Raw genomic sequence first — 111,897 nt, 5'->3', positions numbered from 1 at the left:
TACATGGCTGTTTTGATGTGCTTGATTCAGCTTTGCTTGATATTCAATTCAATACCGCTAAGGACCGCTTATTTTCAGTCGGCGACATCATCGACCGTGGACGCCATTCTGCAAAATGTCTTGAGTATCTAGACAAAGATTGGTTTTACGCGGTAACCGGGAACCATGAGCAGATGGCGATCGACTATATGCTCCATGGCGTAGATGAAGAGTGCTACCGTAGCAATGGGGGCCAATGGCTTATTAATAATACCGATCCCTTTGAACGTGACCGCTTTCTAAGCGCATTTGCCAGCCTTCCAATTATTATCGAGGTTGAAACGGATTTCGGCATGGTCGGCATAGTTCACGCTGAATGCCCAACATCAAATTGGAGCGCTCTTAAATCTGGATTAATCAATCCAAAGACTAGTTACCACCTAACGCAAGCCTGCCTTTGGAATCGAAAGGTTATATACGACCTCTGCACTAAGCCTGTTGAAGATGTTCACGCAATTTATTGTGGCCACACAATCGTAGGCTCTGCGCAAGTACGAGGCAACCATCATTTCATAGATACCGGCGCTTTTAAAACCGGACGGCTCACTATTGGTCAAATTCAAGGCCAAGAATGATAACCATGCCATCCACTCGACTTCGATCAGGGTGCCTGGTTATTACGGCGGACTACGGCATGAGCCCAAAAGAGTTGGCCGGGGTGTTTACTCAAGCGCCTGCTGGTGCGGTCATGGATTTAATTTTAGCCTGCAGAATGCGTGTTTTTGCGGTTATTGGTTTGCCATCGGATTTATTAAGGCTAAATCATGAGCTTACGGATTCCGGCGAATTGTTAGCGGTTTATGCCAATGACCCCAGGCTATTAGGCGCCAAGAAACATGTCATTCACTGGCTCGCAAATGGTGCGCGCACCAGAAGCTCAGACGCTTTATTTACAGCACTATCTGGTTTAAATTTTTATGATACTAAGCGGGTTATGCCAACACCCAAAACTTCAAAGGAGCTGGAATCTTGTGTTCGCCTTTTAAGCGCCTGCCCCGAGCTTCAGGACAGGCTCTGGAAAATGCGATCTGTTTCTGAGAAATGGCGCGACTTAATTTTTAGGCTCGAAGACCAATTAGACGATCTAATTAATGCATTAGATAGCGATGAATGGTCTCGCCTCGCTAAAGAAGCTCTCACCCCATTAAAGGCGTTCGCTTGATAAAGTCACTGCAAAAAACTCGCTCAAAAGTATTAAATCAAATTCTATTTTGGTCGTTTTGGTACACCTTTATTACGATCCCATTTAGTTTTTCAACGCCGCAAACGGTAGTTGACCAGCTTTCAACAATATTCCACCTGCCATTAACAATTTTTTATATTGGCATCGCCAACCTACTATTTTCAATAGCCAGCCTTATGGGGTTGAAGATGTGGGCTCAAAAAAGAGCCTATCGGTTACGCCCTTGGAGCGATCGGGCAATGGGGCTGTTCCTATATTGGCTCTCCGGTAACCTGCCTTGTCGAATTATTAGCGATGGCTCGTCCCCTTACCTTGAGCGATATTATCTATTTAGCATATTTAGCGCCCGTTTTTATATCCACAGATTTGTAGCCAGCGACCCAGATAGAGGGTTTCACGACCACCCATGGTGCTGGGCGCGGTCCATTGTTTTATTGGGGTGCTATAGAGAGAAAACACCAAATGGTGAGTTTTTAATTGACAGCTCAAACCTATTGGATGGATACGACTTCCATCGTGTAGTGCTTGATAACGATGCCAATGGAAAACCTTTGGAATGCTGGACTCTATTTTTTCATGATGATATGTATTCAAAAAAATGGGGATTTCTTAGGCCCTCGCAATCCAGCCCAGGTCTCATGTGTTGGTACCCCTGGAATTATGACAGGAATGATCCATCCAAAGATGGTAGTGCCAGCTCTGGGTCATGGTGGCTTGATGCGCCATTAGGCAAGCGTTGTGCCGATCGCCAAGCAAAAAAACTATATTCATAAATAAAAGTAGCTTTCCCAACCGCAGCACCCTTACAAGGAGTTTTAAATTGAATAAAACAGAATTAGTGGCATTTGTGTCAGAAAAAGCAGATATTTCAAAAATTGCAGCAGCCCATGCTGTTGAAGCCGTCTTTGATGGCATTGCTGGATCCCTCAAAAATGGTGTTGGTGTGGCGATTTTTGGCTTTGGTTCATTCAAGTGTACCGAGAGAGCCGCTCGCACCGGACGTAACCCGCGCACTGGTGAGGCCGTTAAAATCACCGCAAAGAAATCACTGAAATTTTCAGCCAGTAAAACACTCAAGGATGAGCTCAACCCAAAGAAAAAGGCCGCGCCAGCTAAAAAATCCAAGTAATGGTTCGCAGTTTTGAATAAAAAATATGCCGGCATCGCTGGCATATTTCTTGACTTGCAATGCCTTACATCTGCTATACATTGAATCTATGAATACTTTATTAAACATATTTGTTGGCTGGACTGCTTTAGCGATTGTCTGTTTTGGCATGGTTAAAACATTCAACCTCGAGGAGCGTATTCGCAAGCTGGAAGAAGAAGATGCCGGGTATTAATGCTTATATCTTCGATTGCGAAACCACAGGCCTCAATGAACCCGAACTCATTGAAGCGGCGTGGCTCGAGATCTCATCCATTTTGCCAACGATATTTGTTGGCGATGGATTTAACCAACAATACAAGCCTAGCAAACCCATTGAGATTGGGGCCCTAGCAACACACCACATAATGGACGAGGATTTAGTCAATTGCCCGTCCTCTTCTTCATTCTCGCTGCCAGATGGAATCCAATATCTCATTGGCCACAATATTGATTTTGATGCCACGGTTATTGGCAATCCCGATGTTAAGTGTATTTGCACTCTCGCCCTGGCTCGTAAAGCTTGGCCCGAGCTTGGCTCTCACACCCAATCTGCACTCATGTATTTTTTGTATCGCACCCATGCGCGAGAAAAGCTGAAGAATGCGCACTCAGCAAAGGCTGACGTGCTCATTTGCGCCAGTATTTTGAAGGCCCTCGTAAGACATTTTGGAATTACCACCATCGAAGGCCTTTATGAGGCCTCTGAACTCGCCAGAATCCCGACGCATATGAGTTTTGGTAAGCACAAGGGCTGTGCTTTGACGGATTTGCCCGTAGATTACAAACGTTGGTTGGTAGGGCAAAGCGATATCGACCCTTATTTGCGCGCAGCATTGCAGACGTAATTTTCCGTAACAAAGCGTGGCAATCCTATGCTGGAGATTAAATGCCCTTATTGCGGCGACGAAGCTGGCCTTTATACCGGCGCTAGTTTATACGCGCACCGCGATCACCTTAGGGATGATTTTTTTTATCACTGCGCCCCTTGTAAGGCGACCGTTAGCTGCTTCCCTGGTAGCACCATACCCAAAGGCACTTTAGCAAATGCAAAACTTCGTAAAGCTCGGTTGCGCGCTCACGAGGCATTTGACCCTCTGTGGCAAAAAGGGTTTATCAACCGGTCCAATGCTTACGAATGGCTAGCTAAACAAATGCGGATGCATATTGATAATTGCCACATGGCCTTATTTGACAATGAGCAGTGCGAAGAGGTTATTCGGATCTGCAATTCGCCGGAAAGTTGGATTAGCTAGAGGTCGGGATTGTTAGCTTGTAAAATCAACTTTTACCCACTACTAGAGCCGATTAGCACTCGTTAATGATACCCACCACTGCTACCACGACAACAACACCCCAAACCCGCTTTTGTACCTCCTGTCAAACTACGCGCGACGTCGCGTCTGGAAAAACGGTTTCATTTAAAACTGCAGGAGTGGTTCGCTCGCGATGGAAATGCGGTCTATGCGTTGCTAAGCTTAGTCGCAGCCGCTTCTCTAAATCTCAATGAGCAAGCAACACGACAACCTAGCCGACATTCATGCCGATAGCGAGCTGATTGCGGCGCAATTCAAGGTTTTATTGCTTACTCCATTTTCTGCAAAAAATGTTGCCAGCTCTCGGATATTGGCTGCATGCATTAGGTTGTCGAGCTTAGAGCAAAATTTAGAATACACAGGCGCCTATCTGAAGCGTCGGATCGAGATGGATGGCGACCTACTTGAGTTAGTGCCGCGAGCACTTGTCGAGGGTTCCAGCTTTATTGCTTTGGCTCAGTATGCGATTCGAGCTTGCAAACACTCCAGAATTCCGTTGTCACCCTAACTTTTATGCAAATCATTGCAAATGAATTGTTTTTGACAACAAAGGTTTTGGCACACATTCAAGTAAGGGGGGGTAACCTGAGAGAATGGCGAGAATAGATTAAACGCCTTCTTTTTTATACTTTTCGGGACTTGCGGATGTGGATTCTCATGCAAAGATATCTCCTTGGTTAACAAGGAGAAGTCGTGAGTGGAATCAAAATTTCAAAATATTTCCGATGCATTCTTATATTCTCCTTGATTGGCTCTATTGCGATCGCAGCATCGGCAGAGGGTTGGCGAAACGAAAACCAAATTGATCGTTTTTCTGAATACGATATTCATATTTGGGATTCCGGTCATTGGCAGCATGAAATACGTGATGGGCGGCTAGGTTGGTATTGGCTAGTGAACGGCGTTTATTACCCATATCAATACCCCAGCTACCCTAGCCCCTACCCATATCTTCCAAGCCCATACCTTGAGCAATCACAGCCGCCCGCACTTGATGAGCCAGTGATGCATTCAGACCATCCACGCTGGTTCTACTGTGAAGACTCGAAGTCTTACTACCCTTATATTGCGTTTTGTAATCCAGGCTGGAAAATTATTACGCCGGTACCCAGCGAAAATGCTGACTCTTAATTGTTTTGAAAACGTCAGCATCCGATAGCTCCTTGTAGATAAAGGCTTCACCTTATTATGTTTAAAGAAAAATCGCCACCCACCTCCCCAGCCTTCCTCTCTCGTAAGATTCTTGATGCTGTTGCTTTTGCGGCGCACAAACATACCAAACAGCGCCGTAAAGACAAAGAGCAGACCCCGTACATTAATCACCCAATTGGAGTTGCGCACCTTCTGTCCGAGCTAGGGGATGAGGAGATTATCATTGCGGCCATCCTGCATGATGTACTGGAGGACACCAATACTACCGAACACCAGATTCAATTCCTATTTGGTGAGAATGTTCTAGGGATCGTCAAGGAGGTAACAGATGATAAATCCTTGACAAGCGATGTGCGCAAGCGTCTGCAGATTGAGCATGCGCCACATCTGAGTTATGGCGCCAAGCTTGTTAAGATTGCAGACAAAATATGCAATCTGAGTGACATGGTCAAGAGTCCTCCAGATGGATGGCCCATGGAGCGAATTGCTCAGTACGCCGATTGGTCTGAGGCAGTTATTGCCGGGCTTGGACCCATAGATCCTGGATTAGAATTTTTGGCGCAAGGAACCCTATCGGAACTCCGTAGTTCTTTAAAAGCTGAGACGACCAAAGCATAAAGAATGCGAGGTACCCTAATACCCCACCTTAACTTGGCGCTAGCTCAAAAGCGAAGCAGATCTACTGGCCGGGTGATTTCCCAAGTCAAATCAGACTATATCCCGCACTATTGCTACATATTCGATCGATCGACTGATGGTGCTATCGCGCTAAGAGATGCGCGACGTATTGTTGACGGCGGTCTTTCTGCCAGAATGAACGACAAGGCAGTCTCGGATCGGATGGGTGGTCGCCATGCTTACGCAGTCATTCAAGGCTCGTGGGGTTATACCGGCGGCTCTGCGATTTACAGCCCAAATTTAGGTGCCTTGCTTTCCGTAGATTTGCCTAAGATCATGAAAATCATTAAAAGCAAAGGGGGTCTGTGCAGTTTCGTTGTTGGTACAAACAGGGACAGTATCCCTCAAATTCAGGGCGCATTAGCAAAACTTCAGCCGCAAGAAATGTAGAAAAATTACCCTCGAGAGTCATATTTTTTGTAAGCGGGATTCGCTTTAAATCAATAACTTAGAGCAATGGCCAGTGACCACTGGTAGTTACATGGTCGAGGATAAGTTATGCGACTTAGGTCTCGCCTGGACCCAAGAATTCTGCAATTATTATTCAATGAATTGAATTTGCATAAACAATTTTGACGGTTAAATTAATAGCACCAACGAAAGCGGATGCTAGAAAACGACCAAAGAAGATCGCAGACTTCAGGGTGATATCCAATGGGTTACTAGACGCAGCGAGTAGTTGGTTTCACGATGGGCCGGTAGCTCAGTGGTAGAGCAGAGGACTCATAATCCTTTGGTCGCTGGATTGTTCCCAGCTCGGCCCATCACTAATTTTATGGGAGTAACGACTTTGAATCTGCAGGGACAAACACTCTCGTTTATTGACAAGATCAAAAACAAGCCCTCAAACCTACAAGATCCGTTTCAATACCAGGCTTATGGAGATTTTCTACTTTGGGCTACAGAGAGTCGCGAGATGATCGACGCCTTCATCAAAAGTGAGAAAAAGAGTGGATTTTCACGGACGCTTGAGACGCCAATTCGGTTCTTTGAGTATGTCACTGAGCATTATTGGAACAAAGGCATCCAAGAAGGCGTTGATGTTTTTGCAGCTACACTGCCCAATAAAATTTCCTAACTTGCATTTGTTACTTCCCTTGAGATGATAGTTCTTTAGACGCTCAAAAGGAAATGCCATGCAAGTTAAAGAACAAACATTACTGTCAGCACCGAGCAATAGCGGAGGCAAAGAATACCTTGTTATTCTTGGTCAAAACGATGACGACACATTTAGCGTTATGATCAAAAATGGCCCGGCCGGCAATCTTCGCCAGCAGCCAGAAAAAGCGCCCTACTCTGATTTTGATGCCGCAAGGAAAGCCTATACCAAGGCAATCGAGGCAAAGCTTAAGGGCTCAGGTTCATCTATTTATAGCATCGTGAGACAGACATGCCCAAGTGATAACGTCATCGAAATTTCGGAAGTTCGGGCCGTTACATCGCCTTTTGGCGCGCAGCTGCTTAACCCCCTCAATACGATCGAAGAGGTGCTTGAATTATTTGCTACTGGCCAATACGTGATGCAGCTTAAGGCCGATGGTGATCGTATGTCGTTACTGCACAAAGGCTCCAAGGTTGATCAAGTGACGGCCTTCAACCGCAAAGGCCAATGTCGCGATGTACCTCAATCCCTCTCCCAGTTTCTGAGCTCAAAAGCAATCAGCGAGCAGTTTTATCTCGATGGTGAGATTGTTAAAAACGTCTTCTACGTCTTTGATACACTCCTTTGCCCTAATGCCCCAACAGTGTCAGAGCAGCCTTATGCGCGACGTTTTGTTGCACTTAGGGAGATGTTGGAGAGCCTTGAATTGTCAGGCGAGCAAATCAAGCTTATTCCAACAATCTACCCAGAGGATGGCATCGAAGCTGCAAAAGCATTTTGCGATAGCGTGCTATCGGCTGCCGGTGAAGGTGTTGTGCTTAAGAAAATCAATTCCAAGCATGCGGCAGGACGACCCAATTCTGGTGGCGACTTCCTGAAATTCAAATTCTTGGAAAGTTCAACCTGTTTGGTAACCAAAATCAACCAACAGCGCAGTGTCGGCATATCCCTTTATGACGTCAATGGTAATGAGATCAATGTTGGCAATGTCACCATCCCCCCATCAGCCAATATCCCATCGTTAGGTGATCTTATCGAGGTTCAGTACCTTTATGCGTTTACTGGAGGCAGCCTTTTCCAGCCAGTGTATCTTGGCAAGCGAAGCGATCTTGATCGTGCTGAATGCACGCTTAGCCAAATTCATCGTTGGAAAACGGATGTGCAATTGGAGGTATTGGCTGCTTAATTAAGCTGAAATATAGTCAAATTTCAAACTTGCAAACCCCATTTTTCTTGAGATGATGGGGTTTCATCTAATAAACTGAACACATGAAATATCACCCATTCCGTATTAACAAAGATCAAAAAGCCATTATTGTTAAGGCCCTGTGCTTGGCAATTAATCAACTTGGTCGTAAACGCTTTGCAAAAAGCCTTATTCAGCACATGAAAAAAATCATTCGAGCGGTTATTGCATCAGCACTGCTTGTTGCATGTATGCCCGCATTCGCGGCCACAGAAATTGAAGATGGCGGCACGGTTAAGCTTGCAAACCATCACAGAAGTAGATTTAAATTGCCATTTCCTGATATAGCAGTAATCATTCCCCCTTCATTTGTCGGCGTCGTTGAGACCTCAGGGGATACGGTTTATATCATCCCGTCGGAATTAACCGAAGCCTATATCATTTTTATTAATAATAAAAATTACAATGCCTTGTCTGTTCACCTGGTAGTAACCGATGAACCTGCTGGTGCCGCAGACCTGGTTGTTAGAGGGGCTTCAAATGCCAAAAATTAACATAGAGTGTCAGAGAGCCAAAAGTGGGAAGAGCTACTAATGCCCTGCAATCCCGCAACCCCTATAGGTGATCGTGCGCATGATCTCGCGCCTTTCCTGGCGTCGACTATGCACCGCTTCACGCCGATGGAAAGAAGGGTTCTTGAATTCATTAAAATTCACCAGCCTTGCACGCTAAAAGATATTACCGACTCTGGCATTAAGCAGAAAACAGCCTCTAATATCCTGGCTCGCATAAAGTTCATTAAACGCGCTTCCGACAAAGTTACCCCAGGGGAATCCAGACGACTGGTGTATTGGTTTGACAAGGATCGAGCGCCCTTAAGGCTTGCTGAAGATGAGGCCAGAAGAGCTGCCATCATCAAGGGGCGCAATACCATCACGCAAGACCCTGTAATTGTCGCTTTTTTTGGAATGCCCATATCCCAATGCAGGGCAAATTTTTGATAATGACGTTTTAGGACTAACAATGGAACCGCACGAGACACACGAACTAATCGAGCAAACTGAAGAGGCTAAGCACAAGTCTCGCAACTGGACGGCGCTTACCATCTCGGTCATGGCAATGGTATTGGCCATTAACAATGTTGGCGGCGGCAATGCCTCTAAAGAGGCGGCACGACATAATATTGAAGCGTCCAACTACTACGCCTTTTATCAAGCCAAATCCATTAAGCAAACACAGGCTAAGATTGCTGCCGATTTTTTGCAGCTGGACCTAGATCTACCCAGTAAAGCAAAGTTGACCCCTCCTGAAGCAAAATTGATTGCTCACAAGCTAACCGAATATCAAGAGTCAATTATTCACTATGAGTCCGATGAGAAATCAGGTGAAGGTAAAAAACAGCTTCTAGAGAAAGCCAAAGAACATGAGGTTGAGCGTGATCATGCACTCAGACAAGACCCTTGGTTTGATTATGCCGAAGGCATCCTTCAAATCGGGATTGTCTTGCTTTCCATATCGATCCTCGCGTCTATGCCAATATTGACAATGGCAGGTGCATTTCTGGGGATTATTGGTTCGGTCTGCATGCTAAATGGTTATTTTTTATTCTTTTGAATATGCCTAGCCATAGGCGCTCCACCAACAGGAGAAATAAAATAAGAATTGCTCAGCAGCGTAAGCGCCAAAAAAGCTAACTCACAGGAATGCAAGAAAAAAAATCCCATACCAGAGCAATATCGGAAAAATAGCCCCAGCTAAACTTACGCACCTAAAGGCTATGAGATCGAATATTGATGGCCCATTGGATGCCATTTCCTTGGCAAGCTCAATAATTCTTGCCACCTCATACAGCACCTCTTGATTAATATTTTTGTCATCTTCTAATGTGTTGTTCGCATACCATTCCATATCACCTTCATGGGATTGCCCAACAAACAGGTTAATAGCCATCAAATGATTCAAACGTGCATACTCAAATGAAAATTCGAGCATGTAAATACTCCGCAACGGGATATTAATATAGGGCTCAGCCCAACCCAGCCATTCATAATCTGGATCAATAAAATGAAGTGAGCCCATATGGGGTTCACCACGCATTCGATTCACATTTTGCACAAGGTATTCTCGCGATAATGGGAATCCAAACATCAATCTTCGCTCTTGGGGCGGTATTTTATGGGCCAGCAGACTTCCACCAAGATCACAGGGGCGATAAACTCCATTCTTGCCGAATTTATCATTTTTGCGAATAAATTCTATCGCCATTATTTTAATAATGGCAAACCAGCGCAACGGATGAGCGAATAGGTGGAAGTTCATCTTAAATGCATCCCCCAGCGGTATTACGGACCAATCCATCACATCAACATCAACACCTCTATATATAGTTGAGAAGGATTTTTCAGCCAGCACAGGGTTTTTTGAAATCAATTTAGCCCGTGCAATCGCCTGATTAACCGAAGATCGATACCGCCTATTAGTTCCGCCAGTTAGACCATGGAATACGCCATATATGTGAAGAGTTACATCACCTCTTGTAATGGAGGTTGGTTCAAGTGCCAAAGGGCATTGTTGATCCTCGAAAAAATTGCGCAGAGATGTGAAGTTACTTTTCATGCCATATCTTGCCCTGGATGACGAGAATTGCAGCCCTTAAATCTACATATTTTCGCGATATATCTGCGATGAATCAGTAGCCATTGCTTTAATGCTTATTTACGCGTTGAGGCGTAAATGCGCAGATCAAATCCTTAATGAATTTTGATGGAACTCCAAAATTCACCAGAAAATATAATCAATATTATTTTCGTAAGCGGCAAAACCATTGTAAATAAAGAAAAATTCATCAAGAGGATGATTGAATCTTGACTTACCTCAATAGTAGATTAACTTTAATTTCTGAAACTTTTGCCCCATAACAGCTTACCAATTTTTTAAGGACAACTTATGTTTGTAATTATCCTAGGAATACTGCTTTCGATTCTATTTTTTGGCTTTTTAAGACTCGCAAATAGTGGGGCATTAAAAGCTGCCTCACCACTTGCTATCGCGCCGATTTTGCTTGCTTTGGCATTTGAGTCATTCACTATCGTCCCAGCTGGTCATATCGGCGTACAGCAAACCTTGGGCTCAGTAAATATGGGCACATTGGGCGAAGGCGTTCATATTGTTAATCCAATTTCTGACGTTAATAACGTTGATGTACGCGTTGTTAAGGCCGAGCTCAAAGGTTCCCAGGGCGGCACAAAAGACCTGCAAGTTGTCCACACAGATATTGTCGTGAACTATCGGATCGACGGTACTAAAGCGGCCCACATTTATAAAGAATTTGGCTTAAATCTTGAGGATAAGATATTAATGCCAGCGATCAATGAGTCCTTCAAGGCTATAACAGCCCATTACAGCTCTGAGGAATTGATCACGAAACGCGACGAGGTCTCTCACGCTATCCATGATGAACTCCAAGCCAAGGTTCTGCCTTATGGCCTCACCATTAGCTCTATTTCATTGGTTAATTTTGGATTCTCACCAGAGTATCAGAAAGCAATTGAGCAAAAAGTTATTTCCACGCAAGCAACCTTAAAAGCTGAGCAAGATTTAAAACGTATTGAGGTCGAGGCAGAGCAGGCTGTTGCAAAAGCTCAAGGTGAGGCCAAAGCGATTGCAATCCAGTCTCAAGCCATTAATGCCGGCGGTGGAAAGGATTATGTAAATCTCAAAGCAATTGAGAAGTGGGACGGAAAACTTCCCGCCACCATGGCAGGCACTATCCCGTTTGTGAATGTAGGCAAATAAAACCATACCACGCATGTGTCGATCGCCCTCGCCTGCGCAAGAAACCGTACACCTTTTTATGGAAGACATCGCAATCATGAGCATATTTGCATTTATCTGTTTTATATGTTCAGGGGGCTTGCTTGTCTTTTTGGGCATCCGTAATTTGTTGTTTAAATAGAAGTCTAGATATACTAACTCTAGGAATTTTAAGATGGGTCGCGAAGTGCGTCGAGTTAAGAAAGATTGGCAGCATCCAAAAGATAGAGATGGGCGCTATTTGCCCCTATATGATGGAGCGGAGTTCTCCGAACGGGCCGCTCGCTGGGATGAAGGGGCTCAAAAGTGGGCCGAGGGACTTAGACTAGACCCTCAAGGTAATTGGATTTCTTTGACCGAAGACCAGAGGGGTAAGCCCTACTCCTCGTGGGATGGTGAACGCCCTGACCCTAAAGATTACATGCCTCTTTGGAGTGATAATGAACGCACATATCTCATGATGTATGAGAATACGTCTGAAGGCACCCCAATCAGCCCAGCATTCGCTACAGCAGAGGAGCTTGCTTGCTGGTTTGATCAACGCCGCAAAGCCGGAGTTAGGCTTCGCCAAGCTGATATGCACGGCGCCGACATGCTTTTTAGCGAGTGCGATATAGAGGAGGTTAAAGAGCTGAAAGCAGCTTGATTCCCATGGGCGAGATGATGCTGTTTTCCGCCTTCCAGCGAAATGAAGCGTGTGAGTATGGCCTTCTTGACTGCGTGCCACTTGCTAAGGCGGATCTTTCTAGGCCTTTTGTGTATGAAAGGCGGTTTGGCGTCTTTTATGTTCCGGCCGGCCGCCACCTTCTCGCAATGTCTTTATTACTGGCTCTGCAAAATGAGTGCGGGACCGGGGTTGAAGTTGCATGCCACTTAAAACTCGAATACCCCGGCGATACTGCTGATTGCTGGCTCAAAAGTACAGCGGGGGCGGCATTTAAATCATCTGTCGGAAAACGGATTCAAGTTGCTACTGGACGGGGATTAACAGCTATTGAGCGTCGCCTTTTTGGTGATTTTGAACGTGTATTTTGATTGGATGCGTTAAATTTAGCCTTGATAGGCTTATGGGGTCTTATTGGGGCAATTACCCATTTAAGCTGATGTCTGAATTCTTGTAATATGACTTTTTTAATGAGGCCCACTAAGTGAACCTAAATCAAGCGCCAACAATCAACCAATTAAAAGTTATCTTTGAAACTTGCAATGACAAAAGCGCCCACCACATTCTTTGGGTGGACCAAGTTGGAGAGGTTCGAGTAACCCCGCTGCCCGACGATATTAATCCATGCGGTTTTGAGGATCGATTCCCAACGTCCGTTCTTCGCCATGAAACATTTCAATGCGGAAATGGTTATGTTGGGCAGAAAGCTGCTGCTGATGATGGCTTTATGCAAAGACTGTTTAATAGTTTGATGGACGAATGGAAGGGTCTGGGCGGAAGATTAACTCAACGCTATATTGATGTCTATTAAATATATATGCTTAATGTCCAAATCCCCGGCAACGCCAATCTTGTACACCTTCTAGATGATGGCTATGCATATGAGGAGCACAGAGCCCTTCCTACGCCAACGCTGGGCAATCCATTTCCAGAGATTATTGGGATGCTTAATGTGATTGTTCGTGCCGGCCAAATGGAGGGAAAACCTAAATATCAGCAAGAGCTTTTATTGCTTCAATCAATTCTGGATTGCGTCGTTGATTCAGGCGGTGACATTTTATGGATAAATGAATGGTACCCAGAAGAGTTAATTCGCGCCGATCATATTCCCGTGATTTATGCACAGTTTGATGATTGGGGAAGGCATAACTACCCTACAGTAGATAGCTATGTTGCCGAGCTTAATGAGGTCGATATTTGTGGCACCAAGTATTACTGCGAACCGTGATACTTGATTTTTAGGGGTCAAGCCCGTTTTACCAACAAATTCTAGCTGGCTGCGGGTGGAAAAATGAAGCGGCTTTATGAGGCGTGGATTTTTTATTCATTTATCAGTGGCTTTTGAATCTTGCCGCAGTAATTTCCAGCAATCGATAGCCTGGAACTCCCCAAAGTCTCGGGCACTCGGGCGCGAATCAGATCAATTTCCTCTTTAGGCGTTTGGTCGGTCATGACACCCAACGTCCGGACAGAAGACCTAATTGCATTACGATGTTTTTGGCGTACTCAACTCGAATCAGGTGGGGTGCTGGTAGACCGTTTTGAGCGATGATTTGGCTTCATTATTTATCCTATTTAAATCTTGATTAGCGGCTTACTGCATCGATGACTTTATTTTTGTTTTTAGCCTCATCCCTTCTTTTGGTGTTTTCTTTGGCAAGTTCAGATGAGCCGTAGTAAGCAGCCGTCACACTAGATCGACTATGCCCAAGACGTTCGCTCACCTGTTTTTGCTTAATGGTGAGGTCTTCCTTGCTCATTTGGTCGTTGGTGCCGCCCAGGGTTGGTGGAATATAGCCAAGACGAAGAGCTTGGTCTTCAGAGTACTCGGCTCTTAAGCCGTGCCCGGTAACGCCGCGATCCTTTTTGGTCATTCCTAGCTTTCGCATCAGATAGCCGTAGCGGTTGATGTTTACTTTTAAATCATGTGGCGTGCCATCAACGTCGCACCACCCTACTTTTTCACCTTTTTTGATAATGGTTTTGATGTATTCGATGATTTTTCTTTGAGCTGGGCTATCAATTGGGATATTGCGGGCGCGATTACCTTTGCCTTGGCTGGGTAAAATAGCAATGGAATGAATGTTATCTGTTACCCATGGGTCACAGAGCAAGCATTCCTGCATACGATATCCAAAAGCATATTCGAGACGGAGCATGCAGCCGAAACGTAAATCCATTGCATCGCCTCTGGTGATTTCCTCAATGACGTCAATATCATGCTCACTCCAGCTTTTGGATTCGGTGGCGGCAAAATGCACTTGAAGTAATTTTGGGTCAACATCGGATAGATAGTGCACAAGGTCTCTGACCATACCCTTCTTACCAATCCACTCCGCAAACTTTCTAAACTGGGTCAGATGGGTGGCCATCGTTTTAGGAGAGAGCTTGCGGGTGTAATACCAGTTTTTTACCAGCACTTCCATTTGTTTGTTTCCGAAATTGATGGGCATAGTGCGGTAACCCAAATCCCTGAGTGTATTGAACTCGGAGAAGAGTGTTTTGCAGGCGATATCTTGGGTGCGGTTTGAGGCGACTTTGCCGTTGACTCTGGTGCCGGAATTTTTATTGAGAATGTCTTGAAGCTGGCGCTTCCAGCCTTCGTTGAGGGTAATGTCTTGTAATGCGGTGTTTGTTTTTTTCGAAATCATTATGATTACCCATGTTGTGCCTTTGGCTGTTGCCGTAGGCTGGTTGTTTGTGAGTCTTTTACTGCCTTTATTGCGGTGATACTGGGTAGCGGTCGATTAAGAATATGCAGTTCAACTACAGTCGGCCTACCGTGCCGGTAATGCAGTTGCCTCAAGACTTCGAGGTTGTTAACGCCTTGATACTGGTGTTAACGTCCCGGCGTAACGTGCCGGTTGCGTCCGTTGTGAAGCTCGTGGCTTCTGGGAAACGGATAATCCCTTTGTTGTTGCTGACCCTAGTGCGTAACCGGGCAGAAGGCTAGAGTTGCGTGGTCTTTGACCGTGGGCAATTCTCAGCCCTTTAGGGGCTGTTAGCGTTCTTATAATTTTTGTTTGTGATTGCAGTCAGGTTCGCATTGTGCGAGGCTAAAAGCACTGTTTTAACGTTCAGAAATTTATTCTGTTTGATGATAGTTCTGAATGTGGACGCCAGAGGCGCATATTCGTTAAGTGGTGAGCGTACTCTGTTATGAGTAGTTTCTGAATATATAGATAAAAAATTTTGATGGGTTAAGCGTTATGCCAAACCAATCCTACGCAATCTCTCGCGCATATCAATAAAGACCGTCTTGAAAATCAGTAAACGCAAAGGTTGACGACTAAGAATAGGCTTTAAATATGAAACAAGACCCAATGTATATGGATAAATCAAACTGCGATGCCGAAAAGACGGCGAGTTAAAACGGTGCCCAACTACAACAGGCGAACCTAGATATTAGTGATTTTGATTCGCGCCTTGGGATTGAAATGTTCAATAAATTTTGCGTTATTCGAAAAAATAGGTTTCGCTCATTCTATTAAATTAACTGCATGGCATATTCACTCACAAATACACACCTTTACACGAAATCACAAATATTCACGTACCACAAAAACACATAAACACTTATTAAGACTTATTTACACCTATTTACACGCAATTAGGCATTTTTACGAACAAGCAGTAACACTAGATAATGGACATCGAAGAATTCATTGGGGCTAATAAACCTCAGAAAAAGTCATACGCCCTGCTTGATCATGGGGCTGCGATTGAGAAGCTAATAAAGTCTGGCTACACACATGAGCAAATTTACGACTATCTAGTCATGAATAATGTCATTTGCACTTTGCAGTCACTTAAATACTTCATCCGCAAGCATCTGAAATCAAGCCAAAAGCCATCAACCCTAGACCAGCAATCTAAGTCCTTGGCAAATAAGCCCAGCATTGAATCTTCACCGCCTCAAAAATCAGCGAACAATCAATCTGACCTTATCGACGAAAAATTTAGTCAACAACTTAATATAGAGGATTATTTATGAGCAGCAAAAACATCATCGCCATAGACGTAGGATTTGGCAACACTAAACTGGCCTGGGTAGTTAATGGCGGCCCAGCTAAAGAAATGATTTTTAGCTCGCAAACCCTGCGATCAACCGAACCTGCTGGTAGCGATATTGGCATTGGTCAGCTTGACCGAGTTCAAGTCTTAGTCAATAAGCAATTATTTTGGATTGGACCTGATATGGCCGGCGAAGGCAGCAATGAACTGCATGGTGATTACTCAGGATCAGATACCTACGAGGCTCTAGTCATAGGCGCCCTGCACTACATCGCTAAGGCAGAGGGCATGACATTGGATGTGATTGATTTTTTAGTGCTCGGCTTACCAGTATCGAATTTTTCCCAAAAGAAGGATGCGTTAATTAAGCGCTTTTGCAAAAACCTGCAAATCCCCAACACGGCCGGTCTTAAGCCAATTTATGGACCATGCTTCGCGTCAAGCATCAAGAAGGTTGCCGTATTGCCTCAACCTATGGGCTCCATGCTCCATTACATTGAGCTGGAGAATAATTCGGAGGCTTTTGATAAAACACACCTTGTGATTGACCCTGGATACCTAACGGTTGATTGGTTCACCAGTAAAGGGGCAAAAGCAGTTTTGGAGCGATCAGGCGCATTTAACGGAGGCGTTTCAGCAATCTTGAATGAGGTAGGGAAAGCATTCCTCAAAGATACTGGAATTTCGATTAACGAGCATGTAATAGATACCGCACTTCATAATGGGTATACCAACCTGATGGGCAAGCGCTACGACTTTGCGCCCTACCGCATCATCGCAGAGCGTAAAGCATCGAGTATTGTTTCTCTGTTGTTAACCGAGATTAATAGCCACCAGGTAGATCGATCTTCTGGGAAAGCCATCTCCATAGACAATGTTATTTTGACTGGCGGCGGCGCTACCTTTTTTGAAAAACCTATGCGCGAGCAATTTCCGGGGCAGTTTACCGTTTTAGATGAGCCAGTAATGGGGAATGCGAAAGGGTATTTGGAGTTTGGAAAGAGGTTGGCAATGCATTTGATATAACCTTGTTGGGTGTTTGGTGCTAGTTTTAAATGCGATTTGACTTTGTGATTAAGTAATTTAAGATAAACACATCTAAACAGGATTTATAAATTAATGAAAACAAATACAACGATTCTCAAATTAACCAACCTAGCCGTTATGGTTCTGACAGTAGGAATCATCGGTGGCGCCTTTGAGTTTGCAGTCCACTATCTGGACAGCGTTATCGGCGCAGACTATATTAGGGCTATTACCATTTTTATTGGCGCAATTTCGGTAGCTTTGACACAATGCATATTGGAGTGGGCATACGCTAAGTTGGGCCAAATTAATAAAGCCTGCGCATAAACGACAATAGCCCCTCTTTCGAGGGGCTATTATTTTTAATGCTACGAACGAATGACTGGGAAGGTATCACATTCCTTGTTATTGGTAAAAAGCGCTCCAGCGTCATTGCCCTCATCATCCACTGATGGGAAAATAATATTACCATCATCTAAATGCAATACAACGCATTTTTGAGTCCAGCCAAGATCATTCATTTCCTCTTCGGTAAGGTAACGAGTACCAATGATCCTTTTGCCCAAGAACTGCTTTTCAGCTTTCTTAACCCAGTATTGCTCAGTCGGATTACTCATTGCCAGCCTCCGCAACGCTAGGAATTCCGCTCGAGCCAAAAGCAACAATGAAAGTTTTTCCAGCCAATGTCTCACGAATAATGCAATCTGTATCCGCCAACAAATCGGATAGCACTGAGGCGGGATTTTGACCGCGAAGGACTCGAAGATAGGCGTTAAGGCTGCCTTTTTCAGTAGAGGCCCAACTTTCATCGTATTGATCGTCTGATATCCATGTATTGCATTGATCCAAAACATCTGAATCAGATTCTTTTGGAAACAGCATGATTGAAGGATCTACAAATTCAAAACCATCCTCATCGCAACCAATAGCTAGACCATCTTTCAAATCAACCCTAACCCCCAGCCCGATAGACGGGACTTCGATTAAATAGTGATCAACCAATAAAACAGCATTACCATTCCAATTACCAGACTTTAATGGCTCTGGATAGGTCACTTTTAGTGGCATATCAGAATTGCGATCTTCGTACTCAAAATCACTTAAGTCCGGAATCATTTGGGTATTAACGTAAACCCAGTGATTTGCGTCTAATTTCTTTTTCAAAATAATAGACTCAGATCTGCTGATTGCCATCATCAATGCCATAGCATATGGATGCTCCGAATTATCAATACCCGTTGGATCGCCCCTCAAAAAACCGCCGATCTTAACCTCTTCTTTTGTGAAGAAGTTTTTCTCTGGGCCGCGGTCTGAAAGTGGATTAATGGAGCATTGATATGCTTCAGAGCTTTTTATTGGGTGAGATAGCGTTCCGAAAAATGATCTCGGTAAAACCTCGATATCATTAAATACATCAATGAAATCCAAGTCAGAGATTGCAGAATAATAATTAAACAAATCACATGGATCCGCTTTCTTAATTTCCGAAATTTGGTTTTTTCGAAAATCAACTAATGCGCCGCTAATCCGGTTTTCCTCTTCTTCTGGATTAATTAGACAATCACGATCCGGCATCCGAGCCCTGAATGATTCGTCAAGATGAATAACCGTAACATCATTTCGGCTATGCGTGGAATTGTATCCATAGTTGCTATCAACTACAAACCCCTGAAGATAGGCAATATATGATCGTACTTGGGTGCAGCCGTAGCCGTAATTTCCGCGGAATTTGCTTAATTCGCTTTTAATTTTCCCAACTCCAAAATCCTTGAAATCATCAGTAAGTCGATGCGGACTAGGCATTGGTTTTTCTGACCCATTCAAAAACACATCAATTGGGAAGCCTGCGCAATGAACATGCAATGCATTCTCAATGTTTTCAACCTTGCAGCCATGCAATTCAACCCTGGTTCCAATATGAACATCTGAAGATGTAATTGCGATTTTTTGTGTTAAAAAATCAATCTTACAATCTACTGTGATTTTCTTGCCATTGCTATGAACTGTAACCTTGTCGGCTGAAAACAGCGTCGAAAAGAAACCCATACCGTAGGGTGAATTGGCTAGCATGACATCCTCATCCCATCCAGATTGAGCCAAAGTAAGCAAGTCAGTAAAGCTAGATATTCCACCACCATCATCAGATACGATGACAACGCCATCTTCTTCGCTGATGTTAATTTTTGTTGCACTAGCGCGATAAGCGTTTTGCATCAACTCTGACAATACCTTTTTGCTATCTGAAAAGACAGCGCCAAGATTGTTAATCAAGTTTGATGCATTTACTTTAATTTGTACTTCCGTCATAAAGACTCCCTTTGTCTTGCCTAAAAAAGGCGTTTAAAAAGGAAAGGGCTTTTTAATTGAATTTGTTATATCCAATTAAAAAGCCTCCTTTCGGAGGCTTAATAATCTATTGCACTATATGCCAGCGGTTGCTAACTAATGGCCTACCAATGACGGCGATAACCGTATCCATAACCATATGCCGGCTGCTGGATGATTACGGGAGTTTGAACCCAGTATCCCTGGTTATATGCTGGGGCGTATCCATAATTTACTGGCTGAGCAATCATTACTGGTTGCTGATTATAATTTTGCTGACCATAAACGGATGTGGCAATAGCGCTAGCTACCAATGCTCCGCCAATAATAACCGCGCCGACCGCAAAGTTATTGTCGTGAGCCTTTGCTGGAGATGTCATTGATCCGACTGCTACCAACATAGCAATTAAAAATTTCTTCATAATAATTCCTTTCAAATGCCATAGTGCTGGCTGTTTTAAAGGATTGCTTGAAACTATCCAATGCAATCACTATTGATTGCATTGGAAAGGCGCAAGGCCTACCCACTCAAGCAAAAAGCTGTTTAAGCTCCCTCTTAAGTTGTTTTTCTTGCTGTTGATGCTTGCGTTGTTCACAAGAATGGCGCTTTGTTGCGCCACCCCTATTGAGAAGAGCAAGCGCAACATGATTTCGAGACTTCATGTTGAGTTCTTTCTATAGCGCCGGGCTAGTAGCCATAACCACGAGGTAATGATTGTTGATAAGCCTGAGGATAAACTATGGGATTATTATTCCAATGTCCACCGTTATAGCTATATGGCGTATTTACGCGCTTTACAGCATAAACAACTGCCCCCGCATTACTATTTTCGTGACCCTGAGAAACATAACCAGGCAAAGGGGTTGCATTAGTCATATACCCAGAAATGATTGCTGGAGAAGAGGTTTGATTTTGCTGCGCTTGAGCAAGGACGTTACAACTCACAGCAAATAATATAACTACAAATAATTTATTCATAAAATTTTCCTTGAATTGCCAATTTATGGCGAGATTTGAGGGTGCGCTGCGAAGTTTTCTAATAAAGCCCGTGGCCTCATTAGAAAACCCCGAAGGGTTTTCTATATTCATTACATCGGGGTTTGATTGCCTTTGGCATACATACATTGCTTGTATGCTTGGTTATATTGCAGTTGCGATTGGTTTTGTTTGCCACTAGAGCCGTAAGCCCCAACAGCAGCACCACCAAGCAAGCCAACACCAGCGCCTGTACCAACCCCAACATGGCTTCCTCCACCAATAACAGCTCCAGCCACGGCACCTAGAGCCGCGCCAATTGCGGTAGTCGCAACACCCTGGGTAACAGCGGCAGATGATGTGCCTTCAGAATTTTCGGAAGCAAAAGCACGACATTCCTTGTCGTCAGTCTTAAATACATCAAATGGTTTTCCAACGGCTGGCATTACACCGATTGTTGGTCCAGTTGGGATTGAAGTGCATGCAGAAAGAGTGGCCACAACAAGAGCGGCAATGATGATGCGAATTGATTTATTGATATTCATGGATAAGTTTCCTAATTTCATTCCGCTATGCGGTGTTTTAAAGCCGTCGAAACTGTTCTAAGCCATCATTACAGAAGGCTTAGAACAACTCCGAAGAGCTGCGGGATTATTCGATTATGAAAATGTAAATTTCCATAGCTTTTTTAGCGATTGCTTAACCAACTTTAAGCTAAAAATAAGCAGCATTACTGGTGAAAACCAAAGGTATAAGAAACTCATTAGGATTGCCATTGGCAGCGGTAATTTTTGCTTCTTGCCATCTATTTTTTCCATAACTACTCCATTTAAGATGATTTAATTGAATTGGCTATTTGCCTTGAGTTCATTCCGCATCGCGAGGATATGAATTGTAAATATTAGGGATGTTTTAAGACCTCATTGCAGAGGGTTTAATACAACCCCAAAGGGTTGTATTATTTATTTTCCGCAAACCTCTTTTTGAGCATTAATCCAAGCTGCAGAACGCTCATTCCATGCGGCATCCCAATCAGCCGAAAAAAATTCCCAAGATGAGCCAAACGAATTTTCCGCCTCTGATCTAGCCAGCGTTTTTGAATCCATTAACTCAGCCTGCAAATTAACCTGGCAAAGATTCACAACAGAATTTACATCTGATGCGAAAGCTCCAAAAGTTGATAACGTTAACGCAATGGCAACAATAATTGATTTCATGACAATCTCCAGTTCATTCCGCTTTGCGGGTTAAGTAAACTGTTCTGAAGCTGTCTTAAACTCTCCCGGTAAAGAGCTTAAGACAGCCCCGAAGGGCTGCAATACCGACCCCAAAGGGCCATATTTCTTAATGAACCATAGTTAAATGACATGTATTAAATGTCTTCACATCTGGTTTATTAATTTCATTTTTTACACAGACAAACTCTTTCCAGAGAATGTTAGCGACCAAAGACTTAACTTTTGCTGGAGTCTTTTCATGATGTGCCAAAGCATCTAAAAACTGAACATCAGCCTTAAATGAGTCGATAATCCAATCAATTGAACGTAATCCGCTCAATAAAGTTGGGTCGGCTAAAACAACTTTTTTAAAGTCATTTTGCTTTGTAAGAACTAGGTTCTCAACACCTTCAATAGCCCCGCGAGTGGTAGAGCGAATATTTAAACTAGATTTCATGGTCAGCTTCCTTAAGAATTGAGACCATGTACCCTTATGGGATTAATGGCCCATAGGGTTTAAAAATTTCACGTCATTCCGCTTATGCGATCAGTGAAATTACATTCTAAGAATTAAGAACTAAATATCAAATATTTAAACTCGAATCTTTTTAAACAATTCAATGCTTAATTTGATGCCAATTGCACCGAATTCATTGCCATTAATGCCACATAGACTTTTCTTGCGTATATATCACGGTAATAGGGAGTTCTTGAGTTATAGGCCCCTACAGCATTCCATGTGTCGCCATATATATCGATATTTTGCCGATATATCCAGGCGCCAATATAGATGCTAGTACATCCGTCGTAAAGATGATTTTCGGTAATCCCAAATTTTCTCAATACTGGCAAGTGTATAGAGTTGATCTGCATTAAGCCAAGATCTCGAGTGCCATTTTGATTGTAGCCAACTGCTCGCTGATTAAAATTTGATTCGACCTTGGCAATTGCCCTTAGAATATTTGGGCGTATGAGATAACGGCACTGCACTTTGCCGCATATATTATGTAAATTTGCGGCGTCATCAAAGCAGTCTGCTTTAGCGTTGAATGATGCAAGCAGTGTGCTGGCAATAATTATTAAAGATATCTTCGTCATTTATTTCATTTTGAATTTAACAATTGCTTCATATACATCAACCACCCCCTCCTCCTCCACCAGAATCTGGTGGAGGGGCGACAGGCCCAAGATCCTGGGTCCCTGTAATTGGCTGTCCATTATTAAGGTTTATCCCTTGAAAAATTGATAAGTACTGCTCATCAACTTGACAGGTTCCCGTGTAAGTGTTGCCATAGATATCGTATTGCGTGCAGGATTGAGTGACTGGTGCTGTGTAATAACTCTGAAAAATGCTTCTATAGCTTTGCAGTGTAATGTCTTGCCCTTGATCGCTACTGCCCCCGCATCCATTTGAATTAATCCATAAATTTCCACTGCCATCGACCATCGCACTCCAGGGTGCTCCACCTCCGCAATGCGGGGCATTATCTCCTGTAACAATACTCATCTGAATTGGATACCAAGTATTTTGATTCGCCAACATTGTTTGCAGATTAGGCGAAGGACCAGGATTACAATCCATTTGAGTGTTCACTATAAGGTTGCCGGTTGTTGCGTCGCAAACAGCATTAAAACTCACCCACGCTCTATAAGTACGACAGCTAGATGACCATGAGCCTAAGCTAGGGCTAAAGCTACCAATATCTGTAATTGGAGCAAGCTGAGTCAATATGGCTACATCGCTAATATTAATTAAATTAGATGTAATGCCGGTTGGGTCGATGATTTCTCCAGGCAAAATCGAAGTTTGGGAGGGCAAAACCTTGATGCTGTAGTCATAATTTACGGATGGAGACCACGTTTGTCCGGAGTATTGATTTATTCGGCTATAAGTCCCATCCGCTTGAACGTAATATCGATCAACCAATGTGCTTAGGTCATAAGCATAATTGCCTTGATTTTGGTACGTGTAATGACAGGTGTTTGATGTTAGATTGCGCGCGGTGACATTCAATGACATCTGTGCTATTTGTGAAGTTGACCCATCGCCATTAACAACCGACTTATACAGCGGCGAAACCATCCGAACATAATCAAGTACCGCAGCTACAGATGAGGTTTGATTAATAAGTGCAACAATACTCACCTGACCCGATGCGCATCCAGTACCGCCAGCGGGGTTAATCAAGCATTTGAGTCCGGCATCAGCATCTACTCCACCAGAATTTGAGGTCGGCTGTGGCGCATCAAAAATTCCACCAGTATCAATTGAAACCATTTGAGATATTGGAGTTCCGTCAGTTTTGGTTGTTTGGTATTGCAAAACTCCACCATTTACATTTGCAAATGAAGCCGGTAGACCGCTCATTACATTTTTTGAAAAGTAAATTGCATAAAGCAGGTGGGGGTTGGAGTTCACTATGATTGGATTTCCATATACCGCCCTACCGTCTATGAGACTGAAATTCCAAAATAAGCGAACGGTACTTGATAGCCCTGGCAATGCTACCTCTTGATCAAAATTTAAGGTAATGCTATTTGCACCCTTCAATTTGGCATACGCCGTTAACTCAGAGGTTAATAGAGGTATCTGCAAAAAAAGGGTTGTGCTTGCCTGTCCAATAATATCGCCGCTCGTCGTGCCGACCGGGTAAGTCGCAAACGATACGGGCGCAATATATGAAGCAAGCGATGACTCGCTTTCCGAAACTCTAGATGAGGTGGCAATATCACCACCAATAAACATAGTTGGGCCTATGGTGGCCGTCATTGTTGATGAAGGCGCAGTTACTCCGTTGATGGTTTGCGCAATCACCACGGAAGTTTGGCTGGATTTTGAGACCGACCTCTGGGCGCTAGCGGACCCAGAAATGCTAACCCCAATCGAGAGCAAAAAAATTACAATCAGTCGAAAGCGTTGCAAGCACTGTATTCTTAACACCATTGCCCCTAATTAAGTTGCGGTGGCGGTGGCGCCGTAGAGGTTCCAGCGGCGTTATTGAGAGTGATCGGCTGATTTGCTTGGTTAGTCGATACTCCAGTAAAAGGCTGTGTGGAAGTGATGCTTTGAATTGGTGGCAATGGGCTTTGTGATGACGCCCCGATGCCGCTCGCCACTTTTGGTAAGTTGCTCGATTGCGCTAATGGAACACCATTAGGACCTGTTGGCACTTGTCTATCAACGGTAGTTTGCCGGCTTGCCTGAGATCCTACCGAATATGATCTTCCATTAATTTCAACAGTATTTTGGTTGATTGATCCGACCGTATATGTGCCCGATGACTCGCCCTGTTTGAGATACATGATCTGTCCAGCTACCTCAATCATTGCTGTTGGCTCACCTTTGGATGTCATGACTCCAACCACATTTGGTCCAATTGACTGAGGGGGAATTTGAGCTACCTCAAGCTTGCCTTTAATTTTCTTTTTGGCGTTAACGCTAATTACCGCAGACTCTTGAGGCGCCGGCTTTTGATCGGTTGCACCTACTTTTGGCGGGACCCCTTGCTTTAAGTTGTAGGTCAAAATCTCAGCCTCAGCCTTAAGTCGTTTTGCCTCCTCAAGCGCAATATCAGTTTGCTTTTTCTTGATGGATAAAACCCGGTCCAAGTCTTCGACGGTCGCGTCCTGACCGTTTATTGGATTGGTTGCCCCCGTTTTTGGAGCTGCTGCTTCCATCTTTGTATTGTCGGCTAACGCTGGTGCGAAATGAGTTGAGGCGGCATTCTTTTGCTTAGCTAAGGTCTTTTCCTCAACTTTTGGTGCGACGGATGGAGGGCTGTTTTGTGTGGCATTTTTAGAGGCTGGCACTGAAGATGCTGATTGAGAACTTGTATCAGCCTTTTTTTGACTGGATTCCTGCCCACGCTTAGCCAATAGGGCTGCTAATGGGGAGTCTGCGCTCACCCCTTGTGCGTAGGCTGCACCAGTAAATAAGAGCGATGCGCAAAGTGCAATTGTTTTGTGTTGCATTGTTTTTCCGGTTCTTGACTTCATTGATCTAAGTGGGAAGATAAACCTAGAAACAGCGATTGCACGTTTCAATTATTAAATAAAAAGCGCAGGTTATGAAAAACGAATTTACCCGATTCACACTTTTAACGGCAGCCAAGTTCGCCAGTTTGTGGATTTTTGCAGCCCTCTTAGTTTGCGAAATTAAGAGTCTGGGTCGCTACCCAACCCTATCATTTATACAGTACGCCTTGCGATTGCTTGGCGACGCATTTTGGGTCTCAGTCAGCATTTACGGCCTTTTAACTATTGGACGGGCATTATTAAAGTGGAATGTAGCGCGACTACATAGATACTCCAAAAATCAAACAGGTAATGCGATGCAGAAAATTAGAGTCGCTGGCTCACACGGTGAAAATATTGTTCGTCGCACCATTAGCTCTATAGTGAAATCAGGAAGTATTGGCCCGGCTCGTTTTTTGGATGAGCAAACTTTGTTATTTAAGCCATTAAAACAACATCAAAGAAGTCAAGAAATTGACCATATTTTATTGACTCAATTTGGAATATTTTTGATTGAAACAAAAAATTATGGTGGGCGCCTTTCAGTGGTTAAAGATGGCATTTTGTGTGGTGACGGTGTTGTACGTAAGGACCCCATCATTCAATCGATGAGCAAGGTTCAGCGCGCCAAAGAGTTCATTGGTAACGATATCCCCGTTCATGCAATTGCCGTCTTTTCATCGGATGATACAGTTTTGGACGCAAGCCTTCAGGGGGATATGGTATTGGTAGGCCGTCTTTATAACCGCTTGAATGAATATAAGTCTGACTTTGAGTCACGCGGCAAGGCAAATCTTGATATTAGTGAGTTAAATCAATCGATTTTTGGATTAATAGAGTCAGATCAAGGCGCGAAACATCGACATCTGCTATCTATTGAGCAGAAAGAATATTGTGCATTGCAAAATAAAATCGTTCGCCTTCAAAATGCTGCGCCTACACCATGGAAGGCATCGTTTATTAGCGCCAATATCAACCGCTATTGTGGGGCTCTTTTTGTGACGTTCATGGTTATTGGTGGTGCGAACTATCTGTTTCCATCCCATTTATCCATCATTGTTCCCGGGGGGCCAGAAAAGATTCAAAATCCATCTATTAACCATATTGATTATATTAACAAAGCCAGTAAAGGGTTGAGCGTTGGACATTAATCAATACATTTCAGCAAGTGATTTAAAAAAGCGTGGGTGGAGGTCTGGCCTTATCAAAAAACTGATGCCGCTTGCCGATGATTTCCTTCCAAACCCGTATTACCCAAATGCGGCTCCAATGAAGATGTATCTGTTGGATCGGGTCGCAATGATCGAATCTTCTGATGAATTCGCGGAGATGATGAAGTGCTCAGAACGCCAGGGCCAATGCTTGCTTCAATGTTTTACAAAAAAACGTGATGCATTAGTGGGTTTGGCTGGAAATATAGATATACCAGACTTCAAAATTTCTGAGGGAGACTTATTCCGCAAGGCTGCTCTTGAGTTTGAAATGAGGTCAATCTTAAAGCTGCCAGAAAATAGTTCGATATTGATTGAGCATAAGAAGATTGCTATTGATATTCTACTGAAATTACAGGAGCCGGTTTTATGGGTACTGGATGACTTCTATCAACACCAAGGCATTCGAGAGGCCAGAAAAATACTTCGCCGCAGGATTTTGGCAAAAATTATTGCGACGTTTTCCACACTTAAAGAAGAGTCATTGTCAAGAGCAATTGAGGAGAATGGTGATGTCTAAAAATACAAAACGTAATTCGAATGCATACACCCTAATCAAGGGCCAATTAAACGATTGGGCTGAGATCGATAAAAGATCATTCGCGGCTCACACATGCGGGACTGGAGATGGCCGTGAAAAGAAGTGGCTCCGTTATGAATCAAGGCTTATTGGTTTAGGTTATCCACCGGAGGTCATTGTAGAAAAATACCATCAAAAAGCGCTTCGTCAGTCTCGGTTATTTGATGCGATGGTTATTTGTTGTATTGCCCTTACATTGTTATCAACCCTGCACACACATCAAAACGCCCCTGAAATTAGTGGCACGATAGCATTTTTTGGGATTGCTGGATCCCTGTATCTCGTTCGGAAGTATATTAAAAAATCGGACGGTGGATTTATGGGTTACCGCAGTTGGATTAATCTTATCGCAAGGCATTAGAATTTAATTTCTTGTTTAATTAGCCGTAGCCGGTACCGTTACCGTTATCGAACATTGCGACCCCGTGAGGACCCCACTATTGCAGTAATAGCTAGAAATACTGGCTGCGCTTGAGCTGGTGATCGTGCAGCTGGCACCAGACAGTACGCCTCCTGATATGCAGGAGTAGGAGCTAATCGATGCTGCGTAGGCTGATGTGGTGTAACACGTGCTACCACTGAGTGAACCACCAGATGGGCAAGAATAAGATGCCCCCGATCCTGTTGTAACCGGACCGCCCATTCCATACCCACGACAAAGAGTGCCAACTAGCGTAAGGCCGGCTGAGCAAGTCCGCGTTACCGTCGCCCCATAACTCCCACTTACAGTGCACGTTGTTCCACTCAAACTCCCACCACTCGGGCAGTACCAGTTTGCGGACGCCGCATAACTACTGCTCGTAACGCAGCTCACCCCACTCAAAACCCCATTAGAACAATAGTAGTTGGGAATAGCAGCGCTCAATACCGTGATAGAACAAGTCTGCCCCGAGAGCGTATAGCCTGCAGGACAGCTATAAGTAACTGGGTTGCAACCTAGCGGTTGCCACGTCAAATTAGAGGTGGTATTACAACTTAGAGCCTGCCAGGTTCCTGAAGCGCCAGCTTGAGAGGGAACGTTCTGCCATGTTTGAGCATATGCGGAGCCAAGGTTTACCCCCCGAGATATTGAGACCTAGGAAGAGAATGGCAGCTGAGATTAAGTTGCGAAAATTTACTGCGGAGAACTTCATGACAAAACTCTTTAAAAGATCAGAATTAATCTATTAAAGGGTTATGCGGAGTGGAGATCGATATGAATAGCGGGTATTAATTGAAGAAAATGGAGCTTACTATCCAGCTTCATTTTATTTTTCACAAAACTTGTCCCTCGATGGTCAACTTTTTGAAAATGGGATTCGTTTTAAATCATTGGCTTACACCAATGCCCATCGACCACTAGGGGTTACATGGTCGAGGATAAATTAAGTAATTAACCAGCTCCTACCTGAAAGTTTCCAGCGGTTACCCATGAGGCAAGCGCTAGTGCGGCGATAAACACCCCAAGAACTTCATAGTTAATAGCCATCGGCAACATCGGCAAAAATATCGCCATTCCAATGCAAAACGAAAAGATGTGCATTGCAGAGTAAAAATAGACAGGGTTCTGAAACCCAAACTCATACTTCTTTTTAGATCTACTTACAGCCCCATCAAGCGCGAACGGCACCACGACCCCGAGAATTGCGTATCCAATAACCGGCCAAAAAGCGAAAATTCGCCAAATACTTCTATAGACCATCAGCCAGACATTTTGAATCCAGTTGCTTGTGAATGAAAAATTGGCGTTGGCGGCATTACTTGAAAATGAAGCTAACGGATTAGTTGAAAAAAAATCGATGGACCTATCAACAAAACTAGTGTCAATGAACCACGCCGTAAAATGTGCGTTGACAGATACATTCACAGACCGAATATCTGCCCACTGCTTTGCCAATGAAACTTCCTGCGGATTAATTTCAAAATAGGCTCTTGGCAGAAAGGCTGGCAATATTGCAAGCATGACCATTGGTAGTACCACAGCCCAAAATAAGATGTGGTTTGCAAACGGATTTTTAAGTTCGCGCATTCCGCCCCTTGTTAACTGGGGCCTGTTTTGCCGCCATCAGATTGGTAACCATTAATGGCATTGTGACGCTTGATAGTAGGCAAGCGTAATACAAAGGGTCCTTCGATGGGCTAATCTCTTTGCATAGCACCTCATTGCCATTGCATGACCTTAAAAACTCAACGTAAGACTCTTTTAGGCACTGCCATTGAATACTCTTCCCACCGATATCCTTAGAAGAGTGTTGGTAGTTAAATATTGAGCTGCTTTGAATTAGTAGGCAGGTAACATAAGCATCAATTTCGTTATCACCAGACTCCATGGCTGATCTATATGAAAGCAAGGCTGACCTTACAACCCCATCAATCAAGTGAGCCCCGGCAATATGAACACCAAAAAGATGCCCGGCAATTCTGGTTGTGCAATCAGCCAACACGGGATGATCCCCCCAGGCTTGCCTAGCTAATGGGACAAGTTTTGATTCTGCAGCAATATCGATAATTGTTTTTTTAGTAGCTATGTGCATATTAATTAGAGAATGAGGGGTAATCTTCCCTTGTAGAGCATGCCACCTGCAAGGAAAGCGTAAAACTGGAGTGGGGGCAAGCGGGTTAATAAATCTGGCGAAACTAAGGGGGCCTCAGCCTCTTTAAGGGATCGGCTCACGGTTCCCTTAAAGTCGGTGGCGCTAGCAGAGCTGTCCCCCGAATTTGAGTAGGATTCTTCTTGATGTCTAACCGCTGTTTTTCCAAAAGACTCCGATATCCATTTGGCAGTTTCAAAATCCTTAAGCCTTAAGCAGATCACGTTGTTCATATTTCCAAGCGCCTGCCTAGCCTTTTCACGACTTCCTAATTTCGTAATAAGATCGGCCTCTGTCTGGGTGGCTAAAAATATCTTGAATCCGGCTCCACCACCCTTATTCAAAAGCTGAATTAACTGATCATTGATAATTTCAGCTGCCTCGTCTGCAAAAAGATAAATATCCTTTTGCATCCCGCTGTTGTACATATCGCCGGCAACGCTAGCAAAGTCGGCCAAAATAATTGATCCAATTGCAGAGCCGATGATTTTATCCGCCAAAGAATCCGTGCCAACATACAGAACGGCCCCTTCTTCAATGACTTTTTTTGTCGTATAAATGTCGCGTTTGTCATTAAGATCTGTTGGGTCGGGTGATAACATTGCCCCAACTTCTCCAGTTCCAAGCATCTCTAAAATTGGCTCCAAAACCTGGATCATTTTAGAAAAATGCTCTTTCGAATGATTGTGCATTGAAATTAGTGATTCAATGGTGTCGATCATTTCAAACTCATCACCGATTTTGTTACCGGCAACTTCCTTTTGAAATTTCTGAATCATTAACTCAGTCTTTGGATCTTTGGAGTTTGATTGGGTTTTTGATGCCCTTTGCTGAGCCGCATCCGTGGGCTTAATGTTATTAATCTCAGCGTCCCATTTGGCCCCATGTTTACCCAAGAAATACTTTGTTAACAATGAAACCAATAAATCCTCTACCCCAGTTTGCGCATATTTTTTAACCGCACGAATTGTGGGCTTTTGCCCCTCCATAACGAGAGCGCGCATTATTCGGCTGAGCGTCTTCCACGCGAAGGCCGCGAAAGATCCATCGGCATCGACTAGCTGTGATATTCGCGTAGAGGCAGAAGAAACGGTGCTCCAGTTGGCAAGCGGATTTAAACGTATGGACTTAGAGGGGTGCGCCGGGTGAAAGTAAAGGAACTTTCTGCCCGCTGCAGCACATTCTTTTCTTAACCTATTTTCCCAATCCTTATCCCCTTTTGGGTCAATCACAACCATTACCGGACCAAGGTGGATGACTTGAGTACAGAGCAGTTCATAGAGCCTTGTTTTTCCTGCGCGAGTTGTACCCAGTATCAAAGTGTGACCCGGCAGAGACTTTAGCGGCAGCGGAATTGGCGTCTCTTCGGGATTTATGCCGTGAATCCATGGCATTCCGATTTCGTCCACGAGTACTGAATTTTTCGGCGCTAAATATTTAATCAATAGCTCGGTAACTGGTTTTGGAAACCATGTCGGCAAGGTTTTCATCTCGTCAGGATTTCGACGCATAATATGAGTGGCGATCTCGGCGTGACGCTGAGTCCAGCGAAAGCCATCACCAAGCCAAAGGGCGCCATTTTTCAGGGCGGCATGACTGCGCTCCATAACCTCACTAACGCTAATTTTGGCGACGCGAAAAGATGAAATTGATAGTCGAAACTTGTAAAGTGATGCCGATTGGATTGCTCGATATATCAAAGAAGTAATAGCGATTAATAACCATAACTCCCAATATGGGGGTTGCCCAATCGTGATTGCAAAGATTGCAAACGTCCAAACAAATACGCTCAATACATCGTAATTTGGTCTAAACATGTCGTGGTACGGGCGCATATTTATCCGTTACTTGACCAATAGATGAGCTACATCAGGACGAAGAACTATCAACCCCTCACGTTTCTCGATAACCAACCCGCATGACTCAAGCAATCTGACTGTGCCTCTAACCTCAAGCCCATAAGCGATAAATTTAAGGGGGAGCTCAACCCCCAAATTAGTTACATTCAGATCAGCCTTCATGGTTGAATATTTGGGATCGGTAGTAATTGCATCAAACAGATCTAAGACACTTCGATCAATTTTAGAAATATCGATAGAAGGTTTTTTAGGTGTTATAGCAACAGCTTTAGCCTCAGCTGGAAGAGTTGGTGTACGACCTATTGAGGCATTTTTATGAAGTAAAGCGTCAGCCTTTATTTCCGCCATAGACTCCGACATCATGCTTGCATTTGGCGCATGCGCATTGCCATTAAATTGATTTTCTATCGACTTTTGGTACAGGTCTATTGCTTTTTCATGGGATTTTCTAACGATTGCAGTAATTCGTGATTCGCCTGGAGATGGAATGTCGGGCGGATTGATTGACTCAAACATTTGGGCAACAATGCGGCTATCAAACTTTGCCCAAATGCCTTCTGGAAATAATTTCCATGACATACCTGCACCCAGCATCCTTGAAACGGGAACGCTCTTATTAAACCAATTTGCATGAAATGTCTTGCTGCCACTTAACCAGTGATGCATTGACTTGTGCGTTGATAGTGGGCTCCAAATTTCACCATCCTCATTTGTAATGGTGACGCCCGAAAAAAGGAACGCCGGCACCGAAGCAATGCTGGCGCAAAAGGCCGCGAACTTATACTGGGGCTCATAAAGCGCCCTGTCCTCAACAGTTCCTTGAGTAAATATCGATCCTTCGGCAATTCTCAAGGCCATCATCGAAACAATTAGCCCATACTCTAGCGCCCCATTTTCATAAGCGTAATACTCTCGATTAAGCGGTGAGGACATAACTGAAGCCGACAGCCCCAATAAGACCGGCATAACATATTTTTGGAAATTGGCGTGACCTAGCGCTGAATCGCGCTCTATTAAGCTTAGAATGCCGAGCTTTGCGTCAACCTGGTGCAATAGTTCCTTTGGGCTAAAAACCTTAATTTCCATTTACCAAGAATAGAAAATATTTTTTAAACAACAAAAATCAATATCGCTAATTAATTTATAGAATTTGATTTGTTATTTAATTAGCCGTAGCCGATACCGTTACCGTGGTCGAACATTGCGACCCCGTGAGCACCCCACTATTGCAGTAATAGCTAGAAATACTGGCTGCGCTTGAGCTGGTGATCGTGCAGCTGGCACCAGACAGTACGCCTCCTGATATGCAGGAGTAGGAGCTAATTGAGGCGGCGTATGAAGTGGCCATCGTACAAGCGCTACCACTGAGTGTGTAGCCGCCAGGACAAGTTTTATTAGTGTTGTAAACCTGACAAACGGGCGCACCCTGAATTATTTGACAGCTACCTACGGCCCAGCCTGATGCTGCGATTGTTGTATTGGCGGGTAGTAAAGCCCTCATTTCACGGCAAAAACCGTTACCAAGAGGCCCTCCGGCGATAAAGCCGCCACCATAAAGACATGGGTTAGAAGATGCGTAAGTTGAGGCTGTAGTTACTGATGATATACATGCGCTGCCACTCAAACTCCCACCACTCGGGCAGTACCAGTTTGCGGACGCCGCATAACTACTGCTCGTAACGCAGCTCACCCCACTCAAAACCCCATTAGAACAATAGTAGTTGGGAATAGCAGCGCTCAATACCGTGATAGAACAAGTCTGCCCCGAGAGCGTATAGCCTGCAGGACAGCTATAAGTAACTGGGTTGCAACCTAGCGGTTGCCACGTCAAATTAGAGGTGGTATTACAACTTAGAGCCTGCCAGGTTCCTGAAGCGCCAGCTTGAGAGGGAACGTTCTGCCATGTTTGAGCATATGCGGAGCCAAGGTTTACCCCCCGAGATATTGAGACCTAGGAAGAGAATGGCAGCTGAGATTAAGTTGCGAAAATTTACTGCGGAGAACTTCATGACAAAACTCTTTAAAAGATCAGAATTAATCTATTAAAGGGTTTCGATTGGCCGCTGCCAGTATGAATGGCGGGGAATAATTGAGGGAAATGAGGTCCAGGAGCCTAATTAAGGCTCCCGGCAGATTAAAATATATATGAGTATTTTCTGGCGAATCAGCAGCAAGCGGCGGAACCATGAGTAAATTCCTGCTATTTTTAAATAAACACATCCCGACCATATTGACGGTGAAAAACTTATGAAAACTATCTTACGGAAAGCCCTCGCATGGAGCGCTCGCTTAGCGCTGTTAATGATTACATTAAGCGTAGCCTTTTTCATTGCAATGACGCTTTGGATGGTTTTTGCGAAACGCGATACAGGCGCGCTCTTCTTTTTGGTTTTAGTAGGATTTATCGCAATTTATTTTCTTGCAAATAAGAAAATAAATCTTGAGAAGCATGGCTTTAATGCTTACATGAAACGACACGACTTAAGCGGAAAAACCAAATGCTTTAAATGCGGATCCACAAATATAGGCACAATGAATGGCAGGAATAATAGTGATCGTAGGACGCATTTTTGCCGAAATTGTGGCGAGAATTTATTTTTTAGCGCCGAATAGTTACTCAATTGCAATTTAGCCTGATGCCATGCAAGCCCGTTCATTTAAAATGTCTGCATGTTGTCATTTTCTTGCAGAGAATCCGGCCTTGGCATTGAGAATGTTATCCAATTCATCGCAACCATGTCCGATTTTCCTAACTTGACATTCATATTTCATGGGTAGAATTGAGATATGAAAACAAAACATTCACTCCTTATGAAAGACGTCCTTGCAGCTGGATTGGCGCTTTTTTCTTTGATGGCATCGGTGGACGCAAATGCTTGGGGCTGGAACGAAACTATGCAAGCAATGAGGGTATCCCTACATGGAAATCCTGCCTGGCATGGGGAAGGAAATTCTGATGGCGAAGGAATTGCCCAAGAATTCCTAAGTGGAAAAATTGTGTACGCACGAACAAAACCTAACTATAGCTATGCAGTAACAGAAAAGGTACTCCAAGATTTGTGCGGCCCAAATGAAAGTTCGAAATATGGCAAAAGACTTTTTGACCCGGAGCCTAGTTTTTGTACCAACCCCAATGCTGTTGATAACTACGCAATTGTCAGATTTACGTTCGACTCTGGAGTTGCGACTTGGAATTATTATTCTCTCTTGCTCCCAAAGACTGTGGCTGATGCTATTGAAGATAAAATCCTCAAAGTTCAGATGGGAAACACTATTACAAGAGAGCCGCCTCAGCTTTTAGGTGTGCTTGATAAAACTGATGCATGCAAGGATGACGGCCCATTATTGCCAGCGGGAAACAATAAAATTATTTGCAACGACTGGACTTGGGAGGCGCTGCATAACCAATACTGGGGTAAAGAAGTGCCGCCAGAACTAAAAGCCCTTAATGGCAGTGCCGTTAAAAAAGCTGATTAACCAGCGCTAAACGCAGAACAAGTAGCACGGCCAATAGCTGATAGCGCACTTCAAGCTAAGCCTCAATAACTCAATTGAGTAGGGTGAGTGATTGTTTCTCAACCCTCTCGCCCAGACGCTACTGCCTCCTATGCGATTCCTGTTCGTCATGCCGCAGCTTTGCCTGCGGCCTCTTTCGGGTTTGCGGTCGCCCACGACTCCGTTGCCTTTTAGCTAGTGGCTCCCACTATTAGGACCGCTGAGGAGGCTTTCGCCCCCAAGTCATAGACAATAGCCACGGCCGCTCTATGACGCCCGTGAGCGCGCTTTTTTGACTCTATTAATTAAAGTCCGGCGTGTTGTAATGCACCACGGTTGGATCATTTAAATTCAAACTCGGTGCAGCACATTGCTGCAATTGCCCACCAGTTAAATTCAAGTTAGATTTGCAATACTGAAAACGCTCATAAACCGAACGCATGTTGTCATTTTCTTGCAAAGTATCCGGCCTTGGCATGGTGCCTGGATCCAATCCAGAGGCATAGCAACTAGACTGACTAACGTACATAGGACAGCTTCCCAATAGAACCTGCTGATCTGCAGTTAGCCCATATCCAAAGTTGGATAGTATTTGCTTGCCTTCAATGGCCAATAGTAATGCACTCAAGTATTGGTTATTTACTTGGGCTGGGGTTTGCGCGCCATTTTGGATTTGGCCATAATAGCTGGCTTGTGCATCAACGATACTGGTTGATCCTTGCGCTGTAAATGCAGCAGTGGCATATATGGCCCCACCCGCAACGGCCTCAGCAGCAACAGCGGCGCCACCAGTTAAACCCAGCGCAGTGCTTGTAAGCCCAGCAGTTTCAAACAACGCTAATCCCGCCCCTCCACTTAGAGCTCCAATTGCAATCGCCACAATCATGAATGCTGCTACCGTCCAGCTAGAATTCGATTCGTCTGCCGAATATAGCAAATCTTTGGCTGTTGGTGCATTACCACCCTTCCACGGGCTTAACGATATCCCAGAATTCAAAATATGCTCAGGCGCATCGCAGCCGGACCCACCGTTCACAGTCACAGCGCAGATGGCAGTAGTTGTACCATGTGGATTCATTTCCTTTGTGCCAGCAATAAACCAGCTAGTGGAGGCGTATCCACGGGTGTGAGTTGTTGTGGTCTTTCTTAAAAAGTTTCCTGAGGTGGTCGTCCATTGTTGCAAATCAGGCACATCAACGCTCATGAACCCTACCGGCGCCTGGAACTTCGCCATAGCAGCACCCAAAATAACTGCAGCAGCTTGAGGGCTCACATTATAAAAAATGGGGTCAGTTTGATCACCGGAATAAAAACTTAAAAAAGGATCATGCGTGACACCAGTGGCCCGCTCCGCCTGAGTGGTAAGCATCCGCTGGGCCTTGAAAAATCGCCCGTATAAAGGTGTGTAATCAATACGGCGCATATGGTAGATCGAATCACTACCGTACCAGGTCTCGTAGACCTCCACTTTTAACTGAGATAATTCAGCAAAGTATTTTGAATAGACGACATATGAGCCTTTGCCGTTAACCCTCTTCATAACGCTGGCAACCGTAGCGGGATCTAGACCTCTAGCGCCTGCTTCCCTATCGTTTAGCTGAACCCAGTGCGGAGTATCGCCTTCCATAATCTTGATTGAGGCGTAATTGGATGTCCAAGTATTTTGTAAATCAACATCCATGATCGGCACGGCATTGACTGCGGGTTTATAGACCAGCTCACCACTTACAGGGATTTGAACGGGCGGATAGAAGTTTGGATTTGGATACTGACCGGAAGCCGCAAAAGCATTCCCAACAGGGCCAAAGGTTTGTATAAGAACGAAAAAGAGTGCAAGGCTATGTAGGATCTTTTTGAGGATTGGCATGGTATTGCCATCATCCATAAATATTACCCGTCCTTAGTATTGAATGCTGACAAATTTTGGAAGAATTGGCTTGATTGGATGTGCGTTTTGCCAAATTTATCCTCGACCATGTAACCACTAGTGGTCCACGGTTGTTAGTCTAAGCAATTGATTTAAAACAAAACCTATTTGTTAAAACACGACCGTCGAGGGTAAATCCCCCAAAAATATTAATACGCACCAACGGCAGTTTGAGACATCACCGTCCCCCCTGGTAAGTTGGTAAATATCGTCGCTGTATAAGGCGCCTGCGTCATATTTACATTTGCGTTGTCAGGACTTCTCACCAGGTCAGATGAGTTATCAAACAGAAATAGGTTGCCAAAACCATCCGTCACATCAGACATTGACAAAGCCAGCAACCCATTCAGATTAACCTGTGGCAATGTTAAAGCCACCCCTCCCGTAGATGGAATTGGTCCGCTGGAGTCGAAATTTGATGAAGCCGCTCCAGTTCTGCTTGCGTTTGCAAAGTAATCAATATTAGGTGAGCGTCCTGCACCCACTTGATATCTCGCGGCATAAAATATTTCCAACGCACTGGTGATTACTGATAGGCGTTTAGCTGTAATATCAATCGCATTTTTTGCAAGCCCCTTGCCGTCGATGAGAACGCCGACATCATCGCCAACTGTGGTTAATACACCGTTTGCTGATAAGTTTGTAGCGGGATCAATCGTACCGTTGCGACCGCCGGATACGATGGCAATCGTATGGTAGTTAACAGTAATGCCATTCATAACAACCTGTTGTTGAGGTGTAATAAAAATGCACAATGGCTCGCCATATCCATCTTGGTAGTTTTGGGTATATGAATTGGCCAAGTATTTAGCGATAGGTGCAAAAGTGCTGCTGTTTGTTCCGGTACAAAGTTTGTTGGACTGGCGAAGGCTTTGATTGATTGTTAGGTTTGGGCCACCAGGCGTGACGTTATTTGTAAAAGTCAATACTTGGCCTGGATTTGACTCCATCACCGAGAAATTATCTGAATAGGCATTTTGAAGACCCGTTTGAATATTTTTCAATATCTCAGTAGTTTGAATCTTCCCATAAAACCTTCGTCCAGCATCAAATGCCTGCGTAGAAAGTGAGATCAATATACTCAGCAAAATAATCGATATGAGCATCTCAAGAAGAGTAAATCCACCTTCGGACCGATATTTCTGTCCAACCTCTACCCCCGCGCCTAAAGGCAGGGGATTTACGTGTCGCCTGTTATAGTGTTTTTGATGATATTGAATTTGCATGATGATCATAACTTTTTCTCAAGCTCATCACGATCAAATGCAACGGCCAAAGCTGTCTCATGGTCAATTCGACCTTCGTCGATAAGCTTAAGCAACGAATCATTTAATAAGAGCTGACCATCCTTGGAGCCCGTGTACATCTCAGATCGAATCCCAACAATGTCATTTTTCTTAATGAGATTACGAATGGGATTGGTTGGGTTTAATACTTCTACACCAAGGCAGATCTTCTTTTCGCGGTCACGCATGGCAACCTGAGAAACAACGCCGCAAAGAACCGATGAAAGCACGTTAAGAACGGCGGCGCGTTCAGCCCCTTCATAGAAGCTAGCAATACGCTCAATTGTTTGATAGGCCCCATTGGTATGTAACGTAATCATAACAAGATGACCCGTTTCTGCGGCTTCTAGGGCGATATCCATCGTCTCGCGGCCTCTAACTTCGCCAATGAATAGTGTGTCAAAGTCCTTCCTCAAGGCTGATCTAAGGCATTCCCCGTAAGACGGCGCATCTGCATCAGGCCCAATTTCCAATTGGTCAATGAGGGATTTATTGCTTTTAAATAAATATTCAATTGGGTCTTCAGCCGTGATTATGTGCTCACTTCGGGTGTTATTAAAGTGATTAATAATAGAGGCGCAAGTAGTCGATTTCCCGCTACCAGTGGCCCCTGTAACGGCGACAAGACCTCTGCTCTTACTGAAGAGATCAAGAACTTTGTTTGGAATGCCAAGGGATTCAAATTTCAGCAGCTTTTCTGACAATTTACGCAGAACTATCCCCACCTGCCCACCAACTAAAAATACCTGTCCGCGCAATCGGTTTTTTCGAACGGTGATAGCAAAATCATGAGCTCCGCCCTTCTTCTTAAGTCGTGATTTGCAATCAGGAAAAACATGGGCATCTATCCAGCTCTGGATGACACCTGAGTCGATTGGCTCAACATTGGCTTGAAAGTGATTTCCAATATCAGACCGGAGCCATGGCGTCATATTCTCACGGATGTGAATATCTGTTACGGTATGGTCTTGCAGTATTGTGTCAATGAGGTCAGAAAGGTTCATATATATCATCTATGGTTGTGTTACGGTCATGAAAATTGGTTGCCCCCAAGGCGTAATCATCTCTAGGGATGCGGTATATGGAATATCTAAATTTGAATTTTGCAAATTAGAGAAGAGAAAATCATTGCCCCAGGCATCCCGCATTTCCAATGCGCTTATATTTGTGATTGCAGGAAAATTGCTGGAAACCACCGATGCATAGGTGTTAATACAGGGAATATCGTCGGGCGCTGGATTGGAGCAGTCTTGTGCGCGAAATAAGTTAGAAGACGAGTGCCCAGTTGAAACGCCAAACCCCGAACTAAACCGCTGAGCTAGTCTGGACCCAAGGTTATCTAAGGCAGCTATCGATTTAGTTAATAATGCGTCCTGTATTGACTTGGTTGATAACAGCAAAGAAGTCGAATTTGGTGCAGGGGAAAATTCTCCTGTCGCCGGATTAAATGCAGATGTATCGACGCCGCCTTTAGGTGAAACCCAAATGGCAAATACATGGTACGGGGAGCAATATTTCAAATCCGTGCAATTCTGCCCAATCAGAATCGAGGATTTTATATTCACAGAGGTTGGTAAATTCTGAGCAAAATTTGATTGCAAAAATTGGTCCGAAAAGGCAGACGAATTCTGGCTGTTAGCAGCGGCATTTATCTCATACCACTGAACAATCGCATTTTTAACCTGCCGGATTGAATCGTTGTAAACGGTCGACTGTTTGGCCACCTCATTTTGGGTGATGCGGCTAGACCAGCCCAAGGCGAACGCCAATAATGCCATCGCTAAAAACGCAACGGTACCGTATAAAACGAATCCACCTTGACCCCTTTTTGACAATTAGTTGGTCTCTTCAATCAATATGCTGACGCTACCAACTGAGCTCGATCCTGAGCCTGGATTGATAATACAAGTAGTGACCGGAGAGACATTAAATGTTCCGCCGGAAGTTTTCGAGTTATTGCAAATTCTACCCAGTTCATATAGCGTAGAGCTTGGAATATTCGACACGTCAATCTGATAGAAAGTCCCGAGCCCAGTTGCTGGTGTCGGCTGAGTCGAAATCGTTGCGACGGCACTAGAAAAATCTGAGAAGAGCCCATTGCCGTTGCTATCTGTTTGAACATTGTCCACATAAGGGCCATGCCAAGTAGCCGAGATATCAACACCGCAAAAATTTTGGCTAGCGCCGGAAAACGTGTTGTCCTTAATGGTTTGAAGTTGCTTTGGATAGCAACCAGTATCAAGCTTTACGCGTTTCATGCCGTCAGAATAAATCTTCAGATTATTTAGTAATTTCGTGGCTCGAGTTGAATCACCGCTAAAATTTGAAACAGCAAGCGTAGCCAAGATGCCAATAATGACAACAGTAATAATTACTGAGATTGGGTCAAATGCCCCGCGCTGAGTCTTCTTTCTAGCAACGCCATAAGGGCGAAAAAGTGGCAGGATTAGTGTAGGTGAATGCATAAAATTCCTTTAGAAGCTTGAAATCATAGGGCCCATAATTGGGTAAAGAACTAACATAAAAACAATTACGACAATCGTTCCCAAAACTAACTTTGAAAAAAGTTCTACCAGGTCGCCAATTTTTGACGACATGGCTTCAACGTCTTCCTTGAGGTTGTTTGAGAAGTTAATAAGTTCGTCTGCAAGTGATCCTGAATTTTTTGCCGCAATATATGCAGACGTCACAAATAGGGGGAATTGTGCAATTTGTATGGCGTTATTTTCATCAATGCCGGCCTTAATTCGTTTTGAGAAAATCGAAATTGAGTCTCGCGTTTCATCGCGTCTCACGGTCTTAGCCAGCACATCCATAATCTCGTCAGGGCGAACACCGGCCCGGTACAGTAATCCATATATTGACCAAATTTGAGCATGCTCTGCATAAATGGAAAAATTTTTAATTAGGGTAATTTTGTCCAGGATTCTTACCAATAAATTTGATTTCAAAAATGAAATAAATAGCACTGGCAACACCACGTAAGGAACTATAAAAAGAGGTGGATACTCATTAGCAGCCCTAACAAAATCGTAAAAAACGATCACATAATCTGGAATCTTTAGAGCATCTTTGCCAACCTTCTCAAAGAAAGAAAGCATTTTTGGGGCTAGTTCAAAAATTAATCCTGGAATAAATAAGTAAAAACCAAAGACAGCGATTTTTAACATTCGCAGCATCCCTGAAATTGCTACCCGCAACTTTTCTTGATCGGCAATTTCTTTCGATAGATCTAGGAATCCCTTTCCAGTTTGGCCGCCCTCCTGCATCGCCTTTATCATCATGCAATGGCGATCGTCAATCCCAGCAATCTTCATTGCCTCATAAATTCTTTCGCCTTGCTCAATTGAGCTTTTAATAATCGCGATGGCGCTACTTAAACGCTTATCCGTGACAAAATCTTGCCCAGCACTAATGGCCTCTAGTGGTGACCCATTGTTCCCAAGGCGTACGCCGACAGTTCGATAAAATCGAGAAAGTTCTTTTTGATCTACCTTCGCGCCCAGCCATGTATTAATCGTCTCAAGTAGGTTAATTTTGATGTATGGCTTAAAAAAACCATTTTTCTTAACTTTAAAATAAGCTAAATCCAGTGAGCTGGCGATCACCATCCCTCGAGTTGGCTTAACGGCTTCCCTTCCATTTTTATCCAATGACTTAGCGGAAAATGAATAAGTAAATTGCATAATTATTCTTTGCGCGTGACTCTAGAAACCTCTTCCATAGAGGTAATCCCCTGAGCAACCAACTTCAATGCGTTTGCCCGTAAATTTGAGTCTGAGCGAATGCCCTTTCTAGCAATCGCTGATGGCGCAGCGCCCGACTCAATCATGCCCCTAATTTCGGGGGTTACCACCAGAAGCTCGCAAATCATCCTTCTTCCGCGATAACCCCTGTAATCACAATGAGGGCATCCCGATGGATTCCTAGTAAAAGCCTTCTTATCATATTTATCCAGCCACAAATGATTTAATTCGTCAGCGGTACGGTTGCTTTCGTCTGGGATTTTGCATTTGATGCACAAGACCTGCACTAGGCGCTGTGCAAAGATACCCAGCAAAATCGACGCCAAAGTCGACATATCCAGTTTAAAGTTTTTAAGGCGCCCAATCGCTAGCGCAGCATCATTGGTATGCATTGTCGTTGCCGCTAGATGCCCTGTGTTTGCCAAATCGATCACAATTTCTGTGATCTCGGCATCTCGTACCTCACCAGCCAAAATAACGTCTGGGGCATTCCTCAAAAGACTCTTAAAGATTCTTTTTGCCCCATCGACTTCGCTGGTGTTGGCATTAGATCCCGCTTTAGGGATTTGGTACTGCATCCACAATCCCTTTGAATACTCAACTGGATTCTCAATTGACTGAACCCATCTCTCGATGGGGTCTATTAGATTAAGCCAGGCGTATAAGGTCGATGTTTTTCCGCTGCCAGTTGGGCCGCATACTATTAAAAGACCATGCGAAGTTTGAGAAAATTCAGTTAACTGTTCTGATGTTGTGGGATCCATGCCCAGCTGTTCAAAGTCCGACGCCTCTGATTGCTGATCCAAAATACGCATTTCAACTGAAATAAACCCATCTTTGTTTTCTGCGTAAGAAGTTAATTGAACTCGAAAGGCATATCGATCAATAATTTCAGGGAATTCTTTTCTATCCCTTTCCGTAAACTCAAGCTTGCCTTCTAAGGGCGTGGTTTTAAGGGAATCAGAATGTGCCGCATCCAACTTAAATTTATTGACTATTTTTGCGTAAATCTCCCAACTAATAAATCGAAATAACTCCCCTACGCCACCTACCTTAAGCAATATCACACCCCCCGTATTAGTGCGCATCGGATGAATCATGATGTCTGAGGCACCCATGTAACACGCGTGACGAATAAGGCTATTGATGGTCCTATTTAATGCCTCGGCCCCAGAGTCTTTTGCAAAATCAATTTGAATTAATTCCTCATGAATCGCATCAAATTTTTGGGCCGTGTTTGCAAAAAATTGTCTATAAATAGACTGAATGGTTTTGTTACTTGCAATCTGCCAGATAATTCGATAGCCCTCAAAATGATCCTGAGCTTTATTTATTAGCAGCCTTTCGGAAACTGCAACCGTAATGGTGTTGGCCTCCTTATTGATATCTACGGGTACAAAGCCCTCAAAATCCGGTATTTGAACCCACTTACTGATTTCGATATTGTTTACTCTCTCAATAATTGTGGGGTCAAGGTATTCCATTCCCTCCATATAGGCATTAATTTTGGCAATCGTCTCTGGATTTACAAACCCATAATCAGATGAGCGCATAACCTCGCTTAACGATTCTCTAGTGACGCGAACACGTTGGAGCGCCGCCTTTATGTGAGACTCTTTAATACCAAATTTTCGCAAACCATCCTCTAGGGAAATTCTTGCCATTTTGTCGAGTTCATCGCTGGATTGATTTGGTTGTGTTACCAATTGATTTGTAAGTTTTTCGGCAGGTGTAGCCTGGACATTGCCAACTACATCAACCTTGTTTGGCGCCGAAACCATAAGCTTATCTTTGGCCCCACCAGTTACTTCTGGTATATTTTTGGTATGATTTTTTATTTCGATTGGCATTGATTGGCTCTATGGTTACAGCCATATTTTTCTCAATACCAACTCCAAAACCATAACCAATCATTAAGAAATTTTTGCAGAATAAAAATTAAAAAAATATCTTTTAATTTTTTTGGCCCGTGAGCGCCTTTGCAAACGGCACGGCAAGGTTTTGTAAGCCTTCGGCGCCCTCGATCTTCTCTTCTGCACTGAGTTCCGACGAGCGCCGACACACCCAAGTCCACACACCGCCGCACCTTGGTTTTGGGGTTTGGGGACGAGCGCACCGTCAGGGGTAACCCTATAAAGAAACTAAATCAACCCATTAAAAGGTTATGTTTACGTTGCAAGGGAAGAAGTAATTAGATAAAAGTAGGTGAAACAAAATCGCCAAGTTAGGAGCCCGCCATCGGGGTAGTCTAATTGCTAGTCAAATACTGTAATTATTTTTACAGTTTTCGGAAGTTGACATCGCATTTACTCATGAGAACCTAATAGTGCAATTATTTTTATTGCATTAGACCTGTAGTACAACTTAATTAAGGACAAGCTCATGAGCGAAAATCAAATCGCGCAATATCAATCCCTATCAAAACTTACTAGCGATGACCGAACGGTCGTGCTGATGTTAATAAACGGAATTAATACATTACGAGACCAGGCGTCTCGCACCATGATAGACATCGGGTTAAAGCTTAATGAGCTGGAAAGCCATGTGCCTGATAATTTCTTGGAAATAGTTACAACACATTGTGGATTCTCCAGTCGAAATGTACGAAAACTTCAAACAGCTGCCGCAAACTATAGGCTTCATTTTGAAAATCTTTCAGCCCCTGAATTTAAAAAATTTCGCGAATTTCCAATCGCCAAGCTAGCATTACTTGGCCAAGATACAGATCCTGAAATTATCGAAGAGTTGAAAAATTTAGCTATTAATGGCACTCTTTCAAACTCAACAATAGACAAGGTGCTCGACTCAATCAAGGAAAACCGCGTAAATGCAGAGAAGTTATCTGATTATGAGCGAGAAAATATTGAGTCAGAATCAAGAATTATTGAATTGGAGCGGCAACTCAAGGAGGTTGAATCCGAAACAGCTCAATTACGAGTTAATTCTCGAAACGCATCAGATCGAGTACTGGAGCTTGAAAAAGAAAATAAGCTAATCCAATCGGATTTGATTGATGAAACCAAAAAACCGCCAAGAATTGTTGAGATTGAAGTAACTAAAGAGGTCTTGCCAAAGCGATATAAAACACTAGAAGATGCAGTTAACTCAATCGAGGATGAGATAACGGAGAAATCATCTGAGAAAGAAAGAATCCTCGCCGAAATTCAACATGAATCAAAGCGATTAAATGACATCAGAAGCGAATTTGAAGCAAAAAAAGTTTCCTTAGAGAGTGTGGAAAAAATTGTGGCCGATATTGATATCATCATCGCCAAGTATCCATCTGCGTTAATCACTCAAATATCGGCTTCAGCACCAGAAAGCAAAGCGATTCTTCAGGGGCTTAGAAAGAAATTATCAGCCTTAGCGTCTCAACTTGCAACCTAATCAAAGCTCCAAATAACGAAAGGAAAAGCATATGGAATCAAATCGTACGATTGTTAGCACTCCCCAGCATGTTTTGGATACAATTAGACGCTCAAATGAAGCTGTAATTGACACCATAATTGAAACAGGCAAGTCAGTTAACGGCCTCATTTATGGCATTCCTCCCGGGATTATTGATGCTATTTGCAATGCAAAGCGCTTTGAGCGCAATAAGCTGGCTGCACTCAACTTCCCAATTTGGGAGTGCCGAATCAAAAATAAATCCGTGATAGAAAAAATGATGGTGAGCGGAGTTGCAAGCGACGAGGCAATCAATGCACTGCTAACCTCAATCCAGGTAAGGGGGTAATATGGAATTTACTCCAATACGGCGTAACGCCATCTCTCGCAAAGAGCGTATAGCCCTAGCCCCTCAGCTTTTGGATTGCGGCGCAAGAGCCGTAACAATCTCAAAAGTACTGGGTTTATCTGCAACCGATGCCCGAAACATTTATCGTGACAAGTTTGGAACCAAAAGCGCAAGCGGTAAGACTCCAGAATCCGAATCATGGTACTTGCAGACCGACTCACGGCGCATTCACTCCTCGATGTTTTTGCAGATCTATGATGACGTAATGAAGTTTAACTATGATCCTGTACGCGGGTTTTTGCGTGCTTACAGCCTCTATTATGATGATATCTGCCAAAAGCAAACCGACTTAACCCCTGAAAGAGCTCACCTACTCATTCGCATGAAGAGAGATTCGGAACGATTGGGGGCTAAGGGTGAAATTCATGTTCGTCAAGTTAGCAAATCTGTTTTTGGTGCGGAAACCAACAAGACCAAGTCCGGCAAAAAGATCATAAACAAAGATGATGAAAGAGAGGTTGATGTGATGGTCTTTAAATCATGTCGTAAGTGCGGAGTTAAGCACATTGTCTCCAAGGCGTCCCTCAATTACAAATGCCCATCATGCGAAGATGCTGAAGCCTATCGACAGCAATAGCCAACCCTACAAACAACTAAAGCCCATCGAAAGGACGAACTGTCCAGTCTTTGGGCTTTAATTATTATCGCTAATTACTCTTCAACCGCATTGACAGTTAAGTCGATTTTATGGGCTCTTGTAGAGGCAATGGGATTTTCACCTTCCCGCGCCTTCCCAAAGATATCAACTAAAACACCATCATCCTCACGCTTCACATAGACAGAGAAGCCGTCAACCGTAATCCAAGCCGAGCTCTCAGAAGGTCTTAACGTGTAATCTGACCCGTCTTGTCCAGAATCCATGCTTAAGGCTTGGTTTTGTTCTTTTTCTCTTAGCAACTTTTGAACAAATAAAATCAAATCGCACGGATCGAATTTTAACTGCTCCGCTCTTGCCAGGCAAGTTGAAACATAATCAGATCGAATGGACTCCGGGTCTAAAATTGCTTCATAAACATACTCAACGGCTTTTTCCAAAGATTCTTGCGCAATATCGAATTCACCATAAACAACATATAGGCCGCCATTCCTTGATAGAGCAACAGCTCGATCTAATTGGGATAGAGGCACCCTCGAAATAAGCCGCCCAGATATATAGACTGGATTATTGTCGCTACGAGCAGCTAGCTCATAAAACTCCACTAGAGGCTTGTCTTCTCGGTTAATTTGGCTACCACACACTCCAAATACTTCATATTTACTGACTATTCTTAAACCAATAAACGTACCATAGCCATTATCAAAAATATACATATGCTTTCCTTTTTGAGATTGCTCTGGGCCAATTGCGCTCAGAGCAATCATTTAGATTGTAAAAATTTGAGGCGCTTCATTCACCTCATTTGTTTCGTTGTAGTAATGCCGAACGGTGATTGCGCGCTTATCCCGGTCAAATTCAGCCGTACCGCCGCCACCGGGCTCTCCATCGTAATATGCGCCGTAAAGGTCAGAAATTAATCCCTCACTAAAGTCGCGAATTCGATCGAATAATTCACCACCCCCATTACCACTAATGCTGGAATCAACCTCTTGAATTCCACCATCATCCCCTGCGCCGCTATAGAAGACCGTGATAATTTCACCATCAACCATGGCTTCAATGATCTGCATCGCTGTTTGGCGCTCTTCTTGGGATCCAAATTTAACGATTTCACCATCGGACTTTAATGTTGCGCCCTCAGACACCTCTTGGGTGATGTAGTCAATAAAGACTGCTTTAACCTCATCACCAGAAAAATACCTTCCAGCAAGATCGCCAGTTCTAATACTTAAAGACTCTTGGATACTCTTGCAGGCAGCGTCTAGCGCTTGTTCTGCCAATAGTTCTATTTGCTTTATTTCCATTGCATTCCTTTCTATGCCTAAATTAAGGCGATTAAAAAGGTAACGGTAGACTTTCTTATTAACCCCTTCTTGAGGTCAATAAGAAAGCCCCGTAGGGCCTTCCATTACATTTTAGATAGATCTTTAGTCCTGGTGATTCGTGACCAAATGTCGCAAAAATCTACGCCCTCCTCATCTGGGACTTTAATTCGCGCTTTTTGATCGTTAGACTTAAGCTTTTTTAGTAGTTGCTGGGCATAATGCTCCCCAGGTCTCCAACCAGTTTTCACGTCAACCGGATCGCGGTCTGCATAAATAATTACCTCATCAAACATGCCATTGGGAATATCAGCTTTCGCCAAATTTCCGGCATTTAAAAAGACCCATACAGCAATCTTGTTATTTGAGGCCGCCATTATTGCCAAACCAGTTTCAATGCCTTCGCAAACAGCTAACTTAGTGGATTGAGTATTGTTTAGGCGAATTGCATCGCCAGAAAGCATCCTCTTCCCCTTCATTTGCTTTTTCACATTTGCAAATGGAGCCTTAAATCCATCAGCAGTTAAGTAGGTGCGATGTAATGTGATTGGTTCGCCAGACGATGACTTGGCTCTTGCGAGCATTGCTGGCCACTTACCTTTTTTACCAACCCCTTCTTCGTAATACTCAATTCCCGGATGAAAGCGAACCTCTGAAGACAGCCATTCCAATTTAAACCCTGGCACACGATAGTTAATGTATCTTGCAACAGGATCGCCATTGGCGATTGATTTAGAGCCGACCCACAGATTTTGCAGAGCCTTCCTTAATTTATTAACATCATTCGCAGCAGCCTCTTTTTTTGCAAAGGCTTGACGCTTATGTGGTGTTATTAACTGCGCTCCATTTAATTTTTTGACAGCTTCGGCTATAGTGCATCCGGTGTATTTTGAAATTAGTGTTAGACCATTTCCAGCCCCGCAAAAAGAACAAAAAAACGTGCCCTTACCGCCTTTATTATCAAACCTAAATCTATCGGTGCCACCACATGTTGGGCATGGGCCATGTTTTTTTGATAGAAATTGACGATCAATGCCAAAACGCGGCAAAGTCGATTCCCAATCAATTGAAGTTAAATCAAACATATTGCTCTCCTTGCCACTATTGGGCCAAATAAAAAGAGCAAAGCCTGAATGAGTCATGAGGCTTTTTTAATGAATTTACAAACCCATTAAAAAAGCCCCCGAAGGGGCTCTTATCAAATCAATCGACAAATAAAACTAGTCGATCATATTTTTTCATGACTTCCTAAAACGGTTATGGGCTATTAAATAATTGTTAATAGCCATAGAACCAAATGCCACTTAAGCTTCACCCAGTTAATGGTCAGACTAGAGATTGCATTGTGTAAATTAAACCTAGTTTTAGGTCGCTTAACGCTTATTTATTTACACTTTTTAATGGATGTCGATCCCTCGCAAAACATTCATGCCAAATAATTTGGGCTTATGCACCATTGTTATTTTTTTCTAAACCCAGAGTCTTTTAAGTAATGGGAATTTTTTGAGTTTTTTATGGCTATGGAATTTGCTGGACCAACTGTAAGTGGCGCCTGCGCTAAATTTAATATGTTTCTGTGCTGAGAAATTAAGTCATCAATGATTTGATAACAGGGCATTCACCATGATTTTCATCTCTATTGGTACTTAGCCCTGCAATCCCGCTGGGGATTGTCAGCCTACAGCCATCTTCGAGCCTTAAGGGTGTTGAGATAGACCATAGATTAGATTCGCAGTTAGTTCTTTATGTGCCGCTCTCCAGAGAACCGAACCTGCTGGCAATGCATGTTCTTGTAAACTCGACAGAATTCCGTAAATCTCTAACTTACCCCAATAAAATATTCCGCGGAGGGCTTATGCCGGATACAGACACAGCTGGAGCACGCTTTTCATTCTTCAAGGGCGGTGAAGATATTATCGCCCCGAAGGGGGGCGATGATTTTGACTGGGAGAAAGGTGCGCTGCGTGTACGCGAAAACCTTCATGATGCGCTGAACGCCAAGAATCTAGGTTTTTTGTTTGGGTCTGGATGTTCTTCACTGGTTGTTGACGGCATGCAGCGGGGAATCGATACTATGGCACCCCTTGCCAAGGAATTCTTAGAAGCCAAACCGGGCTTTGACGACAATAGATTTCCCAGTGCAGAGGAGCGAAAGAGTTTAGCGGAAAATCTCGGTCTTGATCTCAATGCTGAGGAATTTTCGGGGAATCTCGAACGCCTTATGGAGGCGTTACACAGCTTCCAGTTCATACTTAAACGCAGCTCCAACAAGGAGATGGCAAAGGGAGCAGCCGCGGTAGATTCGCTGGTGGAGAAAGTGACCGCGTTCGTAACTCAGAAGTGCTCCGAAGCGCCCTTCTCCAAAGGAGATAATGCAATTGTGGGCTTGTATCAGGCTTTCTATCGAAAGTTGATCTACAGAGACAGGACACTTCCGCGGCCATGGATATTCACTACGAATTACGACCTAATCAACGAAATCGCGCTAGACAGGCTCGGGATGCCGTACTGCAATGGCTTCTCCGGCACCGTCGAGCGCAGGTTCAATCCGACGACCTATCGGTACGCATTGGCTGAGCAACTTGATGTCACGAGTCGTAAATGGGCTACTGTTGACAGCTTTGTCTATCTTTGCAAGCTGCATGGCTCTATCAACTGGATCGAAGAAGGAGGAAGCCTATTTCCGATACGAGAGGTTCACTTGGCTGCCGCAACAAAAGGAAGCCGTGTCATGATCTATCCGACCCCTATGAAGCAGAATGCGAGCTTTGGGTCGCCATACGCCGATCTATTCAGGGAATTTCAAGGGCGAATCGTGCGCGATCAGAGCGTTCTTTTTGCCCTTGGATACAGCTTCAATGATGAGCACGTCAACAATATGATCTTTCAAGCACTCACTATCCCGACATTTCGCTTGGTGGCATTCCTCCCTCCAGACGCTACTGGAGTAGCGCAGAAGCTCCGCTCGCTTAGCGATCCTCGGATCTGGATAATAGGAGGATCTGGCCCGAATCCAGAGACGAAAGCGCACTTCTTCGACACATTCGTTGAGAAGTTTATGCCTGAATCGCCTGGAGACAAGGTTGATACCGCTGTGAAGAAAGTGCTACAAGAACTGGTCACAGAGAGTGTCAAAGCGGCGACCAAGGAAAGAAGTGACCATGACGACTGATGACCGACGCCGAGCAATCGGCAAGGTAGTGTCGGTGGCTGCCGATCGCCTAGTAGTGGAGCTACATGGCGGGTCCGCTAACTTCACAGTCGTAGGTTTTGATGATGTTCACTATGTCGCGCGACTTGGGTCCTTTGTCGTGATGCCAGCACAATCGGAGTATGTCGTTGCGGAGGTTGTCGGCTTGCGGGAGAAGGACTCTCTTTCATTTCGCAGTGAGCGCGGCGAAGCGACAGAATTAGATAAAGCGAGTTCAGCAAAGTATCTGGATCTAGTTCCGGTAGGCATGCTTCCTCAGCGACGCGATGGCGCTTTCAGGTTCGGCGTTTCAGCGTTTCCGTCCCTCTACGCCGATGCCCTCTATGTCTTGGATGAGGAGCTTGATAGGATCTTTGAAGTTCAAAATTCGACCGAGATCGTTCCACCGCCAACAGGCGATAACTTAGCAACCCGCTACAACGCATTGTCGATCGGGACCTCAGTTGTCTTCCAAAACTATGCCGTCAAAGTCAGGGTTGATGAGTTTTTTGGCGGCCACTCGGCAGTTCTTGGCAATACGGGCAGCGGTAAGTCATGTACAGTGGCCACCTTACTGCAGTCGTTATTCGAGAAGAAGGATGAATTCTTCGCGCGAGGCGCCACTTTCCTTCTCCTTGATGTCAACGGAGAATACCGTCTGGCCTTTAGCGAACTGCCTCACTCTGTGCGGCGACGATATCTGAAGCTGGAAGCTGATCCAGCTACCCCACCTACCGCGCCGGCAGATGCGGCCGAGACTACCGCAGTATTCCGACTTCCTCACTGGTTTATGACCGTTGAGGAGTGGGAGCTTCTACTGCGTGCCAGCGAGCGGACACAACAGCCAGTCCTTCGATCTGCCCTTGGGTTGGCAACTTTGTTCTCGCCCGCAGGCGGCGACCAAAAGGCACTTGAGAAACTCAAGAACCATATCTTGGCTAAATGCCTTCTTTATGTGCTGAATTCGGATGAAAGCTCTGCAGCAAAAGGTGATCGAGTAAAGGCTTTACTTTTAACTTTTCAGACGGCTACATTAACATTAGAGGAGCTAGGGCCCCTCGCGTCTATCAGCTATGGAGAAATGAAACAGCTTAGCCAGTTGATAGAAAAACTAATGGAGCAATTGGATGATGATGTCAAGATTCCGAATTACTCGAACAAAAGTTTTCACTTTGATAATCTAGAACAAGCTTTTGATCTGGCGCTTCTTTATGAGGAGGCGCATGGGAACATGCAAATTCGAGATTACTGCTCACAAATGATCACGCGTTTTAAGTGGATTCGCGAACGTGATGAATTCGCCTTTTTAAGGGTGCCGCCCGAACAGCTTAAGGAGCACGAGCAAGACGTAGCGCAATTCGTTGAGAGCTGCATCGGCCTCTCTCGTAAGGATGGCAAGTTCGAGAAGTCCGCCCAAGTCATTGTGCTCGATATGAATGAAGCAAGCGATGAAGTTGTCGAGCTAGCCTCGGCTGTTATTGCAAGACTGCTCTTCGACCGACTGCGCCGTGCGGAGCCAAGGAACAGAACTCCAGTTAACCTCGTTCTCGAGGAGGCTCATCGTTATGTCGCAGAGCGCCCGTCTGGCCATGCGATTGACGCGAGTCGCATTTTTCAACGCATTGCCAAAGAGGGACGGAAGTATGGCCTCTTTCTCATGGTTGCATCGCAACGACCAAGCGAGTTATCTAAGACGGTTCTGTCGCAGTGCTCAAATTTTGTAGTGCACCGGATCCAGAACCCTGACGACCTTCAACATATTCGGCAGATGACGCCGTTTGTCTCCGATAGCGTTATGAAACGCTTGCCATCTTTGCCAAAACAGCATGCTCTGATCTTTGGGAATGCAGTCAATCTTCCGACGACGTTTAAAGTTCGAGACGTGAAACCAAGGCCAAAGAGCGACGACGCGGCAATTCGTGAGTTGTGGTTCCGACCAGCAGATAAGGAGCCGGATTTGCAGGTTCCGAGTCAAGCATGACTATCATGCGATGCAAGCCAACTTAAACCAGCGAAGCTCAATAAAATAGCTGAAGTGTTAAGCTCAAAGAAGTGCAGGATTAGCATAAAAAATTTGGAAGTTGGGGATGCTCTTATTTCCCTTCGTGATTTTAGGTGGGGATCAAAATCGCATGGGCGACCCATGACTCATACTCGTATGCGATGCTTCATCTTGGTCTTTCAGTAATTCATGCGGATTTGGACTACATGTACTCAAAAATTCCCGGCACTTGACTCTTGCTTCTCCAGAATAATTAGGGCCCTGCGTCATGGCCTTTTAGCAGCTAAAAGAATGGGTTAAGCACCCAGTCAAGATAAACGTGAGCCTCAAACAGAATAGACAAAGGGCTTAACTGGAGCATTGATAGAGTTGCTCGGAACCAATCAGGCACTAACAATATCCAAGCACTCATGTCTAACGCACTGGAATAGCTTGAGCCAAGCCTGGGGTAAGCTGACATTTTTTATCACCACTTTTTATATGGGAAAACTGATCGTCAGAAAAAATTGCGCACTCCAAGTTATTCGGAGAACTTACGCCTTTGGGGCATAAAACCGTCTTTTTTTCCATAATAAAGGCCCTGTAAACACATAAATAATTACTTCCAAGCCGAGGTTTTGGTAAATTTAACTTCGCATCAGGGTTATATATTTCTTCGTATTGAGCTTTATTCATTTTTATAGCCATGGTTTCACCAGGGCCATCCGACAGCCCCGCAATTTGAATGGCTCTATTTTTGAAAAAGGTTGAGGCTATCAAAACAATAAACATCAAAAAAGTTAACGCCGTTACGAGCAGCGAGGAGCGCACCTTGGCATATTTTTTTGCCAGACTATCGGTTGGCTTACCGTCCCCAACAATGCTATAAGCAATCGCATTAAATACCGTGCACCACAAGAACATAAAAGCTATCTGACCATATTTATTCATATCCCTAGAATCAAACCCAAAAACAGGAATGACTTCCACGCCACCTAAGAGAGGGGTTGATGCAATAAAAACCTCTATCAGCGACCAGGGGAGCACGCTAATTAACATTGTCAAAATTAAGATGGCAATCGCAAATATAACGCCGAGAATGACTTCCCGTTTTAGCCCCTGTCTTAGCAAAAAATACAGGGCTGTAGCTATGCTGCAAAAAATCGACACACCTAGCAATAACAGCGGAGAACTGGATTTAGTCGAACAAAATTGGTAGATGCCCATACTCAAAAATTGAAATATCGCCACCGAAAACACAACGGACTTTTGCCCGAGCAAGGGGCTTGATTCAAGGGTTTCAAATGAATTCTTAATGCCGTATACAAATGCGGGACCAAGATACAGCATTAAGAAAAACCCGGTTCCCAGCAAACCCATTGAGAAAAGAATCGCAAAAACTGTGCCCGTCGAACCAAGAGCAATCGGAAAGAGGTGGCCAAATCCAATATCCCGCAAATAAGAGTGGGTAATCATGACACCTAAGGCGGATGAAATTGTAAAAGTTTTTATACCCGCCTCAAGAAGTGAGTTGTATTTATTCAAGCCAAACCAGTGATCGCCAGACTTATCATTGACTCGCTTGTTTCGAGGGTAAAAAACTTGAGGCATTCTCGCTCTTTTTATGTATTTATTATTTGAAAAAATGTTATTTTTTAGCAATCTTTGATTAGTCATAGTATTGAGCCTTACTTTAACCTTTTCATCATGAACTTAGCAGAAGAAGGCAGGGCAAGTGATGAAAAAAATTGGTTGGAGCAAGATTGAAGATATTGCCTGGATAATCTTTCAAATAATAATTTATGTACCAGCATTTATTGTGTTTTTATATTTTTTTGCCGATGCAGTGGTAAAACTTTCGATGCCATCATTCGCAAAATAGATCCCTTAAAGCGAAAACTATTAAACACATTAATCAAGGCGGCTCTTTCACGACCCCACCCCATTTGCCTGTCACAACATAGTTTTCCAGATCGGGGGTGAAAGGCCTTCCTCCACACACTCATGAAGTGGCAACGATGTAGCGCTTATTTCCAAATTGGGCCAAGAGTCTGGCTGGCCAGATAACCTACTAGGCCGAGGAAGACATCCCCAGAGGTCGATATCTGGCGTAACAAATCCTGCCTCTAGAGCCAACTTTACCCAATATCCTTCATATTGCAATGCTTGACTTTGACTAACAACAATTTCGGTAAGAATAGTTGCAAAAACCTCAACCCCTTCGTGAGTAGCCCATTCAAAGAGAGCAAATGAAGATCGGCCCGATTGATGACGCCTTCTCAGATGCTCACGAAAACGCCTTTTGAGATTAACCGTTTGACCGATATAGCATGCCTTGCGCAAACCATCATTACTGTATGCCATCAGCGCATAAATCCAATACCTCCTAGCTTCACTAACATTGGGAATTAGCTCAAAACCAGAATTTGGTTGTGACGCTGAATTCTGTAGCCCCGCATCATCGGCAAATGCAAAGCGAACTCGAAACCGATGCCCATCAGAATCTCGCAGACCAAGATAATTGGAACCATTACGAGTAACCTCCAGCCCCTCAGAAGCCACCCTCTCAAGCAGCTGGCGCCTCGAAAGAATCTGACCGGTATCTATGGCGGACTGTAGTGAGATTTTTTTACTTTTAATAACTGTTACCCATTCAGTAGGTCGACTAATTGAATGCGCATTCATTTGGTTTGGTAGATTAAGCTCTGTTTATTGCTCTTTCACTTTTTCAACGACTTGTACCGCAAGCGACCTACCACCCCCATGAACATTCGCGATCTATAAGTTAATTCATAATTTGTGAGTATTTGATTGCGCGAAATATCCCCCGCCATGTAGCCTCTTGGAAACCCTACTGGAGATATCAATGAGATTACAGGCTGCCACGTTGCCAGATAATAAAATATGTCGACATATCCAAGAAATCATAAATGCATGCGATGGCTTAGTTGTAATTTCTAGCGATAATCTTGATGCATCCAAAGACTTCTTGGACAACATTACACCTTCATTAATTCAGCAGTTTGAGAGGGATCAATTTTTTGTGGCGAACGATGATCCGCGCTATTTTTCGTCACCCTACTTTGCGGTGCTGAACCTTCTCAGATTTGGTCCAGACATCTTGATATTCAGGGATGAAGTATTGGACGACAAATTACTAAAAATTCTTTGTAAGATGGCTTTTTCCATGAAAATTATTATGATCACCAATTCCATCGCCAGTCGAACATCGCTGCAAAACCTGCTGGATTCCAACGTAAAGCGCCCGATTGAGCTTGTCTTAAGTAATGAGGTGGAGTTGATTCACGACGGCAGCCCAATCAAAATCCAAGAATACAAAGGAGTGTTCAGGCCTAGGCCTTCAAACTTTTAACCGCCCTTTCCCACTCGTGTTTAGAAATTTCAATTGGGCTTGAAAGCATTGCGGTATTGACATCAACAATACAAATGGAATTTTCTTTAACACCACCCTCTAGTTCATTTTCATAGCTTATTGCTTTGATGCCATAATCCATTAAAAGCTTAGCCACTTCAATATTGCCAATTAATTTCCATTCTAGCTTGGATGACTTCATCTTCTTAATCTTGTCATATAAAGCGTCAAAATACCCACTTAAATCCGGGCGTACATTTTTCTCAATAAGGTGTCGTAAAAGACCCATGGGGGTTGGGCTGTACCAATCCGTGGCTTGCAAAATCTCTGAAGGTTGTAATTGAATGGAAACCTCATGCAATATTGGGTCGATTTTTTCGTAGCGCAAATGCTTTCGCGCAAGAGCATGCAATGCTGCCGCACGACTTCCAACATGACTCAATGGTCTTAGTTGCTGAATATTTGCTGTAAAGGTTCCATGAAACCATGGCTGGAGTAATGTCATATATTTGACCATGTAAGTTAAGTTATTAAATCCCTGTTCATTGATTATTCCTTATGACAAGCTAACAAAACTTCAAATATGGGTTTAGATAATCAAGTAATTTATGACAAACTTACCCTCCCAACTCCCAATCTCTCATTTTATAGATTGCAGCTAGTCAGGCTATATAATGTATGTTATAATGTATATTAAGATACATATTAGGAGCTCACATGGAACATCTGCTTACCCGCAATACCGCCTCCCTTACCGAATTCCGAGAGCCTGGAAAGGTGCTCGCAAAAGCTGGTAACGAGCCTGTCGCCATCCTGAACCGCAATGAAGCAGTTGCCTACCTTGTTCCTGTTGGTGCCGTTGCTGATATTACGACCACCCCACTCGGCAAAGAAAAGCTACGCAATTACATTAAAAATGACCTGCCCAAGATTTCTCACGTTCTTGAGTATCTTAAGGACAAGTAATGCAATTTTTTACTCTTAATGAATCCGATGTCATTGAGATGCATGATGCAATCATTGGATCTCATGAGCTACAAGGCCTGGCAGCAGATAAATCCCTAGCCGGGGTACTCGCTCGCCTGCAAAACAGACTTGATTACGGGTTCATTACCGACGTCTTTCAGTATGCAGCTTGTGCTGGAGTATTTATCGCCAAAGGTCACTGCTTTAATGATGCAAACAAAAGAACTGCCGCTGCTGCGGTTCATTTGATTTTATGTGTGCATGAGTTATCGCCTCAGTTTGAAAATACTGATTTGGGTAAATGGATCGTGCAAACTGTTGAAGGCAGTCTTTCTGATGAGGCCCTAGCTGATCTATTAAGACAATCCTGTAGCTGAGCCCATCAAAAGACATACAAAAACTTTAAGCCTTGAAAAATGTTCAGAGATCAAAATGAGCGCCCCAATTAAAGACATTCGCAATTCGAGCGATCCTGATATCGTAGGGTCCTACAATGCTATGCAGCGCGCTGGGCAAGCAGCCATTGATTTAGCCATTCAAACCAATACTGCCATAGTGAGCGTGATTGATGGCAAGATTGTTCGCACTCCTGCCGCCGAGCTTATTAGGCAGCGTCAACAAGTTAATACTAAAATTACCCCCGAACCAAACTCACCGCACTCATAACAAATCCAATTAAACCTAGTCCAAGTCCAATATATCCCAATCTCATCGGAACGCTATAAGCCAGATTGGGATGAAACCAGTGCGCCTTCAAAGCCTCTAAACGATTTGCTTTGGTGATGAACAAGATGCATGGGTAAAGCCCATCTACAGGCTTTTCTTTGCTCCAAGAATTCAACGCCCTAAAACCTTCGTAGTCGAGTTCCAAAGCATCAACTGGTATATCGATAGCACCGGCACCTTTGGCCATTCGATAAATCGCCTTACCCTTTGCGTTGCAGATCTTTACCCAACAGCCCGTTCCGCCCAATCTGGGGATATGCTCATTGCGAAGGCGCACTACGGAAAACGCTTGCTCATCTAGTTCGCGTGAATAGGTTTTTTGCTGTTTGATGGATATTTTCATGTTTATCAAGATCTACTGGTTAATGACAGGCAAATGGACGCCAAAGAAAGGGGTGCTGAAGAAAACGGTGGCATCTCGCGCTAACTTAAATTTAATAATCCCTCACATCAATAAATCGAATGCTATATCAAAATTCCCACAATTCTTTCTTGCATCCGAAGCAAACATTGCGATGATATTCGGATGCATAAATTTCAATCCCCAAAACGTCAATGGGAAATTGAATGGACTATTAATGCCGTCAGGCAACCGGGTACATTGCATAAATTATTCCCCCAATATAAATTCACAAGGAGATTGATAGTGATTAATCGATTTTCAAACAAGTTAAATTATTTTATATACGCAATTGGCGCTTTTGTTCTTTCATTCTCCATAGCCATTTGCCTTCTTCTGATATGTCTTCATTTTTGGCCGTAGCATAAATGCAGATGCCAAGAAATAGCAGGCAATAGCTACCCCAAGGTAATATGAAAAACTGAAATCCACAGCCCGCCAGAAGTCTTTGAGTGTTAACGCAAAGGGAGCCGCCTGCGATAAGTAGATAATAAATGCTACTCCCCCAATCGACATTACGATATTGATTAACTCGCTCTCAATATAATACAAATTATTGAGGTGAGCATCTGATGGGGAAATTCGTGCTAGAAATATAAAAATTAGATATACAGCTAGGCCGGACAAACCCAAGGAAAGAGGTAGGTAAAGCTCTTGAATTGAAATAATTTCAAATTTAGCCAAAGGATGCCCTGCAAAGTAGCGATACACATATTGGAGCGCATACAAGGCAAACCAAAACAAGAGGTTTGCTGAGGCGCACTGAAGGGGTTGATTCAGTCTTTTCAAATATACCCAGAGATCGCCCAAGAAAGTTAGCAATACATCGAATATTGATTTTTTTTGCACTCTAGAGGCCATGAAAAAACAAACATAGCTTATCCAAACACTCAAAGCTATTGAAGCCGCAAGTACAAATATGGAGATAGTAATTGTTATGAAGTCGCTAGCATCAACATTACATATTTTTTGAATTGTAAATGCGTATAAAACTATGGCTGGTATCCATGCAATTCTCCCGTCGTAGCCAGCATCATTTAAGCGCATCACCTGACTAGTCGAAAAAATTAATGAAAAAACAAATGTCAAAAAATATTTCAGAATCACATCCATGGTCAATGGAATATTTGTCGAATCAGGCAGTATTCTAATGATTGCATATTCGTTAAATTGATCAAAGGAATATATCAACGACAAAACGAATGCAATTAAAAAGTAAGCAATAGTGGTTGAGGCAATATATAAAAGAATATTTTTGTAAAATTGAATTCTTGTAAGTTTCTTTGATGGATGAAGAAGCCCTTTAAGCCAGCTCATTGATGTCCTTTTTTAAGTTGATATGAAATAACTGCCTAATGAAATCGTCAATCGTGCGGTTTAATGACCAAACGTGGGATTACCCTTGAATGTGCAACCTCACGGCCGCACATTCAGATCATTCAAATTACGTTAAACGATCCCACCGTCCTAGGTTGGCGATATATTCCGCAACCTCATGCTCAACCCATCGAACCATCTTCGAATCACCGCTTAATTTAACCGCTGCCGGGAATTGAGGATCTCGAGCAAATTTCATGTAGAAATAGGTCTTTGAAATACCAAGCATCTCTATAACGGATTTAAGGCGTATCAGCCTTACCCCTTGGGCTGAATCACTTTGACTAAGAGTATTTTGCATACTTAACCACCCTCCAAATTATCAATTAAAGGAAAGTCCATCATAGTTAATGAACTAACACCCGATCAAGTGGGGTTAGTTCTTACATTAAAAAACCAAAACATTTAGGAAAATCATTGGGGTCAGAAAAATATCAACATCCTAATCAGCTCAGAAACTTAATATATGACCCCAATCAACCGAGGCATATAAACTAAAGATTCGATGACTGAGCCTGAATACATAGATGTAAGTGAAATTGCAGATATTCTTGGCCTATCAAGGGCTTATGTTGTAAACGTCCTCACAAAGCGAATGGACTTCCCAAGCCAAGGATCTACATATCCCAAAAGACAAAACGTTGGCTCCGATTAGATTTTGAAGATTGGCTAAATTCAAGTAGATCAACCCCTCGCCTGAGACGAATTAGATCCAATACATAAGATCTATATGCGGCGTGGATTGCCAAGCCCCCCCCAACTACACCATATAAATATTGGGTAGCGGCCTATTTAAGCCATCAATGCTGATATTTTTTACCTGTGAGTTATAAGCCCAACGACTGAACTGTTCCAGTAGCTTTTGATTTTCATCTTTTACTCCCGTATTTTCGACAGGGGCGCATCAAGCAGATCCTCGGATACTCCTTTTATATAGGCGTTATAAACCCATCGGTTATATCTTTCCTGCCATTCCTGAATCTCAGATTTTAGCCTGACATTCTCAGCCTTCAAAAGTTGGTTTCTTTCGCTTTCAATGACTTCCTCAAAGCTATATAGCTTTTTATTCCCAGCCACCTTGAGCGGCAACCTAGCTTTTGCAATTTCATAGGCAGCCCTAATTCGCCTGTGGGCGTACAAAGCCTGGCGCGTATACCTTTGAAGGGTTCGCTTCTCGATTGCAGAAATTAATAAATCCCAAGTTAATTTTCCAGCCCACCCATCGAGAATTGTCAAAATCTTTTCACCGATCACATCGTCAATATTCTTTGATCGATGGCTAATTTTTATTGTCATTACCACCCCCATTGATCAATTTTTTCCTTTCTGCTTCGATAGCTCTTTTGGATTTTGCCAATTGAATAACGGTGCCCTCTGGAACTAAAGAATTGCTCAATATTTCATCTAACTGCAATAATCGCTCATGATTACCCCGGTGGTGCTCCAGCCACCTCCCCGCTCCATAAGCCCCTTCAGACGCTGCTAAGTCAGCATCCTTAAGAAGTCTTAAAGACTCGTCTAGGGCTGCCTTAATATTTCTTTCTGCAACCCTGTCCCCCTTAACGCAGACCATTTCCTGGCAGTTGATACAGTCCCTATGGATTTCACACGGCGCCATCGTGTAATCATGAATACAAAAGCCTAGATCGGTGACGTGGGCGGTCGGTATAACCAAGCGAGCAAATTCATCACGCGGAATTAAAGATTTTCCTTGAAGATGGGCCAACGGCCCATGAGCTTTAACCTGATCCCCTATTGCACCTCTGATTATTTGCACCATTTCTTTGGATGACACATGATCGTAAGCTGCGTTTTGCCTCACATCTTTACGACCCGACCACTTGGCAATATCTAACTGACTCATTCCACCGGCCTGGGCCAATGTATTTAAATAATGGCGAAATTGATGGGTTGAAACCCTTATGGGCGAGCCATCTAATTCGTAAAAATTATTTGATGTAAATATTGAGTCAAAATTGAACTCCACCCTAGAGCCAAGTGATTCATTAATCATGTTTGAATTTAGCGGATGGATTAAACACTTATATGCGCCTTTCGCAGCGTCCAACTCATTTTTTCTCACCAAAAACAAACTATTGCTGTATTTAAATCTTTTTTCTTTATCTAGATATGGAAATCCAATTGGTAATTTTTTTAACACGGCCTCTTCAATCTTAACGAACTCATATTCACCATGACTGGCTCGGCGAAATTTACCGTCATATTTGATCGCCGGGGGATCAATTTCCAAAAAATTGCTTATGCCGCTTGAATTAAAGCTAACCCCCAAAATTGTCGCAACCTCAGAATTTTTTAAGGTTTGCCTACCTCTAAAGCGCTCGCAATCGTTGCCTAAAAAAATCATGCCTGGATTTTGCTCATACCAAATTGCGACCTCTCTTGCTGAGTCTGTAATTTTTCTAATTCTTTTAATCGCCTCCTGCACTACCTCCACCATCGTTGGTACGACCCATTTAATTTGTGGCGCAGCCCCTTTAGCGGGCCACCATCTAAGCCCATAGTGAATTGAACCATCGGGGTTTTTCTGGATTACCTCACAATCTACCGGCAGCTCCAGTAACTCAGATATCCGCTCTGGTGCGGCACATAAAATTGCAACGACCGAGGAGATCAATGCATCCCTTGGAGATGTAGCCATTCGGAAGATTTTTGGGATGGCATCCAAGGCTGCCTGACTCGGCATCTTAGCAAGCCTTCGATCGTCCGCCTCCTTACCGACTCTTTGCGTATCAGATGGTCTTTTGATTGGATTGACCCATTTAAAGGGATTTGCCAACAACCTTTTTTTAACAAGAAATTTATGGAGACACTCAAGCTGCGCACCCATTCTATATGCGGCAGACTCTGAATAATTTTGCACCACCCACTGCGCCGCCCTGTTAAATTTATCAGGATTAAGCAATGCAATAGGCTGACCATTTAACGCATAACCCAGCGCCTTAAAGGGCACCACTCGGGCTCCATTTGACATAATTGGCCTAAATGCATACATATAGCGCACATATGCCTTTGCCAGCAATAATACATTTTCATCCAATGGGATTAATGTACTCCGCGATCCACTTTCGTAAAATCCAAAAGCGATAGTTTTAGTTAGATTTCTTTTGCCTTTTAAATGAATGTAATCCGTAACATCCCACTCATTAGAGTCAAAATTAAGCGTGGATCCAAATACCGTTAAATCCTCTTTGCATAACCGGATAAATTCATTGAGATTTTCTTCCGCCGTTTTGGACGATTTTGGTACAAATTGAATAACATTAGCCATTTTCATGCGCCAGCTGTTTTTTGCACATAGTCACAACTTGGGCGACAGCAAGAATGGTTTGATCATTAATTGCAGCAATCCTAGCATCGGAACTTCCAAGCAAACGCTCTCGTTCAGAAATTAAATACTCCAACACTTTTTCATGTGGGGCATCAACCCAGGGCTGGAAATTTTGGCAGGTGTAGCAAGCGATTGGTGCAAATGAGCCACAAAACCCAAATAAACCGCAGCTACCCACAGGCCTGAAATCACCAACTTGCTGAGGGCTGCAAATACGACTTGATTTATCATCACCCCGCACAGCATCCGACCCCGAGCTTATTAAAATGCCTTTAAAAGCTTGCGCCATAGGTGCTAATTTCATTGCTACGGCATTATCAATTCGCTTAATAATTGCTGGGGTAGCCTCTATGTACACGCCAACATTTTGAGTATCCTTATGCCCTAGAATCTCAGCAATTAAGAGCGGCGGAAGACCCTCTTCCGCCGCTCTTGTTCCTAATGTTCTGCGAAAACGCGTTGCATTAACAAACAACTCTTTACCAGTACGCTCAGAAATAATCCGCAATGAATTGATTACTCTCTTTATCGTTCTGCCAATTTTCTGAGGGCTGGCGTGATATTTAAACCCTTTTGAGTTTTTCTTAGTGCTTAAATCTGGAAATAGGGGCGCCTCATTGATATCCTCGATTTTCTCCCCAAGCAATTCTTTAACTGAAAAAATATGGCCCATTAACCCTGAAATCTTTCTCTCGAGAAATAACTCCCTTCGGAGCACCCTTTTCTTTGCTTCAGGCACCCTGGCAATTAATATCTCCGACCCATCTTGTTCGTTTGAGGCCAAAATATCAATGATCTTCATATCAGCATATTGGGTTGGACGCATGCCAATAGAAATAAATAACCAAGCCAGACAATAGTCAGAACACGTTATCCCTCCACTTTTATACCTATCGGATAAAGAGTGATGTATGGCCTGAATCTCCAACTCAGTAAATGGCCCCCTCTCGGGGTCCATTGTTAATATCGCCTCCCCTTTTACATTTCCCTTAATTCGCAACTCGCTTAGTAGGTTTACGACATTCTCATCTATACCGGGAAGCATCATAGCGTGCCATCTTTTAAGAAATCCAGAAATTGAACCCAACTTCCACTGATTCCTCTCGCCTAGGCTTGCCCTGTAATTCAAAATATCTTCTGAACTTACCCCATCAATTAATCTGTCAAGGTATCTAGCAAAGGATAAGAATCGCTGGTACAAATTTCTAGTGTGCACCAAGGATTCATTCTCCAAATACCATATCAATGTCGATTTAAAACCATAAAGCACCGATGCTGATAAGTTGAAATTTTCAAATTTCAAAATTACTTTTGTAGACCCCTCGGCGATATGCCATGTATTCAGCGATGGCTCGACCAAATATCCGACTTTTGTTGCTATTTGTGCTGGTAAATCATAAATACTACTTTCATTTTTTATTAAAAACTTAGGCATTTTTTCCCCTCAAAATCTTCTCCTGCTGCTTTTTCAAGACATCTATGGCCCTCTCCCGAATATGCCTTTTCGTATAGCAGCTTGGCATTGATGATGTTGGCGACCAGCCCATAAGCTCTGCCCTTAATTTTTCCTCCATTTCAGGCGAAATTTTTTGCCTGTCCATCGCCTCCGAAAAAGCATCATTCCATGTGTGCCTTAGAATATGGGGATGAATATTCTTTTGGAGATCTGGAGCCGCCGCCCTAATCTTGTCAAAAATTACATTCAGCGATTTCAACGAAAGTGGTTGCCCTCCTCTATCGGAAACAAATAAGTACCCATGCTTTTTTGCGTAAACTCCATTTCCTCGAAATCTAAATATATAGAGTCTTAATTTTTCACACAAATTTGGTGAAATTGGGATTTCACGGCCACGAGTTTTCACTAACGGCTGAAATTTTCGGCTATCTCCGGGATCATTTGGCCGCCTAATAATCTTTAGCGTTTGCGCTCGAAAATTTATGTCTTCAATCTTTATGTTTAGCAACTCCCCTCTGCGAACCCCTGTCTCAATAAAGCTTTGAATGATTAGCTGATTTCTAAATCGTACCGCCTCAGACTTGAAGGGATTTTCCGAGGACTCATGGTCCACGACTGCAGCCAAACGCTTCAACCGCTCTGGCGCCAACCCCTCTCTCTCGCTTAATGGGGTAGATTTCTTTGGGGCTCTTGCTTTTAGAAACTGCTCAGCAATTTTTAATTCCCCCTCCAATGAAGCTCTGGATGGGTTGTCATTGGATAACTTGAGGATGGTTTCCTGGCACCTAAAAACCAAATATTCGCGCACATAAATCAATCTGGCAGAAAACAAGCCTGAACCAATGGTTGTTGCGGTTGCAATCTTGGACTTGCTTATATTTAGATCAATTACCTTGTTTTGACCCAAAGGCGATTTATTGGATACTCTTAAGGCCTGAACCAAGCCTTCCAGTTCGCCCAAAGAGAGCAATCTTCCCGTGCGCAATCGAGATTCTAATTCCACTCCAGCGCCATCCAAAAACTCATAAAGCGCCTTAACTGCCCTTAAGACCGACTCAATAGTATTAACTGATTTATTCCTACCCCTGTAGGTTGACAGAGACCAAACAGTTGGCCAATACATTGGACTGCCATCCGGAGCAAATAGGTTTACAAACCTCTCTCCGCTTTTAAATGTCACAGCCCTGATGGAATATTTCATCTTTATTTACATATATGTTTATTAGACCTCATTGTCATATTTTCAAAATTGATAAAAATTGTAAATAAAGGAAAACCCCCAATAAGTACAATGACGTATTGGGGGTTTTTGGTAATACTATTAACAGTTACTTTTGTTAGACGCTAAAAGGGAATGTCGTCACTTGGATCATAAGTTCCGCCACCATAACTCGGTGACGATGCTTGTGTAGCCGCAGGTGCAGGCGCTGAATTGCCTGATCCAGATCCACCTTTGCTATCGCCCAAAAGCTGCATTGAACTAACTACAATTTTTGTACGATATACATCCTGACCATCCTTCTGATACTTGTCAGTCTTAATGCTTCCCTCCACATAAATCATGGAGCCCTTTTTGACATATTGACCAACAATTTCGCCAAGCTTGTTCCAAAAAACTAAGTCATGCCACGTTGTAATTTCTTTGGCTTCTCCAGACTGTTTGTCTTTGTATTTCTCTGAGGTGGCAATTGCAACTTCTGTCACCGTGTTTTGACCGGCAACTCTCGTCACAGGGTCCCTCCCTGCACGACCGAGCAGGATCACTTTATTTACTGATGCCATTTTTAATTCCTTTATCTATAGTTGGGCAAATTGCCCGTTTCTTAATTATTAATGATTGAAAAATCAAAGATGTTTCGAGTGCGAGCCTCTTCTTTACCGTTTACGGTAACGGTGAAACTCTCTCTACCAGCTTTTCTGATCTTTACTGTGTCACCTACTTCAGCCCCATGCTTGGCTGTTAATTCTCCAAGCATTTCGCCGCAGAAATTCTTCTTAAAACCATTCTTTGTTTGAACGGTAACAGTGTAGATTTCATATGCCTTACCAGTTTTATCTGTCTTTTTTATAGCTCCCATACTTAAAATTGGCCCGACAGTAAAATATTCGTCTGACCTTCCAGTCTGGGTGCGCTGTTCGGTTGAGTCTGGAACATGTTGCACACAAGCCTCCATTAAAGGAAGATCATGAGAATCCATGTAACTCTCAACTGGTGGCATATCAAAATGACTTTCAACGGGCTTTACCTCTGGAGTTTTTGATTTATCTTTAGCCTTCACGACTCCCTTAAGTTCATTTTTAGTAAACCTAATGGCGCCATTAATTGAAAAATCTAATCCATTTACCTTGGCATCTTCCAGCGTGTAAGGAGCAAATACTCCTTTGTGGTTGCATTGAATTCTCGTGATGAGACCCTTATTCTTGTAAAGGTAGAAGAACATTCCCGAGGGAACCCCTTGCACCTTAATGAATTTAGTTTCATCAGATATCGCAACAGCTCTATTAATTTGCGCTGCAGTCTGAGCAGTTGCGTACGCTGGATTCAATGGCGCTTGAATTTTTGACTTTCTAAGCGATACATTTGAGAATGCCGGAGTCATTGCGGCGCTTCTTACAAAAAGTCTCGATACCGATAGCATTAAAAATTTCGCGACAAGCGAAATGCTATACACAAAAAAATAAGCCGGAAACTCAGCAAGACGTTCTAAAATGTGCTTTTCATAAGGGCGCTTCATTGCGTTACCTTGCGATCAAGACTAATGAATTCAGCAATCTTGTCAGCCGCACATTTCGCGCTAACCTTTCCGCAAGTGATTTCAATGGTTTGAACCAATTCAATCAACTCATTTTGTAGGGCGTTTGCGGTGCACTGCTGAAACGATCTCGCATCCCTGCCAAGAACCTCGCAAGCGTAGCTAAATGAAATCGTAGGTTCACTTTCATGCAATTCAAATACCCAAATCAAAGAATCAAAAAATAAGCGCTTTGTTTCAGATAGTGTGACAAATCCAAACATGTCTGCAAATTTTTGCTGATCTTTATTGAGCCCCTTAGACTCACTATAACGACGAAAATCATTTACAACCAGGCCAAATGCTGCTTTAGCCAATCGTTTACCAAACTGTTCATCTTCCTTCAATATAACAACATCAGTACGATGCTTTACTTCATCATGAATATCATTCATATTAATTTCCTTTGCCTCATATGAGGCGGTTAATGGATGCCAAAAACCTTTCCTATGCCTGCTTCTAAGCGTGCATAGGAAAAGTCTTGCGACTTTTCCATGGATTAAAGCGAACCAACATCAATGATGTGATCTGCCATTTCCCATAACTCCGGTGTTTGTGAAATAAAATACTCCCTTTCATATCCACCTAGGGAAAGAACTGCCCTTTTCATCTGAATAAATTGGCGTTTTTTTTCAGGGTCCAAAGGACCGTCAGCCTCATCGCTAAAGAGCGTTTGATATGACTGGCCACTTTTTTGAGCCTGATATAACGCAATTGCCCTTGTTAAGGACTCATTAATCCAGACGCCTTCCCCTCCGCTTACCAAGCTTGCAGGCTTATCCTCGCCACGAAGACAATCATTAACCATCACCTCGAAGGTCTCTTTGAGAGCGCCCTGTTTAGTTTCTGTCTGAGTATCTATGCGAACAGTGAATCGACCTCCAAAGCAATCTGCCAAAATTTGATTTGTAATCCCTGAAATTTCAGGGCCACAGTCATCAATTGACAGAGCAACCAGACCATCGTTACCAAGGGCTTTAGCAATCAAAGACCAATGTGCAATTTCTTTGCCGAATTGCTCTACCGATGCCTCTAGTTTGGCTGCAGACTTAATCTTGTCCTGTGCAACCGCTATTTGGCGATCAAGCTCACCAACATTTCCAAGCAGCCCATTTGACTCTTTTGTCATATTGGCAATCTGAATTTCCAATGCCTCAAATGCTGCTTTGGATTCAGTAAGAACTGTCATATCGAATGCTTTTGGCAAAGCATTGAGTTGCGCCTGATAAACCAATTTCCTCGAAGAAAAATCAGCATTAATGCCAATAATCTTATGGTCAAACTCTTTTGTAGCCGAATCAATTGCTTGAAGGGTTTTAAGAAGTTTTTCTGACAAATCAAGTTTTTGAGGCCCAATTTCGCTTAGTCTTTTTTGTGAAATCGCCATCGTCTCCTCGGCTCCCTTTAGTAAGGTGGCCTTGGAAGCAATCAGGTTTTGCTGTGCAAGCGAATCAGCAATGCTGGTACGTTTACTTTGCATTCCCTTGATTTCAGACTCAATAAGCTCAAGTCCAACTACCGATTCCCTAACCTGAATTAGAGAGTCATTGTTTTCCTTGTATTGTCCACGTAGCAAAACAATGGCCCGCGTCAATTCTTGGACTTTTTGTTTTGCCTCTTTAGCCTGAGAAAGTAGTTGGCATGAATCTTGCATTGCGTTGCCAGAGCACGGTACTGCATCAATTAAGGACGCCGTAACAGTAATTGCCTCGAGCTTATCTTTTGCTGATTGTCCTTCTGCTTTTAATGACGATGATTTACCCGTGAGAGTGTTTTGCTTATCCCTAAGCGTCTTTATTTCTACTAGCTTTGCCTGTGCAGCAGCAATACTAGTATCAATAATCGCCAATTCAGAACCAAGTTCTACCGCCTTTTTAGCGGCGAGATCAATTGTTTCTTTGCTTTGAACAATGTCCCTGGCAGAGTTTAGTTGGGTTTGTTGGTTCAACTCTTCTTTATCAATATTCGCTATTGAGTTTTGAAGGGTTTCCCTGTTCTGATTAGTGCTAAAACACTCTCTTGTATAGGCTTCCTGAAAAGACTTCAGTGCAGCAGCCAACTCAAGGTCTAATTTACTTAGCTGGGTTGTCAGATCCGATCTTTGGGCATCATAAGAAGCCCCAGTTTTCAATTGCGCATCAAGCTCATAAATACCTCTTTGAGCCATATCGCGCTTGGTGTTTAGATCTTTTATCTGAGATGCTAACACCTCAGATTGAGTCAGCACTGCAGCTTTTTGGTTAGATGTTGATTCTAGGCTTTGTTTGACCTGGTAAATATCTTGAATTTGTAGCTGAATGTCGGCAAGCGAGACCTTTAGGATCTTCACAATATCCAATGCTTTTGCATTTAATTCACGATACTTTTCATGGCCAAGAACCGACGAGAGAATCGATTTTATTTCAGTGGCGCCCATTTCTGACAGTGATTTTCGTTTTTGCGCTGCAAAAGCGGCAACAAAATACACCTCCGGCTTTCCGAGAATAGCCTCAATGCACTTATCATATGAGGTAGTTTTTCCATCAGACTCTAGGCCATCAGGAAGTTTTACAGGCTCAAACGATCCGTTAACATCGATTAGCAAATAGCATTCCTGCTTTTGCGTTTTCCCAGTTTGGCGAAAATTTAGAATGGATTGATAAAGGTTGCCCCCATGCTCCCAAATGAGTTCTTTGGTAGCTTCTTGTCCAACATTTTCCCAGTATGAAAATCCTCCCGGAGTTAAAGATGAGGCTCGAGATGGCATTAAACGAAATGGATGCAAATTATCCATAATCGTGGTTTTGCCAGTCCCATTCTCACCAACCAAAGCAACTAAAGCAGCATCGGATGGTATTGAGCGCAGATCTAAGTGGATCTCAGGTTTTCCTCTACCTGAAGCAATCCCTATAAATCCTTTTAATATTAAATCTATTGGTTTCATGATTGCCCTTTCCGCAATTGCGGTAATAAAAACTTGGGGAATTCATGCATTGAATACTTTTGAATAATTCAATATTCAGAAATACTCAAGGAACAATATTTTTGTAGTGCTGCCGAAATAACGGCTTATAGACAATTTATCGCTATTTAGTTTTTTTGCTTAATTGAATACTTCCAATTTATTGGAGAATTCGGATTAGTCTGATTACTAAAAAGAAGCGGCTAACATTAAGTTAGTCGCTTCTTCTAGTTAAGACAAAATACGTTTTTTAATACCTTCAGCAATGTCCAATGCAGGCAAAGACTCCAGCTCTGAAATTCTTGGGATTAACTCCCCAGTATCAGTGCCGGTAACCTCTCCCCACTTTTGAATTTGCTCTGAAAGCGATGGGAGCACTGAAATTCCAGCAGCCCTTTGCCGTTGTACTGGCAAAATAACACCTTCAATTCGAACTTCCGCCGCTAGTGAAAGGATCTTTTTAATTGCATCTCTATCAACAGAGGCTTTATGCTCTTCATCAATGCAATACCGAACACGAACAAAAGCGTTCGCTACATCAGCCGCAACCGATGCAATTTGATCCAAGTCTGGAGGTCCATCAAAGGTCAAATCAATCATTTTGCAAGAAGGCGTTACCACCGGCTCAAAGCTGACGTCATGACTTCCAATGTCCCAAAGCAAGTAATGCTTCTCACCAAGTTCGCCATAGTGATTACGTCCAATTGAGCCTGGGTACGCCACAATTTGCTTATACCCAGACTGGTCTGTTTCCCAGTGCTGGTGTTTATGTATATGCCCAATCATGCCTGCGCTGCACGATGCTTGATAAATAGCTCCCAATGAAAACTCATGATCACTACCGTGCATTGGAACCCCATGTTCGGTCATGCATCCATCAACCGTCCCATGTGAAACAAAAATCGTTGGAATATCAGCCTTTCTTGCTAGTTCATTATTTAGCGAATACTGCATGATCAAATTATGCAAGTGATTGCCTAAAGCTTCGTTGACATTTTCATGTCCAGACGACTTAATTAGATCTGCTTTGTTGATGGTTGGAAAGACTGTAAAAAGCGCTTTCATCCCACTCACATCAGAATCATTTTCAAGAAACTGCCACGCAAGATCATTGGTTAACCCAATTTGACCTATCTTGTCTGCGATTGCAATCGAATACTTTGCCCCAAGCAACTCAAACAAACGAATCATGCCCGGAGCTTCATGCGAAAAAGTTCCCTGAAGAACTAACACCGGACAATGATTGGCAAGTTGCTGAATCCGCTTTGCCAACGCTAAAAAGGCTGGCGAGTGGGCATCCAGCGCATGGTCAGTCGAATCACCGCTAATGACCGCAACCTCAATACCGCTTGAGATGGCGTGCTCTACAGCAAATCCAAAACAACGATCCGCTTCAACTAACGTATTGGCCGCATAGTGAAGATCGCTAAACTGCCCAACTTTAATCGAACTCATAAATTCTCCCTTTTTTTCATGCGCAAATGAGCGCTTAACGTAAAACGGGGAGTAAGAAACTTTTAAATAGGTGACCTAGTTAAAAATTTCCTAATACAAGCATTCTCCACCCATCAATGGACTGCTTTCGCTCGAGATCTTTAAATTTGTTGCATTATTTAAAAATACCGGGGCGAACCCCGGCATTACTACAACAATTTGATTCCAAAATGTGAATTACCTTCAGTAGCGTAGAAAAACGGTAAATGCTTTACGGAAACTAGGAATTGAGCGGCATTTTCAGGGCCGTCCGCCTCCAGTATCCGAGCATGCTGTTTTACTATCCCAGATGAATTTCTCAGCATTTGATCAATCACATCTTTGCCAAAGGCATCGCGAAATCGATCAATCACTGCGGCAGTCTCAGGCATTTCGGAGCGCATATCATTTGCCATGCAAATCTCCTGCTAGTTAGTTGGCACCAATACCTTATAGAACTCGTCAAAATCGATAGGTTTATTTAAAAATGGCATGACAGAAGCTCGATCGAGAGAAATAGTCGTTCTGCCAAGGGTATCGAAAAAGTACATTAAATCCCAGCGATCCGAAACCAACGATTCGTCATCATGATTCCATGCAAAAATCGTTTGGCCATCCTCGGCTTCCTCTTCATCATCCCAATCAAGTTCGGTTGAAAATAAAACATTGTCGATCTTATAGATCCTAACCTGATTTGAATGTTGATCTTTGAGCTGTAAATTAATTAGATAAACGTCGCTAAAGAAATTGTTATCGTCGTATTCTTGACGTATTTCACCAATTAATTTAATCGATTCGATCTCTGGGTTTTGCCTAAAGATATCTAGAAATATCAGACAGTAATTTGCCACCTCTAACTCTTTTAAGCGAGTTAATTGCGATGAAATCTGCAATATTTTTCCGTCAGCATCCAAAGGTGCGAAACCAGGCTGCAGGGTGATTTTTGAAAGATTCACAACTCAACCTCCTCTTCAGGGTTGCTGATCGTTTCCATCCAATTATGTTGAATGATGACCTTTTGATTGACTGCATCGATCTCAACGGTGCCGTTACCGCCATCATTATTTTCATACCCCTCATATCCGGCAGCAATGATAATTTCGTCCGAAAAAAATGAAATTTCCTCTTCGAAATTATTGATATAACGTGCATTGATTTGCACGCATGGAAGGCTTTTTAATTGAAGATCTAGCTCATTTCCAAATCCGTAAGCTTCAATATTTTCTACCCCTCCGCTATCGCCTGAGCCGCTATAAGTAACAACAAGACGATCAATTTTGTGAGAAAGCATTGCTTTAAAGATGCTTTCCTTTAGTTCATCTAATTCCACTTTTCTTCCTTTCTATGCCTAAAAATTAGGCTGTTAATGAAAGGCGCGAAACTTTCTAATGAAATCCAACTAGATCCCATTAGAAAGCCCCGAAGGGCTTTCCATTACTTATACGGCTTGATTTTTTGACGCAACTTCTTGAATAATGGCAATTGCCACATCTTCGCCGCCGCGCAAAATATCCTTTAAATCAACATAGACATCATTTGAAACACTCTTCCAATCTTTGCCGAACTTGGCCTCTGCATACACATCAAACTCCGATGGAATAATGTTGTGTTGCTTAGACAAGATGCGAATTTGCATAAAGGGTTCCGCTTGATTTCCAAGTCTGGCAATAGCCTTTGGAATCAATGTGTAAACCTGACTTGCATTTTCTGATTGTTCCCAATCGCCCCCATAGACGGACGTCAAAAATTCACCCAAAATTTCAAGGTTTACCCCTGACTTTGAAATAAATTCCTGGTATGCATCTTTGTCGGAAATAACGCTTGATGCGGGATTATTCTGCTTGCTTGTGGTTTGATTCTCAATCTCGCTTACTTGTGAAATTGATTGCCCTGACTGCGACTGAATTACGCCATCTTCATCAACGACCGAGGTTTCCAACGAGGGAGTAGTGGCAAGCCCCATGCGAATCATTTGCTTATTGGCAACACCAGCAGCAAAATCAAGCTCAGAAAACAACTTCGGAGACCATTGCTTGCCAACTTTACGCTCACCTTTTTCAAAATAAGCCCGCTCGCACTCAACTTTACGCAGCCAAAATACCGGTTTTTGTGTATTCGGGTTTAATGCTGGCAAATGACCTAATGCATCTTTTGCCTGAACCAATGCTGCCCAAATGTCCTCGCTGGCATATGCTGAGCTCGTGCTCATAGATACCAGACCAATAGTTGTGCCTGGGATATAAAACTCAAGCGAACCATTAAACTTGCATCTTCCAGAGGCATACATCGCGCACTCATTAGGTATACAGTCGCTCTTAATCGAAAACTCACGCGGCAACACTTTTCCGCGTTTTGCCTTCTCAGCATCTATAGGCTTACGATGCATGCATAAATGTTTGCCGGTTGATTCGTCAATAACCATGTAATGGAATGTGCCATCAGCAAATCCTTGCAAGGTATTCGGAAAAATCTCCTCCAAATTATCAGACTTGAATGCTACGGGTACGGTGTAGATGCGCTTAATGCCATCGCCGCGGTCCTCGCCAAAAGCCTCGATAAATTGTTTCGCCGCCGCCGCGCTTGGAAAATCCTTAGCCGCTATGGAAAAGTACTCAACATTTCGTGGGTACATGCAGTTTTTTGCACTGGGGAACTTCTTGAGAATTTCCTTTTCAATGTCATTAAAACTCATTAACTCTTTAACGCCGTTATTGTAGATTTTGACAATCTCTGGGTTTTCTAATCCCGCCTTTGTGAGAACTTTAATTCCCGGACGTAATGATCCCCCCATTGTTGCCTTCATTTGTCCCTTGGCTTGTTTTTCACCAAGTAAACTCATAGTCATCTTACTCATTAAATGCCCTTCTATCGTATCTACGATTTAGTGGTTATCGATAGATATTTCCACCGATCCTCTCATGCCAGTTCTGGCGTTTGAAGAAATAAACCTGAAGGGCTTAGGTTCTTTCTTGTGCACCATTCAAATGATGAACAAGAAAGAACCCGCAAGCGGGTTCTTATATTTTAAGCGTTGGGATTGCTTTCACCGTCCGGCGATAATGGGTCGTTAAAATCTTTATTGCCATAATCATCGTCTCCACCAGTGCAGTAGTCGCCTAATACTTTCATATCGCTATTTTCAACTGAAAATGCAAACCACAAAGCGACAATGAAAAATAATATTTGACCAAAATGGTAAGCAAGCCCTGAAATATTGCCCATAGCTTTTCCTTAAATGCCAAAAAAATGGCGGGGGTTAGTAACTATGAATTTTTCATCATAGTTACTAACCCAACCTATTTACATATTAAATATCAAAAATAATTAAACAATTCGTTAAATTCGTGCCCTTACGTTTCTCAATTGATTTCCTTCCGAGAAAACAGTTGCTAATGGATGAATAAACGAAATGAATTCATACCACCAAGGCGCCCGCTCAATCTTTTGATGCGTATCCCCAATGCCATCGTTATCACTAAAATGAACTTCTAGGCAATTACTTGAAGCCAACATGTCCTGTACCAGCGAGATTTCTTGTTTTCCAGAATGCGCAGCAACAATATTAAGATGGCTTAAATCTAATGCGTAGGGTACGCCAGATTCAAACAATAGGCGGTATTCATGCCAATTTGATATTAGGTAAGAATCGCCTTTGGTTTGGTAGTGCCCCTCAATGCCAACGGGGCACCCGAATAAATCAGCGGCTCGCTTTGCATTTTCAAATAAGCCATCAATTGAACTCTCGGAGCGCTTTCCAGCATGAGCTGTATACGCGGGCGCTCCCAACATCTGACTAATCCTGGCGGCCTGGCAAAAGAAATTTTTATGACAATTAAACCCGGAAAGGTCAGCCATCACATGGTTTTTTAATACGCGAACATTTGCGTGAAGCCTAAGCTGAGTTTTACCCAAAAATTTCTCCTTCAGAACCAGGGCAAGATCTTCAGACAAGTGCCCAAAGTTTTGTGGGCACAATTGCAGATGGTCGTGTGATAGGGGACCCCAAAGGGGTTCACTTACATCACCAGAACAAGCAATTTCACATGCGGCGCCATGAGATTTTCCTGGAAATGCGCCTAAAGAAATGTTGACTATCATGATATTTCATCATGAGCAATCATGCCTTTAGCAACATCAAAGGTCACCTCTCCGTAACTAAAATAATCTTCATCATTATCTATGTCTTCTGGATCTGGGGAGTAGCAAAAATTTGGATTTAGGGTGTTAACGTAAATCCAAGCCATATCTTCAATAGCGCCACGTAGATCTGTCTGGTAGGTGGATTTGCTAGCGTTTTGATAGTCCACAAAATCAGGGTGAGTGTTGTTAAGGCTGACAACAACGTCTTCTGGATACCCATCGACACCTTGAATAGCATGGTTTTCTATTTGCCCGCTATCGCCGCCTCCAGAATACGAAACCACTACCATCGTAATGCCGGCAGCTTGCAGTGCAGTCATAATTGCTTTAGTGTTTTCAACGACAAGCTTGTCCTGCAATGAGGATGCTTTCTTCATAAGTATTTCCTTTTTGTATATGCCCTATGCAAGGCGTTTAAAAAAAGATTGGCAGAAGCTTTCCAATACGCAGTTGGCGCATTAGAAAGCCCCCGGAAGGGCTTTCTATACTGCTTAATTAACCACATGAACCAATGTGGCCACAGCTTGTGCAATACTCACAGCCATCTTTTTTAATGACGGCGTGGGCGCCACACTCAGGGCATTTTTTACCTGCCATAACTGTGTTTACCGATTCAATCACTTTCTGGGTTTCGCCAGAGGCTGCTAATGTCGCATTAGCATCGACATCACTAGTGATATGAGCGCTTAACTTCACGAGCGGCTCTCCATCTTCATTCATCAATCCACGCTTGATAAGGATGCGCTGAATTGCAAAAGCAATTGCAGCTACCTCGGAGTCGTGGAACTGAGGAATCAACGTTCCATCTTCTTTGGCTTTTTCACCAAGTCGAATGGATTGGTTATCAACCACTTTGCGCATGTCATTAAGGGCGCGAGAAAGCATGCCGCCCCTTGCTGATAAAGACAATAAACGCATTGCAGATGAAATCCACTGTTGTGACTCACCTGCTTGGCCTACCGGAATAAAAAATTCAACCGGTCGATCCACCACCACTTTTTTTCCGCCCAATACACCTTCAACAGGCATAAATGAGATATTGAGATAGAGTGATTTTTTGCCCTCTTTGGTGTAGTAGCTCAACTTCTCCGCTACTGCATTTAAGGCGCCTTCTGGACGCTTCTCAATAACGACCTTATTCGGATCAATATTTTGAAGGTTATCTTCTAGCGCTTGAGGCTCAGGCTTTTTCTCTTTGGCCGGCGCTGCAACAGACAACACGGATCCCAAAATATTATTTGGGCGGTATGTTGCGCAACCCTTTAAACCTGCTTTCCATGCCTGCATGTAGACGCTTTTAAAGTCTTCATAAGGATAGTCCGCTGGAATGTTGACAGTCTTAGACAAAGAAGTATCAATATATGGCTGGATTGCCTTCATCATTGCCAAGTGGTCATTGACGCTCATTTCTAGCGCAGATACAAAGGCTGGCGGAAGGTTGGTCACATCGCCGCCGAGCTCACGATACACGCGGTAAGCATGATCTTCTACCCGGTACATGCTGTGCGAGCCATCTTGCATGCGCTTCTTGCGATCATAGAACCACGAAAACGCTGGCTCCAAACCGTTAGATGCGTTATCCGCAAACGCCAAACTCACCGTGCCTGTTGGGGCAATAGAGAGCAAGTGGCTATTACGAATACCATGCTTGCGAATAAGATCTTTGATGTGATCCGGCAATCGAGAAGCAAAACTATGGCCATTATCTAGATACTTTTGTGCATCAAATAATGGAAATGGTCCGCGCTCGATGGCAAGCTCTACAGAGGCCAGGTAAGCATTATTGCGCATCACTTTGGCGATTTGCTTGCCCATCGCACATCCCTCTTCACTGTTGTATGCAATCCCCAGCATGATCAGAGCATCACCTAAACCAGTAAACCCAACGCCTACACGGCGTTTATTCATGGCTTCGATTTTTTGCTCCTCCAATGGCCAGTGAGTTGTCTCAAGCACGTTATCTAACATGCGCACTTGGACGGCAACCACCTCTTCAAAGGAAGCCCAATCAAAACTAGCTTCAGATGTGAATGGATCGCGGACAAACTTGGTTAGAATTACTGGCCCAAGATCGCAGCAGGCGTATGGTGATAAAGGCTGTTCGCCGCACGGGTTAGTCGCCTCAATGTTTTCACAATAATGAAGATTGTTATCTTGATTAATGTTGTCCAAAAAGATGATGCCAGGCTCAGCAAAATCATATGCAGAACGCATGACTGCATCCCACAAATCAATCGCTTGAACTGTTTCATATGTCCACTTTTCCTCAATTTCTGAATAAAAGGCACCGTCTTCAATCAACTTTTTAGAGGGCTCAGCCTTATGAACCAAATCCCATGACTCATTATTAGCTACAGCCTTCATAAAGTCACCGGTAACGCCAACGGATACGTTGAAGTTATTCCAGCGACCTGGCGTGCGTTTTGCCGTAATGAATTCCAAAATGTCCGGATGATCAATACGCAAAATGCCCATCTGAGCGCCACGGCGAGCTCCTGCGCTTTCTACAGTGCGGCAACTCGCGTCAAATACATCCATATAGCTACATGGACCAGAGGCGTACGAGTGGGTGCCCTTGACAAATGCATTTTTTGGGCGGATATGGCTAAAGTTATAGCCAACACCACCACCACGACGCATCGTCTCTGCAGCTTCGCGCAAGGCATCATAAATGCCTGGATAGCCATCGTCATCAGAGCCCTGAATGCAGTCGCCTACTGGCTGAACAAAACAATTAATTAGGGTTGCTTTGATATCAGTGCCAGCAGAAGACATAATCCGGCCAGCGCCAATGCCGCCCTTTTTCATATTTTCATAGAAAATTTGGCTATATTTGGCTTGATTTTTTGGCTCCTCGGCTTTTGCAAGACCATCGGCCACGCGCTTAAAAATACCGTCTTCAGTAGCTTCATTGCCCTTGGCGTACTTTTCTAAGAGTACGTCTTGAGAAATAGTTTGTTGCTTTAAACTCATTTTTCTTCCTTATTCAAATTACATTAAATTCCCCAAGGCTGGGGTGTTAAAACTGCGCTAACCCAATTCGCCAGCCGTCTCACTTGACAGCTTGCGAATTAAATCTTCACAGGGAAAGTGGAAACGGCCCACCCCAAAAGGGTGAGCCGTCTATTTGCCAGCCAAGGATCTACCTTGGCCTATGCGTCTAACGTAAGGACACGTCATCGCACAGCAATCATTTACGCAGATTCACGCTTAACAAGTTGTTAAGTCATTGAGCCGACCAAAGCTCATTGATTCAATTACAACTTTATGGGTTAGATAAAGCGACCGAAGTACTTTGAATACTCTACGGACTTTTGCAGGTTTAGCAAGGAAGATATAGTCAAACATCTGTTAATAAACCCTTCATGCCACAGTTGCGGCGGATAAATCTGATTCGTTTATAGCTTCCACGTTTAAATATTATCCCTTATCAATTTCATTGGAATTTGAAATATCACTATTTTTTTAATTATTGAAACGGCTCGCAAACCAACTTTGAAGAAAATGGGGTATCACTAACAAAATATCAATCGTCGCCAATGCAAACAAATCCTAAAAATGTAGAACGCATCGAAGAAATTCGCGTAAATATTGACGCAAGGGCTACATTGAATTTATCGACACCCTTCTTTAAGAGGATGGTAAACAGGGAGTTTCACATAGTTACCGCAAAGTTATTTGTCCAACTTAAAACAGATAGAAGCCCTAGCGGCAAACTATACTCAGATACAGCCGAGGCCCTTACAAATTTTGGCTTTGAGATTAGCTGTCTGGTGCTCGAGGCAAAAAAATATATCGATAACGAAGAAATTAGACTTGACTGGGAGCCCACATCCTACCCGTTGAGACTTGTTTCCCCGCAGTCTGCCAGTCTATTTCGATTTATTTCAAAAGCCGATCAATCGGCATATGCCTTGTACGCTGCAGAGCGAGCAGGGCTAATAAGCAGAGTTACAAGGGAAGAGATGTTGGTGCCGATTGAAATGGCATTTAATAGGATCAAGCAAATTGCACTAGGATTTGAAAGAAAGTCTGCAGCTCAGATTGCTGAAGAGCTTTCAATTGCTTGAAATCATAAGTTGGTTATTTTTGCCAATGTTGGGCAAGTGTAAGAAATATTTTTGCTGTTTATAAACTTGCTTTGAAGTAATCTGATGGCAATATGATTGTTCGATTCATAAGGACAGACCAGCCATGCAAAGTGCAGATTTAAATCTCACAAATGCTGAAAAATCACTCATTTCTCAAGCATATAAAGCGTTACCATATTTTTTACCTACATTCAAAAAGCGAGATCAGCAGCGCCAAATGATCTCGCAGGTTGCAAATTCTCTGGCGACCGGGACCAAGGGCCTAATTGAGGCAACAACGGGTACCGGCAAAAGCATTTCCTACCTCATCCCGGCTCTAGTGGTGGCCATGTGTCGTGATAAGCGTTTAATAGTATCCACAGCAACCGCAGCCCTGCAGGACCAGCTAGCCGCAAAGGACGTCCCATTAATATCTAAGGTGCTTGAAAAAGTTGGGCTTGGTAGTGTTAAGTGTGCAGTTGCAAAGGGGCGAGAACGTTATGTATGTCCTTATAGACTGGATGGAGTAACCACCCAATCATCTCTTTTGGAGGAATCCGCCACCAATATTGAATTAAATCAGATTGCTGACTTATGGGCCAATGGCTCATGGGATGGATTGCGCGATAGTTTGCCAAAACCCATTAAATTGGACTTATGGTCAAAAATTAACAACACTAGCAACTCCTGTAGCGGGCCATCATGCCCCAGCCACAAGGATTGCCCGTACTTCTCAAATCAAAAACTGATTAATGATGCAAATATCATCATTGCAAATCACGACTATATTCTTGCCTGCGTGACCAATGGAGTCACAAAGTCTCCGGTCGTTCAGTTTGATAAATGCATCTATATTTTTGATGAGGCCCACCATATCCCAGGCAAAGCAATTGAGTCTTTTGCCACAAAACTCAAAGTTATAAAGGTCCCTGCGGCTGAAATATTAAGGGCAGCCGCTGGAATTGGAGTAAGAGGCGCAGCCTTAGAGGTGGCCTTAAGCGCAATGCAGGGGATTGTCTCAGCCCTATCACAGAATTTACCGCTTATTGCTGGACCAGATTCGAGCATGTATAGATTTACCCTTGGTGAAATTCCGCACACCCTCAATCAGCTAATTGTGGAGCTTGGGAACTCCGCAACCACCGCCGAAAAGATCATTTCAGATGCAATATCCCGCTCCGAGCGTAAATCTAAGCTGGCTGAATTGACGGTAATCCACGCCAAGACATGGGCTGGGTATTTAAAGGATATATCGCGACAATGTGACGAGGTATCAGAAGTCAATGTGCTGCCAAAAGCAAAGTGGATTACGAGATTTAAGGGTGGCTGGACGATCAATAGCGCCCCATTTGATGCTGGCGGACTTCTAAGAAAAACATTTTTTGAGCAGGCTGGCGGGGTTATATTGACCTCTGCCACCTTGGCGCCTCTCGGTAAATTTGACTCCATGTTACGTCAACTTGGTCTTGATGAGAAAACGGCGTGTCTTAGATTGAGTAGCCCACTTAACTTTGACAAGGCCAAAATAACGGTCCCAAGGCACCTACCGGACACTACCAATGTTCAATCGCACACAAGGTTTGTAACGGCGCACATAAAAGAAAGAGCGATTAAGTCAATTGACAAAGGAGTGCTCGTCTATTTTTCGTCGAAGAAACAAATGGAAACTGTTTATGAGTCGCTGGATGAACAATCTCAAGGGCTGATTCTCATGCAAGGTCAGTGGTCTCCAACAGCGATGATCGAAAAACATAAAGAACGCGTTAATTCAGGCAATAAAAGCATTCTCTTTGGACTTGATAGCCTATCAGAAGGCGTTGATTTACCCGGGATATTGTGTTCAGTAGTAATGGTTTCAAAGCTACCATTCCCATCGCCAGATGATCCTATACTAGCAGCCCATGCGGAGCACTTAGAGGGAAAGGGTCTCCAGGTGTTCCCATTACTCATGCTTCCGGCTACAAGCCTGAAACTTGCTCAGATCGTCGGGAGATTAATTCGCACCGAAGATGATTGGGGCGAGGTATGCGTATTGGATAAACGTCTGATAGAAAAATCATACGGAAAACAACTATTAAAATCAACCGCATTTACCAGCGCCGTTTATTGTTAATTGGCAAAATTCTGACCCTCGAGGGTCCGTCTTTTTGAGAGCAGGTTTTGTTTAAACTCAGCGAGTTAGAGAAGCGACCGCGTACCACTAGTAGTTACATGGTCGAGGATAAATTACAGCAATTAAACGCTCTCATTGGAATCTAGATCTATCTGGTACTCGTGATTGACCGGTATATTTGATTCTTCAATAAACTGACTTTTTTTACCACCTGAAATTGAAATAGACAGCCAGTTTTTTGCTCTGGTCATCGCCACGTACATTAGCCTACGCTCCTCCTCAAGAGAGCCATCAGAATCGGGAAAGGTATCCTGGGTGGCCCCAAATATCCACACCCTATCGAACTCCAGGCCTTTGGATCCATGCGCAGTCATCAGCCTGGCAACCCAACCCTCTGGCTCCTTTTTGGTTTTTTGATCGGCTATTTTTCTTCTAATCCAATCCAGTCGATCCTCGATCGTTGAGTCTCCCGGCTTAAATAAGGGCGCAACCAAATTAATCATTGCTATCTGCTGCTTATTTTTTGCCCTTTCCAGCAACCAGTGAATGGCGCCCTCAACAGCCATATTTTGACGTCCATTGGCAATGTTCTCTTTCCATTGAGCAACTTTCTTTGCGAATGCCCGCCAAATGGCAATTGCCCCATCAGAAGTGCCCGACCCATTAAAGTCGGCAGCAGCACCAACTCGAATATGGTCTCCAAACACACCGTGAATCTTCGTGATATCAGATTCCTGAATACCGGCCCATGCCAAAAGCATGTCTACACCCCTCTTGTTTGGCTTAACCAGAATTGCCAATAAAGTTCCCAAGAGGGACACAACCGGATCCTCGAACAAGGACGACCCAGAGACCAAGACGTAAGGCGTCTTATTTGCAATGAATCTTAACTCTACATCCTTAAGCAGACGATTTGTCCTGGCAATGACAGCAAACTGAACCCCTTCTGACTGAGCTTTAATGGCTGCCTGATGGCACGCATAAGCCTCTTTTTCCCGATCCTCGTGGTAGTTCCATTCCGCATGACCGCCCGGCCCCTTGTATGCAAAAAGGTTTTTGAAAATTCGCTCAGTATTATTTCGTATCAGATGATCTGCTGCACCAAGAATCTCATCATGACACCGATAGTTGGTTCCGAGAACAATTTTTTGTGCATGAAAGTCCTTTGAAAACCTTTGGACACCCTCATAACCTAACGCACGTCGAAAACCGTAAATGGACTGATCATCATCCCCTACGGCCGTGATAATGCACCCATGGTCACCGTGAATCTTGACCCAATCATACTGAACGATATCAGTATCCTGAAACTCGTCAACCAGAAGATAATCTGTTGCAAGAGGCGAAATCTCGCCCGTTCGTAGATAATCATTTGTTTTTGTCAGGATATCTTGAAAATCAATTTGATTATTTCTAACCATGGCAGAGTTATAAATTTCACTCATACGCACAATGGACTCATCAAAGCCCGATGAACCTTGTGCCTTAATGATTTCAATAGCCTTAATGGACTCCATTAAATCAAGCTCAGCTCCAGACTCATTTACAGCGTGGGCTATATACGACCTTCTCATCGATTCGGTGGCAATATCCCACTTCCTGTCGCCCAATTTATTGACCATTTTTGATAAAATATTTTTACCAAACTTAGATCCCTTGGCAGCAGCAGGATTTAGCATGAATAGGTCAATGCTATGAAAAGTTCCAACGAGCAGATTATCGCTTTTATCCTCACCAGCCAACTGCACAATGCGATGCCGTAGTTCGAATGCTGATTCCCTGGTAAAGGTAACGGCAACAACTTTTTTATGTTGATTTAACAAGAAAGCCGCTTTCGCGGCCAGGGTCTTTGTTTTACCAGACCCAGGGCAAGCAGTAATGGAGCAGTGTCGAGTGCTTATTGCCGCCTCTAACTGCTCCTGATTAAGATCGTTAAGATATGGATGATCCAATCTTATGCGACCGTTTGATTGGCGCCCTCTGAATCCTTGGCCACCATTTGCTCAAACTTACGATTTAAGCCAAGAATAATTTGACGGGAGGCGCTATAGATTTTACGCATACCTTTTTTAACCCCCTGCTCAGCATCTTGAATTCGATCTTGCGGATAGATGCCGTTCCAATACAAGACGGTAAGCATTTCAATCATTTGGTCGTACGACTGAAGCGATCTGTAGAGGCCGTTACCCTGCGGCGTCAAAATCGACACCTCTAAATCAAGTGCTGGCTCCAAGTATGTTGGAACAATAAAATCATGATTTTCTTTCGCTGATTGGGTATAGATTTCGCGGACAGCACGTAAATCCTGCTCAATACCCTCTTTGAAATCGGCAATTAAGGCCTCTAAAGCTGCAAGTCCATCGTTCATTTTTCCATCTGAAAATACAAGCCTACTTTCATTGCGTTTTGCTAACATAATGGCAAATTCAGTTGACGCAAAAAAACGCTGGAATGAGCGCGCAACAAAGCGATTGTTGATTTTTGCCTCCTTGCGTACGGCAAGCAACCCTGGGTATTGCTTGACTAACTGCTCTGTTCCTTTTTGGGCCTGCTTTTCGGCGCGCCTAATCAAAAATTGTGTGCGGCGTTTCTGCTCCTCTTCAGTTAGGTCTGAGTATTTAACGCGCTCCTTACCCGCAGCCTCTCCAGCGCCACCATCAAGTTCCGCATCCGCAACTAATGCGCTGGCCTCGTGCAGTTGATTTGAGAATTCACCAATATTTTGTTCGCTCATAAGATTCCTAGTTGTGTTTGTTGGTTTTTAATTAATACTCAAGCTGATACCGTTTACTGCGCTTACTACTTGGACTTCTGCTCCTCAAAGACAAAATAAATTTTGTCAACATCATGTGCATAGCTTTCGGTTGACGGTCTCATTGGGGCAATCGACATCAAATCATTTAGCAGCTCTTTGGAAGCAGGCTTGCGCCATTGAATTCTTAGAGTCTGCGTTGCGCTGCGCTTGAGAGTGTCAATAAAAACACCTGCATCAACTATCGCCAATATTCGATTTTTATTTTTAAAGCCGATTGATACCAAAAGCTCTTTGACTTGCTGGAAATGTCTCAATCTATGCGCCTATAAATGAAATTAATGTATTCATAAATGGCATTCTCTACGATCTATTTTTTTTCTTTATTCGAATACTCATTAAAAATTTAGAGAAATTCATCGCAACAAATTTTTAGATCAAATTTAAGATGAATTAATCATGCGCAAACATATACATTTACTCGATTCGGCCGGTTAAAAATGAACTTGGCACAACGATGCATCCAGCAGGCGAAGAAGAGAAAAGATATTCCTTTGCTTTATTCCGTAAGCCGTAAGAAAACGCTCGGCAAGAATGAACGCAAGTCAACCGCAGAAGAGGTGCCGGCAAGAAATATCCAAAAGCAAGGGAATATGGCCACACCGAAGCAGGATTCCCCCAATACAAGGTTCAAGATCCCATATAGATCAATATTTTTAGCCATCACCAACATCGCACTAAATATTTCCATCACCATTTTTGTCTTTTGCGCCATTGCGTATATTGCATTGACATACCTATCTGGCGGCACCAGTTTTGCAAACCAGCGCATTGAATCACTGCTCTCCGCGACCTCGCCAACAACAACACAACCATCTATTGCAGTGGAGCCACCAACAGATGCGGCCCCACCAAAAGAAGAGCTTGTAGTTAAAAAAGATAGCGAAGATCATCTGGCCTCAGAAAAAAACAACCCGCGAGAAGCACCGCTCATAAGTGATGGCCCCCTCCCTAGCGGACCCATACCGAAGATTGCTGGAAAATATACGCCCCCTGTGGAGTTGGTCGTGCAACAACCGGTAAAAAGCAAGAGGGCTCAAGAAGGGCTAAGTGAGGATGACCAACCGGTATCCAAAGTGAAACTTATGGTCGTTGAAAAAAAGGCGCCGGCAGTGACTCTTGCGAATTCCCCCGCCATCGAGGTCAATAGGTTTGAGGTGGTTGCACTTACATCTCAATCGGTTGTCATTAAAACTGATCAAGGCATGAAACAAATACAGCTTGGGCAAGCACTCCCAGACGGAAGAATTATTGAGGCCATTGATCCAGCTAGAAATTCATACAGCAGTAACGGCAACACCATTCAAGTCCAATAACCCAAAGGAGTATTCGCATGGAAACAGATGTTTTAGACGCTCAATCAACTCATGATGGATGTCTAGTACCCAGAATCTCAATAAAAATTGCATGCATTTCAGAGTCAAGTGATGAGCATGAGTTAATGGATGAATATGCTAAAGAAGGAATTGTTCATAGCTTAACGGCCGGCGCCAAACTGGATGCTGGCAACCTTACCTGCTTTGAGGGCGGACTCTATTTTGATGGTGAAATTAATGGCAATTTAGAGGTAAGTGGCACGCTGATTATTGGAAAAAATGCTGTTGTACGCGGAAATGTAAGTGCGGCCAATATTTACAATTTCGGACTAATTAATGCAAACGACGTAATTTGTGATGGAGTGTTCGTCAATCGCGGAACTTTTAGCGGCAATTTAAAGAGTCCATCACCTCAGGCTGAAAATGAAATCACTCCTCCAAAAAGAAAATTTTTAGGGGGAATATTTACAGCATGAGAATCTTTCAATCGTCATTGCTTCTGTATCGCTACATCAGACTATTTTTGTTTGTTGCCCTTTGCTGGTGGGTTTACTACCATTTTGATTTAGACAAAATAATTAGCGAAATTAACTCCATTGCTTCAAGCGTCGGACCTCAATTAATTAATAAACTTCAAGGGAAATAGTCATGGGAAGAATGCCAGAATCAGTATCAATAGAACATCTAGAGGATGCTGCGGATTGCCTCAGAGAAGCGTGTGAAACGCTGAAAAAAATTCGCTACCACCGCACTCCAATTGATCAAGATGATTTAGATGGGCTAATGAAAAAAATAGTTGAATGTCAAACTCAAATTCTCAGCTACAAACGACACTTTCGAGACGGCTTAGATGAAGCTGCCATACCTGCCATAACACTTAATGCGCTTTGGTTTGGAGTTGAGGTTGGTATTGGGGCGGCTACTTGAGCTTACTCACGGGGTCCGTCGTGAAAAAGCGCATTGCATTGATTGGGCCCCACGGAGCAGGAAAAAGCACACTAGGTAAAAAGTACACATTAGATGGCTACACCCACATCAATATAGGATTTCTGGCGCGCATGTCAAGGCGCAAGATACTTCCCAAAGATATTCCCCTGCGAGTAATGTTTGAGTTGCGCAAGCATAAGCCTGGAACCATTCTTGGGGACTCTATCATTGTAGAGTTAATGAAGTGGATTAATAGCTTGGATCTGGTGGTTGTTGACGGGTTCCCTTCTCACCCAAGACATTTGGGGTTAATACCAGATCCTCAAAACTGGGAGGTTGGATATGTTTACTGCCCCAAAGCCATTAGGGAGTCAAGACTTACAGAAAGATCATTGGCCACCAATAGAAAATGGACGCCCGGACTGACAAGCGAGAGAGACTTATCTTTGGTATCGTTGATTAGGGAGATTAAGGATTCAAAGAAAATTACATTCAGGGTTATGAAAAATTAAAAGCATTAAAGCGCACTGGCAATCCCCAAAGGGATTGCCGCTACGTTTTACAGATTTATGCTGCGAGCAAAATACCCGCGGCAGTTTCCTTCAAGTTTGCGCCAGCGCCAAACCAAGCGGAATTTAGTCGGTTATCTTGATCTTTCGCGCGGATATGAAAGTCGGCATATTCCGTTACCGCATTGAGCAAGCCCCATGCTGTACCTTTAACACCATCCATTTGAGCACCTTTTGCGCCGCCATTGAATAAGTCAAGAATCAGCTTGTAGCCTCGAGACTCTACCGGCTCTTTAGAAGACTTTGCCATCAACGCCATCACAATGCCCTTAGCCTGATCTTGCGATACAGCGGTATTGACTAAGGATTTCATCTTGGCCATAAAATCCTGATAGACCACGTTGGCATTTAAACCCAGCTGACCTTTAACGGTTAGTGGATTAAAAGTGCTGTTGTGGCGAACCTTGACCTGCCCAACTGAATCTTGCCCAAGTGACATCTGCAGCGTGTTATTACACACCACGCGCACTGATGTGAATTGTGCTGTAGTAGCCAAACCACCATCGCATGAAGTCACCAACAGCAAGTAGGTTTTAAAAAAATCACCATCGACAATCTCACCATCTAGATTAGTCTTTGCTAATGCCCAAATACGACGACCGCCCTTTAATGAGCCAGCAGTTTCGATAGTAAAACCATCTTGACTGACCAAATCACGGAAGAACTCGAGCACCTCTTTTGGTTGGACCACCTTGTAGTTTTGACCAACTACGGACAAAGCCGCATTCGAGTCAGAGCGGTAAAGGACGTTAAAGTCATCGTAGTTATGCATTGAACCATTCATAAACTGAACGACTGAACGATTGATGTCCCAATCTAGCCCAGCTAACTTGCGCCAAGTTTCGATATCTGCGCCCTCTGGAACGTTTTGACCGAGGCCATGCCAAGGTTTTTCATTGCCAGCGAATGCCATTTCTGCAAATCCGGTTTGACGGATTGATATTTCATGTGCCATTTACATCTCCTGTTCATACCTCAATTGAGGCGATTAAAAAGGAGCAAGCTAGAAGCTTTCTAATAAGCCATAATGAGGCTCATTAGAAAGCCCCCGAGGGGCTTTCTATACTTATACGATTATTAAAACAATCCGGGCGGGCCTTTTTTAACCACTTTCAATTCAAATACAATTAAATTGCGCTCGATAGCGTTTTTATTTCAGCATCAGATAAAACCAACTTATCCCCATGAGAATAAAAATACGCATTCGAAATTTCTTCGCCATCTTCAAAATAATGGACCTCGAAGAATTCTCCGCTCCCAACATTAATTGTCTTTACTATTTTTGATGTTGTTCCATAAACTTCAAGTTCACTTTTCCGCGCATCCTCAAGAAATGAATTTAGGCGGCGCAATGGCTTGCCCATCATTTTCTGTCCCATACAAAACTCCTTTTAATTGCCAAATTAATGGCTGTTAGAAAGGGCTTCTAAGATGTTTTTTAATAAAGTGAACCCACCCTATTAAAAAACCCCCGAGAGGGTTAAAAGTTGTGAACTTTTTATGCTGATAAAGCCAAGCCAATTACCGCGGCACCAACTATTGCATTGTTGCCTCCAACAGCCTCAGATAGAGCATTCAAACTATTAATAAATGCACAACCGCTGCCATGTTGTTTTCTTGGATTTACTTTGATTGCTTCTGGAATTAAGACTTGAAACGTCTCATACGCAATTGGAAGCGACTTGTCATCGCCCCTCGCGTTTGCCGTTTTTGATGCCAGAGCGATAGCCTGGTCAAGCTGAAGCAAACTGAAGTATTGAGACTTTCCTATGTTGGGATTGTAATGATGGCTGCAACTCAACGATGTGCCTCCGTGATTGCGGCCCATCCCAAACGTAATAACATAATAACGGGGTTCGCCAGCCCGCTCGTAGTAAACCCCATCAATAATAAGATGCTTCGCTGCTGCGGCTCTGATGCCTTTAATGCGCTCCTTTTTGGATTCGCTGCAATTGTATGATCCATAGTAGCCAAAAGATTGATTTATTGCCGACGCATGATTGTCGTTTAGGTCAAATTGCTCCGGCAGATTTTCATAACTACTCTTGGTCCATAGTTTTCCGCCCCACCAGCGATACGAAATTGGCTTTGCTTGATCCCAGCAACGATTTTTAATGATAGCCACCGGGGCATCTTTTTTAGACACAATTGGAATGCTTACCGTCGCTCTGCCGTCTTCAAATCGAACGGGGCGCGCATGCCTGCAACGCTTTGGAATAATATTTTCCGTATAGGAAAACAATACTTCAATTTTCTTTGATTTCATTTATTGACTCTCTTTCTACCGGATAACCGGCGGTTAATAAGAGAAGAAGCTTATTGATAGGCTTGCATAAGCACATCAAAAAGCCCCCTAAGGAGCCCAAAAAGTATTTATTACTTTTTTATTGTTCTGCGTATATAGGTCCGCCCCAAGAATCTTCAGCCGTTTTTCTAGCTATCTGGGTTGGAACCCCAACATCTTCAATTAGCTTTGTATGCGCAGCTAGCATTATGTTGACGGCTCGTGCTATTACAGTTTTGAGCTTGTTGTCTGGGTAATACGGCACTTCATCGTCCCAGCCCTCAACAGGTTCATAATCTTTACTGTAGATGCCCAAGCCATCCTTCATGTGATCTAACCTACAAATTATCGTTAGTTCGCCATCTTGAATAGTTGGCGTGATCGCATATACATAGGCATCTGAAAATACTCTCACCAATTCAAATGAAATATACGGCGCACCTTTTTTTGTATATTTTTCAATATATGATGCTTCGTTAAAAACATCCAAAGCATTGCCAGTCATACCCATTAATATGTCCCGAAATTCAAAACGAAAGGTATCTGCATCATCATCGGTTTTGCACTTTTTAACCATAGCTAGCAATTGCTTGATCGTTGTATTTCCTGAAATATTCATCATTTTCCTTTTCTTCCGCCTTAAGCGAATGTTTTAAAGGGGTTTGAACTTTCTTATGGACTCAACAAACCCATAAGAAAGCCCAAAACGGGCCTTCTACATTAAATTACTGCAAGCAATAAGGACTCTTCGTCCCCATGAATCTGCTTGCTGAAATCTTTAATGGTTTTTTCAATGCTCTCAAGTGTTTGCGTCAACGCAAATATTTTGCCTCGATATGTCATGCGGCGTAAGGTGCTGGCGACATCCATGGTGGAGTCAACCAGAGATCCATCGGCAACTCGATAAACCGCATAGATATTCCCGCCGGCACCGGTTGCTTTCTCGGCAATCGAGACATACACATTGCTGCCCTTGGGGAATTTTTGTTGTAATTCTTTCACGATACTTCCTTTTAATGTTGATAGTGATGAACGCGCCTTGCAACCGACTCTTTAGTGCAGATTGCTGTAATGAGCGAGACCAATACTTGTTTACGAATTTTTAGCTTTGAAGATTCGCAGCAATAATCAATCAAATTGCCATTGCCATCCGTAACAAACATCCCATAAACAAATGGAATGAAGCCCTCAGGATTCTGGAATTGATAAATTCGTGCCTCCGAATCCATAAATGCTGGATTTGCATAGATATTACGAATGAGAAAATTTTTGTACTTGAAGTGCAAAAGCGCCTCATGAATAGCTTTTTTCTGCAATGTTCCTGGCGCGTGCTTAAGCTTAAATCCATTTGAATCGACGGTTTGATTAAAAGCCGGAATCACCTTCATGATCTCGCATGGAGAGATCACTTCCTCTCCCACATAAACTGTTTGAAGTTTTTTTTCAAATGATTTATTGGGCAATGTTGGGCAACTAATTTGCATATTCGACCTTTCATGCCAAAAAGATGGCTTATTAGAAATCGGTCTAATTGCTATTTCACTCCATTTACTTTACTGATAATGAAATTTTGAAATATTTCAAATACTTAGTAATTTTTAAATAATATGGACTTGCATTACAGTTTTGATGAGTTATTTTGGTTGGTATGTCTATTGTTAAAATACACCTCACACAAGAGCAAGAAGCTATCGTTGGCTCCCCTCTCTCGGGGATCACGAAAGTTATTGCTAGAGCTGGCACCGGAAAAACGAGCACTTTAAATGCCCTTTCCCGTGCAAATCTCGATAAACGTGGGCTTTATATTGCGTTTAATAAGGCAATTCAAATGGAGGCGCAATCTAAGTTTCCGCCAACCGTCAAATGCAGCACAGCACATGCCCTTGCCTTCTCTGCATTTGGCAGAAAATATTCTAAAAAATTGTGTGCTGGATTACGTCTAAACGATGTGATTTCGTATTTGGGGATGGATTACGACTACCCATTAGCCAAGGACATCGTTGATGCTGTTAATGGCTACTGCACTTCAGATTTAGGCGCGTTTCCCATTAAAAACCCAATAGCACCAGATAGAATGATTATGGGCGATGCAAATCGCATGGAACTAATTGGATACCAATCAAAAAAATTATGGGATATGATGTGCGACCCGTTCTCTCCCGTGGGAATGACGCATGATGGGTATTTAAAGCTCTACCAGCTATCATGCCCGCTGCTTCCGTATGACTTCATCATGTTAGATGAGGCCCAGGACACCAACCCAGTAACAGCTGCCATTGTTTTTGCTCAAAAGTGCCCCGTGATTTTGGTTGGAGACCCCTACCAAGCAATCTATGGGTTTAGGGGCGCGCAAGACGCGATGGAGCCCATTACGGCAAAACAAGAGTTTTATCTAACAAATAGCTTTCGATTTGGTCCAAGAATTGCTGAAATAGCATCACAATTACTAACAACCTTTTATAACGAATCCCACTTAGTATTTGGTAAAGGGTTTGATTCCACGGTTGGGAAAATCGATTTAGACGAGCGTAAATCAGTGCTTTGTCGCACCAACTCTGAAATATTCTCAAGAGCCGTGGGTTGCCTGCACTCAAACCTCTCAATGGGATTTATTGGCGGGGTAAACAGCTACGCTTTTGATAAGATTAATGATGCATACCTGTTATATGCCAATGAGAAGTCCTCCATTCGAGATAGCTTTATCCGTGGCTTTATGGATTTTGATGAATTCCTAAAATACTCCGAAGACGCGGGTGATCTTGAGTGCAAGATGCTTGGAAAGGTTGTTTTGCAGTATTCGCACGCAATTCCAGATTTAATTACAGAAATCAAATCGAAAGCCTTGCCAAATTATGTTGAAGCGGAGCAGATATTATCAACGGCACATAAATGCAAAGGGCTAGATTTACCAAGAGTGGAAATTGCTGGAGACTTTTGGAGCACGATGAACGCCGAAGGCCCAATACCTCATGCCGACCGTGTTTACGAGGAAATTAACCTCACTTATGTTGCTGTAACTCGAGCGGTTGAGCGATTGCAACTTAATTCCGATCTCACCACCTTTTTGCGGTTTCATGGAATTGGCTAATTCTGAGACAACCCAGCACCATGCTATCGAAGATTATGGGACATGGCAGCATCTTTATTATTTGCCAGCCCTGCACCGTGATTTAAGCTCCCCCATCGCAGATTTAAGCACAATTCTGCCGATTCACCACGAGTCCCGAATATTTATTCAGGCTGAGATTGTTGGCAAACAAGGCTTTGATCGAAGTAAATTGCCAACCAATGCAATAGCACCAGCAAAATTAGTGCTCGATCTTTCCGATGGAAAAACAAGAATTGCATGCACCATTTTTGGGGGCACCTTTGAGTGGAAGGATTGTTTTATTGGACAAACAATCTCAGCGCTCGTTACCGTAAATTGTTGGCGTGGGTCAATTACGCTTGTCGGGCCGGAAATAACCCATATACAAAAATTGCCTAGGGCCGAATACAAAGGCATCCCAGGAAAGCTATCGGGGGGAACGGTAAGTGCGCAGGTACATGAGGCCCTTAAGAATAAGAGCGCTTACGACCTTGCGGCAACAAGCCTGCACACCGGTCATCAGAAGTTGTGCGAGCAATTCAAAATGGACCTAGCCCGGTGCCGTCAATTGTTCGTAGATCTACACACGCCCAAAACAATTTCGGCCGGTAATGACGCTATTCGACTAGCAAAAAGACTTAGCGCAAGTGAAATTAGGTTGCGTGCACGAATCCATCATCAAGCCGGTCGAAGTGGATTCCATGTTAACGGGCTCCTTCAGGCTATCGACACCCTAAAGACCACTCAGATAGAAACATTAAGCGATGGGCAGTCCGGTAGCATCGCTACAATTTGTAATGCTCTTTCCGGAGAAAGTTCGGCGCGCATACTGTTGAATGGCGACGTTGGCAGCGGTAAAACACTTGTATTTCTATTAACAGCCGCAGCTGTAGCGCAATTTGACGGACGTATAGCCATTCTGGCCCCAACGGAACTATTGGCCAGACAACTGCATCGCCAAGCAACCACCCGCTTCCCAGATTTAAGTGTCGGCCTCTTTTGCGGCCCAAAGTCACCCACCTCAGATTTTCAAGTTTGGATTGGAACGACAGCTCTATTTTCTCCCGCCAAAAAACAGAAGGTTGAATTTGATCTCGTCATCGTAGATGAGCAGCACCGCTTTTCAATTGAACAGCGCATGCGCCTAGTATCGCCCAAGACCCACCTAATTGAGGCGTCGGCAACGCCGATTCCAAGATCCCTGGCAGTAGCTTTTTTTGATGGCTGCACGATTGCCAATCTAACCGGCCCAACCATCAAAAAAGAGATTAAAAGCTATCTTCTTGGCGGAAATGACCGGAAATTTATCAATAAGCTGCATGAAGGGTGCCTGTCCGCAAAAAAGAAGATTGTTTACCTTTATGCTGCTGTAAACGAGAAAAGCAATTCAGCTAACGAAGCTTTTAAAAGGCTTTCAGAGAAGTTTCCAGGACAAGTGTCACTAGCGCATGGGCAAATGGGACCAGGCGAAATGGCGGCATCAATTCAGCGATTTGCCGATGGTATTACACCAATTTTAGTGGCATCAACAGTGATTGAGGTTGGCATCGATGTGCCGGATGTGGCCGTTATGGTGGTAAATGATCCAGATAGATTTGGTGTGGCCCAACTTCACCAATTGCGCGGGCGCCTGGTGCGTAACGGCGGTCACGGGTACTTTGTAATGTACACAGACAAGGATCTGGGTATTGATACCCTTAATCGCCTTGAGTCCGTGCGCGATATTAAAGATGGCTTTGAGTTGGCCGAGAAGGATTTGATGCAACGTGGTTTTGGGGAGGTTGCAGGTGAAATGCAATCTGGAAGTGCGCAAACATTATTCAAGCTAGCTAAGTTAGCGCCATCAGACTTTTTTGACTAATCTGACAAAAACTTAAAGAGCCCATCAAATAGCGACTTTTCAGAAAAATCTTTTATAAGATTTCATTCAAAATTAAACTGGTCCCATTCCAGGGGGTGCTTTTAGTTTTTTACAATAAAAACTAAAAGCGTAAGCTTAAATTACAACCTATCTAACCTTGCAACTTTCTCAGAATTTTACCCTCGAGGGTTAACTTTTTAAAATCATGATTTCTTTTTAATCAATCACTTATGGAGGCGATCAGTGACCACTAGTGATTACATGGTTGAGGATAAATTGGACTTGCATTTCAACAATCTGCTATTAAATTGAGATAATGGCAATTCAAAAAAATCTCTTTGAACAGAAAATTGAAGTAGACGAACGTCTTATGCAATTTTTGATTGCCTGCAGGAGAGAGTTTGGCAGCAAGGTCAGATCAACCCGTGGGATAAACGCATTATTTTCACAGTCCAAAATCAAGCCCACCCTGCTGGAAACAAAAAAAATGCATGCTGTATTTGTAAGTGATACTTCATTGATGGCGCTGTCTGATGCAGATCGTGAAAAGATCTATGCATCCGTACCATCAAACAGTAGGCGCTTTACAACATATGCGCACACCTTTTGTAAATTGGCGGCAGATGCGGGGTTTTATGTGAACCGCTCTCAAGCCCAGGAATTAAGTGATCGATGGAACATTATTATCCGTGGTGGCACCAGAACGCATCGCAATGACAAGCAGTACACGGGGGAAGATAAATTTCCAAAAGTGATCGAAAAGGCAACCTACAAAAAATCTGCCAGCACTAAACTGAATCCAAACGCGAATTTTTTAGCCGACATCCTCTCGGATCATTTTTCAGTTTCCAAGACAAATCTGGTAAATGCAGCTCTCGTCTTTATGGCTAGAGAGGTTCGCTTTGGTCGAGGTGACGATATTTTGGATGCGCTTGAGTTTCAACTGCCGCACGTCAGGGCACTAGCCTCTACATTAAGCTGCCGAGAGCGCCACGTTGACAAGCGTGAAATGAAGGATAAGCTGATGAAGTTCATTACAAATTATGATTTATAGGGGGGTACTTATGTTTACAAAAATTTTGCAGTCATCTAAAGCGCTATGGGTTTATGCGATCCTGCTTTTTATTGCTTTTGCTGGGCAATACTTGCCGCTTAAACAATCAATTCATGACTTTGCTATGGGGGCCTTGATTATTTTGGCGTTACCCATGGTATTGCTTGTAACCCCTTTGCTTAAGGCAATGCTTGCGGGTGGAGTCAAAGGCTACCAAAACAACCAGGCATGGCGCAGTCGAACATAGGCCCGCCGCCAATTATTAATAAAGCCCTTAGATTCTCACCTAAGGGCTTTATTTTTGAGCGGCGCGTTTTACTTGACGTGCTTTTTGCCGCCGCAATTTTGCAGCGCAGCTTTTGCATCAGAAAGCTCTTGCTCTTTCTCGGCAAATACGCCTTCTGCAGCCTTAAACTTTTCAGTAAATTCAGCATTCTCCGTGGTTAATGTGGCAATTTTTGCCGCACTAGCAGCGCTTAGCGCCTCAGCAGCAGTCACCCGAGTGCTGAGCTCTTTATTTGTCGAAAGCTCTGAATTGTAGGCAATTGCCAAACCGCCAGCCAAGGCCACGGACAGCAAGAGCGACAAATTTTGACGAGAAAGTTTGATGGGTGTAAGTTTCAAGGGATGGTTCCTTATAGAAGTTTTTGGATTTTTAAAAATTGCAGATTCACGCATCCATTGAACCAATCTTTTTGAGGCGCTCAATTTCAAATACTACAAAATATTTTTTCTAATAAAAAATCCCGCAAACCCATAAGGGCCGCGGGATAGTTATTTACTTGATTACAATTACTTGTTCGTACTGTGGTACACCATTGGTTTCATAGCCCCTTGGAATGGAGGCATTTTCAAGCCGCAACGAATCATCGCCCAACTGCAAAACTAGCTCTTGATTGCGTTGATAGAGATTTAGCCAAACATTGTCCCCAATTGAGATGTGGGCGCATGGTAAATCGTCATCAGACCCTGGCAGACGATTAATTTCAAGAAATATCGTGAAATTATCATCAACATTACCACCCAAAGGGGCAATTCCAACGTCTAATTGACCTGTAACTCGATTATCAATCACATCCATCTCGAACTGCGCCGACGATTCTTCACTATGCCTGTTGTAGCGCTTGGAATCCCAGTACTCAACAACAATCGAAGATTTGGGGAGCACATTTGCATTTCCCTGTGTAGGACCGTCTTCGCTAGCCCCATCGCCCTGAAAAGCTGCTTGCCCCTGAGCTACAAAACCTAACGCTAGCTCATAATTAACACCTTGCGACCGACTTAGCAATTCATACAAAGAGGCAAAATGCTCGCTGATTTCAGGCCTTGAATCAATTGCGACGTCCGCTTGGTTGGGAACGTGATTGAAAAAGATCCGCTCTATCGCACCGATTTGTACATCATCATACAAAGGCGCTCTGATACGGAACTTATCCATCAGATCTTCGTAATTACTATAGAAGCAAAATGCGTCATCAGGCTGCCCAAATGAATCAACCGTATGGTTTTCTTCATCAAACCCTCCAAAACTGACCAAGCGATAAGTGGGCTCCTCGTCTGGGTAATTCAACATAACCCCCGCACTGGTTAATTCCACGGCGACCCACTGGGCATCGTAAGCCGTTGAATGTGGCAGTACGCGTGATTCTTTTTCTTCTTCGGTAAAAAAGGTGATATTGCCATCATTCGTAACCCAACCATCGGCATTAGACCAATAGCCCGCACCACTAACTGCAGCTTCATTTGGCGAGAAAATGACGTAATAGACCGGCGCTAGGTCAGAATCTTGATCTATTGATCGCTCCCTAATCTTTGATGCTTGCGCCAAGTCCGCACCATTCGCAGACTGCCTGAATAACTCTTCAAACGCTAAAAAAAGACGTTTGGCATTATTTAAATCAGAGGCATAATAAAGTGCTGCTAACTTGGCACCAAAGCCGCCGCGGCCCTCTAAAATCTTTGCTGACGCATGGCCAACCCAATACCAATTTTCTTCTAATTCATTCATAAAACTCCCTTTCAATGCCAAATTAATGGCTGTTAATGAAGGGATTGAAACTTTCCTATGGGCTTATCAAAACCCATAGGAAAGCCCCAAAGGACTTTCCACTGCTTACGCCAACACTAAATCTTCCTGTTGGTTTAAGGCTGGTGCGCTAAACTGTAATTCATTAGCCTCCAATTCAGATAAGTCGGAAATGAGTTTGGCGCGATTAACCTCATCCACGGAGATAACAAAAGTTCCCTCCTGGCCATTGTTAAATGCGTTTGCTAAATTCATACTGTGATTGCTTTTCCATTTATCAACCAGATTTTGCTTATAGGTAATTGATAATTTCGTGTCGCCTGGTAGTCTCTTAACGCCTTTAATGTACGCCTTATATTGACGTATAAAGTGCTCAGCGCAACCAGGAAACTCTTCCTCAAGTCCCGCAAGGTCATCAGAAATAAAATATTGAAGATACTGGTAATCTGATGAATAGCGCTTAATCAACTTACCATCTTCCAACACTAACCTGGCTTTAAAGTAACCACCAACACCATCATCAATATCAAAAAATTCAATCTTAGGAATATCTGGTTTTTTGCTTAATGGTGCCGGAATCTTTAAATCAAACTTCCGATTTGCGGAAATGTGTGAGCTATGCGGATAAAGATCTCTCAAAATATGCCACGCACCTAGATTGGTTGACGAGCCAGATCCATAGAGCGTTAGCAATACATTTAAATCGTCTTTCATATTCAATGGAATCGATTTTCCTGCCAATAAATCATCGGCAATCCAATCAAATCGCGCATCTCTTAAAAGTTTGATGGCTTTTGCCTCATTTGACCACTGCCCACCGATATCTTTTTCAATTGGAGCTGTCCAGCTTGTCCCAATGTAGAGATTTACCAGCGCTGGCTCTTCGTGGTTTTTATCTAGATCAGCATTTGCAATTGCATCGCGCCAACCCTTGATGTAACCTTCCGAGCCAATCCATCCAGATCGCCCTTGAAGCATCCCGCCATCGGTAGCCGAGGCGTATCTAAACACATGCCGCATTACGTCTTGATACGTCCCGAATGCAACCACACTCCATTTTGGTGTGTGTGGATAGCAGTTCTTTTCGTATGTTTGTTCTTCAAGAATGAAGACTGGAATACCTTCATTGCTCAAATACGCATGAGCCTTTTTTCCTACAGTGACTGTTGCACCCATAATTACTCTCCCGTTTCATGCCAAAAAAATGGCGGTTAATAAGGGAGGGCCAGATCTGGCTTTCTGATGCGCCCCACTAAAGATGCATGAGAAAGCCCCGAAGGGCTGTTCTTATTTCGATGTTTTTGCGACGATTCTATCTGTCGTGCTAACCAATAGGATCCACAAAGCTATTGCCGGAGCAAAAAAGCCTCGTGGCGTTTCTTTGGCGCCCTTAATAAAACCCTCAATAAACTCATTCATTTGATTAATTCCTTGCCTGCTTTATAGGTTGAATAGATTGTCCACCACGCTATGAATACAATATCGCTTAAAAATAGCACATTTTCAAGCAATTTTAGCCCAAGAACAAAAAAATCATTTTTGAAATATTCTCCCGCAAAATCCACCAGAATATGCAAAAAACCGCCAAAAACAAAAAGCGCCACCGCCATCAATGCTCCAATGACTAAATGCCCAAAAAACTCACCAAATATTTTTCTATTTTTCTGAAATTTTGTTAATGCCATATACCTCCCTTTCATGCCAAAAAATTGGCTTATTTAAAGGGGTTTGCGGCTTTCTAATGAGGACGAAGACATCTCCATTAGAAAGCCCCGAAGGGCTTTCTAAACCTACTTCCTATAGTGTTCGCGATACTGCTCAAGTAGCTTGATCTTCTCGTTAATTTCATCAATGTTATGAGGATCAAAACCAATAACCACTTCGCTTGGCTCTTGCGTTCTTGGTTGATAACCGGATACGTCTTCGGCCACTGAAATAGCAGATCTAGCGACACCACGCATCCATGGTGAGGCATCATCTCGGTTTTCAGCGGCTATCAATTTAAGGGCGGATAGCATATTCTGGCTAGATGCTAACAAAGTTGCCGCAGCATAGTCTGCCTGATCATCTCCGCTTTCGCAGACATCCGCCAGAACTTGTCCTGGAACTGGTTTTATCATCCAATTGCCAGCGTTGGCCCTAAAGACACTCATAACATTGTTTTGATTTCCGAGTTGTTCTTGCTTGAAATAATCCGCAATACTCTCTTTGAAAACTAAAACCTCTCTACGGTCAAGCAACTTAAATAACATCTTAGGGCTATCAGGCATAGAAAATTTTGCCCCTTTGAGATCATCAATACTAAGCAGCACATCTTTGCGAGAGATAACGTCCGTTGCATCAATCTTGCGCTCATTAGGCTTAAATTTAAAACTCAGCGGACAATCATTTTGCCATTCTCCGCAGCTCCCGCAATAGGCATCATTAATGCGTTGGTCATAGCTTACCTCCGGAGAGAGGCAATACTTACAACGTGCATGACCATCAACCACATACGTATTAACGGTTAATTCCATGCTGCTTCCATCTTGAGTTAAGTAATTGTTCATTTGCATTCCTTTCCAGTGCCAATAAATTGGCTGTTTATGAAAGGGGTGACGCTTTCATATGGATTCTTGAAAACCCATATGAAAGCCCCGAAGGGCTTTCAAAAATACCTAAGATAATTCAGGTAATTCGGCGTTCAATTTTTCAATTGGCACCATCACCTTAAACCACATCTGCTCAGCACCATCATCGCCGCGATCATATCCAGTAGCAACGAATTGCTCGTTTGTAACCACAAAACCATGAAATGCGGCCAAAGCCTCACCCTTCATAGTGTCGGCAACATAACCTGGGCAACCATAGCGATCAGATCTAGGGTAATAACCAACAAGCTCCGTACACACACCATGTTTACGAATCGCGTCCATTAGCTCGCCGCTAATTTCGGCATCCGATTCAGCCTCAGAAAGATCGATCTCGCCCTCAAGACTTGCCAAAAAGTAAGGATCCTCTTCATTGGGTGATACATAAATCCAAATGGGTTTATAAGATTCGTCAGGCTCTTCATCGGCAACCGTGATTTCGTCGATATCCATTTGTAACGCACCAAACTTTTTAAGAGTCTTCTTCAACTCAATAGCGTCAAAAGTGCAAAATGGCCGCACAATCCCACTAAAAAATATCTTCTTCATTATCTCCCTTTCAATACCTCATTTGAGGTTGTCATTAAAGGGTTATCGATGCTTTCTCATGCCCACTTCATAGATGGTCATGAGAAAGCCCCGAAGGGCGTTCTATATCTACATTAGGCTGTAATAGCCCAGACACCTCTCTCAACAGGCTTAAACATGGATGGATTTTGATTGAGCACTTGTCGTACCTTCTCTTTCCAGCTATCGTTTTCTGCTAGTTTTTGAGGTGCGTTCTTTGCAACGGCCTCGTACAACCGACTTAAGTCTGACTGGCCGCCCAGGCCAGATAATGTGGATTTCACAATATTTTTCCAGGTCCCAGAAAGTCTTGAGTATTGCTGTCTTGCCAAATTAGTCAACAGCACCAATGTTGGCGCATCTTTTTTCTTCCATAAAAGAATGTACTCATGGAGAATAAATGGCAGCTTCATGGATCCATATGATTTGGAGTCGCTTTGGCAGTTATGCTGAGCTTTAATTAAAACCGCAGCCAACTCTTCTTTTGGCATTCTAGCGATGCACTCAGCTTGATAGCTAACATACTCGCCTTTATGCCTCCAGTCGCCAATAATGGTTCCGTAATACTGGCCCGCTTTAGTCGCATTGCGCTGGTTCAAAAGAACCAGTTGAAGTTTTTCATGAAAATCTTCATCACTAACACAGCGAGACAAATCTGCAGGATTAGCCTCACCCCAAACGTTGCCGGAGTAAACAATCATTCCGCCATACGGAGGATGTGACACCACCAAATCAGCCTCTTTACCAACTTTTTCCAGAATCGAATCATTGGCAGCATTAAAGCCTTGGTGCAAATCTAGCCCATAGGCCTCAATATTCATTTCTTGAGCCACTTCGACCGATGTTCCCGATCCAACCATGGGGTCAACGAATACTTTAGGCTGCAGGCGAGTAAATAGCTCTTTGTAAACGTGGCCACTGCAATTGCCACGCCAACCAGATTTACCCCACTTACCCCTATCTTTAAAAGACAAAATTGACATTTTGAAATTTCCTTATGATGCCCGCTAACGAGCTGTTAATAAGGCTTTCGAAGCTTTCTTATGCACCCAAAGAGGGTGAATAAGAAAACCCCGAAGGGTTCCCCTGTTACTTAATATGCTCTTTGAACTCCCTGTTTAGAAGTTCGTCAGCATTAAATTCATTTAACGCTGCTTGAGCAAAATCCTGAGCCTCTAACTCCCTAATTCTGCTAATTATTTCATTGACATCTTGAGTGAATGCATCGGGGCTGTAGTTGTAAGGGCAATATCTGGCTAATGTAGTTGCATTAAAGCCAGCAAGTTCGACATTCAAGCAAACCGATTCAGCAGGAGTTGCCTCATTAAACTCGGAATCGTACAGAGTAAATTCAAGGGTGGCTTTAATATTTCCCTCAGTATCAGCAATATCAGCTTTTAATGACCACTCCTCGTCGCCACTTTCATACGTCTTCCCAAAAGAAAAGCCTTTATCAGCGAGACCATGCTTCATCTCAGTTTTGATCTCGGTCATTTTCTTTCTCATGACAGGGGCAATTTGCTTCCAATATTTCTTATAGGTTTTTAAGTCCATATTTATCCTTCATCCCTCGTATGAGGTAGTTTTTAAAGGATCGAGCGTCGAAGCTTTCCATTGAGCCCAATAAATGGCTCAATGGAAAACCCCGAAGGGTTCTCCGTAATTTAACGATAAATTACTTTTTTCTGATTCAGCGGTACACATAACTCAGCCGCTCGAATTGCTATGCCATGAATGATGCTTGAAGCTTTTTCAATCCGAATGGACCGCACTCTTGTTGGATACCAAGGCGAACCAGTATCAAGGCAAAACATGCCCCCGTAAGAGGTTGGCTCCGCTTCGATTTCAATGATTTTATGGTTGTGAAACACAACGCCAAAATCATTTACCAATGTCACTTGATCGCCAACACGAAATAGAGAAATACGCATCTCCGCAAGTTTGCCTTGCAAGTATTTGATCAATTTCATCGCCAGCCTCACATCAGCAACTGGTAATTTTTGAGGATCTCCTGCACCTCGGAAGATTGTTTGCTAACGGAATCCCGCTTATATGCCTCCATAAACTGAATCGGAGTCAAATAATTTAGATTGTTGGCGAGGTGATCTTGCACCACTCCTGCTCCACTATTAATTAGGCGGGTAAGCTTGTCATGGGCGCGTTTTTGTTCGTTTGCGAAAAGCTGTGAAATCTTATCATGCAAGTCAAGAATGGCTTTTCTTTCTTTTTCCGCTTCAGTCATAATTCCCTTTCAATGCCTTGATATAGGCGGTTAATAAGGATGCAGGCTTTATCTGATCCACCCATAAGGCAGATGAGATAAAACCCGCTTTCGCGGGCCTTATCAATACTTCAAATTACAAACGCATTGGGCTCAAAACTTCTACAAAGTTTGGGTCCTCTGGGTCATAAATAGCGATCGAAGAAAGCAGATCCCCATACTTGACTTGCACGTTTGCCTTAATACCAGAGATGGCATCAAGAAGGTAATCGGCATTAAAGCCCGAATCAAATTGACCGCCCTTGCCTTTAACCAACGCAATGCTGTTGGTATATAGAGGCTCATTTTCATCCGCTTCTCCAGAGGAAACAACAATTGCAGACCCTTCTTCAAGGGTAATGCGAACGGATGGGTCCTTTTGCGCAACGGTTTTAACGCGATCAAGATCCAGCGCCAAGCTAGCGCCATCAATGATGAAGTTATCCTGATGCTTTGGAATGACACGCTTGTAGTCCGGAAACGCGCCTTCAATAGCCATTACTTGACAAACCAAATCAGGGCTTTCAAACGTAAACGCTGAAGAACCTAGATGCAGCTTGAAGGTTTCGCTCGTAATATTGCGCATTACAAAGCCTACGGCATCAATTGGCAAAATAAAATTACCTTCCTGGCTAATGCCTTCAGTTGGTAGGTTGTACTTTGAAAGCCGATGACCATCAGTCGCAACAAAATTTATCGCGCCATCAGCTAAGTCCAGATTAACGCCATTAAGGTAATAGCGAATATCTTTAACGGCTGCAGCATGCGCCACACGACTTAAGCCTTTGATGAAATCAGCGGTTTTGAATTCAATTGGGCTGTCCACCATGAAATCTCGATTAATTGAAGCGAGCTCAACAGTTGAAATAGGCAATCTAAAAACTGACAAACCAGCTTTAACGACAAGCTTATTTCCAACCAGGCTCAAATCAACAATGTCATCAACGAGTGATCCAACGGCATGAAAAAGCATACCGCAACTAACGCCAGTCAATGGTAAATCATCAGACTCAACCTTTACTCGAGCGCTTGAATAATTAACGCCATTGGTGGAGCGCAACACTAATACACCTTTTGACGCAAACAAATTCACGATTCCCGCAGGATTAATTGTGGAGTTGCGTGCGATGGCCGCCAACATGCCAAGGGCGTTGACCAGCAGTTTTGTTTTTACTTTCATGAAATTTCCTTTAAAAATGCTCTAAGAGCGAGTTAAATGTCATGCCAAATTGGCAAAACAAAAGGATTGCTTTCTTATAAGGGCGCCGCCCCCATAAGAAAACCTTCCGGCTTTAATTTCAATGCTTTAGATAACGTTCGATACTTTGAGAACGCCAATGATTGATGAGCCCATGTAAAACAGGTTCATGATCAATAAAGGGACGACACGTCGGTAAATGGCTGAAACAATCCAGCTAAGATTAGCGACCAAAAACAAGGCCCACCCAAGCGCCTCCAACTCATGGCCAGTGCCAGAGGTTGCTAGGCAGTAAGAGCCAGCAATACCGGAAATAGCACCCAGCATCTCAATGATGTCCAGGAAAGACTTTTCTTGAATTTTCTTCATACGCGCTTTCATGCCGAAAGGACGGCTTATTAGTAAGCGTGGTATTGGCGCGAATGTGCAACCGCGTGCTAAAAGGAGTCGATCTTGAAACCTTCCGTTTACACCCGCGCCAATTGAGAAATTATCGAATGGCTGATGTAGTCTAGTGAATTAAGTGCTCGTTAATTTTTAGAGTATTAGAAACTGAAATCAAAGCGTCGCTCGTTATTCTTTTTACATGGAAGATAAAGCCAAAACCACATCAGCAGAGCCACTAATTCTTCTTAGGCGATCCGATGTTGAGCGGATGACGAGCCTATCCAAGACCAGTATCTACAATCTGATAAATGACGGGGAATTTCCAGCTCCAATCCGACTGCTGGATAACAAAGTTGCATGGGTTCAGACTGAGATCCAAGAATGGATTATTGAAAAAATTTATAAAAGAGATTGCCGCAGCAAGATTTAGTTACCCCGAATCCCTTCAATCTCCCAATCTTCAATTTGCTTGGCCCAGGCATCCATTAGGGCGCGTCTCTCGTCAAAATACTGATATTTGTTATAGGCACCCCGAACTTTATCGCCATCAACGTGAGATAACTGCAATTCAATTGCATCTTTTGTCCAGTTACCCTCTTTAACCTTTGAGTTTCCCCAGGTCGAAAATAGTGTCCTAAATCCATGCCCCGTTTGACGACCCTTGTAGCCAATCTTCTCAATAACCTCTAGCACTGTATTTTCGCTAATGGTTGCATTAGGGTTACGATCGCCATAAAAAACATACTTGGCATTTTTTCGTGGATCGCTACCAAGTAATGCATCCCGCTCAGCCCTTAGAACACTCAAAAGCCGAATCACCTTATCCGACAAGGGTACTATATGCTCCAGTCGATTTTTCATCTCGGCGGCCGGAATAATCCACTCTTTGCGGTCAAAGTTAATTTGATTGAGCTGCATTTGGCGCAACTCTTTCGTCCTTACCCCCGTTAACAACAGCATTTGGGTGGCAATCTTAGTTCTAACCGCTGACCTAGTTAACTGGTTTAATAGCCATAGAAATTTTGGCATTTCCCAAATATCGATTGCAGCCATGGATTTTCTTCTTCGCGGTGGCGGCAAAGACTGTTTAATGCCAACTATATCGATCCGATCAAGGTTAATCTTATCTTTTAACTCCTGCCGTCCGTTATAAGAAACCAGTATTGCCTTGAGATACATCAAGATATCTCTAGCGGTTCCATGTGCACCCCTAGCTAGAGCTCCATCGACAATTACCAGCACCTGCTTCTTGGTCACACTTCCAATGGGGGTCTCGCCGAACCCTTTTCCAAGGGTATCTTCATAGCCATTGCACATCTCACTTATAAACTGCCCCACCGCGTGATAGTGAACCTTAGACCAAGTTCCCTTATGGGAAAGCAAATAATCTTTAGCGGCTTCCTTAAAAATTTTTGTTCGCCGGACCGGCTTCACTCCATCATGCCCACCCGCGAACTTTACCCTAGAAGCCACCCGATTCGCCTCAGCCTTTGCATTTGCCTCTTTCAGGGACATATCCGGATACCTACCTAAAGTCATTAGGCGTTGCTGACCATTTTGCCTGACCGATTGACGCCAAGATTTAACTCCTAACGGAGAAACGTCAAGCCAAAATCCCCGCCCCAATAATATTTTGTAAGTTTTATCTTGTGGGCGGGCTTTTTTAACTTCCAACTCAGTCACTACGGGAGGTTGCGCCATATTTGTTATAAAAGTGTGGAAAATTGGATTCTACCCCTCTTTTATAACAACTTTTATAACAAAACATACGTTGCTTGGCATATCTCGCTCGGAACCGCAATGGAACGCTAGGGCTACAAAAAACCCGTTAAATCAAGGACTTAACGGGTTAATTTGGTGTTATTTGGGACTGCTGCGAACCGCAAAAAACTAGTCGTTGGTGGAGATAAGCGGGATCGAACCGCTGACCTCTTGCATGCCATGCAAGCGCTCTCCCAGCTGAGCTATACCCCCGAAATCTCGCAATAAAACTACAAGACACTCAAAACAATCCAAGATTTTATCCTATTTTTGTGCAGATGCGCAAATTCCTTACTGGATTACCTTAGAGAGCCTCTTTACAGCCTCTTCCTTACCCAAAACTACCAATACAGAATCAATGGCTGGAGTCTGTGTAGTGGCAAATAATGCATACCTAACGGGCATTGCTAAAGCCGGCATTTTAATTTGATATTTTGCAAGCACTTGCTTAAAAACAGCAGCGTAAGCCTCTTTAGTAGGCTCAGCCTCAGAGATTCCATCAGTTAAATCCTTTAATGCAGGAATGATGGCTTCAGTAATATTTTCTTTAATTTTTTCTGCACTTAAATTGGGGGCGGGCAAATAAAATAGCTTAGCCCCTTCAGCAATTTCAATCAAAGTATTGGCGCGATCTTTTAGTAAACCAACTACCTGCACAAAGTCTGGGCCTGATTCGGTATCAATACCAAGTTGATGTGCGAAAGGTTTGGTTGCTATCGCCAATTTAACTGGGTCTGCGTTCTGTATGTATTGGTGATTTAGCCAAAGCAACTTTTCTGGATTGTGTTGCGCTGGTGAGCGCCCTAAATTTTCTAGGTCAAACCAATCAACAAATTGTTCTTTGGTAAATATTTCAGCATCACCATGAGACCATCCAAGGCGTGCCAGATAATTGAGGATGGCCTCAGGTAAATATCCTGCTTTTTGATAATCGCGCACACTCATCGCCCCGTTGCGCTTGCTCATCTTTTCGCCAGAATCATTTAATACTGTAGGCAAATGGGCATATACAGGCGGCGTACCACCGAGTGCCTTCATGATGTTGATTTGCCTAGGCGTGTTGTTCACGTGATCATCACCCCGAATGACATGGGTAATATTCATATCCATGTCATCTATCACTACGCAGAAGTTATAGGTAGGCGTTCCATCTGGTCTGGCAATCACCAGATCATCAAGCTCATCATTGCTAATTTCTATTTGACCTTTAACAGCATCATTCCAAATGACAGACCCACCAATTGGATTCTTAAAGCGAATGACTGGATTCACACCCACTGGAATGGGGGGCAATAACTTTCCTGGTTCCGGCCTCCATAAGCCGTTATAGCGTGGCTTTTCTTTATTGGCCATTTGTTGATCACGTAGCTGATTAAGCTCTTCCTCGCTCATGTAGCAGTGATATGCCAATCCGGCGTCTAGCATTTGTTTTACGACCTCACGATATCTATCAATGCGTTGCATTTGATAGATTGGGCCTTCGTCCAAATCAAGGCCAAGCCATGCCATTCCCTCGATGATGACGTCGACCGCCTCTTGGGTAGAGCGTTCTAAATCGGTATCCTCAATTCTGAGAATAAAGTCGCCTTTATTATGGCGAGCAAATGCCCAAGGATAGAGAGCGCTGCGAAGGTTTCCCAGATGAATAAAGCCCGTGGGACTAGGGGCGAATCGTGTACGAATATGCATAAACAACATTATCTCAGGTCGGGAATGATGGGACTAAATCTGAAAAAAAGTGGATACTTTGAGGTATGAATGAATTACTAGTCTTTATGTGTGATGGCGCCCCTGTTCGCGGCGAGATTGTGTCAATTGGCAGCGCTTGGCAGGCTGTTTTAGAGCGTCGAAATGACCCCCCTGCCATACGACGCATTCTGGGTGACTTTGTAGGAGCAGCCACCCTGTTAAGTGCTAGCCTTAAATTTGATGGAACTTTGATTATTCAGGCCCAAAGCAAGGGCCCAATTCAACTGCTCGTGGTGGAATGTAAATCGGATTTATCGATGCGTGCGACCGTTAAGCTCTCGGTTGACCCTTCAGATATTGCGCTTGATGCATCCCTAGCAGACCTTTTAGACGTGAGCTCAAGCGGAAGATTGGTCATTACTCTAGATCCAGCAGACCGCGAACCAGGTCAGGCACCCTATCAAGGCATCGTTGCCCTTCAGGACCATCAAGGATCGGTAATAAAGCCTGTTACCAGCGCTGCTGAAGCAATAGCGCTATACATGCAAAATTCTGAGCAATTAGATACACGCATATGGCTCGCCTCAAGTGACACCCATGTTGGCGGCTTATTGTTGCAACGCTTGCCAAATTCAGGTGGCCATGCCCATTTAGACCCTGAAATTGCAGCTGAGGGTTGGTCTCGCATTCAAACACTTGGTGAAACAATTACCAACGAAGAATTACTTACCCTCCCCCCAGAAACCATCTTAAGGCGACTCTTTTTGGAGGAGTCCACTGAGAATGGCGTGAGGAGTTTCCCCGCCAGACCCATTCGCTTTGCATGTCGTTGTTCTCGCACTAAGGTCGCTGATATTTTACGAATGCTCGGCGAGGAAGAGGTTCAAAACATTCTTGCAGAACAAGGTGCTGTAGAGACTGTTTGTGATTTCTGCGCAAAGCCCTACCGCTTTGATGCAGTTGATTGCTTGCAAGTGTTTAAGACTGATTTGTTAAGTGATGCTACAAGACCGCCATCTAGCGGTCATTAGACAATCATTGCTTTGTAGCTTGTGCATCGGATGATTTATCCGCTGGCAAGATTTGCACAAAAAACTCGCCCTCTTTGATTAAGCCATGCTCGACACGAGCTCGCTCTTCTATTGCTCGAGTACCATCCTTGAGGTCTTTTACATCACCAGATAACTTGGCATTACGCAGAGCCAAGAGACTATTTTTAGCCTCTTGAAGCTCAACTTGTCGCTCCATCTCATACACCTTTAACCATCCACCCTTCCCCAGCCAAAGGGGGTACTGGATTGCTATTAGCAAAACCAGCATGGAGTAGATGACTATCCGCATACGTTATCAATAAACCAGAACTATCTCAAACAGAACGCTTGAGGTTATAAAAAACAGACTTTCCTGGGTAGGTAGCAACATCGCCTAAATCCTCTTCAATGCGCAAGAGTTGGTTGTATTTAGCAATTCGGTCAGAGCGAGATAAAGAACCAGTTTTGATTTGACCCGCGTTGGTACCAACGGCAATATCAGCAATAGTGCTATCTTCTGTTTCGCCTGAGCGATGTGAGATCACCGCAGTGTAATTTGCACGTTTAGCCATCTCAATAGCGGCAAAAGTTTCTGTTAAGGTGCCAATTTGGTTAATCTTAATCAGAATTGAGTTAGCAATTCCCTTATCAATTCCTTCTTGAAGGATGCGGGTATTGGTAACAAATAAATCATCGCCAACTAACTGAATATTCTGACCAAGTTTTTTAGTGATATCAGCCCAGCCATCCCAATCACCTTCATGCATGCCATCTTCAATTGAAACGATTGGGAACTGATCGGCTAAATTACCAAGGTAATCAGAAAATTCACTTGAGCTTAGTTGCAGGCCTTCGCCTGATAAGTGATATTTGCCGTCTTTGTAGAACTCGCTAGCTGCACAATCCAAGGCCAGCACTACGTCTTCACCAGCCTGATAGCCAGCGCCTTCAATGGCCTTCATGATGGTCTGCAAGCACTCGTGATTACTCTTGAAGTTTGGGGCAAAGCCACCCTCATCACCAACAGTAGTTGGCATACCTTGAGAACCCAAAATTTTCTTCAATTCATGGAAAATTTCAGCGCCACAACGTAATGCATCGCGGAAGTTTTCTGCGCCTACAGGCATCACCATGAACTCTTGTATGTCTAAGCTGTTATTAGCGTGCGCACCACCATTTACGATATTCATCATTGGCACTGGTAGCTGCATGCCGCCTGAGCCTCCAAAGTAACGATATAAAGGCAAACCAGCTTCTTCAGCAGCTGCTCTAGCTACCGCCATAGATACGGCCAAAGTCGCATTGGCACCCAAGCGCGCTTTATTGTGTGTTCCATCTAATTCAATCAGAGTGCGATCTAAAAAGGCTTGTTCGCTAGCATCCAATCCCAAAATGGATTCTGCGATTTCAATGTTGATGTTTTGAACAGCCTTTAGAACACCTTTACCAAGATAACGTGCTTTATCACCATCACGCAACTCAATCGCCTCGCGCGATCCTGTAGATGCTCCAGAAGGTACTGCAGCACGACCCATAACACCTGACTCAAGTAAAACATCGCACTCAACTGTTGGGTTGCCGCGTGAATCTAGAATTTCTCTACCGATGATGTCAACAATGGCACTCATGCACCTTCTCCTTAAAACAATATGAAATGGGTTTAACTGGTTTTCTTAAAGCAACTTGAAACTATCTTCTAAAAATGAACCAGTCGACTTAACAACGCTATCTATGGCAACCAATGACTCAAGCAGTTCCTTCATACGATCTAAAGGAACAGCATTAGGGCCATCAGATAAAGCTTTTGCTGGGTCTGGATGGGTTTCCATAAAGAGGCCGCTGATTCCT

131 protein-coding genes and 2 tRNA genes (2 of these 133 only partly in view) are annotated in these 111,897 nt (G+C 43.5%); 53 read left to right on the top strand and 80 right to left on the bottom strand.

Annotated features, from left to right (window positions below; all coding sequences use genetic code 11):
- The 17 genes from ICN48_RS06745 to ICN48_RS06670 form a co-directional block, all read left to right on the top strand.
- Window positions 1–614, top strand: partial view of a metallophosphoesterase gene (locus tag ICN48_RS06745; RefSeq protein ID WP_216152932.1) — the 3' portion only. Its footprint begins 61 nt before the window's first position; only the last 614 of its 675 coding nucleotides appear in the window; its start codon lies off the left edge, out of view; it ends in the stop codon at window positions 612–614.
- A 5-nt stretch (window positions 615–619) separates the two neighbouring features.
- Window positions 620–1,201: a hypothetical protein gene (locus ICN48_RS06740; protein WP_216152931.1), complete on the top strand. Its 582-nt coding sequence runs from the start codon at window positions 620–622 to the stop codon at window positions 1,199–1,201.
- Window positions 1,198–1,995 carry a hypothetical protein gene (locus tag ICN48_RS06735; RefSeq protein WP_255539499.1) on the top strand — a complete coding sequence of 266 codons (798 nt, stop codon included), beginning with the start codon at window positions 1,198–1,200 and terminating at the stop codon, window positions 1,993–1,995. The genes ICN48_RS06740 and ICN48_RS06735 overlap by 4 nt, the downstream gene beginning before the upstream one ends.
- 47 nt (window positions 1,996–2,042) lie before the next feature.
- Window positions 2,043–2,351 (top strand): HU family DNA-binding protein, encoded by a 309-nt coding sequence (locus tag ICN48_RS06730; protein WP_216152930.1) that lies wholly within the window; start codon window positions 2,043–2,045, stop codon window positions 2,349–2,351.
- Window positions 2,352–2,439: 88 nt separating this feature from the next.
- On the top strand, window positions 2,440–2,565 hold the full coding sequence (locus ICN48_RS13865; RefSeq protein WP_255539498.1) for a hypothetical protein: 126 nt from the start codon (window positions 2,440–2,442) through the stop codon (window positions 2,563–2,565).
- On the top strand, window positions 2,552–3,217 hold the full coding sequence (locus tag ICN48_RS06725; RefSeq protein WP_216863760.1) for a putative quorum-sensing-regulated virulence factor: 666 nt from the start codon (window positions 2,552–2,554) through the stop codon (window positions 3,215–3,217). The genes ICN48_RS13865 and ICN48_RS06725 overlap by 14 nt, the downstream gene beginning before the upstream one ends.
- 27 nt (window positions 3,218–3,244) lie before the next feature.
- Entirely contained in the window at window positions 3,245–3,625 is a 381-nt protein-coding gene (locus ICN48_RS06720; RefSeq protein ID WP_216152929.1) for a zinc-finger-containing protein, read from the top strand.
- A 250-nt stretch (window positions 3,626–3,875) separates the two neighbouring features.
- Entirely contained in the window at window positions 3,876–4,193 is a 318-nt protein-coding gene (locus ICN48_RS06715) for a hypothetical protein (protein ID WP_216152928.1), read from the top strand.
- Between the two features lie 185 nt (window positions 4,194–4,378).
- Entirely contained in the window at window positions 4,379–4,816 is a 438-nt protein-coding gene (locus tag ICN48_RS06710; protein ID WP_216152927.1) for a hypothetical protein, read from the top strand.
- Between the two features lie 57 nt (window positions 4,817–4,873).
- Window positions 4,874–5,455 carry an HD domain-containing protein gene (locus ICN48_RS06705; RefSeq protein ID WP_216152926.1) on the top strand — a complete coding sequence of 194 codons (582 nt, stop codon included), beginning with the start codon at window positions 4,874–4,876 and terminating at the stop codon, window positions 5,453–5,455.
- 3 nt (window positions 5,456–5,458) lie between these two features.
- Window positions 5,459–5,905, top strand: a complete 447-nt coding sequence (locus ICN48_RS06700) for a hypothetical protein (protein WP_216152925.1) — start codon at window positions 5,459–5,461, stop codon at window positions 5,903–5,905.
- A 302-nt stretch (window positions 5,906–6,207) separates the two neighbouring features.
- Window positions 6,208–6,279 (top strand) — tRNA-Ile (locus ICN48_RS06695).
- 11 nt (window positions 6,280–6,290) lie between these two features.
- Window positions 6,291–6,593, top strand: coding sequence for a hypothetical protein (locus ICN48_RS06690; protein ID WP_216152924.1), 303 nt, complete (start codon window positions 6,291–6,293; stop codon window positions 6,591–6,593).
- A gap of 58 nt (window positions 6,594–6,651) precedes the next feature.
- Window positions 6,652–7,803, top strand: a complete 1,152-nt coding sequence (locus ICN48_RS06685) for a hypothetical protein (RefSeq protein WP_216152923.1) — start codon at window positions 6,652–6,654, stop codon at window positions 7,801–7,803.
- Between the two features lie 83 nt (window positions 7,804–7,886).
- Window positions 7,887–8,357 carry a hypothetical protein gene (locus tag ICN48_RS06680; RefSeq protein ID WP_216152922.1) on the top strand — a complete coding sequence of 157 codons (471 nt, stop codon included), beginning with the start codon at window positions 7,887–7,889 and terminating at the stop codon, window positions 8,355–8,357.
- 39 nt (window positions 8,358–8,396) lie between these two features.
- The gene (locus ICN48_RS06675) at window positions 8,397–8,804 is read left to right on the top strand and encodes a helix-turn-helix domain-containing protein (protein ID WP_216152921.1); all 408 of its coding nucleotides are present in this window, start codon (window positions 8,397–8,399) and stop codon (window positions 8,802–8,804) included.
- A 22-nt stretch (window positions 8,805–8,826) separates the two neighbouring features.
- Window positions 8,827–9,417, top strand: a complete 591-nt coding sequence (locus ICN48_RS06670) for a DUF4337 domain-containing protein (RefSeq protein WP_216152920.1) — start codon at window positions 8,827–8,829, stop codon at window positions 9,415–9,417.
- Window positions 9,418–9,498: 81 nt separating this feature from the next.
- Here ICN48_RS06670 and ICN48_RS06665 read toward each other — a convergent pair whose 3' ends face one another.
- Window positions 9,499–10,419 (bottom strand): hypothetical protein, encoded by a 921-nt coding sequence (locus ICN48_RS06665; RefSeq protein WP_216152919.1) that lies wholly within the window; start codon window positions 10,417–10,419, stop codon window positions 9,499–9,501.
- 330 nt (window positions 10,420–10,749) lie between these two features.
- Between ICN48_RS06665 and ICN48_RS06660 the strand changes: the two genes are divergently transcribed.
- From ICN48_RS06660 to ICN48_RS06640, 5 genes are all read left to right on the top strand, one after another.
- Entirely contained in the window at window positions 10,750–11,598 is an 849-nt protein-coding gene (locus tag ICN48_RS06660) for a prohibitin family protein (RefSeq protein WP_216152918.1), read from the top strand.
- Window positions 11,599–11,791: 193 nt separating this feature from the next.
- Window positions 11,792–12,262 carry a hypothetical protein gene (locus tag ICN48_RS06655; protein ID WP_216152917.1) on the top strand — a complete coding sequence of 157 codons (471 nt, stop codon included), beginning with the start codon at window positions 11,792–11,794 and terminating at the stop codon, window positions 12,260–12,262.
- Between the two features lie 14 nt (window positions 12,263–12,276).
- Window positions 12,277–12,651, top strand: a complete 375-nt coding sequence (locus ICN48_RS06650) for a hypothetical protein (RefSeq protein ID WP_216152916.1) — start codon at window positions 12,277–12,279, stop codon at window positions 12,649–12,651.
- A 113-nt stretch (window positions 12,652–12,764) separates the two neighbouring features.
- On the top strand, window positions 12,765–13,091 hold the full coding sequence (locus ICN48_RS06645; protein ID WP_216152915.1) for a hypothetical protein: 327 nt from the start codon (window positions 12,765–12,767) through the stop codon (window positions 13,089–13,091).
- Between the two features lie 6 nt (window positions 13,092–13,097).
- On the top strand, window positions 13,098–13,508 hold the full coding sequence (locus ICN48_RS06640; RefSeq protein WP_216152914.1) for a hypothetical protein: 411 nt from the start codon (window positions 13,098–13,100) through the stop codon (window positions 13,506–13,508).
- A 92-nt stretch (window positions 13,509–13,600) separates the two neighbouring features.
- Here the strand turns inward: ICN48_RS06640 and ICN48_RS13860 are convergent, their stop codons facing one another.
- Together ICN48_RS13860 and ICN48_RS06635 are read right to left on the bottom strand one after the other, a co-directional pair.
- Complete coding sequence (locus tag ICN48_RS13860; protein WP_255539497.1) at window positions 13,601–13,732, bottom strand: hypothetical protein; 132 nt, start codon at window positions 13,730–13,732, stop codon at window positions 13,601–13,603.
- 134 nt (window positions 13,733–13,866) lie between these two features.
- A complete protein-coding gene (locus ICN48_RS06635) occupies window positions 13,867–14,931 on the bottom strand; it encodes an integrase domain-containing protein (RefSeq protein WP_216152913.1) in 1,065 nt (354 codons plus the stop codon).
- A 995-nt stretch (window positions 14,932–15,926) separates the two neighbouring features.
- Here ICN48_RS06635 and ICN48_RS06630 point away from each other — a divergent pair.
- The 3 genes from ICN48_RS06630 to ICN48_RS06620 all read left to right on the top strand — a co-directional run bounded on the left by ICN48_RS06630 (window position 15,927) and on the right by ICN48_RS06620 (window position 17,647).
- Window positions 15,927–16,274 carry a hypothetical protein gene (locus ICN48_RS06630; RefSeq protein ID WP_216152912.1) on the top strand — a complete coding sequence of 116 codons (348 nt, stop codon included), beginning with the start codon at window positions 15,927–15,929 and terminating at the stop codon, window positions 16,272–16,274.
- Window positions 16,271–17,320: a plasmid segregation protein ParM domain-containing protein gene (locus ICN48_RS06625; RefSeq protein ID WP_216152911.1), complete on the top strand. Its 1,050-nt coding sequence runs from the start codon at window positions 16,271–16,273 to the stop codon at window positions 17,318–17,320. Before ICN48_RS06630 ends, ICN48_RS06625 begins: the two co-directional genes overlap by 4 nt.
- A gap of 93 nt (window positions 17,321–17,413) precedes the next feature.
- Window positions 17,414–17,647, top strand: coding sequence for a hypothetical protein (locus tag ICN48_RS06620; RefSeq protein ID WP_216152910.1), 234 nt, complete (start codon window positions 17,414–17,416; stop codon window positions 17,645–17,647).
- Between the two features lie 41 nt (window positions 17,648–17,688).
- Here ICN48_RS06620 and ICN48_RS06615 read toward each other — a convergent pair whose 3' ends face one another.
- The 11 genes from ICN48_RS06615 to ICN48_RS06570 all read right to left on the bottom strand — a co-directional run bounded on the left by ICN48_RS06615 (window position 17,689) and on the right by ICN48_RS06570 (window position 25,810).
- Entirely contained in the window at window positions 17,689–17,937 is a 249-nt protein-coding gene (locus ICN48_RS06615; RefSeq protein WP_216152909.1) for a hypothetical protein, read from the bottom strand.
- Complete coding sequence (locus ICN48_RS06610; protein ID WP_216152908.1) at window positions 17,930–19,627, bottom strand: ATP-binding protein; 1,698 nt, start codon at window positions 19,625–19,627, stop codon at window positions 17,930–17,932. The genes ICN48_RS06615 and ICN48_RS06610 overlap by 8 nt, the downstream gene beginning before the upstream one ends.
- 143 nt (window positions 19,628–19,770) lie before the next feature.
- Window positions 19,771–20,067: a hypothetical protein gene (locus ICN48_RS06605; protein WP_216152907.1), complete on the bottom strand. Its 297-nt coding sequence runs from the start codon at window positions 20,065–20,067 to the stop codon at window positions 19,771–19,773.
- Window positions 20,068–20,173: 106 nt separating this feature from the next.
- Entirely contained in the window at window positions 20,174–20,308 is a 135-nt protein-coding gene (locus tag ICN48_RS13855) for a hypothetical protein (protein WP_255539496.1), read from the bottom strand.
- Between the two features lie 25 nt (window positions 20,309–20,333).
- Entirely contained in the window at window positions 20,334–20,624 is a 291-nt protein-coding gene (locus tag ICN48_RS06600) for a hypothetical protein (protein ID WP_216152906.1), read from the bottom strand.
- A gap of 110 nt (window positions 20,625–20,734) precedes the next feature.
- Entirely contained in the window at window positions 20,735–21,166 is a 432-nt protein-coding gene (locus tag ICN48_RS06595; protein ID WP_216152905.1) for a glycine zipper family protein, read from the bottom strand.
- Window positions 21,167–21,583: 417 nt separating this feature from the next.
- A complete protein-coding gene (locus tag ICN48_RS06590) occupies window positions 21,584–21,838 on the bottom strand; it encodes a hypothetical protein (RefSeq protein ID WP_216152904.1) in 255 nt (84 codons plus the stop codon).
- 127 nt (window positions 21,839–21,965) lie between these two features.
- Window positions 21,966–22,295, bottom strand: a complete 330-nt coding sequence (locus tag ICN48_RS06585; protein WP_216152903.1) for a hypothetical protein — start codon at window positions 22,293–22,295, stop codon at window positions 21,966–21,968.
- 167 nt (window positions 22,296–22,462) lie between these two features.
- Window positions 22,463–22,936: a lytic transglycosylase domain-containing protein gene (locus ICN48_RS06580; protein ID WP_255539495.1), complete on the bottom strand. Its 474-nt coding sequence runs from the start codon at window positions 22,934–22,936 to the stop codon at window positions 22,463–22,465.
- Window positions 22,937–22,973: 37 nt separating this feature from the next.
- Window positions 22,974–24,761, bottom strand: coding sequence for a hypothetical protein (locus ICN48_RS06575; RefSeq protein ID WP_216152902.1), 1,788 nt, complete (start codon window positions 24,759–24,761; stop codon window positions 22,974–22,976).
- Window positions 24,762–24,787: 26 nt separating this feature from the next.
- Window positions 24,788–25,810 carry a hypothetical protein gene (locus ICN48_RS06570; protein WP_216152901.1) on the bottom strand — a complete coding sequence of 341 codons (1,023 nt, stop codon included), beginning with the start codon at window positions 25,808–25,810 and terminating at the stop codon, window positions 24,788–24,790.
- Between the two features lie 95 nt (window positions 25,811–25,905).
- Here ICN48_RS06570 and ICN48_RS06565 point away from each other — a divergent pair, with 95 nt between their 5' ends.
- From ICN48_RS06565 to ICN48_RS06555, 3 genes are read left to right on the top strand one after another with little or no spacing between them, the layout of a single operon-like run.
- Window positions 25,906–27,003, top strand: a complete 1,098-nt coding sequence (locus ICN48_RS06565) for a nuclease-related domain-containing protein (protein ID WP_216152900.1) — start codon at window positions 25,906–25,908, stop codon at window positions 27,001–27,003.
- A complete protein-coding gene (locus ICN48_RS06560) occupies window positions 26,993–27,583 on the top strand; it encodes a hypothetical protein (protein WP_216152899.1) in 591 nt (196 codons plus the stop codon). The genes ICN48_RS06565 and ICN48_RS06560 overlap by 11 nt, the downstream gene beginning before the upstream one ends.
- Window positions 27,576–28,004 (top strand): hypothetical protein, encoded by a 429-nt coding sequence (locus tag ICN48_RS06555; protein WP_216152898.1) that lies wholly within the window; start codon window positions 27,576–27,578, stop codon window positions 28,002–28,004. Before ICN48_RS06560 ends, ICN48_RS06555 begins: the two co-directional genes overlap by 8 nt.
- A gap of 15 nt (window positions 28,005–28,019) precedes the next feature.
- Here the strand turns inward: ICN48_RS06555 and ICN48_RS06550 are convergent, their stop codons facing one another.
- The 6 genes from ICN48_RS06550 to ICN48_RS06525 all read right to left on the bottom strand — a co-directional run bounded on the left by ICN48_RS06550 (window position 28,020) and on the right by ICN48_RS06525 (window position 33,903).
- Window positions 28,020–28,598: a hypothetical protein gene (locus ICN48_RS06550; protein ID WP_216152897.1), complete on the bottom strand. Its 579-nt coding sequence runs from the start codon at window positions 28,596–28,598 to the stop codon at window positions 28,020–28,022.
- A gap of 417 nt (window positions 28,599–29,015) precedes the next feature.
- Window positions 29,016–29,651, bottom strand: coding sequence for a DUF4400 domain-containing protein (locus ICN48_RS06545; protein WP_216152896.1), 636 nt, complete (start codon window positions 29,649–29,651; stop codon window positions 29,016–29,018).
- A complete protein-coding gene (locus tag ICN48_RS06540) occupies window positions 29,638–30,156 on the bottom strand; it encodes a hypothetical protein (protein WP_216152895.1) in 519 nt (172 codons plus the stop codon). Before ICN48_RS06540 ends, ICN48_RS06545 begins: the two co-directional genes overlap by 14 nt.
- A gap of 5 nt (window positions 30,157–30,161) precedes the next feature.
- Entirely contained in the window at window positions 30,162–32,048 is a 1,887-nt protein-coding gene (traD, locus tag ICN48_RS06535; RefSeq protein WP_216152894.1) for a conjugative transfer system coupling protein TraD, read from the bottom strand.
- Window positions 32,049–32,057: 9 nt separating this feature from the next.
- Entirely contained in the window at window positions 32,058–33,158 is a 1,101-nt protein-coding gene (locus ICN48_RS06530) for a TraI domain-containing protein (protein ID WP_216152893.1), read from the bottom strand.
- A gap of 76 nt (window positions 33,159–33,234) precedes the next feature.
- Window positions 33,235–33,903: a hypothetical protein gene (locus ICN48_RS06525; protein WP_216152892.1), complete on the bottom strand. Its 669-nt coding sequence runs from the start codon at window positions 33,901–33,903 to the stop codon at window positions 33,235–33,237.
- Window positions 33,904–34,319: 416 nt separating this feature from the next.
- Here ICN48_RS06525 and ICN48_RS06520 point away from each other — a divergent pair, with 416 nt between their 5' ends.
- The 3 genes from ICN48_RS06520 to ICN48_RS13850 all read left to right on the top strand — a co-directional run bounded on the left by ICN48_RS06520 (window position 34,320) and on the right by ICN48_RS13850 (window position 35,762).
- The gene (locus ICN48_RS06520; RefSeq protein ID WP_216152891.1) at window positions 34,320–34,685 is read left to right on the top strand and encodes a hypothetical protein; all 366 of its coding nucleotides are present in this window, start codon (window positions 34,320–34,322) and stop codon (window positions 34,683–34,685) included.
- 174 nt (window positions 34,686–34,859) lie between these two features.
- The gene (locus ICN48_RS06515) at window positions 34,860–35,549 is read left to right on the top strand and encodes a hypothetical protein (protein WP_216152890.1); all 690 of its coding nucleotides are present in this window, start codon (window positions 34,860–34,862) and stop codon (window positions 35,547–35,549) included.
- Between the two features lie 87 nt (window positions 35,550–35,636).
- On the top strand, window positions 35,637–35,762 hold the full coding sequence (locus ICN48_RS13850; protein ID WP_255539494.1) for a hypothetical protein: 126 nt from the start codon (window positions 35,637–35,639) through the stop codon (window positions 35,760–35,762).
- Between the two features lie 106 nt (window positions 35,763–35,868).
- On the opposite strand, the gene ICN48_RS06510 is transcribed toward ICN48_RS13850, so the two are convergent.
- The 7 genes from ICN48_RS06510 to ICN48_RS06480 all read right to left on the bottom strand — a co-directional run bounded on the left by ICN48_RS06510 (window position 35,869) and on the right by ICN48_RS06480 (window position 44,376).
- Window positions 35,869–37,452 (bottom strand): hypothetical protein, encoded by a 1,584-nt coding sequence (locus tag ICN48_RS06510; protein WP_216152889.1) that lies wholly within the window; start codon window positions 37,450–37,452, stop codon window positions 35,869–35,871.
- A gap of 191 nt (window positions 37,453–37,643) precedes the next feature.
- A complete protein-coding gene (locus ICN48_RS06505; protein WP_216152888.1) occupies window positions 37,644–38,720 on the bottom strand; it encodes a prepilin-type N-terminal cleavage/methylation domain-containing protein in 1,077 nt (358 codons plus the stop codon).
- 5 nt (window positions 38,721–38,725) lie between these two features.
- The gene (locus ICN48_RS06500; protein WP_216152887.1) at window positions 38,726–39,784 is read right to left on the bottom strand and encodes a type IV pilus twitching motility protein PilT; all 1,059 of its coding nucleotides are present in this window, start codon (window positions 39,782–39,784) and stop codon (window positions 38,726–38,728) included.
- 9 nt (window positions 39,785–39,793) lie between these two features.
- Window positions 39,794–40,615, bottom strand: coding sequence for a hypothetical protein (locus ICN48_RS06495; RefSeq protein ID WP_216152886.1), 822 nt, complete (start codon window positions 40,613–40,615; stop codon window positions 39,794–39,796).
- Window positions 40,616–41,245 carry a hypothetical protein gene (locus ICN48_RS06490; RefSeq protein ID WP_216152885.1) on the bottom strand — a complete coding sequence of 210 codons (630 nt, stop codon included), beginning with the start codon at window positions 41,243–41,245 and terminating at the stop codon, window positions 40,616–40,618. It abuts the gene before it with no gap.
- A gap of 9 nt (window positions 41,246–41,254) precedes the next feature.
- The gene (locus ICN48_RS06485) at window positions 41,255–42,466 is read right to left on the bottom strand and encodes a type II secretion system F family protein (protein WP_216152884.1); all 1,212 of its coding nucleotides are present in this window, start codon (window positions 42,464–42,466) and stop codon (window positions 41,255–41,257) included.
- A 2-nt stretch (window positions 42,467–42,468) separates the two neighbouring features.
- Window positions 42,469–44,376, bottom strand: coding sequence for a GspE/PulE family protein (locus ICN48_RS06480; RefSeq protein WP_216152883.1), 1,908 nt, complete (start codon window positions 44,374–44,376; stop codon window positions 42,469–42,471).
- 532 nt (window positions 44,377–44,908) lie between these two features.
- Between ICN48_RS06480 and ICN48_RS06475 the strand changes: the two genes are divergently transcribed.
- The 3 genes from ICN48_RS06475 to ICN48_RS06465 are packed head-to-tail and all read left to right on the top strand — an operon-like array spanning window position 44,909 to window position 46,899.
- A complete protein-coding gene (locus ICN48_RS06475) occupies window positions 44,909–45,913 on the top strand; it encodes a hypothetical protein (RefSeq protein WP_216152882.1) in 1,005 nt (334 codons plus the stop codon).
- Between the two features lie 31 nt (window positions 45,914–45,944).
- Window positions 45,945–46,262, top strand: a complete 318-nt coding sequence (locus ICN48_RS06470) for a hypothetical protein (protein WP_216152881.1) — start codon at window positions 45,945–45,947, stop codon at window positions 46,260–46,262.
- A 1-nt stretch (window position 46,263) separates the two neighbouring features.
- Window positions 46,264–46,899, top strand: a complete 636-nt coding sequence (locus tag ICN48_RS06465; RefSeq protein WP_216152880.1) for a FlhC family transcriptional regulator — start codon at window positions 46,264–46,266, stop codon at window positions 46,897–46,899.
- 74 nt (window positions 46,900–46,973) lie between these two features.
- Here the strand turns inward: ICN48_RS06465 and ICN48_RS06460 are convergent, their stop codons facing one another.
- From ICN48_RS06460 to ICN48_RS06450, 3 genes are all read right to left on the bottom strand, one after another.
- Complete coding sequence (locus tag ICN48_RS06460) at window positions 46,974–47,633, bottom strand: hypothetical protein (RefSeq protein WP_216152879.1); 660 nt, start codon at window positions 47,631–47,633, stop codon at window positions 46,974–46,976.
- A 51-nt stretch (window positions 47,634–47,684) separates the two neighbouring features.
- On the bottom strand, window positions 47,685–48,224 hold the full coding sequence (locus ICN48_RS06455) for a hypothetical protein (RefSeq protein WP_216152878.1): 540 nt from the start codon (window positions 48,222–48,224) through the stop codon (window positions 47,685–47,687).
- Between the two features lie 104 nt (window positions 48,225–48,328).
- Window positions 48,329–49,327 carry a toprim domain-containing protein gene (locus ICN48_RS06450; RefSeq protein WP_216152877.1) on the bottom strand — a complete coding sequence of 333 codons (999 nt, stop codon included), beginning with the start codon at window positions 49,325–49,327 and terminating at the stop codon, window positions 48,329–48,331.
- Window positions 49,328–50,097: 770 nt separating this feature from the next.
- Here ICN48_RS06450 and ICN48_RS06445 point away from each other — a divergent pair.
- Together ICN48_RS06445 and ICN48_RS06440 are read left to right on the top strand one after the other, a co-directional pair.
- Window positions 50,098–51,414 (top strand): SIR2 family protein, encoded by a 1,317-nt coding sequence (locus ICN48_RS06445; protein WP_216152876.1) that lies wholly within the window; start codon window positions 50,098–50,100, stop codon window positions 51,412–51,414.
- Entirely contained in the window at window positions 51,404–53,413 is a 2,010-nt protein-coding gene (locus ICN48_RS06440) for an ATP-binding protein (RefSeq protein ID WP_216152875.1), read from the top strand. The genes ICN48_RS06445 and ICN48_RS06440 overlap by 11 nt, the downstream gene beginning before the upstream one ends.
- A 435-nt stretch (window positions 53,414–53,848) precedes the next feature.
- Here the strand turns inward: ICN48_RS06440 and ICN48_RS06435 are convergent, their stop codons facing one another.
- Both ICN48_RS06435 and ICN48_RS06430 read right to left on the bottom strand, forming a co-directional pair.
- Window positions 53,849–55,090, bottom strand: coding sequence for a hypothetical protein (locus tag ICN48_RS06435; protein ID WP_216152874.1), 1,242 nt, complete (start codon window positions 55,088–55,090; stop codon window positions 53,849–53,851).
- Between the two features lie 276 nt (window positions 55,091–55,366).
- A complete protein-coding gene (locus ICN48_RS06430; protein WP_216152873.1) occupies window positions 55,367–56,098 on the bottom strand; it encodes a GIY-YIG nuclease family protein in 732 nt (243 codons plus the stop codon).
- Window positions 56,099–56,279: 181 nt separating this feature from the next.
- Here ICN48_RS06430 and ICN48_RS06425 point away from each other — a divergent pair, with 181 nt between their 5' ends.
- Window positions 56,280–56,786, top strand: coding sequence for a hypothetical protein (locus ICN48_RS06425; RefSeq protein WP_216152872.1), 507 nt, complete (start codon window positions 56,280–56,282; stop codon window positions 56,784–56,786).
- On the opposite strand, the gene ICN48_RS06420 is transcribed toward ICN48_RS06425, so the two are convergent.
- The gene (locus ICN48_RS06420) at window positions 56,767–57,291 is read right to left on the bottom strand and encodes a hypothetical protein (RefSeq protein WP_216152871.1); all 525 of its coding nucleotides are present in this window, start codon (window positions 57,289–57,291) and stop codon (window positions 56,767–56,769) included. The genes ICN48_RS06425 and ICN48_RS06420 overlap by 20 nt on opposite strands.
- 212 nt (window positions 57,292–57,503) lie before the next feature.
- On the opposite strand from ICN48_RS06420, the gene ICN48_RS06415 reads away from it, so the two are divergent.
- The 3 genes from ICN48_RS06415 to ICN48_RS06405 are packed head-to-tail and all read left to right on the top strand — an operon-like array spanning window position 57,504 to window position 58,418.
- A complete protein-coding gene (locus ICN48_RS06415) occupies window positions 57,504–57,752 on the top strand; it encodes a type II toxin-antitoxin system Phd/YefM family antitoxin (protein ID WP_216152870.1) in 249 nt (82 codons plus the stop codon).
- Entirely contained in the window at window positions 57,752–58,129 is a 378-nt protein-coding gene (locus ICN48_RS06410) for a type II toxin-antitoxin system death-on-curing family toxin (RefSeq protein WP_216152869.1), read from the top strand. The genes ICN48_RS06415 and ICN48_RS06410 overlap by 1 nt, the downstream gene beginning before the upstream one ends.
- Window positions 58,130–58,184: 55 nt before the next feature.
- Entirely contained in the window at window positions 58,185–58,418 is a 234-nt protein-coding gene (locus tag ICN48_RS06405) for a hypothetical protein (protein WP_216152868.1), read from the top strand.
- On the opposite strand, the gene ICN48_RS06400 is transcribed toward ICN48_RS06405, so the two are convergent.
- The 3 genes from ICN48_RS06400 to ICN48_RS06390 all read right to left on the bottom strand — a co-directional run bounded on the left by ICN48_RS06400 (window position 58,387) and on the right by ICN48_RS06390 (window position 60,556).
- Window positions 58,387–58,821, bottom strand: coding sequence for a hypothetical protein (locus tag ICN48_RS06400; RefSeq protein WP_216152867.1), 435 nt, complete (start codon window positions 58,819–58,821; stop codon window positions 58,387–58,389). The two genes, ICN48_RS06405 and ICN48_RS06400, sit on opposite strands and share 32 nt — an antisense overlap.
- Before the next feature lie 366 nt (window positions 58,822–59,187).
- Window positions 59,188–60,195 (bottom strand): hypothetical protein, encoded by a 1,008-nt coding sequence (locus ICN48_RS06395; RefSeq protein ID WP_216152866.1) that lies wholly within the window; start codon window positions 60,193–60,195, stop codon window positions 59,188–59,190.
- Window positions 60,196–60,322: 127 nt separating this feature from the next.
- Window positions 60,323–60,556, bottom strand: a complete 234-nt coding sequence (locus tag ICN48_RS06390; RefSeq protein WP_216152865.1) for an AlpA family transcriptional regulator — start codon at window positions 60,554–60,556, stop codon at window positions 60,323–60,325.
- Between the two features lie 204 nt (window positions 60,557–60,760).
- On the opposite strand from ICN48_RS06390, the gene ICN48_RS06385 reads away from it, so the two are divergent.
- Window positions 60,761–60,910 carry a hypothetical protein gene (locus tag ICN48_RS06385; RefSeq protein ID WP_216152864.1) on the top strand — a complete coding sequence of 50 codons (150 nt, stop codon included), beginning with the start codon at window positions 60,761–60,763 and terminating at the stop codon, window positions 60,908–60,910.
- Window positions 60,911–61,131: 221 nt separating this feature from the next.
- Here ICN48_RS06385 and ICN48_RS06380 read toward each other — a convergent pair whose 3' ends face one another.
- From ICN48_RS06380 to ICN48_RS06300, 17 genes are all read right to left on the bottom strand, one after another.
- Window positions 61,132–61,551, bottom strand: a complete 420-nt coding sequence (locus ICN48_RS06380) for a hypothetical protein (protein ID WP_216152863.1) — start codon at window positions 61,549–61,551, stop codon at window positions 61,132–61,134.
- Window positions 61,535–63,550, bottom strand: coding sequence for an integrase (locus ICN48_RS06375; RefSeq protein WP_216152862.1), 2,016 nt, complete (start codon window positions 63,548–63,550; stop codon window positions 61,535–61,537). Before ICN48_RS06375 ends, ICN48_RS06380 begins: the two co-directional genes overlap by 17 nt.
- Window positions 63,537–65,039: a site-specific integrase gene (locus tag ICN48_RS06370; protein ID WP_304609753.1), complete on the bottom strand. Its 1,503-nt coding sequence runs from the start codon at window positions 65,037–65,039 to the stop codon at window positions 63,537–63,539. The genes ICN48_RS06375 and ICN48_RS06370 overlap by 14 nt, the downstream gene beginning before the upstream one ends.
- A complete protein-coding gene (locus ICN48_RS06365) occupies window positions 65,032–65,967 on the bottom strand; it encodes a site-specific integrase (protein WP_216152860.1) in 936 nt (311 codons plus the stop codon). The genes ICN48_RS06370 and ICN48_RS06365 overlap by 8 nt, the downstream gene beginning before the upstream one ends.
- Window positions 65,968–66,404: 437 nt before the next feature.
- Complete coding sequence (ssb, locus tag ICN48_RS06360; protein WP_216152859.1) at window positions 66,405–66,842, bottom strand: single-stranded DNA-binding protein; 438 nt, start codon at window positions 66,840–66,842, stop codon at window positions 66,405–66,407.
- Between the two features lie 41 nt (window positions 66,843–66,883).
- A complete protein-coding gene (locus ICN48_RS06355; RefSeq protein ID WP_216152858.1) occupies window positions 66,884–67,795 on the bottom strand; it encodes a hypothetical protein in 912 nt (303 codons plus the stop codon).
- Entirely contained in the window at window positions 67,792–68,247 is a 456-nt protein-coding gene (locus ICN48_RS06350) for a hypothetical protein (RefSeq protein WP_216152857.1), read from the bottom strand. The genes ICN48_RS06355 and ICN48_RS06350 overlap by 4 nt, the downstream gene beginning before the upstream one ends.
- Window positions 68,248–68,351: 104 nt before the next feature.
- Entirely contained in the window at window positions 68,352–70,775 is a 2,424-nt protein-coding gene (locus ICN48_RS06345) for a hypothetical protein (protein ID WP_216152856.1), read from the bottom strand.
- Window positions 70,776–71,024: 249 nt separating this feature from the next.
- A complete protein-coding gene (locus tag ICN48_RS06340) occupies window positions 71,025–72,248 on the bottom strand; it encodes a metallophosphatase family protein (RefSeq protein ID WP_216152855.1) in 1,224 nt (407 codons plus the stop codon).
- A gap of 188 nt (window positions 72,249–72,436) precedes the next feature.
- Window positions 72,437–72,682, bottom strand: a complete 246-nt coding sequence (locus tag ICN48_RS06335; protein ID WP_216152854.1) for a hypothetical protein — start codon at window positions 72,680–72,682, stop codon at window positions 72,437–72,439.
- 12 nt (window positions 72,683–72,694) lie between these two features.
- Complete coding sequence (locus tag ICN48_RS06330; protein WP_216152853.1) at window positions 72,695–73,222, bottom strand: hypothetical protein; 528 nt, start codon at window positions 73,220–73,222, stop codon at window positions 72,695–72,697.
- A complete protein-coding gene (locus ICN48_RS06325) occupies window positions 73,219–73,596 on the bottom strand; it encodes a DUF6878 family protein (protein WP_216152852.1) in 378 nt (125 codons plus the stop codon). The genes ICN48_RS06330 and ICN48_RS06325 overlap by 4 nt, the downstream gene beginning before the upstream one ends.
- 108 nt (window positions 73,597–73,704) lie before the next feature.
- A complete protein-coding gene (locus tag ICN48_RS06320) occupies window positions 73,705–75,120 on the bottom strand; it encodes a hypothetical protein (protein WP_216152851.1) in 1,416 nt (471 codons plus the stop codon).
- 170 nt (window positions 75,121–75,290) lie between these two features.
- The gene (locus ICN48_RS06315) at window positions 75,291–75,488 is read right to left on the bottom strand and encodes a hypothetical protein (RefSeq protein ID WP_216152850.1); all 198 of its coding nucleotides are present in this window, start codon (window positions 75,486–75,488) and stop codon (window positions 75,291–75,293) included.
- 114 nt (window positions 75,489–75,602) lie between these two features.
- The gene (locus ICN48_RS06310) at window positions 75,603–76,364 is read right to left on the bottom strand and encodes a hypothetical protein (protein ID WP_216152849.1); all 762 of its coding nucleotides are present in this window, start codon (window positions 76,362–76,364) and stop codon (window positions 75,603–75,605) included.
- Window positions 76,361–76,783, bottom strand: coding sequence for a DUF6878 family protein (locus ICN48_RS06305; protein WP_216152848.1), 423 nt, complete (start codon window positions 76,781–76,783; stop codon window positions 76,361–76,363). Before ICN48_RS06305 ends, ICN48_RS06310 begins: the two co-directional genes overlap by 4 nt.
- Window positions 76,784–76,901: 118 nt before the next feature.
- A complete protein-coding gene (locus tag ICN48_RS06300) occupies window positions 76,902–79,379 on the bottom strand; it encodes an adenosylcobalamin-dependent ribonucleoside-diphosphate reductase (protein WP_216152847.1) in 2,478 nt (825 codons plus the stop codon).
- 566 nt (window positions 79,380–79,945) lie between these two features.
- Here ICN48_RS06300 and ICN48_RS06295 point away from each other — a divergent pair.
- Together ICN48_RS06295 and ICN48_RS06290 are read left to right on the top strand one after the other, a co-directional pair.
- Window positions 79,946–80,476 (top strand): hypothetical protein, encoded by a 531-nt coding sequence (locus ICN48_RS06295; RefSeq protein ID WP_216152846.1) that lies wholly within the window; start codon window positions 79,946–79,948, stop codon window positions 80,474–80,476.
- 124 nt (window positions 80,477–80,600) lie between these two features.
- Window positions 80,601–82,589: a helicase C-terminal domain-containing protein gene (locus ICN48_RS06290; RefSeq protein ID WP_216152845.1), complete on the top strand. Its 1,989-nt coding sequence runs from the start codon at window positions 80,601–80,603 to the stop codon at window positions 82,587–82,589.
- Window positions 82,590–82,711: 122 nt separating this feature from the next.
- Here the strand turns inward: ICN48_RS06290 and ICN48_RS06285 are convergent, their stop codons facing one another.
- The 3 genes from ICN48_RS06285 to ICN48_RS06275 form a co-directional block, all read right to left on the bottom strand.
- Window positions 82,712–84,541 (bottom strand): ATP-dependent helicase, encoded by a 1,830-nt coding sequence (locus tag ICN48_RS06285; RefSeq protein ID WP_216152844.1) that lies wholly within the window; start codon window positions 84,539–84,541, stop codon window positions 82,712–82,714.
- Window positions 84,542–84,543: 2 nt separating this feature from the next.
- Complete coding sequence (locus ICN48_RS06280; protein WP_216152843.1) at window positions 84,544–85,323, bottom strand: AcaB family transcriptional regulator; 780 nt, start codon at window positions 85,321–85,323, stop codon at window positions 84,544–84,546.
- 65 nt (window positions 85,324–85,388) lie between these two features.
- The gene (locus tag ICN48_RS06275) at window positions 85,389–85,658 is read right to left on the bottom strand and encodes a hypothetical protein (protein ID WP_216152842.1); all 270 of its coding nucleotides are present in this window, start codon (window positions 85,656–85,658) and stop codon (window positions 85,389–85,391) included.
- 183 nt (window positions 85,659–85,841) lie between these two features.
- On the opposite strand from ICN48_RS06275, the gene ICN48_RS06270 reads away from it, so the two are divergent.
- The 4 genes from ICN48_RS06270 to ICN48_RS06255 all read left to right on the top strand — a co-directional run bounded on the left by ICN48_RS06270 (window position 85,842) and on the right by ICN48_RS06255 (window position 88,156).
- A complete protein-coding gene (locus ICN48_RS06270) occupies window positions 85,842–86,717 on the top strand; it encodes a hypothetical protein (RefSeq protein WP_216152841.1) in 876 nt (291 codons plus the stop codon).
- A 17-nt stretch (window positions 86,718–86,734) separates the two neighbouring features.
- A complete protein-coding gene (locus ICN48_RS06265; RefSeq protein WP_216152840.1) occupies window positions 86,735–87,193 on the top strand; it encodes a polymer-forming cytoskeletal protein in 459 nt (152 codons plus the stop codon).
- 172 nt (window positions 87,194–87,365) lie between these two features.
- The gene (locus ICN48_RS06260) at window positions 87,366–87,644 is read left to right on the top strand and encodes a hypothetical protein (RefSeq protein WP_216152839.1); all 279 of its coding nucleotides are present in this window, start codon (window positions 87,366–87,368) and stop codon (window positions 87,642–87,644) included.
- A 20-nt stretch (window positions 87,645–87,664) separates the two neighbouring features.
- On the top strand, window positions 87,665–88,156 hold the full coding sequence (locus ICN48_RS06255) for a hypothetical protein (protein ID WP_216152838.1): 492 nt from the start codon (window positions 87,665–87,667) through the stop codon (window positions 88,154–88,156).
- A 55-nt stretch (window positions 88,157–88,211) separates the two neighbouring features.
- Here the strand turns inward: ICN48_RS06255 and ICN48_RS06250 are convergent, their stop codons facing one another.
- The 6 genes from ICN48_RS06250 to ICN48_RS06225 all read right to left on the bottom strand — a co-directional run bounded on the left by ICN48_RS06250 (window position 88,212) and on the right by ICN48_RS06225 (window position 91,981).
- Window positions 88,212–89,168 (bottom strand): DUF932 domain-containing protein, encoded by a 957-nt coding sequence (locus tag ICN48_RS06250; protein ID WP_255539493.1) that lies wholly within the window; start codon window positions 89,166–89,168, stop codon window positions 88,212–88,214.
- A 172-nt stretch (window positions 89,169–89,340) separates the two neighbouring features.
- Entirely contained in the window at window positions 89,341–89,592 is a 252-nt protein-coding gene (locus ICN48_RS06245; RefSeq protein WP_216152837.1) for a hypothetical protein, read from the bottom strand.
- A 119-nt stretch (window positions 89,593–89,711) separates the two neighbouring features.
- Window positions 89,712–90,479, bottom strand: a complete 768-nt coding sequence (locus tag ICN48_RS06240; RefSeq protein WP_216152836.1) for a hypothetical protein — start codon at window positions 90,477–90,479, stop codon at window positions 89,712–89,714.
- A gap of 118 nt (window positions 90,480–90,597) precedes the next feature.
- A complete protein-coding gene (locus ICN48_RS06235) occupies window positions 90,598–91,119 on the bottom strand; it encodes a hypothetical protein (RefSeq protein ID WP_216152835.1) in 522 nt (173 codons plus the stop codon).
- A 98-nt stretch (window positions 91,120–91,217) separates the two neighbouring features.
- Window positions 91,218–91,499 carry a hypothetical protein gene (locus ICN48_RS06230; protein WP_216152834.1) on the bottom strand — a complete coding sequence of 94 codons (282 nt, stop codon included), beginning with the start codon at window positions 91,497–91,499 and terminating at the stop codon, window positions 91,218–91,220.
- Window positions 91,500–91,510: 11 nt separating this feature from the next.
- A complete protein-coding gene (locus tag ICN48_RS06225; RefSeq protein WP_216152833.1) occupies window positions 91,511–91,981 on the bottom strand; it encodes a hypothetical protein in 471 nt (156 codons plus the stop codon).
- Window positions 91,982–92,145: 164 nt separating this feature from the next.
- Between ICN48_RS06225 and ICN48_RS06220 the strand changes: the two genes are divergently transcribed.
- The 4 genes from ICN48_RS06220 to ICN48_RS06205 all read left to right on the top strand — a co-directional run bounded on the left by ICN48_RS06220 (window position 92,146) and on the right by ICN48_RS06205 (window position 96,747).
- Window positions 92,146–93,585 (top strand): UvrD-helicase domain-containing protein, encoded by a 1,440-nt coding sequence (locus tag ICN48_RS06220; protein WP_216152832.1) that lies wholly within the window; start codon window positions 92,146–92,148, stop codon window positions 93,583–93,585.
- The gene (locus ICN48_RS06215) at window positions 93,572–95,446 is read left to right on the top strand and encodes a helicase-related protein (RefSeq protein WP_216152831.1); all 1,875 of its coding nucleotides are present in this window, start codon (window positions 93,572–93,574) and stop codon (window positions 95,444–95,446) included. The genes ICN48_RS06220 and ICN48_RS06215 overlap by 14 nt, the downstream gene beginning before the upstream one ends.
- Window positions 95,447–95,762: 316 nt before the next feature.
- Window positions 95,763–96,500: a hypothetical protein gene (locus tag ICN48_RS06210; protein WP_216152830.1), complete on the top strand. Its 738-nt coding sequence runs from the start codon at window positions 95,763–95,765 to the stop codon at window positions 96,498–96,500.
- Between the two features lie 10 nt (window positions 96,501–96,510).
- Window positions 96,511–96,747 carry a hypothetical protein gene (locus ICN48_RS06205; protein ID WP_216152829.1) on the top strand — a complete coding sequence of 79 codons (237 nt, stop codon included), beginning with the start codon at window positions 96,511–96,513 and terminating at the stop codon, window positions 96,745–96,747.
- 68 nt (window positions 96,748–96,815) lie between these two features.
- Here ICN48_RS06205 and ICN48_RS06200 read toward each other — a convergent pair whose 3' ends face one another.
- The 12 genes from ICN48_RS06200 to ICN48_RS06145 all read right to left on the bottom strand — a co-directional run bounded on the left by ICN48_RS06200 (window position 96,816) and on the right by ICN48_RS06145 (window position 105,550).
- Entirely contained in the window at window positions 96,816–97,124 is a 309-nt protein-coding gene (locus ICN48_RS06200; RefSeq protein WP_216152828.1) for a hypothetical protein, read from the bottom strand.
- A gap of 154 nt (window positions 97,125–97,278) precedes the next feature.
- Window positions 97,279–98,508 carry a hypothetical protein gene (locus ICN48_RS06195; RefSeq protein ID WP_216152827.1) on the bottom strand — a complete coding sequence of 410 codons (1,230 nt, stop codon included), beginning with the start codon at window positions 98,506–98,508 and terminating at the stop codon, window positions 97,279–97,281.
- A gap of 105 nt (window positions 98,509–98,613) precedes the next feature.
- Window positions 98,614–99,702 (bottom strand): hypothetical protein, encoded by a 1,089-nt coding sequence (locus tag ICN48_RS06190; protein ID WP_216152826.1) that lies wholly within the window; start codon window positions 99,700–99,702, stop codon window positions 98,614–98,616.
- Window positions 99,703–99,941: 239 nt separating this feature from the next.
- Window positions 99,942–100,211, bottom strand: coding sequence for a hypothetical protein (locus ICN48_RS06185; RefSeq protein WP_216152825.1), 270 nt, complete (start codon window positions 100,209–100,211; stop codon window positions 99,942–99,944).
- Window positions 100,212–100,316: 105 nt separating this feature from the next.
- Window positions 100,317–101,075 carry a hypothetical protein gene (locus tag ICN48_RS06180; RefSeq protein WP_216152824.1) on the bottom strand — a complete coding sequence of 253 codons (759 nt, stop codon included), beginning with the start codon at window positions 101,073–101,075 and terminating at the stop codon, window positions 100,317–100,319.
- Between the two features lie 108 nt (window positions 101,076–101,183).
- The gene (locus ICN48_RS06175; RefSeq protein WP_216152823.1) at window positions 101,184–101,705 is read right to left on the bottom strand and encodes a hypothetical protein; all 522 of its coding nucleotides are present in this window, start codon (window positions 101,703–101,705) and stop codon (window positions 101,184–101,186) included.
- 113 nt (window positions 101,706–101,818) lie between these two features.
- The gene (locus tag ICN48_RS06170; protein WP_216152822.1) at window positions 101,819–102,706 is read right to left on the bottom strand and encodes a hypothetical protein; all 888 of its coding nucleotides are present in this window, start codon (window positions 102,704–102,706) and stop codon (window positions 101,819–101,821) included.
- A gap of 106 nt (window positions 102,707–102,812) precedes the next feature.
- Window positions 102,813–103,277: a hypothetical protein gene (locus tag ICN48_RS06165; protein WP_216152821.1), complete on the bottom strand. Its 465-nt coding sequence runs from the start codon at window positions 103,275–103,277 to the stop codon at window positions 102,813–102,815.
- Between the two features lie 110 nt (window positions 103,278–103,387).
- Entirely contained in the window at window positions 103,388–103,693 is a 306-nt protein-coding gene (locus ICN48_RS06160; RefSeq protein WP_216152820.1) for a hypothetical protein, read from the bottom strand.
- A gap of 8 nt (window positions 103,694–103,701) precedes the next feature.
- The gene (locus ICN48_RS06155) at window positions 103,702–103,965 is read right to left on the bottom strand and encodes a hypothetical protein (RefSeq protein WP_216152819.1); all 264 of its coding nucleotides are present in this window, start codon (window positions 103,963–103,965) and stop codon (window positions 103,702–103,704) included.
- A 115-nt stretch (window positions 103,966–104,080) separates the two neighbouring features.
- Entirely contained in the window at window positions 104,081–105,163 is a 1,083-nt protein-coding gene (dnaN, locus tag ICN48_RS06150) for a DNA polymerase III subunit beta (protein WP_216152818.1), read from the bottom strand.
- A 126-nt stretch (window positions 105,164–105,289) separates the two neighbouring features.
- Entirely contained in the window at window positions 105,290–105,550 is a 261-nt protein-coding gene (locus ICN48_RS06145; protein ID WP_216152817.1) for a hypothetical protein, read from the bottom strand.
- Between the two features lie 217 nt (window positions 105,551–105,767).
- On the opposite strand from ICN48_RS06145, the gene ICN48_RS14070 reads away from it, so the two are divergent.
- On the top strand, window positions 105,768–105,998 hold the full coding sequence (locus ICN48_RS14070) for an AlpA family phage regulatory protein (RefSeq protein WP_216152816.1): 231 nt from the start codon (window positions 105,768–105,770) through the stop codon (window positions 105,996–105,998).
- Here ICN48_RS14070 and ICN48_RS06135 read toward each other — a convergent pair.
- The 3 genes from ICN48_RS06135 to gltX all read right to left on the bottom strand — a co-directional run bounded on the left by ICN48_RS06135 (window position 105,995) and on the right by gltX (window position 109,027).
- On the bottom strand, window positions 105,995–107,269 hold the full coding sequence (locus ICN48_RS06135) for a site-specific integrase (RefSeq protein WP_216152815.1): 1,275 nt from the start codon (window positions 107,267–107,269) through the stop codon (window positions 105,995–105,997). The genes ICN48_RS14070 and ICN48_RS06135 overlap by 4 nt on opposite strands.
- 197 nt (window positions 107,270–107,466) lie before the next feature.
- A tRNA-Ala gene (locus tag ICN48_RS06130) sits at window positions 107,467–107,542 on the bottom strand.
- Window positions 107,543–107,620: 78 nt separating this feature from the next.
- The gene (gene gltX, locus ICN48_RS06125; RefSeq protein ID WP_370624160.1) at window positions 107,621–109,027 is read right to left on the bottom strand and encodes a glutamate--tRNA ligase; all 1,407 of its coding nucleotides are present in this window, start codon (window positions 109,025–109,027) and stop codon (window positions 107,621–107,623) included.
- A 56-nt stretch (window positions 109,028–109,083) separates the two neighbouring features.
- Between gltX and ICN48_RS06120 the strand changes: the two genes are divergently transcribed.
- Window positions 109,084–110,049, top strand: coding sequence for an Hsp33 family molecular chaperone HslO (locus tag ICN48_RS06120; RefSeq protein WP_216152814.1), 966 nt, complete (start codon window positions 109,084–109,086; stop codon window positions 110,047–110,049).
- Window positions 110,050–110,053: 4 nt separating this feature from the next.
- Here the strand turns inward: ICN48_RS06120 and ftsB are convergent, their stop codons facing one another.
- The 3 genes in view from ftsB to kdsA are tightly spaced (at most 45 nt apart) and all read right to left on the bottom strand, a layout consistent with a single transcriptional unit that may run on beyond the window.
- Window positions 110,054–110,359, bottom strand: a complete 306-nt coding sequence (gene ftsB, locus ICN48_RS06115; protein WP_216152813.1) for a cell division protein FtsB — start codon at window positions 110,357–110,359, stop codon at window positions 110,054–110,056.
- A 25-nt stretch (window positions 110,360–110,384) separates the two neighbouring features.
- Window positions 110,385–111,677, bottom strand: coding sequence for a phosphopyruvate hydratase (eno, locus tag ICN48_RS06110; RefSeq protein ID WP_216152812.1), 1,293 nt, complete (start codon window positions 111,675–111,677; stop codon window positions 110,385–110,387).
- Between the two features lie 45 nt (window positions 111,678–111,722).
- Window positions 111,723–111,897, bottom strand: partial view of a 3-deoxy-8-phosphooctulonate synthase gene (gene kdsA, locus ICN48_RS06105; RefSeq protein WP_216152811.1) — the end only. The gene runs 695 nt beyond the window's last position; 175 of the gene's 870 nt are visible here — the last part of the coding sequence; the start codon falls outside the window, past its right edge; its stop codon occupies window positions 111,723–111,725.

Source organism: Polynucleobacter sp. JS-Safj-400b-B2, assembly GCF_018881975.1.
In the GTDB taxonomy this organism is placed as follows: Bacteria; Pseudomonadota; Gammaproteobacteria; order Burkholderiales; family Burkholderiaceae; genus Polynucleobacter.
Note: the sequence above shows the minus strand (reverse complement) of the source record. Positions and strands in the feature narration are given on the sequence as shown.

What these genes read in the sequence shown, in the direction of transcription:
- ICN48_RS06740 (WP_216152931.1), top strand. Translation starts at nt 620, where the DNA reads ATGCCATCCACTCGACTTCGATCAGGGTGCCTGGTTATTACGGCGGAC.
- ICN48_RS13865 (WP_255539498.1), top strand. Translation starts at nt 2,440, where the DNA reads ATGAATACTTTATTAAACATATTTGTTGGCTGGACTGCTTTAGCGATT.
- ICN48_RS06725 (WP_216863760.1), top strand. Translation starts at nt 2,552, where the DNA reads ATGCCGGGTATTAATGCTTATATCTTCGATTGCGAAACCACAGGCCTC.
- ICN48_RS06720 (WP_216152929.1), top strand. Translation starts at nt 3,245, where the DNA reads ATGCTGGAGATTAAATGCCCTTATTGCGGCGACGAAGCTGGCCTTTAT.
- ICN48_RS06715 (WP_216152928.1), top strand. Translation starts at nt 3,876, where the DNA reads ATGAGCAAGCAACACGACAACCTAGCCGACATTCATGCCGATAGCGAG.
- ICN48_RS06705 (WP_216152926.1), top strand. Translation starts at nt 4,874, where the DNA reads ATGTTTAAAGAAAAATCGCCACCCACCTCCCCAGCCTTCCTCTCTCGT.
- ICN48_RS06700 (WP_216152925.1), top strand. Translation starts at nt 5,459, where the DNA reads ATGCGAGGTACCCTAATACCCCACCTTAACTTGGCGCTAGCTCAAAAG.
- ICN48_RS06690 (WP_216152924.1), top strand. Translation starts at nt 6,291, where the DNA reads ATGGGAGTAACGACTTTGAATCTGCAGGGACAAACACTCTCGTTTATT.
- ICN48_RS06685 (WP_216152923.1), top strand. Translation starts at nt 6,652, where the DNA reads ATGCAAGTTAAAGAACAAACATTACTGTCAGCACCGAGCAATAGCGGA.
- ICN48_RS06680 (WP_216152922.1), top strand. Translation starts at nt 7,887, where the DNA reads ATGAAATATCACCCATTCCGTATTAACAAAGATCAAAAAGCCATTATT.
- ICN48_RS06675 (WP_216152921.1), top strand. Translation starts at nt 8,397, where the DNA reads ATGCCCTGCAATCCCGCAACCCCTATAGGTGATCGTGCGCATGATCTC.
- ICN48_RS06670 (WP_216152920.1), top strand. Translation starts at nt 8,827, where the DNA reads ATGGAACCGCACGAGACACACGAACTAATCGAGCAAACTGAAGAGGCT.
- ICN48_RS06665 (WP_216152919.1), bottom strand. Translation starts at nt 10,419, where the DNA reads ATGAAAAGTAACTTCACATCTCTGCGCAATTTTTTCGAGGATCAACAA.
- ICN48_RS06660 (WP_216152918.1), top strand. Translation starts at nt 10,750, where the DNA reads ATGTTTGTAATTATCCTAGGAATACTGCTTTCGATTCTATTTTTTGGC.
- ICN48_RS06655 (WP_216152917.1), top strand. Translation starts at nt 11,792, where the DNA reads ATGGGTCGCGAAGTGCGTCGAGTTAAGAAAGATTGGCAGCATCCAAAA.
- ICN48_RS06650 (WP_216152916.1), top strand. Translation starts at nt 12,277, where the DNA reads ATGATGCTGTTTTCCGCCTTCCAGCGAAATGAAGCGTGTGAGTATGGC.
- ICN48_RS06640 (WP_216152914.1), top strand. Translation starts at nt 13,098, where the DNA reads ATGCTTAATGTCCAAATCCCCGGCAACGCCAATCTTGTACACCTTCTA.
- ICN48_RS13860 (WP_255539497.1), bottom strand. Translation starts at nt 13,732, where the DNA reads ATGACCGACCAAACGCCTAAAGAGGAAATTGATCTGATTCGCGCCCGA.
- ICN48_RS06635 (WP_216152913.1), bottom strand. Translation starts at nt 14,931, where the DNA reads ATGATTTCGAAAAAAACAAACACCGCATTACAAGACATTACCCTCAAC.
- ICN48_RS06630 (WP_216152912.1), top strand. Translation starts at nt 15,927, where the DNA reads ATGGACATCGAAGAATTCATTGGGGCTAATAAACCTCAGAAAAAGTCA.
- ICN48_RS06625 (WP_216152911.1), top strand. Translation starts at nt 16,271, where the DNA reads ATGAGCAGCAAAAACATCATCGCCATAGACGTAGGATTTGGCAACACT.
- ICN48_RS06620 (WP_216152910.1), top strand. Translation starts at nt 17,414, where the DNA reads ATGAAAACAAATACAACGATTCTCAAATTAACCAACCTAGCCGTTATG.
- ICN48_RS06615 (WP_216152909.1), bottom strand. Translation starts at nt 17,937, where the DNA reads ATGAGTAATCCGACTGAGCAATACTGGGTTAAGAAAGCTGAAAAGCAG.
- ICN48_RS06610 (WP_216152908.1), bottom strand. Translation starts at nt 19,627, where the DNA reads ATGACGGAAGTACAAATTAAAGTAAATGCATCAAACTTGATTAACAAT.
- ICN48_RS06605 (WP_216152907.1), bottom strand. Translation starts at nt 20,067, where the DNA reads ATGAAGAAATTTTTAATTGCTATGTTGGTAGCAGTCGGATCAATGACA.
- ICN48_RS13855 (WP_255539496.1), bottom strand. Translation starts at nt 20,308, where the DNA reads ATGAAGTCTCGAAATCATGTTGCGCTTGCTCTTCTCAATAGGGGTGGC.
- ICN48_RS06600 (WP_216152906.1), bottom strand. Translation starts at nt 20,624, where the DNA reads ATGAATAAATTATTTGTAGTTATATTATTTGCTGTGAGTTGTAACGTC.
- ICN48_RS06595 (WP_216152905.1), bottom strand. Translation starts at nt 21,166, where the DNA reads ATGAATATCAATAAATCAATTCGCATCATCATTGCCGCTCTTGTTGTG.
- ICN48_RS06590 (WP_216152904.1), bottom strand. Translation starts at nt 21,838, where the DNA reads ATGAAATCAATTATTGTTGCCATTGCGTTAACGTTATCAACTTTTGGA.
- ICN48_RS06585 (WP_216152903.1), bottom strand. Translation starts at nt 22,295, where the DNA reads ATGAAATCTAGTTTAAATATTCGCTCTACCACTCGCGGGGCTATTGAA.
- ICN48_RS06580 (WP_255539495.1), bottom strand. Translation starts at nt 22,936, where the DNA reads ATGACGAAGATATCTTTAATAATTATTGCCAGCACACTGCTTGCATCA.
- ICN48_RS06570 (WP_216152901.1), bottom strand. Translation starts at nt 25,810, where the DNA reads ATGCAACACAAAACAATTGCACTTTGCGCATCGCTCTTATTTACTGGT.
- ICN48_RS06565 (WP_216152900.1), top strand. Translation starts at nt 25,906, where the DNA reads ATGAAAAACGAATTTACCCGATTCACACTTTTAACGGCAGCCAAGTTC.
- ICN48_RS06555 (WP_216152898.1), top strand. Translation starts at nt 27,576, where the DNA reads ATGTCTAAAAATACAAAACGTAATTCGAATGCATACACCCTAATCAAG.
- ICN48_RS06545 (WP_216152896.1), bottom strand. Translation starts at nt 29,651, where the DNA reads ATGCGCGAACTTAAAAATCCGTTTGCAAACCACATCTTATTTTGGGCT.
- ICN48_RS06540 (WP_216152895.1), bottom strand. Translation starts at nt 30,156, where the DNA reads ATGCACATAGCTACTAAAAAAACAATTATCGATATTGCTGCAGAATCA.
- traD (WP_216152894.1), bottom strand. Translation starts at nt 32,048, where the DNA reads ATGCGCCCGTACCACGACATGTTTAGACCAAATTACGATGTATTGAGC.
- ICN48_RS06530 (WP_216152893.1), bottom strand. Translation starts at nt 33,158, where the DNA reads ATGGAAATTAAGGTTTTTAGCCCAAAGGAACTATTGCACCAGGTTGAC.
- ICN48_RS06520 (WP_216152891.1), top strand. Translation starts at nt 34,320, where the DNA reads ATGAAAACTATCTTACGGAAAGCCCTCGCATGGAGCGCTCGCTTAGCG.
- ICN48_RS06515 (WP_216152890.1), top strand. Translation starts at nt 34,860, where the DNA reads ATGAAAACAAAACATTCACTCCTTATGAAAGACGTCCTTGCAGCTGGA.
- ICN48_RS06510 (WP_216152889.1), bottom strand. Translation starts at nt 37,452, where the DNA reads ATGGATGATGGCAATACCATGCCAATCCTCAAAAAGATCCTACATAGC.
- ICN48_RS06505 (WP_216152888.1), bottom strand. Translation starts at nt 38,720, where the DNA reads ATGCAAATTCAATATCATCAAAAACACTATAACAGGCGACACGTAAAT.
- ICN48_RS06500 (WP_216152887.1), bottom strand. Translation starts at nt 39,784, where the DNA reads ATGAACCTTTCTGACCTCATTGACACAATACTGCAAGACCATACCGTA.
- ICN48_RS06490 (WP_216152885.1), bottom strand. Translation starts at nt 41,245, where the DNA reads ATGCATTCACCTACACTAATCCTGCCACTTTTTCGCCCTTATGGCGTT.
- ICN48_RS06485 (WP_216152884.1), bottom strand. Translation starts at nt 42,466, where the DNA reads ATGCAATTTACTTATTCATTTTCCGCTAAGTCATTGGATAAAAATGGA.
- ICN48_RS06480 (WP_216152883.1), bottom strand. Translation starts at nt 44,376, where the DNA reads ATGCCAATCGAAATAAAAAATCATACCAAAAATATACCAGAAGTAACT.
- ICN48_RS06475 (WP_216152882.1), top strand. Translation starts at nt 44,909, where the DNA reads ATGAGCGAAAATCAAATCGCGCAATATCAATCCCTATCAAAACTTACT.
- ICN48_RS06470 (WP_216152881.1), top strand. Translation starts at nt 45,945, where the DNA reads ATGGAATCAAATCGTACGATTGTTAGCACTCCCCAGCATGTTTTGGAT.
- ICN48_RS06465 (WP_216152880.1), top strand. Translation starts at nt 46,264, where the DNA reads ATGGAATTTACTCCAATACGGCGTAACGCCATCTCTCGCAAAGAGCGT.
- ICN48_RS06460 (WP_216152879.1), bottom strand. Translation starts at nt 47,633, where the DNA reads ATGTATATTTTTGATAATGGCTATGGTACGTTTATTGGTTTAAGAATA.
- ICN48_RS06455 (WP_216152878.1), bottom strand. Translation starts at nt 48,224, where the DNA reads ATGGAAATAAAGCAAATAGAACTATTGGCAGAACAAGCGCTAGACGCT.
- ICN48_RS06450 (WP_216152877.1), bottom strand. Translation starts at nt 49,327, where the DNA reads ATGTTTGATTTAACTTCAATTGATTGGGAATCGACTTTGCCGCGTTTT.
- ICN48_RS06445 (WP_216152876.1), top strand. Translation starts at nt 50,098, where the DNA reads ATGCCGGATACAGACACAGCTGGAGCACGCTTTTCATTCTTCAAGGGC.
- ICN48_RS06440 (WP_216152875.1), top strand. Translation starts at nt 51,404, where the DNA reads ATGACGACTGATGACCGACGCCGAGCAATCGGCAAGGTAGTGTCGGTG.
- ICN48_RS06435 (WP_216152874.1), bottom strand. Translation starts at nt 55,090, where the DNA reads ATGACTAATCAAAGATTGCTAAAAAATAACATTTTTTCAAATAATAAA.
- ICN48_RS06430 (WP_216152873.1), bottom strand. Translation starts at nt 56,098, where the DNA reads ATGAATGCGCATTCAATTAGTCGACCTACTGAATGGGTAACAGTTATT.
- ICN48_RS06425 (WP_216152872.1), top strand. Translation starts at nt 56,280, where the DNA reads ATGAGATTACAGGCTGCCACGTTGCCAGATAATAAAATATGTCGACAT.
- ICN48_RS06420 (WP_216152871.1), bottom strand. Translation starts at nt 57,291, where the DNA reads ATGACATTACTCCAGCCATGGTTTCATGGAACCTTTACAGCAAATATT.
- ICN48_RS06415 (WP_216152870.1), top strand. Translation starts at nt 57,504, where the DNA reads ATGGAACATCTGCTTACCCGCAATACCGCCTCCCTTACCGAATTCCGA.
- ICN48_RS06410 (WP_216152869.1), top strand. Translation starts at nt 57,752, where the DNA reads ATGCAATTTTTTACTCTTAATGAATCCGATGTCATTGAGATGCATGAT.
- ICN48_RS06405 (WP_216152868.1), top strand. Translation starts at nt 58,185, where the DNA reads ATGAGCGCCCCAATTAAAGACATTCGCAATTCGAGCGATCCTGATATC.
- ICN48_RS06400 (WP_216152867.1), bottom strand. Translation starts at nt 58,821, where the DNA reads ATGAAAATATCCATCAAACAGCAAAAAACCTATTCACGCGAACTAGAT.
- ICN48_RS06395 (WP_216152866.1), bottom strand. Translation starts at nt 60,195, where the DNA reads ATGAGCTGGCTTAAAGGGCTTCTTCATCCATCAAAGAAACTTACAAGA.
- ICN48_RS06390 (WP_216152865.1), bottom strand. Translation starts at nt 60,556, where the DNA reads ATGCAAAATACTCTTAGTCAAAGTGATTCAGCCCAAGGGGTAAGGCTG.
- ICN48_RS06385 (WP_216152864.1), top strand. Translation starts at nt 60,761, where the DNA reads ATGACTGAGCCTGAATACATAGATGTAAGTGAAATTGCAGATATTCTT.
- ICN48_RS06380 (WP_216152863.1), bottom strand. Translation starts at nt 61,551, where the DNA reads ATGACAATAAAAATTAGCCATCGATCAAAGAATATTGACGATGTGATC.
- ICN48_RS06375 (WP_216152862.1), bottom strand. Translation starts at nt 63,550, where the DNA reads ATGAAAATGGCTAATGTTATTCAATTTGTACCAAAATCGTCCAAAACG.
- ICN48_RS06370 (WP_304609753.1), bottom strand. Translation starts at nt 65,039, where the DNA reads ATGCCTAAGTTTTTAATAAAAAATGAAAGTAGTATTTATGATTTACCA.
- ssb (WP_216152859.1), bottom strand. Translation starts at nt 66,842, where the DNA reads ATGGCATCAGTAAATAAAGTGATCCTGCTCGGTCGTGCAGGGAGGGAC.
- ICN48_RS06355 (WP_216152858.1), bottom strand. Translation starts at nt 67,795, where the DNA reads ATGAAGCGCCCTTATGAAAAGCACATTTTAGAACGTCTTGCTGAGTTT.
- ICN48_RS06350 (WP_216152857.1), bottom strand. Translation starts at nt 68,247, where the DNA reads ATGAATGATATTCATGATGAAGTAAAGCATCGTACTGATGTTGTTATA.
- ICN48_RS06345 (WP_216152856.1), bottom strand. Translation starts at nt 70,775, where the DNA reads ATGAAACCAATAGATTTAATATTAAAAGGATTTATAGGGATTGCTTCA.
- ICN48_RS06340 (WP_216152855.1), bottom strand. Translation starts at nt 72,248, where the DNA reads ATGAGTTCGATTAAAGTTGGGCAGTTTAGCGATCTTCACTATGCGGCC.
- ICN48_RS06335 (WP_216152854.1), bottom strand. Translation starts at nt 72,682, where the DNA reads ATGGCAAATGATATGCGCTCCGAAATGCCTGAGACTGCCGCAGTGATT.
- ICN48_RS06320 (WP_216152851.1), bottom strand. Translation starts at nt 75,120, where the DNA reads ATGAGTAAGATGACTATGAGTTTACTTGGTGAAAAACAAGCCAAGGGA.
- ICN48_RS06315 (WP_216152850.1), bottom strand. Translation starts at nt 75,488, where the DNA reads ATGGGCAATATTTCAGGGCTTGCTTACCATTTTGGTCAAATATTATTT.
- ICN48_RS06310 (WP_216152849.1), bottom strand. Translation starts at nt 76,364, where the DNA reads ATGATAGTCAACATTTCTTTAGGCGCATTTCCAGGAAAATCTCATGGC.
- ICN48_RS06305 (WP_216152848.1), bottom strand. Translation starts at nt 76,783, where the DNA reads ATGAAGAAAGCATCCTCATTGCAGGACAAGCTTGTCGTTGAAAACACT.
- ICN48_RS06300 (WP_216152847.1), bottom strand. Translation starts at nt 79,379, where the DNA reads ATGAGTTTAAAGCAACAAACTATTTCTCAAGACGTACTCTTAGAAAAG.
- ICN48_RS06295 (WP_216152846.1), top strand. Translation starts at nt 79,946, where the DNA reads ATGCAAACAAATCCTAAAAATGTAGAACGCATCGAAGAAATTCGCGTA.
- ICN48_RS06290 (WP_216152845.1), top strand. Translation starts at nt 80,601, where the DNA reads ATGCAAAGTGCAGATTTAAATCTCACAAATGCTGAAAAATCACTCATT.
- ICN48_RS06280 (WP_216152843.1), bottom strand. Translation starts at nt 85,323, where the DNA reads ATGAGCGAACAAAATATTGGTGAATTCTCAAATCAACTGCACGAGGCC.
- ICN48_RS06270 (WP_216152841.1), top strand. Translation starts at nt 85,842, where the DNA reads ATGAACTTGGCACAACGATGCATCCAGCAGGCGAAGAAGAGAAAAGAT.
- ICN48_RS06265 (WP_216152840.1), top strand. Translation starts at nt 86,735, where the DNA reads ATGGAAACAGATGTTTTAGACGCTCAATCAACTCATGATGGATGTCTA.
- ICN48_RS06260 (WP_216152839.1), top strand. Translation starts at nt 87,366, where the DNA reads ATGGGAAGAATGCCAGAATCAGTATCAATAGAACATCTAGAGGATGCT.
- ICN48_RS06250 (WP_255539493.1), bottom strand. Translation starts at nt 89,168, where the DNA reads ATGGCACATGAAATATCAATCCGTCAAACCGGATTTGCAGAAATGGCA.
- ICN48_RS06245 (WP_216152837.1), bottom strand. Translation starts at nt 89,592, where the DNA reads ATGGGACAGAAAATGATGGGCAAGCCATTGCGCCGCCTAAATTCATTT.
- ICN48_RS06240 (WP_216152836.1), bottom strand. Translation starts at nt 90,479, where the DNA reads ATGAAATCAAAGAAAATTGAAGTATTGTTTTCCTATACGGAAAATATT.
- ICN48_RS06235 (WP_216152835.1), bottom strand. Translation starts at nt 91,119, where the DNA reads ATGATGAATATTTCAGGAAATACAACGATCAAGCAATTGCTAGCTATG.
- ICN48_RS06225 (WP_216152833.1), bottom strand. Translation starts at nt 91,981, where the DNA reads ATGCAAATTAGTTGCCCAACATTGCCCAATAAATCATTTGAAAAAAAA.
- ICN48_RS06220 (WP_216152832.1), top strand. Translation starts at nt 92,146, where the DNA reads ATGTCTATTGTTAAAATACACCTCACACAAGAGCAAGAAGCTATCGTT.
- ICN48_RS06215 (WP_216152831.1), top strand. Translation starts at nt 93,572, where the DNA reads ATGGAATTGGCTAATTCTGAGACAACCCAGCACCATGCTATCGAAGAT.
- ICN48_RS06210 (WP_216152830.1), top strand. Translation starts at nt 95,763, where the DNA reads ATGGCAATTCAAAAAAATCTCTTTGAACAGAAAATTGAAGTAGACGAA.
- ICN48_RS06205 (WP_216152829.1), top strand. Translation starts at nt 96,511, where the DNA reads ATGTTTACAAAAATTTTGCAGTCATCTAAAGCGCTATGGGTTTATGCG.
- ICN48_RS06195 (WP_216152827.1), bottom strand. Translation starts at nt 98,508, where the DNA reads ATGAATGAATTAGAAGAAAATTGGTATTGGGTTGGCCATGCGTCAGCA.
- ICN48_RS06190 (WP_216152826.1), bottom strand. Translation starts at nt 99,702, where the DNA reads ATGGGTGCAACAGTCACTGTAGGAAAAAAGGCTCATGCGTATTTGAGC.
- ICN48_RS06185 (WP_216152825.1), bottom strand. Translation starts at nt 100,211, where the DNA reads ATGGCATTAACAAAATTTCAGAAAAATAGAAAAATATTTGGTGAGTTT.
- ICN48_RS06180 (WP_216152824.1), bottom strand. Translation starts at nt 101,075, where the DNA reads ATGAACAATTACTTAACTCAAGATGGAAGCAGCATGGAATTAACCGTT.
- ICN48_RS06175 (WP_216152823.1), bottom strand. Translation starts at nt 101,705, where the DNA reads ATGAAGAAGATATTTTTTAGTGGGATTGTGCGGCCATTTTGCACTTTT.
- ICN48_RS06170 (WP_216152822.1), bottom strand. Translation starts at nt 102,706, where the DNA reads ATGTCAATTTTGTCTTTTAAAGATAGGGGTAAGTGGGGTAAATCTGGT.
- ICN48_RS06165 (WP_216152821.1), bottom strand. Translation starts at nt 103,277, where the DNA reads ATGGACTTAAAAACCTATAAGAAATATTGGAAGCAAATTGCCCCTGTC.
- ICN48_RS06160 (WP_216152820.1), bottom strand. Translation starts at nt 103,693, where the DNA reads ATGAAATTGATCAAATACTTGCAAGGCAAACTTGCGGAGATGCGTATT.
- ICN48_RS06155 (WP_216152819.1), bottom strand. Translation starts at nt 103,965, where the DNA reads ATGACTGAAGCGGAAAAAGAAAGAAAAGCCATTCTTGACTTGCATGAT.
- dnaN (WP_216152818.1), bottom strand. Translation starts at nt 105,163, where the DNA reads ATGAAAGTAAAAACAAAACTGCTGGTCAACGCCCTTGGCATGTTGGCG.
- ICN48_RS06145 (WP_216152817.1), bottom strand. Translation starts at nt 105,550, where the DNA reads ATGAAGAAAATTCAAGAAAAGTCTTTCCTGGACATCATTGAGATGCTG.
- ICN48_RS14070 (WP_216152816.1), top strand. Translation starts at nt 105,768, where the DNA reads ATGGAAGATAAAGCCAAAACCACATCAGCAGAGCCACTAATTCTTCTT.
- ICN48_RS06135 (WP_216152815.1), bottom strand. Translation starts at nt 107,269, where the DNA reads ATGGCGCAACCTCCCGTAGTGACTGAGTTGGAAGTTAAAAAAGCCCGC.
- gltX (WP_370624160.1), bottom strand. Translation starts at nt 109,027, where the DNA reads ATGTTGTTTATGCATATTCGTACACGATTCGCCCCTAGTCCCACGGGC.
- ICN48_RS06120 (WP_216152814.1), top strand. Translation starts at nt 109,084, where the DNA reads ATGAATGAATTACTAGTCTTTATGTGTGATGGCGCCCCTGTTCGCGGC.
- ftsB (WP_216152813.1), bottom strand. Translation starts at nt 110,359, where the DNA reads ATGCGGATAGTCATCTACTCCATGCTGGTTTTGCTAATAGCAATCCAG.
- eno (WP_216152812.1), bottom strand. Translation starts at nt 111,677, where the DNA reads ATGAGTGCCATTGTTGACATCATCGGTAGAGAAATTCTAGATTCACGC.